The sequence below is a fragment of the Serratia sp. KH_031 genome (genome assembly GCF_057839655.1).
Map to the genome: position 1 here is coordinate 461,371 of NZ_CM174496.1, position 115,343 is coordinate 576,713.

General features: G+C 51.3%; 92 protein-coding genes (2 of these 92 only partly in view). 52 read left to right on the forward strand and 40 right to left on the reverse strand.

What is annotated here, in order from left to right; all coding sequences use genetic code 11:
• Together AC3ISQ_RS02060 and AC3ISQ_RS02065 are read right to left on the reverse strand one after the other, a co-directional pair.
• On the reverse strand, positions 1-58 hold the 5' portion of the coding sequence (locus tag AC3ISQ_RS02060; protein ID WP_489350325.1) for a LuxR C-terminal-related transcriptional regulator. It extends 560 nt beyond the left edge of the window; only the first 58 of its 618 coding nucleotides appear in the window; the start codon lies at positions 56-58; its stop codon lies beyond the left edge, outside the window.
• A 107-nt stretch (positions 59-165) separates the two neighbouring features.
• Positions 166-3,678 (reverse strand): response regulator, encoded by a 3,513-nt coding sequence (locus AC3ISQ_RS02065; protein WP_489350326.1) that lies wholly within the window; start codon positions 3,676-3,678, stop codon positions 166-168.
• Between the two features lie 540 nt (positions 3,679-4,218).
• On the opposite strand from AC3ISQ_RS02065, the gene AC3ISQ_RS02070 reads away from it, so the two are divergent.
• The gene (locus tag AC3ISQ_RS02070; RefSeq protein ID WP_489350327.1) at positions 4,219-4,926 is read left to right on the forward strand and encodes a response regulator; all 708 of its coding nucleotides are present in this window, start codon (positions 4,219-4,221) and stop codon (positions 4,924-4,926) included.
• A gap of 54 nt (positions 4,927-4,980) precedes the next feature.
• Here AC3ISQ_RS02070 and AC3ISQ_RS02075 read toward each other — a convergent pair whose 3' ends face one another.
• Positions 4,981-6,204 carry a hypothetical protein gene (locus AC3ISQ_RS02075; RefSeq protein ID WP_489350328.1) on the reverse strand — a complete coding sequence of 408 codons (1,224 nt, stop codon included), beginning with the start codon at positions 6,202-6,204 and terminating at the stop codon, positions 4,981-4,983.
• A 306-nt stretch (positions 6,205-6,510) separates the two neighbouring features.
• Here AC3ISQ_RS02075 and AC3ISQ_RS02080 point away from each other — a divergent pair, with 306 nt between their 5' ends.
• From AC3ISQ_RS02080 to AC3ISQ_RS02105, 6 genes are all read left to right on the forward strand, one after another.
• Positions 6,511-12,474, forward strand: a complete 5,964-nt coding sequence (locus AC3ISQ_RS02080; protein ID WP_489350329.1) for an Ig-like domain-containing protein — start codon at positions 6,511-6,513, stop codon at positions 12,472-12,474.
• Between the two features lie 54 nt (positions 12,475-12,528).
• Complete coding sequence (locus AC3ISQ_RS02085; protein ID WP_489350330.1) at positions 12,529-13,413, forward strand: OmpA family protein; 885 nt, start codon at positions 12,529-12,531, stop codon at positions 13,411-13,413.
• 225 nt (positions 13,414-13,638) lie between these two features.
• Positions 13,639-15,972 (forward strand): type I secretion system permease/ATPase, encoded by a 2,334-nt coding sequence (locus AC3ISQ_RS02090; protein ID WP_489350331.1) that lies wholly within the window; start codon positions 13,639-13,641, stop codon positions 15,970-15,972.
• Positions 15,972-17,207: an HlyD family type I secretion periplasmic adaptor subunit gene (locus AC3ISQ_RS02095; RefSeq protein WP_489350332.1), complete on the forward strand. Its 1,236-nt coding sequence runs from the start codon at positions 15,972-15,974 to the stop codon at positions 17,205-17,207. Before AC3ISQ_RS02090 ends, AC3ISQ_RS02095 begins: the two co-directional genes overlap by 1 nt.
• Before the next feature lie 13 nt (positions 17,208-17,220).
• Positions 17,221-19,023 (forward strand): TolC family protein, encoded by a 1,803-nt coding sequence (locus AC3ISQ_RS02100; protein ID WP_489350333.1) that lies wholly within the window; start codon positions 17,221-17,223, stop codon positions 19,021-19,023.
• Between the two features lie 53 nt (positions 19,024-19,076).
• Entirely contained in the window at positions 19,077-19,823 is a 747-nt protein-coding gene (locus AC3ISQ_RS02105; RefSeq protein ID WP_489350334.1) for a response regulator, read from the forward strand.
• A 54-nt stretch (positions 19,824-19,877) separates the two neighbouring features.
• On the opposite strand, the gene bhsA is transcribed toward AC3ISQ_RS02105, so the two are convergent.
• On the reverse strand, positions 19,878-20,138 hold the full coding sequence (gene bhsA, locus AC3ISQ_RS02110; RefSeq protein WP_489350335.1) for a multiple stress resistance protein BhsA: 261 nt from the start codon (positions 20,136-20,138) through the stop codon (positions 19,878-19,880).
• A gap of 211 nt (positions 20,139-20,349) precedes the next feature.
• Here bhsA and AC3ISQ_RS02115 point away from each other — a divergent pair, with 211 nt between their 5' ends.
• From AC3ISQ_RS02115 to AC3ISQ_RS02130, 4 genes are all read left to right on the forward strand, one after another.
• On the forward strand, positions 20,350-20,796 hold the full coding sequence (locus tag AC3ISQ_RS02115) for a lipocalin-like domain-containing protein (protein WP_489350336.1): 447 nt from the start codon (positions 20,350-20,352) through the stop codon (positions 20,794-20,796).
• A gap of 34 nt (positions 20,797-20,830) precedes the next feature.
• Positions 20,831-21,247, forward strand: a complete 417-nt coding sequence (locus AC3ISQ_RS02120) for a VOC family protein (protein ID WP_489350337.1) — start codon at positions 20,831-20,833, stop codon at positions 21,245-21,247.
• A gap of 286 nt (positions 21,248-21,533) precedes the next feature.
• Positions 21,534-22,895: an NCS2 family permease gene (locus AC3ISQ_RS02125; RefSeq protein WP_489350338.1), complete on the forward strand. Its 1,362-nt coding sequence runs from the start codon at positions 21,534-21,536 to the stop codon at positions 22,893-22,895.
• 174 nt (positions 22,896-23,069) lie between these two features.
• Positions 23,070-24,719 carry a Na+/H+ antiporter gene (locus tag AC3ISQ_RS02130; RefSeq protein ID WP_489350339.1) on the forward strand — a complete coding sequence of 550 codons (1,650 nt, stop codon included), beginning with the start codon at positions 23,070-23,072 and terminating at the stop codon, positions 24,717-24,719.
• Positions 24,720-24,826: 107 nt separating this feature from the next.
• On the opposite strand, the gene lpxP is transcribed toward AC3ISQ_RS02130, so the two are convergent.
• From lpxP to dusB, 3 genes are all read right to left on the reverse strand, one after another.
• Positions 24,827-25,747, reverse strand: coding sequence for a kdo(2)-lipid IV(A) palmitoleoyltransferase (gene lpxP, locus AC3ISQ_RS02135; RefSeq protein ID WP_489350340.1), 921 nt, complete (start codon positions 25,745-25,747; stop codon positions 24,827-24,829).
• Between the two features lie 346 nt (positions 25,748-26,093).
• The gene (gene fis, locus AC3ISQ_RS02140; protein WP_000462905.1) at positions 26,094-26,390 is read right to left on the reverse strand and encodes a DNA-binding transcriptional regulator Fis; all 297 of its coding nucleotides are present in this window, start codon (positions 26,388-26,390) and stop codon (positions 26,094-26,096) included.
• Between the two features lie 21 nt (positions 26,391-26,411).
• Positions 26,412-27,377, reverse strand: a complete 966-nt coding sequence (gene dusB / locus AC3ISQ_RS02145; RefSeq protein ID WP_489353092.1) for a tRNA dihydrouridine synthase DusB — start codon at positions 27,375-27,377, stop codon at positions 26,412-26,414.
• Positions 27,378-27,847: 470 nt separating this feature from the next.
• Between dusB and AC3ISQ_RS02150 the strand changes: the two genes are divergently transcribed.
• A complete protein-coding gene (locus AC3ISQ_RS02150) occupies positions 27,848-28,405 on the forward strand; it encodes a DUF1440 domain-containing protein (RefSeq protein WP_489353094.1) in 558 nt (185 codons plus the stop codon).
• A gap of 64 nt (positions 28,406-28,469) precedes the next feature.
• Here AC3ISQ_RS02150 and AC3ISQ_RS02155 read toward each other — a convergent pair whose 3' ends face one another.
• The 9 genes from AC3ISQ_RS02155 to msrP all read right to left on the reverse strand — a co-directional run bounded on the left by AC3ISQ_RS02155 (position 28,470) and on the right by msrP (position 36,243).
• Positions 28,470-29,210 (reverse strand): carbonic anhydrase, encoded by a 741-nt coding sequence (locus AC3ISQ_RS02155; RefSeq protein ID WP_489350341.1) that lies wholly within the window; start codon positions 29,208-29,210, stop codon positions 28,470-28,472.
• A gap of 192 nt (positions 29,211-29,402) precedes the next feature.
• Positions 29,403-30,284 carry a 50S ribosomal protein L11 methyltransferase gene (gene prmA, locus AC3ISQ_RS02160; protein ID WP_489350342.1) on the reverse strand — a complete coding sequence of 294 codons (882 nt, stop codon included), beginning with the start codon at positions 30,282-30,284 and terminating at the stop codon, positions 29,403-29,405.
• Between the two features lie 11 nt (positions 30,285-30,295).
• On the reverse strand, positions 30,296-31,741 hold the full coding sequence (gene panF, locus AC3ISQ_RS02165) for a sodium/pantothenate symporter (protein ID WP_489350343.1): 1,446 nt from the start codon (positions 31,739-31,741) through the stop codon (positions 30,296-30,298).
• Positions 31,731-31,973 carry a YhdT family protein gene (locus AC3ISQ_RS02170; RefSeq protein WP_489350344.1) on the reverse strand — a complete coding sequence of 81 codons (243 nt, stop codon included), beginning with the start codon at positions 31,971-31,973 and terminating at the stop codon, positions 31,731-31,733. The genes panF and AC3ISQ_RS02170 overlap by 11 nt, the downstream gene beginning before the upstream one ends.
• A 125-nt stretch (positions 31,974-32,098) precedes the next feature.
• Positions 32,099-33,445 (reverse strand): acetyl-CoA carboxylase biotin carboxylase subunit, encoded by a 1,347-nt coding sequence (gene accC / locus AC3ISQ_RS02175; protein WP_489350345.1) that lies wholly within the window; start codon positions 33,443-33,445, stop codon positions 32,099-32,101.
• Positions 33,446-33,456: 11 nt separating this feature from the next.
• Positions 33,457-33,912 carry an acetyl-CoA carboxylase biotin carboxyl carrier protein gene (gene accB / locus AC3ISQ_RS02180; RefSeq protein WP_489350346.1) on the reverse strand — a complete coding sequence of 152 codons (456 nt, stop codon included), beginning with the start codon at positions 33,910-33,912 and terminating at the stop codon, positions 33,457-33,459.
• A 33-nt stretch (positions 33,913-33,945) separates the two neighbouring features.
• Entirely contained in the window at positions 33,946-34,398 is a 453-nt protein-coding gene (gene aroQ, locus AC3ISQ_RS02185) for a type II 3-dehydroquinate dehydratase (RefSeq protein ID WP_489350347.1), read from the reverse strand.
• A gap of 243 nt (positions 34,399-34,641) precedes the next feature.
• The gene (msrQ, locus tag AC3ISQ_RS02190) at positions 34,642-35,241 is read right to left on the reverse strand and encodes a protein-methionine-sulfoxide reductase heme-binding subunit MsrQ (protein WP_489350348.1); all 600 of its coding nucleotides are present in this window, start codon (positions 35,239-35,241) and stop codon (positions 34,642-34,644) included.
• A complete protein-coding gene (gene msrP, locus AC3ISQ_RS02195) occupies positions 35,242-36,243 on the reverse strand; it encodes a protein-methionine-sulfoxide reductase catalytic subunit MsrP (RefSeq protein ID WP_489350349.1) in 1,002 nt (333 codons plus the stop codon). It abuts the gene before it with no gap.
• A gap of 155 nt (positions 36,244-36,398) precedes the next feature.
• Between msrP and AC3ISQ_RS02200 the strand changes: the two genes are divergently transcribed.
• Together AC3ISQ_RS02200 and AC3ISQ_RS02205 are read left to right on the forward strand one after the other, a co-directional pair.
• Positions 36,399-36,671 carry a type II toxin-antitoxin system Phd/YefM family antitoxin gene (locus AC3ISQ_RS02200; protein WP_489350350.1) on the forward strand — a complete coding sequence of 91 codons (273 nt, stop codon included), beginning with the start codon at positions 36,399-36,401 and terminating at the stop codon, positions 36,669-36,671.
• Positions 36,668-36,961 carry a type II toxin-antitoxin system RelE/ParE family toxin gene (locus AC3ISQ_RS02205; RefSeq protein WP_489350351.1) on the forward strand — a complete coding sequence of 98 codons (294 nt, stop codon included), beginning with the start codon at positions 36,668-36,670 and terminating at the stop codon, positions 36,959-36,961. The genes AC3ISQ_RS02200 and AC3ISQ_RS02205 overlap by 4 nt, the downstream gene beginning before the upstream one ends.
• A 142-nt stretch (positions 36,962-37,103) precedes the next feature.
• Here the strand turns inward: AC3ISQ_RS02205 and acuI are convergent, their stop codons facing one another.
• Positions 37,104-38,081: an acrylyl-CoA reductase (NADPH) gene (gene acuI / locus AC3ISQ_RS02210; protein ID WP_489350352.1), complete on the reverse strand. Its 978-nt coding sequence runs from the start codon at positions 38,079-38,081 to the stop codon at positions 37,104-37,106.
• Between the two features lie 298 nt (positions 38,082-38,379).
• On the opposite strand from acuI, the gene csrD reads away from it, so the two are divergent.
• The 9 genes from csrD (at position 38,380) to tldD (ending at position 51,624) form a co-directional block, all read left to right on the forward strand.
• Positions 38,380-40,311: an RNase E specificity factor CsrD gene (csrD, locus tag AC3ISQ_RS02215; RefSeq protein ID WP_489350353.1), complete on the forward strand. Its 1,932-nt coding sequence runs from the start codon at positions 38,380-38,382 to the stop codon at positions 40,309-40,311.
• Positions 40,312-40,633: 322 nt separating this feature from the next.
• Positions 40,634-41,677: a rod shape-determining protein MreB gene (gene mreB / locus AC3ISQ_RS02220; RefSeq protein ID WP_021180765.1), complete on the forward strand. Its 1,044-nt coding sequence runs from the start codon at positions 40,634-40,636 to the stop codon at positions 41,675-41,677.
• Between the two features lie 103 nt (positions 41,678-41,780).
• A complete protein-coding gene (gene mreC / locus AC3ISQ_RS02225) occupies positions 41,781-42,803 on the forward strand; it encodes a rod shape-determining protein MreC (protein WP_489350354.1) in 1,023 nt (340 codons plus the stop codon).
• Complete coding sequence (mreD, locus tag AC3ISQ_RS02230; RefSeq protein WP_489350355.1) at positions 42,800-43,288, forward strand: rod shape-determining protein MreD; 489 nt, start codon at positions 42,800-42,802, stop codon at positions 43,286-43,288. Before mreC ends, mreD begins: the two co-directional genes overlap by 4 nt.
• 10 nt (positions 43,289-43,298) lie before the next feature.
• The gene (locus tag AC3ISQ_RS02235; RefSeq protein ID WP_489350356.1) at positions 43,299-43,889 is read left to right on the forward strand and encodes a Maf family protein; all 591 of its coding nucleotides are present in this window, start codon (positions 43,299-43,301) and stop codon (positions 43,887-43,889) included.
• Positions 43,890-43,968: 79 nt separating this feature from the next.
• Positions 43,969-45,438, forward strand: coding sequence for a ribonuclease G (gene rng, locus AC3ISQ_RS02240; protein ID WP_489350357.1), 1,470 nt, complete (start codon positions 43,969-43,971; stop codon positions 45,436-45,438).
• Between the two features lie 51 nt (positions 45,439-45,489).
• Complete coding sequence (yhdP, locus tag AC3ISQ_RS02245; protein WP_489350358.1) at positions 45,490-49,314, forward strand: AsmA2 domain-containing protein YhdP; 3,825 nt, start codon at positions 45,490-45,492, stop codon at positions 49,312-49,314.
• Positions 49,311-50,171, forward strand: coding sequence for a deaminated glutathione amidase (gene nit1 / locus AC3ISQ_RS02250; protein WP_489350359.1), 861 nt, complete (start codon positions 49,311-49,313; stop codon positions 50,169-50,171). Before yhdP ends, nit1 begins: the two co-directional genes overlap by 4 nt.
• 7 nt (positions 50,172-50,178) lie before the next feature.
• On the forward strand, positions 50,179-51,624 hold the full coding sequence (gene tldD, locus AC3ISQ_RS02255) for a metalloprotease TldD (protein ID WP_489350360.1): 1,446 nt from the start codon (positions 50,179-50,181) through the stop codon (positions 51,622-51,624).
• 74 nt (positions 51,625-51,698) lie between these two features.
• On the opposite strand, the gene nrdG is transcribed toward tldD, so the two are convergent.
• A complete protein-coding gene (nrdG, locus tag AC3ISQ_RS02260; protein WP_489350361.1) occupies positions 51,699-52,163 on the reverse strand; it encodes an anaerobic ribonucleoside-triphosphate reductase-activating protein in 465 nt (154 codons plus the stop codon).
• Positions 52,164-52,517: 354 nt separating this feature from the next.
• Positions 52,518-54,656, reverse strand: a complete 2,139-nt coding sequence (nrdD, locus tag AC3ISQ_RS02265; RefSeq protein ID WP_489350362.1) for an anaerobic ribonucleoside-triphosphate reductase — start codon at positions 54,654-54,656, stop codon at positions 52,518-52,520.
• A gap of 591 nt (positions 54,657-55,247) precedes the next feature.
• Here nrdD and AC3ISQ_RS02270 point away from each other — a divergent pair.
• A complete protein-coding gene (locus tag AC3ISQ_RS02270; protein WP_489350363.1) occupies positions 55,248-56,039 on the forward strand; it encodes a histidine phosphatase family protein in 792 nt (263 codons plus the stop codon).
• Between the two features lie 41 nt (positions 56,040-56,080).
• Here the strand turns inward: AC3ISQ_RS02270 and AC3ISQ_RS02275 are convergent, their stop codons facing one another.
• On the reverse strand, positions 56,081-58,114 hold the full coding sequence (locus AC3ISQ_RS02275; RefSeq protein WP_489350364.1) for a glycoside hydrolase family 3 protein: 2,034 nt from the start codon (positions 58,112-58,114) through the stop codon (positions 56,081-56,083).
• 590 nt (positions 58,115-58,704) lie between these two features.
• Between AC3ISQ_RS02275 and gspC the strand changes: the two genes are divergently transcribed.
• From gspC to AC3ISQ_RS02345, 14 genes are read left to right on the forward strand one after another with little or no spacing between them, the layout of a single operon-like run.
• Positions 58,705-59,412 carry a type II secretion system protein GspC gene (gspC, locus tag AC3ISQ_RS02280; RefSeq protein ID WP_489350365.1) on the forward strand — a complete coding sequence of 236 codons (708 nt, stop codon included), beginning with the start codon at positions 58,705-58,707 and terminating at the stop codon, positions 59,410-59,412.
• Positions 59,409-61,370, forward strand: coding sequence for a type II secretion system secretin GspD (gspD, locus tag AC3ISQ_RS02285; RefSeq protein ID WP_489350366.1), 1,962 nt, complete (start codon positions 59,409-59,411; stop codon positions 61,368-61,370). Before gspC ends, gspD begins: the two co-directional genes overlap by 4 nt.
• 54 nt (positions 61,371-61,424) lie before the next feature.
• Positions 61,425-62,822: a type II secretion system ATPase GspE gene (gene gspE / locus AC3ISQ_RS02290; protein ID WP_489350367.1), complete on the forward strand. Its 1,398-nt coding sequence runs from the start codon at positions 61,425-61,427 to the stop codon at positions 62,820-62,822.
• Between the two features lies 1 nt (position 62,823).
• Positions 62,824-64,032, forward strand: coding sequence for a type II secretion system inner membrane protein GspF (gspF, locus tag AC3ISQ_RS02295; protein WP_489350368.1), 1,209 nt, complete (start codon positions 62,824-62,826; stop codon positions 64,030-64,032).
• A gap of 38 nt (positions 64,033-64,070) precedes the next feature.
• On the forward strand, positions 64,071-64,490 hold the full coding sequence (gene gspG / locus AC3ISQ_RS02300) for a type II secretion system major pseudopilin GspG (RefSeq protein WP_489353096.1): 420 nt from the start codon (positions 64,071-64,073) through the stop codon (positions 64,488-64,490).
• On the forward strand, positions 64,490-64,987 hold the full coding sequence (gspH, locus tag AC3ISQ_RS02305; protein WP_489350369.1) for a type II secretion system minor pseudopilin GspH: 498 nt from the start codon (positions 64,490-64,492) through the stop codon (positions 64,985-64,987). Before gspG ends, gspH begins: the two co-directional genes overlap by 1 nt.
• The gene (gene gspI / locus AC3ISQ_RS02310) at positions 64,974-65,345 is read left to right on the forward strand and encodes a type II secretion system minor pseudopilin GspI (protein WP_489350370.1); all 372 of its coding nucleotides are present in this window, start codon (positions 64,974-64,976) and stop codon (positions 65,343-65,345) included. Before gspH ends, gspI begins: the two co-directional genes overlap by 14 nt.
• Positions 65,342-65,938 carry a type II secretion system minor pseudopilin GspJ gene (gene gspJ, locus AC3ISQ_RS02315; protein ID WP_489350371.1) on the forward strand — a complete coding sequence of 199 codons (597 nt, stop codon included), beginning with the start codon at positions 65,342-65,344 and terminating at the stop codon, positions 65,936-65,938. Before gspI ends, gspJ begins: the two co-directional genes overlap by 4 nt.
• Positions 65,935-66,885, forward strand: a complete 951-nt coding sequence (gene gspK, locus AC3ISQ_RS02320; protein ID WP_489350372.1) for a type II secretion system minor pseudopilin GspK — start codon at positions 65,935-65,937, stop codon at positions 66,883-66,885. Before gspJ ends, gspK begins: the two co-directional genes overlap by 4 nt.
• Positions 66,886-66,914: 29 nt before the next feature.
• Positions 66,915-68,042, forward strand: coding sequence for a type II secretion system protein GspL (gene gspL / locus AC3ISQ_RS02325; RefSeq protein ID WP_489350373.1), 1,128 nt, complete (start codon positions 66,915-66,917; stop codon positions 68,040-68,042).
• A complete protein-coding gene (locus AC3ISQ_RS02330; protein ID WP_489350374.1) occupies positions 68,039-68,491 on the forward strand; it encodes a type II secretion system protein M in 453 nt (150 codons plus the stop codon). The genes gspL and AC3ISQ_RS02330 overlap by 4 nt, the downstream gene beginning before the upstream one ends.
• Positions 68,492-69,235, forward strand: a complete 744-nt coding sequence (locus tag AC3ISQ_RS02335) for a type II secretion system protein N (protein ID WP_489350375.1) — start codon at positions 68,492-68,494, stop codon at positions 69,233-69,235.
• On the forward strand, positions 69,220-69,705 hold the full coding sequence (gene gspB, locus AC3ISQ_RS02340) for a type II secretion system assembly factor GspB (protein ID WP_489350376.1): 486 nt from the start codon (positions 69,220-69,222) through the stop codon (positions 69,703-69,705). The genes AC3ISQ_RS02335 and gspB overlap by 16 nt, the downstream gene beginning before the upstream one ends.
• Positions 69,702-70,526 carry a prepilin peptidase gene (locus AC3ISQ_RS02345; RefSeq protein WP_489350377.1) on the forward strand — a complete coding sequence of 275 codons (825 nt, stop codon included), beginning with the start codon at positions 69,702-69,704 and terminating at the stop codon, positions 70,524-70,526. The genes gspB and AC3ISQ_RS02345 overlap by 4 nt, the downstream gene beginning before the upstream one ends.
• Here AC3ISQ_RS02345 and gspS read toward each other — a convergent pair.
• The 4 genes from gspS to treR all read right to left on the reverse strand — a co-directional run bounded on the left by gspS (position 70,504) and on the right by treR (position 75,132).
• Positions 70,504-70,872 carry a type II secretion system pilot lipoprotein GspS gene (gene gspS, locus AC3ISQ_RS02350; RefSeq protein WP_489350378.1) on the reverse strand — a complete coding sequence of 123 codons (369 nt, stop codon included), beginning with the start codon at positions 70,870-70,872 and terminating at the stop codon, positions 70,504-70,506. The two genes, AC3ISQ_RS02345 and gspS, sit on opposite strands and share 23 nt — an antisense overlap.
• A 67-nt stretch (positions 70,873-70,939) precedes the next feature.
• Positions 70,940-72,604 (reverse strand): alpha,alpha-phosphotrehalase, encoded by a 1,665-nt coding sequence (treC, locus tag AC3ISQ_RS02355; protein WP_489350379.1) that lies wholly within the window; start codon positions 72,602-72,604, stop codon positions 70,940-70,942.
• A 17-nt stretch (positions 72,605-72,621) separates the two neighbouring features.
• Positions 72,622-74,037, reverse strand: a complete 1,416-nt coding sequence (gene treB, locus AC3ISQ_RS02360; protein WP_489350380.1) for a PTS trehalose transporter subunit IIBC — start codon at positions 74,035-74,037, stop codon at positions 72,622-72,624.
• A gap of 147 nt (positions 74,038-74,184) precedes the next feature.
• A complete protein-coding gene (treR, locus tag AC3ISQ_RS02365; RefSeq protein WP_489350381.1) occupies positions 74,185-75,132 on the reverse strand; it encodes a trehalose operon repressor TreR in 948 nt (315 codons plus the stop codon).
• A 400-nt stretch (positions 75,133-75,532) separates the two neighbouring features.
• Between treR and mgtA the strand changes: the two genes are divergently transcribed.
• The 8 genes from mgtA to AC3ISQ_RS02405 all read left to right on the forward strand — a co-directional run bounded on the left by mgtA (position 75,533) and on the right by AC3ISQ_RS02405 (position 91,493).
• Positions 75,533-78,241, forward strand: coding sequence for a magnesium-translocating P-type ATPase (mgtA, locus tag AC3ISQ_RS02370; protein WP_489350382.1), 2,709 nt, complete (start codon positions 75,533-75,535; stop codon positions 78,239-78,241).
• A gap of 156 nt (positions 78,242-78,397) precedes the next feature.
• Positions 78,398-80,767, forward strand: coding sequence for a beta-N-acetylhexosaminidase (locus tag AC3ISQ_RS02375; RefSeq protein WP_489350383.1), 2,370 nt, complete (start codon positions 78,398-78,400; stop codon positions 80,765-80,767).
• Positions 80,768-80,940: 173 nt separating this feature from the next.
• Entirely contained in the window at positions 80,941-85,563 is a 4,623-nt protein-coding gene (locus AC3ISQ_RS02380; RefSeq protein ID WP_489350384.1) for an Ig-like domain-containing protein, read from the forward strand.
• Positions 85,564-85,909: 346 nt separating this feature from the next.
• Positions 85,910-86,617: a DUF1120 domain-containing protein gene (locus AC3ISQ_RS02385; RefSeq protein WP_489350385.1), complete on the forward strand. Its 708-nt coding sequence runs from the start codon at positions 85,910-85,912 to the stop codon at positions 86,615-86,617.
• Between the two features lie 308 nt (positions 86,618-86,925).
• The gene (locus AC3ISQ_RS02390; protein WP_489350386.1) at positions 86,926-87,636 is read left to right on the forward strand and encodes a DUF1120 domain-containing protein; all 711 of its coding nucleotides are present in this window, start codon (positions 86,926-86,928) and stop codon (positions 87,634-87,636) included.
• 126 nt (positions 87,637-87,762) lie between these two features.
• Complete coding sequence (locus AC3ISQ_RS02395) at positions 87,763-88,437, forward strand: fimbria/pilus chaperone family protein (RefSeq protein ID WP_489353098.1); 675 nt, start codon at positions 87,763-87,765, stop codon at positions 88,435-88,437.
• Between the two features lie 12 nt (positions 88,438-88,449).
• Positions 88,450-90,885, forward strand: a complete 2,436-nt coding sequence (locus AC3ISQ_RS02400) for a fimbria/pilus outer membrane usher protein (protein WP_489350387.1) — start codon at positions 88,450-88,452, stop codon at positions 90,883-90,885.
• Positions 90,886-90,893: 8 nt separating this feature from the next.
• Complete coding sequence (locus AC3ISQ_RS02405; RefSeq protein ID WP_489350388.1) at positions 90,894-91,493, forward strand: DUF1120 domain-containing protein; 600 nt, start codon at positions 90,894-90,896, stop codon at positions 91,491-91,493.
• 71 nt (positions 91,494-91,564) lie between these two features.
• Here AC3ISQ_RS02405 and AC3ISQ_RS02410 read toward each other — a convergent pair whose 3' ends face one another.
• The 8 genes from AC3ISQ_RS02410 to AC3ISQ_RS02445 form a co-directional block, all read right to left on the reverse strand.
• The gene (locus AC3ISQ_RS02410) at positions 91,565-92,293 is read right to left on the reverse strand and encodes a proteasome-type protease (protein WP_489350389.1); all 729 of its coding nucleotides are present in this window, start codon (positions 92,291-92,293) and stop codon (positions 91,565-91,567) included.
• 79 nt (positions 92,294-92,372) lie between these two features.
• Entirely contained in the window at positions 92,373-93,161 is a 789-nt protein-coding gene (locus AC3ISQ_RS02415; protein ID WP_489350390.1) for a transglutaminase family protein, read from the reverse strand.
• Positions 93,158-94,087: an alpha-E domain-containing protein gene (locus tag AC3ISQ_RS02420; protein WP_489350391.1), complete on the reverse strand. Its 930-nt coding sequence runs from the start codon at positions 94,085-94,087 to the stop codon at positions 93,158-93,160. The genes AC3ISQ_RS02415 and AC3ISQ_RS02420 overlap by 4 nt, the downstream gene beginning before the upstream one ends.
• The gene (locus AC3ISQ_RS02425) at positions 94,081-95,517 is read right to left on the reverse strand and encodes a circularly permuted type 2 ATP-grasp protein (protein ID WP_489350392.1); all 1,437 of its coding nucleotides are present in this window, start codon (positions 95,515-95,517) and stop codon (positions 94,081-94,083) included. The genes AC3ISQ_RS02420 and AC3ISQ_RS02425 overlap by 7 nt, the downstream gene beginning before the upstream one ends.
• Before the next feature lie 382 nt (positions 95,518-95,899).
• Complete coding sequence (gene ridA / locus AC3ISQ_RS02430; protein WP_489350393.1) at positions 95,900-96,286, reverse strand: 2-iminobutanoate/2-iminopropanoate deaminase; 387 nt, start codon at positions 96,284-96,286, stop codon at positions 95,900-95,902.
• Between the two features lie 259 nt (positions 96,287-96,545).
• Positions 96,546-97,010, reverse strand: coding sequence for an aspartate carbamoyltransferase regulatory subunit (pyrI, locus tag AC3ISQ_RS02435; protein WP_489350394.1), 465 nt, complete (start codon positions 97,008-97,010; stop codon positions 96,546-96,548).
• A gap of 12 nt (positions 97,011-97,022) precedes the next feature.
• Positions 97,023-97,958 carry an aspartate carbamoyltransferase gene (gene pyrB / locus AC3ISQ_RS02440; RefSeq protein ID WP_489350395.1) on the reverse strand — a complete coding sequence of 312 codons (936 nt, stop codon included), beginning with the start codon at positions 97,956-97,958 and terminating at the stop codon, positions 97,023-97,025.
• Between the two features lie 283 nt (positions 97,959-98,241).
• A complete protein-coding gene (locus AC3ISQ_RS02445; RefSeq protein WP_489350396.1) occupies positions 98,242-99,180 on the reverse strand; it encodes a LysR family transcriptional regulator in 939 nt (312 codons plus the stop codon).
• A gap of 218 nt (positions 99,181-99,398) precedes the next feature.
• Here AC3ISQ_RS02445 and AC3ISQ_RS02450 point away from each other — a divergent pair, with 218 nt between their 5' ends.
• Together AC3ISQ_RS02450 and metC are read left to right on the forward strand one after the other, a co-directional pair.
• On the forward strand, positions 99,399-100,640 hold the full coding sequence (locus tag AC3ISQ_RS02450) for a dicarboxylate/amino acid:cation symporter (RefSeq protein ID WP_489350397.1): 1,242 nt from the start codon (positions 99,399-99,401) through the stop codon (positions 100,638-100,640).
• Between the two features lie 37 nt (positions 100,641-100,677).
• Positions 100,678-101,865 (forward strand): cystathionine beta-lyase, encoded by a 1,188-nt coding sequence (metC, locus tag AC3ISQ_RS02455; RefSeq protein ID WP_489350398.1) that lies wholly within the window; start codon positions 100,678-100,680, stop codon positions 101,863-101,865.
• 72 nt (positions 101,866-101,937) lie between these two features.
• Here metC and argF read toward each other — a convergent pair whose 3' ends face one another.
• Positions 101,938-102,963, reverse strand: coding sequence for an ornithine carbamoyltransferase (argF, locus tag AC3ISQ_RS02460; protein WP_489350399.1), 1,026 nt, complete (start codon positions 102,961-102,963; stop codon positions 101,938-101,940).
• Positions 102,964-103,125: 162 nt separating this feature from the next.
• Between argF and rraB the strand changes: the two genes are divergently transcribed.
• Positions 103,126-103,551 carry a ribonuclease E inhibitor RraB gene (rraB, locus tag AC3ISQ_RS02465; RefSeq protein ID WP_489350400.1) on the forward strand — a complete coding sequence of 142 codons (426 nt, stop codon included), beginning with the start codon at positions 103,126-103,128 and terminating at the stop codon, positions 103,549-103,551.
• Positions 103,552-103,599: 48 nt separating this feature from the next.
• Entirely contained in the window at positions 103,600-104,358 is a 759-nt protein-coding gene (gene miaE, locus AC3ISQ_RS02470; RefSeq protein ID WP_489350401.1) for a tRNA isopentenyl-2-thiomethyl-A-37 hydroxylase MiaE, read from the forward strand.
• Here miaE and AC3ISQ_RS02475 read toward each other — a convergent pair.
• The 5 genes from AC3ISQ_RS02475 to pepA form a co-directional block, all read right to left on the reverse strand.
• Entirely contained in the window at positions 104,355-104,858 is a 504-nt protein-coding gene (locus AC3ISQ_RS02475) for a GNAT family N-acetyltransferase (RefSeq protein ID WP_489350402.1), read from the reverse strand. The genes miaE and AC3ISQ_RS02475 overlap by 4 nt on opposite strands.
• 211 nt (positions 104,859-105,069) lie before the next feature.
• Positions 105,070-105,657 (reverse strand): hypothetical protein, encoded by a 588-nt coding sequence (locus AC3ISQ_RS02480; protein WP_489350403.1) that lies wholly within the window; start codon positions 105,655-105,657, stop codon positions 105,070-105,072.
• A gap of 261 nt (positions 105,658-105,918) precedes the next feature.
• On the reverse strand, positions 105,919-108,810 hold the full coding sequence (locus AC3ISQ_RS02485) for a valine--tRNA ligase (RefSeq protein WP_489350404.1): 2,892 nt from the start codon (positions 108,808-108,810) through the stop codon (positions 105,919-105,921).
• A 13-nt stretch (positions 108,811-108,823) separates the two neighbouring features.
• Positions 108,824-109,273 carry a DNA polymerase III subunit chi gene (locus AC3ISQ_RS02490; protein WP_489350405.1) on the reverse strand — a complete coding sequence of 150 codons (450 nt, stop codon included), beginning with the start codon at positions 109,271-109,273 and terminating at the stop codon, positions 108,824-108,826.
• A gap of 81 nt (positions 109,274-109,354) precedes the next feature.
• Positions 109,355-110,866 carry a leucyl aminopeptidase gene (pepA, locus tag AC3ISQ_RS02495; protein WP_489350406.1) on the reverse strand — a complete coding sequence of 504 codons (1,512 nt, stop codon included), beginning with the start codon at positions 110,864-110,866 and terminating at the stop codon, positions 109,355-109,357.
• Between the two features lie 402 nt (positions 110,867-111,268).
• Here pepA and lptF point away from each other — a divergent pair, with 402 nt between their 5' ends.
• The gene (lptF, locus tag AC3ISQ_RS02500; protein WP_489350407.1) at positions 111,269-112,363 is read left to right on the forward strand and encodes an LPS export ABC transporter permease LptF; all 1,095 of its coding nucleotides are present in this window, start codon (positions 111,269-111,271) and stop codon (positions 112,361-112,363) included.
• The gene (lptG, locus tag AC3ISQ_RS02505; protein ID WP_489350408.1) at positions 112,363-113,433 is read left to right on the forward strand and encodes an LPS export ABC transporter permease LptG; all 1,071 of its coding nucleotides are present in this window, start codon (positions 112,363-112,365) and stop codon (positions 113,431-113,433) included. The genes lptF and lptG overlap by 1 nt, the downstream gene beginning before the upstream one ends.
• A 74-nt stretch (positions 113,434-113,507) precedes the next feature.
• Here lptG and AC3ISQ_RS02510 read toward each other — a convergent pair whose 3' ends face one another.
• Positions 113,508-114,893, reverse strand: a complete 1,386-nt coding sequence (locus tag AC3ISQ_RS02510; RefSeq protein WP_489350409.1) for a GntP family permease — start codon at positions 114,891-114,893, stop codon at positions 113,508-113,510.
• A gap of 2 nt (positions 114,894-114,895) precedes the next feature.
• On the reverse strand, positions 114,896-115,343 hold the 3' portion of the coding sequence (denD, locus tag AC3ISQ_RS02515; RefSeq protein ID WP_489350410.1) for a D-erythronate dehydrogenase. Its footprint extends 518 nt past the window's final position; only the last 448 of its 966 coding nucleotides appear in the window; its start codon lies off the right edge, out of view — the gene reads right to left on this strand; the stop codon is at positions 114,896-114,898.

Sequence of the window (115,343 nt, forward strand, 5' to 3'; positions counted from 1 at the left end):
AGTCCAATCCCGCAATGACTAGCGGGTTGTTATCATAAACAACTACATTCTCCGTCATTTTGTTTGTCCTTTGTGATGTACTGCGCATAATCTCTCACAGCCACACCTGACTTAATACAGGCTGTGTCTGTGATAGTGGAAACAGTGTTACCTACTTAGCCGTTATTAACCTTCATTAGAATTCACAATGTTAAGTTCAGAAATGATTTCTGTATTAATATTATCAACAGTAATTAATAACTTTTGGGATAACGTGTTAATTTCATGCCATGCTTGCTGCTGTTCACAAGCTAGCTCCAGCAGTTCGCAGGCTGCTAATAATGCCGAGTGACGTAATAAACTCGCACAACCACGAATGCGATGAGCGACTTTACCGATGTCCGCTAAACTTTGCGTTGCCAGATAGTGTTTTAACTGGGCAACGTCCTGTCGGTTAATTTCGACCATCTCCGCTTTTAACGCATCATTAAGAGGATTCACGGTAGCTGGTGGTCGCTGTGAAGACTTAATGTCGGGGAAATAACGTTGCAATACCGTCTGTAACGCCTGTGGTGCTAGCGGTTTAATCAAGCATTCGTTCATGCCGGCCTCTAAACAACGCGTTGTGGCTTCAAACCCGGTCATGGCAGTCAGTCCGAATATCGGCATAGCGGGGAGTTCTCGCTCTTGTTCTTCTTCCCTTATCCGCGTCGCCAAGGTGAAGCCGTCCATGACTGGCATCGTGCAATCGGTAATCATCAAATCCAATTCGCCGTTTTGCTGTTGCCAACCAGTCATCGCTTGTTCACCTTCATCGGCAAGCCATACGCGATGCCCCCAGCTTTCCAGCAGTTGTTGCAATGCGCGACGCCCCGGTGGGTAGTCATCAACGATCATAATCATGAGACTGCGTGAGGCCGCCTGAGCGGGAGTCGGCATGGCATCGGATGAGGGCTGCGCGGAAAAGTGGAAACTGATGGTGGTTCCCATGTCTTCTTCGCTTTCTATTGTGACTTCGAACCCGTTACTGCTTGCCATGTGTTGGCAGGCGGCTAGCGTCAAACCCGTTTCGGACCATTTGACTGCCGTATTTTCTGTTGCGTTAGAGCCCGATACTCCTGTTTCCGTTTGAGGCGTTATAACGCCCTCGTTTGCGACCTCAATGACCAATGGAATCGGCATGTTTTCGCCTTCGCGTCGTCCTTGATACAGAGCGACAGTGACCGTATTTCCGGTGCTGTGCTTTATCGCGTTGCGTAACAGACTGGAGAAAATACGAATCACCAGTAATGAATCTGCTTCAAATCGCAGCGTTTTTAGCTCCGTTTCAATCTCGACGTGGATACCTTTTTCTTCGGCCTGCAAGCGAGACAGTGCAACGATACTTTCAATCAGTTGTGGCAGATGAATTTGGCGTAACGTGCCGCGTAACTGTTGATTATCCGCGCGGAAAATATCAAAAACATCACCTATCAGAGAGAGCAGATTGCAGGCGGACTCCCATACCAACGACAAGTTTTCACTAGGTTGCTGAGAGGTTTTCTGGGTTTGTAGCTCTATTTCCAGTAGACCGATAATTGCGTTGAGCGGTGTGCGGATCTCATGCCCCATGTTCTGCATAAATGCCGCTTTGCTGGCATGAACTTGTTCCAGTTCAGTTTTGGCTTGTTTAAGCCGGGTAATTAGCCTCTCTTGATCGCTGGTATCCAGCCAGCCGCCGATCAGCCCATCGATTTCTCCACGGCTATTACGCCATGGCATCGTCCAACCATCGAGATAATGTTGTTCGCCATCAAACCAAAATGGGCCCGACCAGCGTTTAGGTTCGCCATGCTCTAGCGCATGTTGATATTGCAATGCCAATGCCTGTTGTTCTTGCGGCGTGAGGCTGTCGAGCTTGTCAACAGTGGTACCTATCATGCTATCGCCGTCGCGTTTTACCGCTTCACTCCAAGCCTGATTGTATTGCATCAGACGGCCTTGCCGGTCGCGCACATAGAGTGCAACCGGAGCACTGTTAATCAGCGTCTTGGTAAAATTCAATTGGTCAGAAAGAGCTTCACTCGATTGTTGCCCGCGTTTGAGAGCCAGATGTAAACGGCGTATCCATACACCACTGACGGCGATGATCGCCAAGATCGAAAACGTCCAGATCAATGAACTCCAAAGGTTATTGTTTGAGGTACTTAAGTCATTATTCTTTCCATAGAGAACCCAAGGTTTCATCAGCCTGATCATTTCTTCTGGGGGAACGTCGTAAAGCGCCTTTTCGACGATTTCAAGCGGAAGTGATTGGTTATTCGCCGACGTTAATAACAGTTGTGCAGGCGACAGCGGCACGGTGATGCCGAGATGATAACGTGCGCTAGCATCCTGATTAATCAGATAATTAGCAATGATTTGCGGGGCGATAATGCCACGTACCTGGTTGTTTTTTAACTGCTGGAGTGCTTGATAGGGATCTTCAAGAGGCACCAGTTTGATGGCGGGATACCAAGTATTCAGCCAAGGAATCAGCGGGTTGTCCGGTTTGATAGCCAGCCGTTCACCTTTGAGTTGATCAAAATTGTTAGGGCGTTGAACTGACTTATTCATGATAACGACGTTAGGTGAGGTGATTAAAGACGCGCCGGGCACGTCATCCTCTGCTAACGAGTTCGAGTCACGATTACTCAGTGTCCATTGGTTCGCCATCAAGGCATCTGGATACGCGCTCTGTAGTTCCTCTAGTGGCGTAGAAGTACTCACCGTATGCAGGGTAAAGTTCAAACCATAGCGTTGCGTTAACACATTGAGGATGTCAGGTACCAGACCAACGGGTTCGTTATTCTGATTGGTAAAACTGACTGGTGGACGATTGGTGTCCAAAATCACTCTGATTTGCTGATGACTACGCAACCAGGCTTCTTCTTTCAACGTTAAACCCAGCGGGTTTTGGGTTAATACGGCTTTGCGATCTAAGCCCCAGCCGGTAGCAATACGCAAGCGGCTGACTAAGGGGATCTGTTGCAATACCCCATTTAATGCGCTCTGAAGTTCTGGTAATTGTTTATCGACCCCAAAACTTAAATTCAGATTCTGTAATGAGATGCTTGGGCTCCATTTCAGATTATCAATTTGGTAATAACTGGTGAGGTAATCGGCGGTGGCGCGATTCAGCCATAAGGCATTCAGTTGCCCAAGCGAAACGGCGTTAATCGCCATTTCAAATTCAGGGAAATAACGCAGAATACTACCCGGATAATCGCTACGGAGTGGTTTGGGGCTGATGTCATCGGGCACGACGCCGAGAGTCAGGTTTTTCAGCGTGACGGGCGTGTATTCTTCTTCTACTCGGGTGAGTAGGACGGATTGATCCAGTAACCAGGGAATCGTTGCTATGGCGGCCTGACTTGGCCAACGGTCTGGGTTCCACATGGCAATCATTTGAATTTCATGACGACTGAGTGCGCTGAGCGCTTGGCTGCTGTCATTGTAATAGTGCAACTGGAATTTGACCTGCATACTGGTTTCTAGCACGGTCAAGTAATCGGCGGCGATCCCTTGATAATGACCGCCAGACATGCCTTCACCAATTGGTGGATGTGGCGGCCCCCAAACACCCACGCTAATTACAGGATTATTTTTCAACCAGTCATGAACATCGTCACTAAAGGCAACGTAAGGGGCATTCACCTGAATACGGGGCTGTAGTGTCAAATTTGTAGCATGTGAATTACCCATAATAAAAAGGGTGGTAATCAGTACAGCTATGTTGAAAGTCAAAGCACGCATGTGATGCTGTTTTCCTGGTAACGAACCGGAGGTGGAAAAGGCCAATGGGCAAACTTCGACCTATATATCCTAATTATTATCACCCGGGTTGAAAATAAAAACCCCAAGCAACGTCTGGGTTAACGCATCACTTTAAGTTTGTATCAACGGATGATTTTATTCAGAGTTATGCCAGAATAAGCGTATTAGATATCTGTGCATGTTGCTAACCGAACTGGAGTAACCAAGACCCATCCCGTAGGAAAAGTCTCCATAACAAGAGAGACTGATCCTGTTTTTTATTCAGTGAGATAAATCATAGCTGAAGGGTAAGCCCGGCTACACTGAATAAAAAAACAGTATTATCTCATTGCCTGAATTTTTGTTTGTATGGTTTTTGTCACAGGCTGCATGAGAGTTATCTTACCCACGCCAAAATTTTTTGTGAACCTGGCGGGTATGACCAAGTAAGCTCAGAGGCAATCTATGTCAATTGTTAACACTAAAGAAATTCGCATCGCACTGTTGGACGACCATCCTATTATCCGTCACTCGTTGGAGATTGTCGCTGCGGCAGAACCTGATATGAAAATTGTCGGTAGCTTCGGTCATAGCCGAGAGTTACTCGCATTTCTGCAAAAAGAATCGGTGGACGTGCTGATCCTCGATTACATCTTGAACGAGGATGAATTAGATGGTTTGTCGCTGATTAAGCAACTCTTGGCGCGTTATCCAAAATTAAAAATTCTACTCTCATCGTCAATTGAAAGTCTGGCCGTGATTCGGACTGCATTTATGGTGGGGATTAAAGGCTATATCGGTAAACGTACAGAAACACCCGTCTACTTCTCTGCGGTCAGAACGGTGGCGAGTGGTCAGCGGTATATCCCAGAAGATATTTCTACTGGGCTGTCTCAGGTGCCAACTCGTAAGCGCGATCAGGCGCTGATTAATGGCCCTGTTGCCGAAGAGAGTGGGGGTGAGCAGTCAATGATGGAGCTGGGTAATCTACTGACTCCACGCGAAGCTGAAGTGATTCGTTGTTTCCTAGATGGTATGGAAATTGTTGAAATTGCAGCAAAACTAAAGCGCAGTCGCAAAACTATTAGCGGTCACAAACAGACTGGCATGAAGAAATTGGGGCTTAGCTCCGATCTTGAATTATTTAAATACCGGGACGACCTATTCCGTTAATCTTTACCCAAGCCAATGAAAACCGGGTCGATCATAGGATCGACCCGGTTTTTTTTAATGGGTGTAATACTCAGTTTCCAGTGAAGGGTTGAGAGCGAGCTCGCTGATTTCTGGAATAACCGGAGCTACTGCATCGAGTGCGGTTTCAGTCTGGGTGTTCCAGAATTCGGCTTGGGTGTCGCCAAGAAGCGCTTCTAGCCCGATGATTTTCGTTGGCTCGACGTGCGAGTTTTCAACGGTGACAAACAGTTCTGGCTCAACGCTACCGAGCATCAGCGAGAGATCCCAATCTCCCACTAACCCGATTGATGGGCTAGGTGAGGGCGAAGGTTGAAGGACGACATCATCTAACCACAGTGAGCTGTTAACTGGCATTGGGCTGGTTGGTATAATCGCGACATTGACCACTTCTGGCGTAGTTGCCACGAATTCGGCTCGTGCAATGAAACTGTCGCCATCGCGAATCATGTCCATCTGTGTGGCGACATTGTTTACCATCAACACAAAATGGGGTGTTTCATCACCAGCATCAGATTGGACGCGCATTTCAAATGCGTAGGTTTGCCCCTCCTCCATTGCTAGCGAGCGTGACAATAGGGGCTGTTCTGGCTGCAACATGTCGTCGGTAAAATGGAGCTGCCCATTTTCTAACACCTGTTCTGGTGTGAGCGAGCCATCGAGCTGCCAACCACCGAGTGACGAATCATTGAAATTAGCAACTAGCGGGGCTTCCAACGTAGCGATAGCTTCGGTTGGGTTCTGCGTGGGTTGTGTTTCCTCGTCAACTTGTTGAGGGATATCGCGAGCGAACCTTGAGGTATTGGTGGTCTCAGGTAACTCTGGTGTTGCGAGGAGAGGGGCGGCCTGTGTTGATGGTTCAGACTCGATCGTGTTGGCGTTGTCTGTTGTCATCATTACCGGTAATGCGGTTTGCTCGATGTGAGTGGGAGAATATGAGCCCGCCAGCGTTGAAGCTTGCACTGGTGTTAGATTGGCGACGGGTGTGGATATATTCTCAACCCCCTTTAACTCGGCAATATCCGTTATTAGTGATGTGGGAGGGATAAAGTCATTTTCAAAATCGATGGTGTATAAGGTTTGTGCACAACCACTTAAATGGTGGCGGAGGTGGTATTGCTCACCATGGCGCTCCTTAAACTCTGTATCTTCCAAACTTTCTATTTTTGCTGCTGCGCCGGAACCCCCAAACATTGGGTGTCCCGTCAGGAACTCCTTTGTGTCGAGAGTTCCCCGCAGGTTTTCTTGATCCGTTACCATGTTTATGGCCTCTTGTTTAAAACTAAATTAATGAAGAAATATTTCATACAGCGGGGGGATTAACGCAAAAAAATCTGAGCGGTACGCTAGGCGAGGTCTTGGTTTTTGCTGGAATGAACAACCCATGTCCTCCTAAAATCTTCCCTCAATCGTAGCCAAAAACGCATCCAAGACCCCGCCTGTATTTCCCTTTAAGACATGTCTGTAAAACATAACGCTATCTGGGCCGGGATCGCGACAGACCTCCCAGGCATTACTTCTGCATTGCGCAGAAATGGGTATTCAACCAAGTCTTAAAGGGTCTTTATGAGTCTCAATCAAGTTAACGTCGCGGTGGTGGATAACAATACCATCGTTAAAACTGACGTCCTGCGTACCGAAACAACCGGTTCAGCAGTCAAAATCAAAGCCGTCAAAGGCGCAAAATATATTCTCGCTGAAGGTGATAACGGCGTTGCGCCTGAAAACATCACCATCAAACGTGTCGGCAAAAACCTGCATGTGATGTTGGAAGGCAGCGATGACCAGAACCCACAATTGATTATTGAAGATTTCTTCGATAATCCGGGTGAACTGGTCGGTAAAGCCGAAGACGGTCAGTGGCACGAATACATCTCTACCGACGGCGACAGCGATAACGACGCCGCTTTCCTGATGGACGGCGAGTCTTCCGCTTTGGCGCTGGGTGCTGACGCTATCGGTTCTCTGGACGGTTTGGCTGTCGCCGAGGGTGCGATTTCCCCGGCGCTGCTGGCGCTGGGTGCGTTGGCGGGTATCGCGGCGCTAGCGGGTTTAGCGGCGATTATTGCCCATAACCGTGATAAAGGTGACGACAATGGCGGTGATAATGGCGGTGGTGTCATTGACCCGCCGCCAGACGGCGGTGGTGTAGTTCCGACACCGGGAGTTTCCGGGGCCACTGACAACAAAGGTGATATTACCGGGCCTATCGATAATGGCGGCGTGACTGATGACGACACCCCAACGCTGATCGGCGAAGGGACGCCGGGCAACATCATCATCATTCGTGATGAAAACGGCGAAGATCTGGGCTCTACCATCGTTGATGACGAAGGTAACTGGACCTGGACGCCAGAAACCCCATTGCCGGACGGTGAGCACGGCTTTATCCCGGTAGAAAAGGACCCGGAAGGCAACGTAAGTGAGCCGGGCGAAGAGTATGTGATCATCGTTGATACCACACCACCGGATGCGGCAGATCTGCGTGCTGTCATCGATGACGTGGGTATTCACACAGGCGAGCTGAACTCTGGCGACGTTACCGATGATAATCAGCCGACTTTTGAAGGCACCGCCGAAGCGGACGCTATTGTAGAAGTGTGGATGGACGGCGAGAAGCTGGGCACCGCTATTGTGGGTGATGACGGTAACTGGAGCTTCACACCAGAACAACCGATAGCCGACGGCAAACACGACTTCAGCCTGATTGTGGTTGACGATGCGGGTAACCGTTCTGTACCAAGCGATCCGTTTGAGCTGACTATTGATACCGTGGCACCGGACAAACCGGGTGAGGGTGGCAACGGTTTTATCGATGATGTGATTGATGACGTGGGTCTGATAACCGGCCCGGTCGCCGAAGGCGGTGTGACCGATGATAACCAGCCGACGCTGGAAGGCAGTGGCCAGCAACCGGGTGATATCGTCACCATTATCGACAACGGTAATCCGATTGGTAGTGTCATCGTCGATGACAAAGGTGACTGGTCATTTACCCCAGACACCCCGCTGCCGGATGGCGAGCACGATTTCTCGCTGATCATCACCGATCCGGCAGGGAACTCCTCACCGGAATCCGATCCGTTCCCTATCACTATTGATACTCAGGCACCAGACGCGCCGACTATCGTCAGTGTGATTGACGATCAGGGCGCGGTGACCGGTCCTATCAGCAACGGCGCTATCACTGACGATGCACAACCACAGATCAACGGTACTGCGGAAGCCAACAGCACCGTCATCATCTATGACAACGGTGTGAAAATTGGTGAGACGCAGGCAGATGCTAGCGGCAACTGGTCCTTTACCCCGTACCCACCGCTGCTGAATGGCAGCCATGACATCAGTGCCAAGGCGCAGGATGCGGCGGGTAACATCAGCGTTGAATCCAACAAAGTGGACTTCGAGTTGATCGCCGGTGGCAACGCACAATCACCGGCCATCACCGGTGCCTATGACGATGTGGAAGGCCACATTGGTATGCTGGACAGCGGTGACCTGACCAACGATGCCCAGCCAGAATTGCGTGGTACCGCACAACCGGGTGCGACCGTTTCCCTGTATGTTGATGGCCAATTTGCCGCAGATGTGGTGGCGGACGCCAACGGTCAGTGGACCTTTACCCCGACAACTCCGCTGGCTGACGGCGTGCACAATTTCCGTGCCGAAGTGACGGATCCCGCAGGTAACCCGCTGAGCAGCGGTAATTACCAACTGAATATCGATACCACCGCACCAGATGCATCCTCCGACCAAGAGTTGGTCGATAACGTCGGTCCAGTGACCGGTCCGATTAACGACGGCGATACCACCGACGACAGCACCCCGACCTTTGAAGGTACCGGCGAGCCGGGCGACACCGTGATTATTAAAGACGGCGACAAAGAGCTGGGCAGCACCGTGGTGGGTGATGACGGCAAGTGGGAATTCACGCCAGACACGCCACTGGAAGACGGCGATCACAGCTTGATCGTGATTATCGAAGACCCGGCGGGTAACCAGAGCGATCCTTCCGATCCGATTGATTTCGTGGTGGACACCTCGCTGGTGACGGTGAGCATCGATTACGCGATTGATGATGTGGACGCCCACACCGGTAACATGGCGAGCGGCGCGTTAACCAACGACGCTACGCCAACGCTGGTCGGTACCGCGAAGCCTAACAGCCAGGTGGAAATCTTTGACAACGGTGTCTCTGTGGGCAAAGTGCAAGCTAACGCTCGTGGCGAGTGGAGCTTCACGCCATCTACCGATTTGGCAGAAGGTACGCACAAATTTACCGCTGTGGCGACTGATCCAGCAGGTGCTGTCAGTGCACCAACGGCAGAATTTGCGCTGGATATCGATCTGACCGCACCGGGCAAACCGGGTGAGGGTGGTACCGGTGGTGACGGCATTGGTGATATCACCGATGACGTGGGGCCGATTCAGGGTTCTGTGAAACCGGGCGGTAGCACCGACGACACCACGCCAACACTGGAAGGCAACGGCCTGCAACCGGGTGATGTCGTCACCATTATCGACAACGGGAAACCGATTGGCGAGGCGGTGGTAGACAAAGAAGGCAACTGGTCGTTTACGCCGGATACCCCGTTGAACGACGGTCAGCATGATTTCCAAATTATCGTCACTGACCCCGCGGGCAACAGCTCCGAGCCGTCTGATCCGTATCCGATCATTATCGATACGCAGGCACCGGTAACACCAGCCATCGTCAGCGTGACCGACAACGTCGGCAATCTGACCGGGGAAATCAATCCGGGTGATATCACCGATGATGCGACGCCAACCCTGACCGGGACGGCAGAAAAAGACAGCACCGTTATCATCTATGACAACGGTACCGAAATCGGTCGTGTGCAGGCAGACGGTAGCGGTAACTGGACGTTTACCCCTAATACGCCACTGCCAAACGGTGACCACAGCATGACCGTGCGCAGTCAAGATACCGCGGGCAATATCAGCGGTGAGAGCCCGGCGCGCGACTTCACACTGATCACGGGTGGTACACCGGCGGTTCCGGCTATCACCGATGTGGTGGATGACGTGGACGGCGGCATTGTTGGCACCATTCAAAAAGGTGAGTACACCAACGACAACACGCCAACGGTGAAAGGGACGGGTGCAGACGGTACCACCGTTTACATCATGAACGGCACCACCACGTTGGGTAGCGCGACGGTAGTGAATGGTCGCTGGGAATTTACTCCAACGACAGGTCTGGCTGACGGCACCTATGACTTGACCGCGTACGCGAAAGATGCGGCAGGCAATATCAGCCCGGAAACCGGTGAGTGGCCGATTATCATCGACACCACGGCACCGGATGCCATCAGCGATGCGGCGTTGTGGGACGACTACGGCGCAGATACCGGGATTATTGCCAGTGGTGACACTACCGATGACAGCACACCGACCTTTAAAGGGACTGCTGAACCGGGTGCTACGGTAATTATCCGTGATGCGGCTGACCGAGAAGTGGGCCGCGTAGTGGCAGACCCGACGACGGGAGAGTGGGGTTATACACCGTCCACGCCGTTGCCGGATGGTGACTACCAGTGGAACGCGAGTCAGGTGGATAAAGCGGGTAACGAAAGCCCGGCCAGCACGCCGATTGACTTTACGGTCGATACTTCCGGTAACACGGTCAGCATCGATTACGCGGTAGACAACGTAGGCAGCATCACCGATAACCTGACCTCCGGCAGCGTCACCGACGACGCCACCCCGACCCTGCACGGTAGCGCAGTGGCAAATGCCACGGTGTATATCTATCAGGACGGTGTGAAGATTGGTGAAGTGACTGCGGACAGAAACGGCAACTGGAGCTATGAGGTGCCAGCCTTGGCGGAAGGTCAGTACCAATTCCAGGCTTCTGTGCTGGATGCGGGCAATGTAGAAGGGGATAAAACCCAGAACTTCACGCTGGAAATCGACCTGACTGCGCCGAACAAGCCAGCGATTGATGACGTAGCCGATGACGTGGGTGCGCAGCAAGGTACGGTCGCCAACGGTGGCTATACCGATGACAGTACGCCAACGCTGAGCGGTAAAGGGCAGCCGGGTGAGACGGTGACTATCCGTAACGGTGATGACCGACTGGGTCAGGTACAGGTACGCCCGGATGGTACATGGAGCTGGACACCGTCTGCATTGAACGACGGTACCTACAACTTCAACGTGACCTTGACGGATGCGGCAGGTAATGAATCTGTACGTTCGGATGAGTGGGCGGTGACGGTTGATACACAGGCTCCAGACGTTCCTCCAACCATTGAACGTCAGGGCGATCAGATTACTGTGGGGCTTGACAATACCAACGCGGTGGAGGGTGATACTCTTAGAGTAGTTATCGCTGGGCAAGAGGTTGAGTACGAGCTGACCGCTGCTGATATCGCAAATGGTACGGCGACCGTTAATATCCCTGCGGGTATTCCTACCGCTGAGGAATATGGTGCCGGGATTATCGATAAAGCCGGAAACAGTTCGGATTATCTGGTCAGAACTCCGGGTTATACCTCATTAACGGAGAATTTTGAAAGCGTTCCGGCCAGCTATAATGCTGCGGGGAGTTCGCAAGACTTTGGTAGCTTCACTTTTAAATGGGACACATACGGTTACCCTAGCGATAATGTAAGTTGGCCGCGTGGTGTGATTAGAGCTGGTTACCCTACAGGGGAAGGATTGACAACCCCTTCAAAAGGTCTGGGTGTTTGGGGGACGGGGGTGTCTTCTACGAACGCAAGCCTGACGTTGAATGGAGGGGTTAGTGCGACAGGTGCATCATTTAGAGTCGGTGAACTGACCAGTCCTTTAACTATTAGATATTATGATGCGAATGGTGTGCAGATTGCGTCCAGCTACCACGCCCCACAAGGGGGTAATAGCATCTTTACCTCTAGTGCAACCATGCCTGCAGGTAAAGAGTTCGTGCGTATTGAGTTCGATACCCTTGTCGGTCAATGGATCTGGCTTGACGATTTCGTTATTTCGGCTTCGGCTCCGGATCAGTACCGCCAAGAGCCTCCTTCAGCAATGGAGAATGGTTTGAATGATGTGAATGAAGAAACCACATCTATTCTGGGGACGGCTCAGCAAGATATGCCAGTGGGTGATGAGTTGACTCAACTGGATCAGACTGACAGCCAACAACAGGTACTGCAAGTCGAGCACGCCGATCAGCCAATTGACCTGAGCAATCTGGCCGAAGCACAGCAGTCATTCAACACCGTTGATCTCAGCAACGGCGGTAATGATGTGCTGAATGTGACGCTGGGCGATCTGCTGGTTCACGCTGAAAAAGACGCGTTTATTGCCGACGGCAACAAACAGCTGATGATTCAGGGTGACGAAGGCGATGTGGTCAACCTGTCTGACTTGCTGCCAGATGACACCGATCCGGGCAACTGGGCGAAGGCCGAAGGTACCGTCACCGTGTCTGGTGTGCAGTACGAAGTGTTCCAGCATTCAGCGATGGAAACCGAACTGCTGGTTCAGCAGGGCGTGCAGACCAATCTGAACAACCACTAATCCATTTACAACACAATCATACCGGGTGCCTTTCGGGGCACCCGTGGAGGAATCATGAAACAAGTTAATACTTCGCTGATTGCGGCGTTAGTGGTAGGTGGTCTGTTCAGCTTGCCTGCTTTCGCAGCCGTCAAACCAGAAGCCTTCGGTGCTAGCTATCAGCGCGTCGCCGATGTCGCCACTTCGCAATCTCAGGTGGTTTACTACCGTACCGATGCGGCAGCAGGGAAAGATGCAGCTCACGTTTATGTCGATGGCGAATTTCAATCGGCATTGCTGCCGGGCATGTACACCACCTTCTGTGTGGCGCCGGGCAGTCACGCGTTAGGGGCTTATCGCAACGATGCGCCACTGTACAAAGGCAAGGAAGCACAGGAGTTCCGCGATACTTTCGAAGGCGGTAAAACCTACTTTGTGAAGGTCGATGCTCAGGTAAATGGTCGCCCAAGTGCGGTGACTAGCCAGCAGGCAGCGCAAGAACTGAAAGGTCTGCGCGCTCAGGCACTCACTCTGAACCGTGCCTCGACAGTGGAGCAGTGCCGCTACACGACCGCTGCAACCATGGACTACGCGCTTTCCAGCGACGTGCTGTTTAACTTCGGTAAATCAGGCCGTAACGACATCTCAGCGAGTGGTCAACAGGCTATCTCTGAGCTGATCGGTAAATTGAAACAAGACGGCGTACAGGCGAACCGCATTCAGGTTATTGGTCATACCGATCCGTTCGGTCGACCAGCAACTAACCTGCGTCTCGGCCAACAGCGTGCTAACACCGTTCGCAGCCTGTTGATTGAAGGTGGTTTACCCGCGAAAAACCTGAGCGCCAGCAGTGCAGGCAGCACTGAGCCAGTGGTCACGGAATGTTACGGTTCACGTGCGGAGCAGATCGAGTGTAACGCGCCAAACCGCCGTGTTGTGGTACGTGTTCAGACCCAGTAGTTTCAAAATACCCTGTTAAAACCCTCATAAAGCCCATGCCAGTGACTTCGGTCGCTGGCATTTCCCACTCCCGTCAGTTTTATTTATTCCATTGATATTTATCAATTTTATCTATTTTAAATGAAAGCAAGACCCAGCTGGTATCAGGCCATGCAGATAAAAGCGAGAATTTTCCTAATCTCCGGCAGCCGCTGGAATCGAATTAACGATAGAGAGATGTGGTGAATGAACGCAACAGAATCTGATAACCAACAGCAGGAGCTGCAGTCGCAGGCGCGAGTACAAACGCGCATTGATGACTCGTTGCTGCAAAGCGTGAGCTGGCTTTGTCAGCATTACGGCTTAGGGCGCAGTTTTGATGCGCTGACCGCAGGCTTGCCTAAAGATGTCTTTCTTTCCCCTTCGCTGGCGCTGACCTCGCTGGAAAGTGCGGGTATCACCGGTGGTTTGGTTGAGCGCAGCCTGTGGGATATTCCTCAACAAATCCTGCCAGTGATTTTGGTGCGTAAAGGCTCTGGCGGTTGCATTTTGCTGGATCGCGTGCGTAAGAAAAACGCCGAAGACAAGATGACCTATTTCTACCAGATCATCTTGCCTGAAGTCAGCGACAAGCCGGTCGAGATTGAACACGCCGAAATCAGCGAGTGGTACAGCGGTTTTGCCATCATGGCGAAACCCACTGCGAAAGTGGATCGTCGCGTAGAAGAAGGTTTGCCAGAGAAGCAAAAGCACTGGCTGTTCAGCACTCTTTGGCGCTATCGCCGCTATTACCGCAGTGCGGCGGTTGCCTCAGTGCTGATCAACGTGCTGGCGCTGGCGAGCATCTTCTTCACCATGAACGTCTATGACCGCGTGATCCCGAACCAAGCGTTTGTCACGCTGTGGTCTTTGGCGGTGGGCGTTACCGTAGCAATGTTGTTCGAAGCGTTGACGCGTTTTGTCCGTGCGCACTTGCTAGACACCGCCGGTAAAAAAGCGGATCTGATCGTCGGTAGCATTCTGTTCCGCCAAGCGATTGCGGTACGCATGGAACACAAACCGGCGTCTTCTGGCACCTTTGCTAACCAACTGCGTGAATTTGAATCCCTGCGCGATTTCGTGTCATCAGCCACACTGGCTGCGCTGGCCGACTTGCCGTTCGTACTGCTGTTCGTTGGGGTGATCTTTATGATCAGCGGCCCACTCGGCTTCGTGCCGTTATTGATGCTGCCGCTGATCATCATTATCAGCGTCATTATTCAATGGCCGCTGGCGAAGATCATGAAAGAGAACATGCGTGATGCGGCGCTGAAACAGGGCGTGTTGATTGAATCCATCGAAGGCATGGAAACCCTGAAAGCCACCAATGGTCAGGCGCATATGCAACGCCGCTGGCAGAATTTCAGTGCCTTGCAAGCGGATAGCGGCTCGAAATCCAAACGTTATTCAACGTTGGCGACCACGGCCGTGACTTTTCTCCAGCAGTTCCAGACGGTGATGCTGATCCTGATTGGCGTTTACATGATTGACGCGGGCGATCTCACCATGGGTGGATTGATCGGTACCGTGATGTTGGCAGGCCGTGCGACTGGTCCGTTGGGGCAGGTGATTGGTTTGGCAACGCGCTATCAATCTTCGAAAGCGGCACTGGGTTCGTTGAACAAGCTGATGGAAATGCCGACCGATCGCGACAGCGAGCAAGAGTACATCGCTAACCCGACGCTGAAAGGTGATATCTCTCTGAAAGGTGTCGGTTTCTCTTACCCGGCACCTCCGATGCAGCCAAACCCGGAAATCCTCAAAAATATCAATATTGAAGTTAAAGCCGGTGAACGTGTCGCCATCCTCGGCTCAATCGGTAGCGGTAAATCCACGTTGCTGCGCTTGATGGCGCGTTTATATCAGCCGACGGCGGGGCAGTTATTTACCGACGGTCTGGATGTGAACCAAATCGATCCCGCTGACTGGCGGCGTCATATTGGCTTCGTGAGTCAGGAGTCACGGCTGTTCTTCGGCACCTTGCGCGAAAACGTGATGCTCGGTCTGCCGGATGCGGCACCGAATGAGTTTCTGCGCGTATTGCGTCTGACCGGGTTGGATCAGATAGCCGCTCGTCACCCGCTCGGCATCAATCTGCCGGTGGGGGAGAACGGCTGCAGTCTGTCAGGCGGGCAACGTCAATTAGTGTCGTTGGCACGTACCTTGTTGAGCCGCCCGGAAGTGTTGCTGCTCGATGAACCGACCAGCGCCATGGACTCGCAAACAGAACAGCAATTCCTCAAGCATCTGCATATGGCGACAGAAGGGCAGACGTTGGTGGTGGTTACCCATCGCCCGTCGCTGTTGGCGCTGGTGGATCGCATCATCGTGATTGATAGCGGCAAAGTCGCGCTGGATGGTCCGAAAGAAACGGTTCTGGCGCGTTTGAGCGGGCAGCCAGTGCCGCCAGCCAAAACCGGTCAAGTGAGCACCGCAGCACAACAACCCGCCGCGAATACGCCGTCCAAACCTGTGGCCCCGGTGGTCACGCGCAAAGCGCCAGAGCAGGACACGGCTAACGATATTGAGGTCTCTGCATAATGGCTAACTTATTACGTCGTAAACCCAAACTGTCAGCGGCAGATGCTGACTTTATGAATGACATCCAGTCTTCACTGCTCAGCCAGCGTACGCCAGGTTCACGTCTGGTGCTGTGGATCGTGTTGATGGTATTAGGAGCTGGCCTCACTTGGGCTCATTTCGCGCGAGTGGAAGAGATCACCAAAGGTGAAGCGAAGATTATTTCGAAAAGTCGCGAACAGATTATTCAGAGCCTAGAAGGCGGCATCTTGGCGGAGATGAATGTCCGCGAAGGTGATGAGGTTCAACGGGGGCAAATATTGCTGAAAATCGACCCGACGCGTGCGCAAGCCAGCTACCGCGAAGCGTTGAACAAAGTGGTGGGCTTGAAAGCCACTATCGCCCGCTTGCGTGCGGAAGCTTATAACCAGCCGCTGAAGTTTGATGACGAACAAGTCAGTAAGGATAAAACCGTCATCGAACAGGAAACCAAAGCCTATCAGGCACGTAAACGCGCGCTGGATGACTCGGTTAACGCCTTGCATCGCAGCTATGAACTGTCGATGCGTGAGATTCGCTTGGCAGAACCGCTGGCAGCTCGTGGTTTGCTCTCCGAAGTCGAACTGTTGCGTATGCGCCGTCAGGCCAATGAAATTCAATCGCAGATCGTTGAGCGCCGTAACCGTTATCAGGCCGATGCCAACTCCGAGCTGAACAAGCTGGAGCTGGAGCTGGCGCAGACCAGTGAAAACCTGATCGGGCGTGCTGATGTGATGGAGCGAACCACTATTACGGCTCCGGTGAAAGGGACGGTAAAAAATATTCGCTTTAACACCATTGGCGGCGTGATTCAGCCGGGTGAGCACATCCTTGAAATTGTGCCATTGGAAGATCAATTGTTGGTTGAGGCGAAAATCCGTCCGTCAGACGTGGCATTCCTCCACCCCGGATTGCCCGCGACGGTGAAAATCACCGCTTATGACTATGCCATTTACGGCGGCCTGAAAGGGAGCGTGGAATTCATTAGCCCGGACACCTTGAAAGACGATGCCAAAGCGGCGGCGGGACGCCCGGATGACACCTATTACCGCGTGATGGTGCTGACTGAAACCAGTTCACTGGAAGCTGGTGGTAAGTCGTTACCGATTATCCCTGGGATGATCGCCTCGGTAGAGATTCGTACCGGTGAGAAAACCATTCTTGATTACCTGTTGAAGCCGGTAATGAAAGCCCGTGAAGCGTTCCGTGAACGTTAATTGAGATAGTGTGATGAAACAGATTAAAAGTTCACGACGTTTGCTGTCGCTGCTGGTGGGATCGCTGCTGGCATTAGAAAGTGGTGGCCTGCGGGCTGATAGTGATGATGAATTGTTGATGTTTGTCGAGGTGAGTAAAGGCAATAGCATTCCGACTCAACCGAGCGTGGCGCCAGCACCTGCACCTGCACCTGCACCTGTAGCGCCTGCGCCTGTGGTATCAGAACCCGAGCCTGTGGCAGCAACGCGTCTGACTCCGATGCCAACGCCAGTTGTAGTGGCACCACCGACAGCGCCAAGGATTTCTCCTGAACCACTATTGCAGCATCCGGTGACTACGGTGTCGGTTCCTTCCGATCAACGGATGTTGTCTTCGGAAGTGAAAACACCGCCGTCAGCACCGATTCGTCAGGCAGCGGCACCCACGTTAGTGACGCCGCGTAGTACGGTCACGGAAAAAAAAGCGGAGAGCGAAGTCCCGTACTTCAGTGCCGCACCGTCAGCGCAACCCGTCGCTGAACCGGAATTAACGCCAATGCCTAAATATACGGCGGCGCCGCCATCACAAATCATCACTCGTGGTAGCCCGGGTGAGATGGAGCTGCGAAATATTTTCTTCCGCGCGGTGATGACTGCGCTGGAGCGCAGCCCGCTGGTTCGTAGTGCGCAGTTGCAAGTTGATGCCGCCAAAGAGGACGTGAGTAACGCCAAAGGGCAGCGCTGGCCACAGGTGGATGTGACTTCAAGCTCCCGTCGTTATGAGTTTGGTAAAGGCAATCGTACAGCCAGCGACAGCAATATGCCTTCATTTGGTGTCAATATCGCCACTAACTTGATCGATTTTGGTCAAACCAGTAACACTATAAAAAGTAAAGAGTTCTCGGTCAAAGCGGCTGATTATCAAGAAAGCGCACAGGTAGAGGATTTGGCTTGGCAGGTGAGTAGTGAGCTGGTGGAGTTGAGTAAGCAGCGCCTGATCATTGATATGAGTAAGCAGTATGTTGCACGTATGCAGGAACTGGTGACGATGTTGAGTGGCATTGTGGAGGCTGACCCCGGACGTCGTAGCGAATTGACGCAGGCAACGGGGCGTCTTTTGCAGGCTCAATCAGCATTGGATGGTGCGGTTGCGAAGGCGCGAGATACTGAGATCCAACTTTATCGTTTGTTGGGTGAAACTCGGGTGCCGTTGCCACCGGCGATGCAATGGCAACTAAAACCATCGCAACTGGATGCGTTGCTGGCTCAAGTGGATAGGCATCCTACTTTGCAACAAGCACAGGCTCAGGCACAGGCGGCATTTTCCGAAGCGGATGCGCTGAAATCGTCCTCGTTACCGAAGATCAACTGGGTGGTCAGTAAAGACACCGGAAAGGATGATTTCGGCCGTGAGCAGTCGTGGCAAACCGGTATTAATGTCAGTTGGGGTTTGTTCCGCGGAGGTTCGGCTCGTGCCGCCGAGCAAGCGGCTGCGCAGCGAGCGGCCGCGATGCGTGAACAATCTGAAGAACAGCGCGACGATCTGCAACAGCGTGTACGTGCTGCCGATCAGGATGCACGCTCGATGCTGCAACGTGCCGATCTCTACCGTAATTTGACCAAGGAATCCGATCGTATTCGCCTCGACTTCTTTGATCAGTGGTATCACCTCGGTAAGCGTACATTGTTGGACGTGCTGAGTTCCGAGTCGGATTACTACAATAACCGTGTGGCGGAAGTGACTAATCGTTTTGATGGTTATAGCGCTATTTTTCGTGGTTATGCGAGTGCGGGCCAATTGATGGGTTGGCTACAGAATTCACCTTCTAGAAGTTAATAATTTGTATAAACCCTCTGTTTTTACAGAGGGAGTTTTAGGAAATTATCAAGATGTCAACTTACCCAATTAAACTAGCAGTGCTAGATGATCATCCTATTATTCACTATTCTTTTAAAATTATGTTTGAAAGTGAGAAGGATATCGAAGTTATTGGAAGTTTTAATCACAGTAACGAATTATTTGATTGGTTACTCAATAACAAATGCGATGTGCTGGTGCTGGATTATATATTGCCAGATGATAAATTAGATGGGTTGTCATTAGTTAAGATATTATTAACGCAATATCCAGAATTAACGATCTTATTGTCTTCTTCAATGGATAGCATTGCCGTTATCCGTACTGCTTTGATGATGGGTGTTAAGGGGTATATCTCTAAGCGTGATGGCCCAGCGGAGTATGTTGATGCGATTCGCCTGCTTGCACATGGCCAACGTTATATACCGAGACATGTTTCTGCTACGTTGATCAATCCTCCAAAGCGTAAACGCGGTAATATTGTCGTGAGAGATCTTCCCAATTGGCAGGTAACGAAATTACTGACGCCGAGTGAAGTTGAAGTGATTTATTATTTCCTTACCGGTATGAGTATCAATGATATTGCCGAGCGACTCAATCGTAACCGTAAAACAGTGAGCGGGCAAAAGCAAACGGCGAAAAAAAAGCTAGGTGCTAACAGCGACTTTGAATTGATTAAATATAGAGATGTTTTGTTTAACCAATATAATGAAGCTATGGTTAATCAGCAAGATTTCTCTTCGATGTCTATGGATGTAAAAAATAACGACACGTTATAATAACGTGTCGATGTGATAAATATCATAGGAACTCTGATATTGGCATTGTAGGTATTAGTTGAAAATTTCAGCCGTGCCGTACAGTTTGTTTTGGCCACCCGCAGAGATGATGCGGTAAGAGTTCGCACCCGATGCGGCAGCTTTGCTCGCCAGTTCATTTTCCAAAGCACTCAGGTTGGTTGCACCGCTGACAGAAACGACACCAATTTTTTGTGCATCGGCTGCCGGCTGGCTAGTGATTTGGTCAGCGGCAACGCTGGCGAAAGAAGCGGTAGTTAACAGCACGGCGGTAGCAAAAATTTTGATGTTTTTCATGATTCAATCCTCAGGGTATTTATTAGATGGAAGGTTGTTGCCTCCCGATGTGTTGAATAATGCAACAACGAATCGGAAGATAAAATCGGAGAGTTTTGAGTATTTCAATCAAATTATTTGATGGTTAATTCGACGGCAAAATACGACCCGTTGGCGCCCATTCCGATCCGCCGCTACCCTTTAATCTGGGTTTCTAAATGGAGGGCGTGTGATGACAACGAATAAATTTGTCGGTAGCTGGTCGTTGGTTTCTTCTTCATTCAAGCGGGAAGATGGTTCGGTCACTTACCCTTTAGGTGAGAAAGTGCTAGGGCGTATCAACTACGAAGCGAATGGCACTATGGCGGCGCAGCTTTACAGCACCACACGCCCTAAATTTGCCACTGAAGATCCTTCCCAAGGAACCAACGACGATATCCGTTCCGCTTTTATCGGGATGATTTGTTATTTTGGTCAGTACCATATCGATGAAGAGAAACAACGCATAACCCATCAGGTGGAGGGATGTTCATTTCCTAACTGGATTGAAAGCCGACAAGTGCGCTTTTACAGTTTTCTCGATGATAAGCTGATCTTGCGCACCCCGCCGATGCAATTCGGTAATGGAGTGCAAATTGGTGAGTTGGTGTGGCAACGCATTGGTGGTGCCACTTCCTAAACTTAATAGATTGTTTTTTAAGCGGAGATAACTCATGACACAACAAATTTTTGTTAATCTGCCAGTTGCGGATCTTGATAAATCCATTCAGTTTTTTACTGCGCTGGGTTTTACATTTAACAAACAATTTACTGATGAAACCGCGACTTGCATGGTAATCAGTGAAACCATTTATGCGATGTTGCTAACTCATGAAAAGTTTAACTATTTCTCACCAAACAGTGAGATTTGCGACACGACAAAAGCCAATGAAGTGCTGATTTGCCTGTCGCAACCTAATCGGGCTGCGGTGGATGATTTAGTGGCGAAGGCTAAAGCTGCCGGTGGGAGCACTTATAAAGAACCACAGGACTACGGCTTTATGTACGGACATAGTTTTAAGGATTTGGACGGTCACGCTTGGGAGCTGATGTATATGGATATGGAGGCCATATCAAAACAAGGATCTTAACCGCATCAGGAATGATTCTGTCATTTTGGGCGGTTGAACCGCCCAAATGTTTTGCATACTTTGCCGCTATCTTTAGTTGATTAGTGCCTATCTATAACGAGATAATCGTTTGCCTACGATAAACCACCATAAAATCACCCGTACCTCGCGATGAGAGTTAAACGTTTGCCTTTTTCGTAACCCACGATTTGTTGCGAAGCGGAAGGATAGGGAAGCGAACGTGACGGAAACGATTCCGTAATGACCACGCACAGGCGGAAAATTGAAACACAGGGGACAGAGCACTATGTCGAACTCTCAAGCAAACAACGCCGCTAAATCAGCGAGCGGGCTTGATGGCTATTTTAAAATCTCAGCGCGCGGCAGCAGCGTGCGACAAGAAGTGGTGGCGGGTTTAACTACCTTCTTGGCGATGGTCTATTCGGTGATTGTGGTGCCGAGCATGCTGGGCAAAGCCGGTTTCCCTCCGACGGCAGTCTTTGTCGCCACTTGCTTAGTTGCTGGTTTGGGTTCCCTACTGATGGGGCTGTGGGCGAATCTGCCGATGGCGATCGGTTGTGCTATTTCACTGACTGCATTTACCGCATTCAGTTTGGTGCTGGGGCAACATATCAGTATTCCGGTCGCCTTGGGCGCGGTGTTCCTGATGGGTATCCTGTTCACGGTGATCTCGGTAACAGGCATTCGTTCTTGGATTTTGCGTAACCTGCCGATGGGCGTGGCGCACGGCACCGGTATTGGTATCGGTCTGTTCCTGTTGCTGATTGCCGCTAACGGTGTCGGTTTGGTGGTGAAGAATCCATTAGACGGCTTGCCAGTGGCGCTGGGCGCTTTCACCTCATTCCCGGTAGTGATGACGTTGCTGGGGCTGGCGGTGATTTTCGGCTTGGAGAAACTGCGCGTACCGGGCGGCATTCTGCTGGTGATTATTGCTATCTCGGTGATTGGTTTGATCTTCGATCCGGCGGTGAAATACCAAGGGTTGTTCGCGATGCCAAGTTTGGCCGATGCCGATGGTAAATCGCTGATTTTCAGCCTAGATATTATGGGCGCGTTGCAGCCAGTGGTGCTGCCAAGCGTGTTGGCGCTGGTGATGACCGCCGTGTTTGATGCGACGGGGACTATCCGCGCGGTGGCTGGGCAAGCCAACTTGCTGGATAAAGACGGCCAAATCATCAACGGGGGTAAAGCGCTGACGTCTGACTCCCTGAGCAGCGTGTTCTCTGGCTTGGTGGGTGCGGCTCCGGCGGCGGTATACATCGAGTCTGCTGCGGGTACGGCTGCCGGTGGTAAAACCGGTTTGACCGCGACCGTCGTCGGTATTTTGTTCCTGATGATTCTGTTCCTGTCGCCGTTGTCTTATCTGGTTCCGATCTACGCGACGGCGCCGGCGTTGATGTACGTGGGCTTACTGATGCTGAGCAACGTGACCAAACTGGATTTCGACGATTTCGTTGATGCGATGTCTGGCCTGTTATGTGCGGTATTCATCGTGCTGACCTGTAATATCGTCACCGGTATCATGCTGGGCTTTAGCTCATTGGTCGTAGGCCGCATCTTCTCCGGTGAATGGCGTAAGCTGAATATCGGCACCGTATTGATCGCTATCGCGTTAGTGGCGTTTTATGCGGGTGGCTGGGCTATCTAACGACTTGCTCTATAAGGCTCGGTATCGCCGAGCCTTGCTTTTCCTCCCCAGATCCCTCTCGAATTGCTGTGTCGTTTTTTGAAAGGCACAACAAGCTTTAATCGTTGTAAAAAAAATGATCTACTATCGGGCATACTCGGGCGACGAGCTTTAACCCTAGAGTCTAAGGAAAGCATGGAAATCTTTTTTACAATCCTCATTTTAATTTTGGTGGTCTCTTTGTCTGGTGTGGTGACACGTATGTTGCCGTTCCAAGTGCCGCTACCATTAATGCAAATTGCCATCGGAGCTTTGCTGGCTTGGCCGCATTTTGGTCTGCATGTCGATTTCGATCCTGAACTGTTTTTGGTGTTGTTTATCCCGCCGCTGCTGTTTGCTGACGGTTGGAAAACCCCAACGCGTGAGTTTCTTCACCATGGGCGCGAGATCTTGGGATTGGCGCTGATGCTGGTGTTGATCACCGTAGTTGGGGTTGGTTATCTGATCTATGCGATGGTACCGAGCATTCCGCTGGTGGCCGCTTTTGCGTTGGCGGCGGTGTTGTCACCGACCGATGCTGTGGCGTTGGGCGGCATTGTCGGCAAAGGGCGTATTCCCAAGTCGATTATGGGCGTGTTGGAAGGGGAAGCGTTGATGAACGACGCTTCGGGCTTGGTCTCGTTGAAATTCGCCATCGCGGTGGCGATGGGCACCATGATCTTTACCGTCGGCGGTGCGACGCTGGAGTTCCTGAAAGTGGCGATCGGCGGTTTGTTGGCCGGTGTCGCTGTAACTTGGACGTACAGTAAATCGTTGCGCGTGATGAGCCGTTGGAGCGGTGACGATCCGGCGACTCAAATTGTGTTGCTGTTGCTTTTGCCGTTTGCGTCTTACCTGATTGCTGAACACATTGGCGTTTCTGGCATTTTAGCAGCGGTGGCAGCGGGGATGACCATCAGTCAGTCCGGTGTGATCCGCAATGCACCTTTAGCCATGCGCCTGCGAGCTAACAGCGTTTGGGCCATGTTGGAGTTCGTGTTTAACGGCATGGTGTTCATTATGCTGGGCCTACAATTGCCGGGGATTCTAGAAACCTCATTGGTGCAGGCCGAGTTAGATCCCACTACCGAGGTGCGTTATCTGTTTTCTGAGGTGGTCATTATCTACGTTGCCTTGCTGCTCCTGCGTTTTAGCTGGCTATGGGTGATGAAGAAAATGAGCCTGCGCTTTATGACAAAGAACCCGTTGCTGTTCGGCGGCTATACCACGCGTGAACTGTGGGTGGCGTCTTTTGCCGGAGTGCGTGGGGCAATCACCTTAGCCGGTGTGTTGTCGATCCCGTTGTTATTGAGCGATGGAGCGGCATTCCCGGCGCGTTATCAATTGGTGTTTATCGCTGCTGGGGTGATTTTGTTGTCGCTGTTGGTTGGGGTGGTCGCGTTGCCGTTATTGTTGCGCGGCGTGCTGGTCACGGATAAGAGCACCAGTAAAACCGAAGAGCGTATGGCGGTGGCAGCGGCAGCGGAGGTGGCGATCGAAAGTATCAACAAGATGGAAGAGCGCCTGATTGCTGATACGGAAGAAAACATCGATCCGCAAGTGCTGAAAGAGATTAGCTCACGAGTGGTAGGGACGCTACGACGGCGTATCGACAGTAAAGATGATATTGAGAATGCCTTGGAGCTGGAGAATCTGGAACGCCGTTTCCGCCTGACGGCATTACGTGCGGAGCGCGGTGAGCTGTATCACCTGCGCGCCACGCAGAAGATCAGCAACGAGACGCTACAAAAACTGCTGCACGATCTCGATCTGCTAGAAGCGTTGCTGGTGGAGCGAGAGGGGTAACATTACTGTAAGAGGAATGTCATTAATAGAATAATGCTTCCACCAATGATTAAACAAAAAGTCCGGCTCTGGTTAGGCCGGACTTTTTGCATTAAGAATTTTGACTCTTAGTACAGCGATGGCGCCCCGGCTGGACGAGTCTTGAAGCGGCGGTGCAACCACATGTATTGTTCCGGTGCCCGCATAATCTCTTGCTCTACCACTTTGTTCATGTAAGCGGCAGCGGCCAGTTCATCGCTGATAGGATAATCTTCCAGCGCCGGTTGGATCAGCAAATCGTAACCACGGCCATTCTCACGGCGAATCAGTACCACAGGGACTAATGCCGGTTTCGCCATCCGCGCTAACATGAAAGTACCGCTGGTGGTGGCTGCTTGATCGACGGCAAACAACGGAGCGAAGACGCTACCGCGTGGGCCGTAATCTTGATCCGGTGCAAACCAAACAGCTTCGCCGCGTTTCAATGCCTGCACCATTCCGCGCAGATCTTTGCGATCTAACATCGCTTTATTGGAACGCATACGCCCTTTGGTTTGTGCCCATTCCATCGCCTTGTTGTTATGCGGGCGATACATGGCCATCATCGGTTGGCATAACCCCATCGCTCGGCCGCCTAATTCCAGCGACATAAAATGCACGCCGATAACCAACACGCCACGGCCATCTTTTTGCGCGCTTTTCAGGTGATTGATGCCGGAAACGTTAAACCAGCGTTTTACTCGTTTATCTGACCAGAACCACGCCATGCCGGTTTCGAGCAGCCCCATGCCGAGAGATTCGAAGTTGCCAACGACTTGACGTTCACGTTGCTCTGCGTCCATCTCAGGGAAGCACAACTCCAGATTGCGTCGGGTAATGGAAACTCGGCGCTTGAGGAAACGCATTGACGTGCGTCCCATCCATAGGCCGAGCTTATGTAATAGTGGGTAAGGAAGTTGTACTAGTAGGAATAGCACCGCTAGGCCAAACCAAGTTAGCCAGTAGCGAGGACGTAGTAAGCCACGGTGGAACTTTTGCGAACACTTCATATTGACTCTTTGCATTAAGGTGGCTGAAGAATCGGTACGTATCAAAGTCGAACTTTGATCGCAGTACTCAAACTCAGACACCTGTACAGAACTATTGTTTAGCCAAATGCGTGAATTGACCAAAACTTTACATTCGAAAGGCGATTCGCGCTGCTATCAGGCATCGATGGGAGGGCTGTAGGCCAGCGAAGGCGGTCTAAGAGTGAGCAGTCTACCACACAACATCAGAGGGAGGATGCGAATATTCTCATTTACGCACTGAGATGAGCCCTGAATCATCTCAAAGAAAAAGGCGCTTACCGAATGAGGTAAAAGCGCCTTTTATCAATACGTTAACTGATTAGTATCAGTTCATGCCGTATTTTTTCAATTTCTTACGCAGTGTACCGCGGTTGATACCCATCATCAGGGCTGCGCGGGTCTGGTTGCCACGGGTGTATTGCATCACCATGTCCAACAGTGGCTGTTCAACTTCAGCCAGTACCAGCTCATACAGATCATTAACATCTTGACCATTCAGTTGAGCAAAATAGTTCTTCAGTGCTTGTTTAACCGAGTCGCGCAGAGGCTTTTGGGTCACTTGATCCTGTGAGTTTACGGTTGAAACGGTTAGTACGTCAGAATTTACGCGTTGTTCGAACATAGTTCTGTCAGCTCTTTTTTGTTACGCAAGATTTTCGAAATATGCCTCCAACGCCTCCAGCTGTTCGCTGGCATCCTCTATGGCGTTGAATGTGCGCCGAAACTGGTCATTTGGGGCATGCTCTTGGAGATACCAAGATACGTGCTTACGAGCAATCCGGAATCCCTTGCCTTGGCCATAAAAGCCGTGCAATTCCCGAATATGCCCTATCAGCAAGCGCTTCACCTCGCCGAGTGGCAGTGGTGGTAGCAGCTCCCCTGTGTCCAGATAGTGCTGGATTTCCCGGAAGATCCAAGGTCTCCCCTGAGCAGCGCGGCCTATCATTAGGGCATCGGCCCCAGTGTAGTCGAGCACTGCTCTGGCTTTATGCGGGTCAGTAATATCCCCATTCGCGATAATCGGAATGGAAACGTTCTGCTTAACTGCCCGAATGCTGTCGTATTCCGCATCGCCATTAAACAAGCAAGCACGGGTACGGCCATGAATCGTCAGGGCCTGTATACCACAGTCTTCGGCCAATTGGGCAATCTCTACACAGTTACGGTGTTCTGGTGCCCAGCCGGTACGAATTTTCAGTGTTACCGGAACATCCACCGCGTTAACGACCGCGAGGAGGATCTGTTTGACCAGATCCGGGTGCTGCAACAAAGCAGACCCTGCCAACTTCCGATTCACCTTTTTGGCTGGACAACCCATATTGATATCGATGATTTGCGCACCACCCGCCACGTTAATACGTGCGGCGGCGGCCATATCATCAGGATCACATCCGGCAATTTGCACGGAACGAATCCCTGGCTCATCGCTATGGACCATGCGCAGACGTGACTTATCTGTACGCCACACCTCCGGATTGGAGGAAAGCATTTCAGATACAGCCATCCCAGCCCCCATTGCATGACACAAGGTTCTGAATGGGCGATCGGTGATGCCAGCCATCGGGGCGGCAATCAAGCAATTTGTTAACTGGTGGTGTCCAATGCGCATAGACAAAGAGTGACCATACTGTGTCCGCAAGGGCGCGTATATTACGCATTTTTGCGATGAGATGAAAGGCCAAACTTTGACCAATTTCACGTTGACGATCAAGGAAAATACGCTTTGTTGTGTTACATAAAAATATTATGTTTATTTAACAATAACTTGACGTTTTGTGGTTAATTTATATGCAAAAAAATATTCTAAATTGAGCAGCATTTTATCTGCAATTAAGCGCGGTTCAGTTGAGGTTATGTAGGAGTATTACGTATTTGTTAGGGGAATGCGTTGGTGATGGTTAAAAAAACATCTGCTGTCGGGAACGTCATCCAAGTTACATTTTAAAGCAAAACAGTGCTCATTTATCAAAGTTTACATGTGGATCACTCTTCTTAGGGTGACTAGACTGATATTGAGTAGTGCAGGTAATGAATAGAGCACAACGGCTGTGCGGCGGAATTACCGGAGGAGGTATGTTTATGCTAGGAAATAAGGTTAATCGTCAAGTTATTGTATGGACTACCATTATTGGTGGTTTTGTGAGCTCTCTGGTTAAATCAGGTACTGAAGCCAACATGCCTCCTCGGGTGGCGGGAGAAATATCACCTCCAGCGGCGAATATTGACGCATGGCTTGGATGGCTCGGGATCAATTCACATTCGTTGGACTACGTTTATCAAGGCGTTACCATTCCGGGCGCCGTTATGTTGTATCACTGGTTATTCAGTTTTGCATTTGCTTTCTTTTATGTATTCGTATCAGCATGTTACCCAAAAATCAGGTTATGGTACGGCGCGGTTTACGGCTTATTGATTACGATCGCCATGCATGGTTTCTTGATTCCAATGCTGGGGTTCAGATATCCCGCCTATCTAAATGGTGAGCGAGGATGGTTGTGGAACCTCAATGGGTATGAATTGTGGAGTGAAATCCTTGGCCATATTTGCTGGTCAGTTTCGATTGAGATTTGCCTAATCGCTGTGCTTGCCTATTTTTCCAAACCGATAAAAGGTTTGTGGTTTGATAAAAACGTCTGATATTTGTGCGGATATTATTTTTCGGAATGTGCTCGCAGGCCCGTCGGCCTGCAAGTAAAAACGATTAATCGATGATTACGCGGCCATTCAGCGGCTGTATTGGACGATTGTTGCTGTGGTGTACCACAGAGCTGAATTGTTTGATTTGTTCGGCAGAAGCGGTTACAGGCACATCTAGCACCATCCAGCTGACTCCCTCGGAACATGGAGGCGTAGTCAGTGAGCCACTGAAGCGGAAGTAGTTAAATTTCTTCGGCAACAGGGCTTTGATATCTACTGGCGCTAGCAGGTTTGCCGATTGATCAGCAGCGGTAGGCATTTGCGTCCAGGCGTGTTTCAACTGTGGATTAGCCTTACCTTCGTTAAACATCAACGCTATAACTGCCAGTTCGCCGTCTTTGTCTTTATAAACGAAGTGCACTTCCATTGGATAGCGTTTGCCATTGATCTCATTTTCACTCGGTGAGTGGAAATGGAACTGCTGCATGGTGTAGGTATCGCCATCCAGTACCAAAGTATTGCCTTCGCTAACGTTAACCTGGATGGTATGGCCGTTATTAACGATTTGTTGACTGGTGTTCTTGAAATTAAGATCCAGTTTGCCGTGCTGGGTTTTCATCGCACCTTGAATGTTGACCGGTGACTGGTTTTTACCGTTCTGGCACAGTGAAAAATCTTGCGTCAGCTTGCCCCAATGATCTGGGCCTTCATCACCATCGTAGCTCCAATGCGTGTGTTCGACGGCGGCGTTAACCGAAAAGGCACAGGTAGCGACCAGTGCGGCAAGCAATAGTTTTCCTTTCATTCCATTTCCTATAGAGATATCGATACGAGAATTTTTGTTTAGTCAGCAGTAATCAGTAAGTCTGCTAACTATGTTGCGAGCGATAATACACTTAGGTTTTAGAAGGGAAATATCAGATAGGTCTTGGATGAAAGGAAATCCACTGGAATTAATTAATTTTCCAGTGGATTTTTTTACCGGAGGAATTTGTAACTATTTACGTTTTCCAGTAATGCGACACCATTCGTCACGTTCGGCGATGGGATCGAGAACGAATTTGTCCTGATAGGCTTCGGCTACATTGGCAGCTTGAGTCGCCAGCACACCGGAAAGACCGAGACAGCCACCCGCTTTTGGCAAATCGCTAATCAGTGGCGCCAGTTCACGCAGTGGGCCAGCGAGGATATTGGCGACCACCACATCGGCGGACAGATTCGCTGGCTGGTCTTTTGGCAGATATAGATCTAAACGCTCTGAAACGCCGTTACGCTGCGCGTTATCGCGGCTGGCCTGAATGGCTTGCGGATCGATATCGATCCCGATAGCGCGTGCGGCACCGAGTTTAAGCGCAGCAATCGCCAAGATGCCGGAACCGCAGCCAAAATCGATCACGGTTTTACCGTCCAGGTCTAATCCATCTAACCATTGTAGGCACAGTGCGGTAGTGGGGTGGGTGCCGGTACCAAACGCTAAACCCGGATCGAGCATCACGTTTACCGCGTTCGGGTCTGGGACATCACGCCAGCTTGGGCAAATCCACAGACGTTCGCCGAAACGCATTGGGTGGAAGTTATCCATCCACTCGCGTTCCCAGTCTTTGTCTTCCAACTGTTCGATTTTATGACGAAAACCCGCGCCGAGCAGCGGATGATTCTCTAGGATGGCGACGACTTCTGCCATATCGGTTTCAGCATCGTACAGACCAATGACGTCAGTATCACCCCACAGCAAGGTTTCCCCCGGCAGTGGTTCGAATACCGGGTTATCGTGCGTATCTTGGAAAGTGACCGATACTGCGCCGCTTTCTACCAGCGCGTCACTCAGGTCTTCTGCCTGGCTGCCGGTGGTGTTTAGTTTGAGTTGGATCCAAGGCATAACAATTCTCTTCAAGAAGGATGTGATGACGCTATCTGGCGTTTTTCGAAGGCAACGTTACCGAAATAAAACGCCAACAGGCCGAACAGCAGCGAAGGCACGATCGGGTGTAGCCCTGCCAATTTCAGGTCGAAGCTGGCTAATAGCGTATAGCATACCGCACCGACCACCATTGAGCTAAGCGCCCCCTGCGCATTAGCGCGCTGCCAATACAGGCCAAGCACCAATGGCCACAGGAATACCGCTTCTAATCCACCAAAGGCCAGCAGGTTCAGCCAGATGATCATTTCTGGTGGACGCCAAGCCGCCAGCAGTACCAATAAACCGAGGATCAGCGTCGTCAGGCTAGAGAAGCGTTTGATTCTCTTCTCGTTTTGCATTTGCTGTGGCCGCACACCAAGGTACAGATCTTTAACGATGGTGGCAGAGGATTGCAGCAGTTGGGCATTGATGGTCGACATGATTGCTGCCATGGGTGCGGCAAGGAAGATCCCGGCGGCATACGGTGGCAGCACGGTGATCATCAGGGTGGGGATCACTTGATCCGGAATTTTCAGATCTGGCAGTACCGCGCGACCCAGTGCGCCAGCCAGGTGCATACCAAACATCAATATCGCCACCACGATAGTGCCGAGGATGATGCCACGGTGTACCGCTTTACTGTCTTTGTAAGAAATACAGCGCACGGCGGTATGTGGCAGGCCGATGACACCAAAGCACACCAAGATCCAGAACGAAGCCATAAATGGCAGGCTGAGGATCTGATCGCCACCCTGCGGTGAAACCAGCGCGGGATCGATGCGTTGCAGCGTATCCACGGCATTATGCAAACCACCAGCGGCGTGAACCACACCGATCAACAGCAAAACAGTGCCGAGTAACATGACTAACCCTTGCATCGCGTCATTCAGTACGCTGGCACGAAAACCGCCAAAGGCGGTGTATAGGGCGATGCTGATGCCAAAAATCAGCAGACCGGTGTCATAGGGGATGCCGGCGGCAGTTTCCAGTAAGCGTGCTCCGCCAATAAACTGCACCGTCATGGCGCCTAAGAACGCGACTAACAAACTCAAGCTCGCCAGCCAGACCAACAAGCGGCTCTGATAACGGGCAAATAGCATGTCGTTCAGCGTAATGGCGTTATAACGTCGCGCCAGAATCGCGAATTTCTTACCCAAGACACCGAGCGACAGCCAGACCGCTGGCAGTTGGATCATTGCCAACAACACCCAGCCGAGGCCGTATTTATAAGCGGCACCGGGGCCACCGATAAACGAACTGGCACTGATATAGGTCGCAGTGAGGGTCATCGCCAGCACAAAACCGCCCATCGAACGGTTGCCGAGGAAATATTCGCTGAGGAAATTACCGCTTTGGCGGCGAGTATAGGCATACGCCGACAAACCAAATACCAGCAGCAGATAGGCGATCAGCGGCACAATCACTTCAATTTGCATCGCTATCCTCCAGCGGAATATCGCGGAACAGGCCGCGCACCATCAGCCAGCACAGGCCGATAAACAACAATGGCACCAACAAACAGGCCATTTCGAACCAATGCGGCAGGCCGGTGATGCCAATTTCGCTGTCTGGCAGATAAGCGGCCAGCGACCAAGCCACTAGATACAGTAAGGTCAGCCCCAATGCCCAACGTGCTTCACGGTGGGCTTGAACAAAGCGTTTGTCCATCCGTCGCTCCGATTAAGGATTTACCAAGATTTATCAAAGGTAGGGGATTTTACGTTAACTACAGCATTGTGAAAGCAAAAAGGCCGGGGTTAGCCGGCCTTAGGGATGCAATAAAGAAATCAGGCTTAGTGCTGCAGACCGAGTTTCTTCTCCAGATAGTGGATATTCGTTCCACCGTGCTGGAAGTTTTCATCGCTCATGATCTTCTGCTGTAGTTCAATGTTGGTTTTGATGCCATCAATGATCAGTTCAGCCAAAGCATTCTTCATGCGGGCAATCGCGACGTCACGGTTTTCACCGTAACAAATCAGTTTGCCGATCATGGAGTCATAGTACGGCGGTACGGTATAACCGGCGTAGATATGAGATTCCCAACGCACGCCGAAACCACCAGGAGCATGAAAACGGGTGATCTTGCCAGGGCTTGGCAGGAAGGTGTTGGGATCTTCGGCGTTGATACGGCATTCCACCGCATGACCGTGAACCTTCACTTCTTCCTGTTTGATCGACAGTGGCTGACCGGCAGCGATGCGCAGTTGCTCTTTGATCAAATCCACGCCGGTGATCATTTCGGTAACCGGGTGTTCAACCTGAATACGAGTGTTCATTTCGATGAAATAGAACTCGCCGTTTTCGAACAGGAACTCGAAAGTACCCGCTCCACGGTAGCCGATATCCACACAGGCTTTGGAGCAACGCTCGCCGATGTAACGACGCAGTTCCGGCGTAATGCCCGGTGCTGGCGCTTCTTCGACCACTTTCTGGTGACGACGTTGCATCGAGCAATCGCGTTCGGCCAGATAGATAGCGTTGCCTTGACCGTCAGCCAAGACCTGAATTTCGATATGGCGTGGGTTTTCCAGGAATTTCTCCATATAAACCATGTCGTTGTTGAAAGCCGCTTTGGCTTCCGCTTTCGTCATGTTAATGGATTGCTCCAGATCTTTGTCGCTGCGTACTACGCGCATACCACGACCGCCGCCGCCGCCAGACGCTTTGATAATGACCGGATAACCAATGCGCTTGGCAAAGGCACGGTTTTTATCCATGTCGTCAGTCAGTGGGCCGTCGGAACCCGGTACACAAGGTACGCCTGCTTTCTTCATCGCGCTGATAGCGGAAACTTTGTCACCCATCAGGCGAATGGTTTCGGCTCTCGGGCCAATGAAGATGAAGCCAGAACGTTCGATCTGCTCAGCAAAATCGGCGTTCTCAGACAAGAAACCATAACCAGGGTGGATCGCTACTGCACCAGTAATTTCAGCCGCAGAGATGATCGCTGGAATGTTCAAATAACTTTTTACTGACGGCGCCGGGCCAATACACACGGTTTCGTCAGCTAACAGTACGTGTTTTAGATCGCGGTCAGCCGCAGAGTGAACGGCGACGGTCTTGATGCCCAATTCTTTACAGGCACGCAGGATACGAAGCGCGATCTCGCCGCGGTTGGCGATAACAATTTTATCAAGCATGGTGCGCCTCGTTATTCGATGACGACCAATGGCTCGTCATATTCAACCGGTTGGCCGTTCTCTACCAGAATGGCTTTAACTACGCCGGATTTGTCCGCTTCGATCTGGTTCATCATTTTCATGGCTTCAACGATGCACAGGGTATCGCCAGCGTTCACTTTCTGACCCACTTCAACGAAGGCTTTCGCGTCTGGGCTTGGGGTGCGGTAGAAAGTACCGACCATTGGAGAACGAACGATGTGGCCACTCATGGCCGCGGGTGCTGCGGTTTCTGCTGCGACAGGGGCGGCAACGGCAGCCACTGGTGCTGGCTGTGCAGGAGCATAGGCTGGCTGCATCATTGGGTAAGCCTGCACCGGTGCGGCACGGCTGATGCGTACTGACTCTTCGCCTTCAGAGATTTCCAGTTCAGAAATGCCAGACTCTTCAACCAGTTCGATCAGTTTCTTGATTTTACGAATATCCATGAGTGTGATTCCGTACTCTTTTATGTGGAGCTATTAGTTGGATTTAGACAAACGGTTAACCGCTGCCTGTAAAGCAAATGTGTAGCCGTCTGCGCCAAGACCGCAAATCACCCCTACCGCAATGTCGCTGAGGTAAGAGTGGTGGCGGAAAGGCTCGCGGCTATGCACATTGGAGAGATGGATCTCGATAAACGGGATCTGTACCGCCAGCAATGCATCGCGTAATGCCACGCTGGTGTGCGTGAACGCGGCCGGGTTGATCAGAATAAAATCTGTATCGCCGCGTGCCTGATGGATTCGATCGATCAGTGCATGTTCTGCGTTGGATTGCAGGTGGCTCAAGGTAGCGTTCAGCGCGATTGCTTGGTTTTCCAATCCGTTAACAACCTCTGCCAACGTCGTGCTGCCGTACTTCTCCGGCTCGCGCGTCCCCAGCAGATTAAGATTGGGGCCGTTTAAAAGCAAAATGTGAAACTTATCCGCCATTGTGCTGGTATCTCCGGCAATAAAACCATCATCGTAGAAAATAACCTGATGTCACCGATTTGTCACCTGTCGGTAGGCAAATTTACGCGTTCAGCGGGTGCAAGGTCGGGCATTATAACGATATCGTAGCAATTCGCAGCTAAATACTGGTCTTATCAGCGAAGATATTCAACCCCCAATTTGGGGAAGATGACAAAACGTTACTGGGATTTGAGGGGTAGAACACAGAAAAGTTCCGCCCGGCTAACGCCACCAGGCGCGGAATTTCTTATAACGTAGCGCTAACAATACTAGCGCCAGTAAGGCGTAGACAAAAGGTTGTGGTGAGAAAGTTTTCACCGACCACAGATAATGAATCGGTGCGAGGATCGCCACCAGATAGACGAAGTTATGCAACTTCTGCCATTTTGCCCCCAACTTGCGCATAGCCCACTGGGTGGAAGTGACGGCTAAAGCCAACAAAATGAGCCAACTGATGATGCCGAGGGTGAGATAAGGGCGAGTGACTAACTCGCGACCCAGCAGCGAGATATTGTTCAAACCCAGTTCTAACGTCGAATAACTGACCAAATGTAGCGTGACCCAAGCAAAACACCATAAACCTAATAAACGGCGGCAGCGCATCAGCAGCGACTGGCGGGTATAACGCGCTAGCGGCGTGACTAGCAGCGTCGCCAATAACAATTTCAGCGCCATTCTGCCGGTAAAATGCTGGATATCTTTAGCCGGATCAGCACTCAACGCACCGTTATTGACCGCCCAAACTAGCCAGAGGAAAGGTAGAAACGCCGCCAGATAGATGACGACTTTCAGCCAAAGTATGTGTTTTGCGGTCAATCGCACTTAGAAATTCTCCCGTAAATCCATGCCACGATACAACGAGGCAACTTGGTCGGCATAGCCGTTAAACAACAGTGTCGGCTGGCGTTTGACATCCAAAATACCGCCAGAGCCGATAAAACGTTCGCTGGCTTGTGACCAACGCGGATGGTCGACATTAGGATTCACATTAGCGTAAAAACCATATTCGTTCGGTGCCGATTGGTTCCAAGTAGTAGGGGGAATATCGCGGGTGAGGCGGATATGCACGATGGACTTGATGCCTTTGAAACCGTATTTCCACGGCGTAATCAAACGCAATGGCGCACCGTTTTGCGGCGGCAGCGTTTTGCCATAGACACCGACGGTCAGTAATGCCAGCGGATGCATAGCTTCATCAAGTCGTAACCCTTCGACATACGGATACTTCAAGCCCCCGCCGATAAAACGATCTTTCTGCCCCGGCATTTGCTCGGGATCGTACAGCGTTTGAAAAGCGACATAGCGCGCGTTGCTGTTCGGTTCCACTAACTTGAGCAATTTACCCAGCTCGAAACTGATCCACGGTACCACCATCGACCAAGCCTCCACGCAGCGCATACGGTAGATACGTTGTTCCAGCGGGAAGCGTTTCATTAGATCGTCCATATCCAACGTAATCGGCTTGGCGACCTCCCCGTCGATGCGAACCTTCCAACCCTCGGTTTTCAACCCTCCGGCATTGGCGGCAGGATCGGCTTTATCGAGACCAAATTCGTAGAAATTGTTGTAACCGGTGACTTTGTCTTCCGGTGTCAGATCCAACTTGGCCTGCCACATTTCGGGCTGGCTGAATTCCAGCGGTTTACCCGGCGGCGCTTTGGGGCGATCGTTACCTTTAAACCATGACAGCAGATTGGCCTGCGCGTTAATAGGCAACGTCAACGCGGCGGCGGAGATCCCCAACGCCTGCAATACCTTGCGGCGCTGATAAAATACGCTTTCTGGCGTGACATCGGCTTCGGTCAATTTACGGGGTTTGTCCATGTTCGCATCCTCCTCGGGTGAGGATTTAAGCATGGCGTGAAAGCTAAGCAGATGCGAGAGGTAAAAGGAAAATCTGAAATTTCATAGAAGGGGAGTTATCTGGGGCTGTTTTGGCTATAATGTACATTCGAGCCATTTTGGATGATAGGTGATGTATGCAAGTAATTCCCGCTCGGTTAGCCAAGAATCAATTTGGTGATCTACTTATGAAGGTGCAGCGTGAGCCTGTGGAAATCAGCAAACATGGTAAGCGTGTGGCCGTTGTTATTTCACCCGAAGAATATGAGCAGTTTGAGCAACTAAAATTGCAGAATCTCAGGGCCGTACTCGCTGAATCTATTGCACAGGCCGACCGTGGTGAATTGCACAGTATTGATGATGTGTTTGATCCTAAACTTAACGTATCTGAGGACAAGGCTAAGGGATGAGCGTCAGATTTACTACTAAAGCCAAGGAACATATCCGTGCGATAAGAGGCTACTCCATAAGCCGGTGGGGGGGAAACTTCGCCGAAGAGTATGTCACTTCGTTACGTGTGACGATGACGGATATTCTGGATCGACATCCATCTCCTGGTCGCGACCGTAGCGCGGATCTTCATCTTGGTGTAATGAGCTTCCCCGTAGGAAGTCATATTATTTACTACCGGGAAGTTCTGGTTGGTATTGAAGTGTTGGCGATGCTACATCAGACACAAGATCCACATAACTATTTGTAAAAATAACATTTAATGCGCCAAGTTTCGGTTTGGCCGCTACAGCGCGAGTGATAAATGCTTCTTGAGCCTAGCGACCGAAATTTCTCTGGCATTGGCAAATCAATACGTCAACTGCCAAGTAATTGGTTGCCGGGGGACAAACTTAGCGGATTTTCACCAACGTGCGGCCAGTGATTTTGTTATTGAGCAAGTCTGCGGCAACGGCAGGAGCCTGATCCAGCGTGATTTCATGCGTCGCTTGCTGATAGAAACTTTCTGGCAAGATACCCGCCAAACGCTCCCAAGCCGCTTGGCGACGGTGGAGCGGCGCATGAACTGAATCTACCCCTTGCAGACGCACGTTACGCAGAATGAATGGCATCACCGTGGTGGGCAGTTGATAACCGCCAGCTAGACCACAGGCGGCAACGGTACCGTTGTAATTCATTTGTGCCAGTATGCGTGCCAGCAGTTTGTCACCCACTGCGTCTACTGCGCCGGCCCACAATTGTTTCTCCAATGGACGAGGCATTTCTATATAGTCACTGCGTGCTAGGACTTCTTGCGCACCCAGTGATTTCAGGTAATCGGTATTACTGTCGCGACCACTGATGGCCGTCACGTGATAACCCAACGCAGCAAGGATCGCGACCGCGGTGCTGCCCACGCCACCGCTGGCACCGGTCACGACAACATTACCGCTATCCGGGTGAACGCCGCCTTCTTCCAACGCCATCACGCACAGCATGGCAGTTAACCCGGCGGTGCCGAGGATCATGGTTTTACGCTCGCTCAAGCCTTCCGGTAATGGGACCAACCACTCGCTAGACACCCGAGCCTGCTCCGCCAAACCACCCCAGTGGTTCTCACCCACACCCCAACCAGTGAGGATCACGCTTTGCCCTAGCTGGAAGCGAGAGTCTTGGCTGCTGTGCACTGTACCGGCGAAGTCGATACCCGGCACCATTGGGAAGTTGCGGATGATTTTACCTTTGCCTGTAATAGCCAAGGCATCTTTGTAATTCAGGCTGGACCAGTTGACGTCGACCAGCACATTTCCTTCTGGTAACTGTTCGCTTTTTATTTCGGTGACACGAGCCAAGGTTTTATCGCCTTGTTGTTCCAATAACAGTGCACGCATATCACTCTTCCTCTCGTATGCATTCTTGATGTGAATGGTTAAAGCAAATTTATTCGACTATATGCATGATAAGAAATCTAAGTCCTGATAAATGACAAAAAAATGCTTCATAAAGGTTTTCTTCATTGGCTATGCTTGTTAGGTTGGTAAGATTAGTCTGTAGCAGGATGCTATGGCAGATCACTGATAAAAAATAATACATATCATAATATTGCGTAATGTTGGTGTCAGCAGTAACGGGGCCTGATAGATCAGAAAGGTGAATTTTTACTTTAACCATAGCGAACAAGGCTCAGGGATGCGATTTACCACTAAACTTTCAGCGCTAATTACCTTGCTCGTCGCATTAGCGATGTTTTTAATGTTGATGGGATGTTCGTACAGTTTTTTCTACGTCACGCAGGAACGCCAAGAGCGCCGCTTCGAATCTCTCGTTACAACCATTGACCAAGCGTTGTTGCGGGAATCGCCGGAAGAGCAGAAAAAATGGCTGCCGTTAATTATGCGCCCATTAGGGATTGTGGCGATCAATGTAGAGACGACGAACAGCGATATGCTCTCCTACAGTCTGCCGACGGTCAAAGAACCTTGGGATGCATTAAACGGTTACCGACAAGCTTCATTACCCCTGTTACATCACCCCGGCAGTACGCTTAAAATTACCTATCTCGATCCTTTCGCTAATGATGCGCGTTCGTTGCAATCCACTCTGGCGGTGACGATTTCGATCATCATTATGCTCGTGATCCTGCTGATTAGCCTGCGTTGGTTACGTGAACAGGCTGATGGGGAGGATCGTCTGGAGCGACGGGCGCGGCGTATTCTTAATGGTGAAAGAGAAGATGTGCAACATGGAGATGTGCGCGAATGGCCGGCCAGCGTCAGTGGTGCCCTAGATAGGCTATTGGCTGATTTATCCGAAGCACGGGAAGAGCGTAGCCGAGTGGATACCTTAATCCGTGCCTTTGCGGCACAAGATGCTAAAACGGGTTTGAATAACCGTCTGTTTTTCGATAACCAATTAACCACGCAATTAGAAGAGGAAGGTTCGCACGGTATCGTGATGATGGTGCGCCTACCAGACTTCGATACCCTGCGGGAAACCCATGGCAACGTAGCGGTGCAGGAGCTGATGTATTCATTGGTCAATATGCTTTCGACCTTTGTGATGCGTTACCCAGCGGCACTGTTAGCTCGTTATTTCCACAGCGATTTCACCGTATTACTACCACATCGCACGTTAAAAGAAGCGGATGGGATCGCCGCTCAATTGGTTAATGCCATTGACTCGTTACCTTCGACCTCACTGATCGACCCTGAGGCGTTTTTGCACATCGGTATTGTTGCCTATCGCAGCGGACAAACCACCGAGCAGGTGATTGATTACGCAGAGCAAGCTACGCGTCACGCGACCTTACAGGGTGAAAACGGTTGGTACGTTTATGACAGCCAAGTGCCGGAAAAAGGTCGTGGTAGCGTTAAATGGCGTACATTGCTGGAACAGGTATTAGCGCGCGGCGGGCCGCGGCTTTATCAAAAACCAGCGGTAACGGTTGAAGGTGATGTGCATCACCGTGAGATGATGTGCCGCATTTATGATGGCACCCATGAACTGTTACCAGCGGAATATATGCCATTAATACAGCAGCTTGGTTTGGCTGAGAGTTACGATCGTCAACAAATGAGTCGTATTCTTCCGTTATTAGCCCAATGGCCCGAAGAGACGCTCGCGTTTCCGCTGTGCGTCGACTCATTATTGCAGCGCACTTTTCAGCGTTGGCTGCGAGATACCTTGTTGCAGTGCGAAAAAAGTCGTCGCCAACGAATTCTGATTGAACTTGCAGAGGCAGATGTGTGTCAACATATCGACCGTTTACGTCCGGTGTTGCGATTACTCTCAGGATTGGGTTGCCGTTTGGCGGTTAGCCAGGCGGGTTTAACCGTAGTGAGTACTTCCTACATCAAGTCATTACCGGTAGAAATCGTCAAGCTTCATCCGGGTTTGGTGCGGAGTATCGACCGACGGGATGAGAATCAACTGTTCGTTCAGAGCCTGACCGGGGCGTGTGCGGGTACAAGTGCTAAGGTGTTTGCTGCCGGTGTGCGTACACGCAATGAATGGCAGACTTTGAAAGAAGGTGGGATCCTCGGTGGGCAGGGCGACTTTTTCGCGCCACCGGAACCAATAGATGTCAGCCGTAAAAAATATTCGCGTCGTTATCGTGTTTAATCTGAGTGTTTAGCACAAATTGACGTAGAATGTTTCGTCTTTTCCTGTCTCACGTTGGTGGGTGTTTACCACCGATGACAATCAGGGAATATGTTAGATTTTATGAGCTGTGTTGTGCCGTTTAGTGCGTTGACCGGATGGTAAACTGAACTTTTGTTGAGGAAATTCAGGCGTCGTCCTATTTCCCACGCATTCGCGTTGAAACAACATAGACTATTTTCACCGAAGTAGAACGTTTTTGCGCCTTGTCGCTGCTTCGTGTGGTTGGTAAAGTAGGCGGATTTTATTTTCCGCCCCCAGCTTGCAGGATTATCCTTTCGTTATGTTTAAGAAATTTCGTGGCATGTTTTCCAACGACTTGTCCATCGACTTGGGTACCGCCAATACCCTGATCTATGTTAAAGGACAAGGCATCGTACTGAATGAACCTTCCGTGGTTGCCATTCGCCAGGATCGTGCCGGTTCTCCGAAGAGCGTTGCGGCCGTGGGTCATGATGCCAAACAGATGCTGGGGCGTACGCCTGGCAATATCGCTGCCATTCGTCCAATGAAAGACGGTGTTATTGCCGATTTCTTTGTGACTGAGAAAATGTTGCAGCACTTCATCAAACAGGTTCACAGCAACAGCTTTATGCGCCCTAGCCCGCGCGTGCTGGTTTGCGTACCGGTCGGTGCAACTCAGGTAGAACGTCGTGCCATCCGTGAATCCGCCCAAGGTGCTGGCGCTCGTGAAGTGTTCTTGATCGAAGAGCCAATGGCTGCGGCGATCGGCGCAGGCCTGCCCGTTTCTGAAGCGACCGGTTCAATGGTTGTGGATATCGGTGGCGGTACCACGGAAGTGGCGGTGATTTCACTGAACGGTGTGGTTTACTCTTCTTCTGTACGTATCGGTGGTGACCGTTTCGACGAAGCTATCATTAATTACGTGCGCCGTAACTACGGTTCACTGATTGGTGAAGCGACCGCAGAACGTATCAAACATGGTATTGGTTCGGCTTATCCGGACGATGAAGTGCGTGAAATTGAAGTCCGCGGCCGTAACTTGGCCGAAGGGGTTCCACGTGGCTTTACCATGAACTCCAATGAAATCCTCGAAGCGCTGCAAGAACCGTTGACCGGTATTGTCAGTGCAGTAATGGTCGCGCTGGAACAGTGCCCACCAGAACTGGCTTCCGATATTTCTGAACGCGGTATGGTGTTGACCGGTGGTGGCGCATTACTGCGTAACTTGGATCGCCTGCTGATGGAAGAAACCGGTATTCCAGTAGTTGTGGCAGAAGACCCGCTCACCTGCGTGGCTCGCGGTGGTGGTAAGGCGTTGGAAATGATCGACATGCATGGCGGTGATTTGTTCAGCGAAGAATAATCAGCCCCAAGAAGGAGGAATGGTATCGGATGAATGCGTTACGCGTTACGCGGGAGTCAGATACGGTTCCTCTTTTTCTGCTGTCGAGGGATCCTCATAATTTATGAAGCCGATTTTTAGCAGGGGGCCATCCCTGCAACTACGACTTTTTCTGGCAATGATCGTGGCTGTGGCTCTGATTATTGCCGATAGCAGGCTAGGTACGTTTGCCAAAGTGCGCAACTACATGGACACTGCTGTCAGCCCTTTCTATTTTCTGGCCAACGGGCCGCGTAAAGTTCTGGATAGCGTTTCGCAAACGCTGGCAACTCGTCAACAGTTAGAGTTGGAAAACCGTGCTCTGCGGCAAGAACTACTGTTGAAAAACAGCGATCTGCTGCTGCTGGGTCAATTCAAACAGGAAAACGCCCGTTTACGTGAGCTGCTGGGCTCACCACTGCGCCAGGATGAACACAAGATGGTCACGCAAGTGATCTCAACCGGCTCTGATCCTTACAGCGATCAAGTGGTGATCGACAAAGGTTCTGACAGCGGCGTGTATGAAGGTCAGCCGGTTATCAGCGACAAAGGTGTTGTCGGTCAAGTGGTGGCGGTGGCTAAAATGACCAGCCGCGTACTGCTGATCTGCGATGCTTCACACGCGCTGCCCATTCAGGTTCTGCGTAACGATATTCGCGTTATCGCGGCCGGTAGCGGTTGTACTGACGATCTGCAATTGGAACATCTGCCAAACAACACTGACATTCGCGTTGGCGATGTGCTGGTGACGTCTGGTCTGGGTGGGCGCTTCCCTGAAGGTTATCCGGTAGCGGTGGTTTCCTCGGTCAAAGTGGATAACCAGCGTGCATACACCGTGATTCAGGCACGACCGACTGCGGGCCTTCAACGCTTGCGTTATCTGTTGTTGCTGTGGGGCGCGGATCGTAATGGCACCATGCCGTTGCCGCCGGAAGAAGTCCACCGTGTCGCCAATGAACGCTTGATGCAGATGATGCCACAGGTATTGCCACCGGCTGATGCCATGGGGCCTCCGGCACCACTACCAGCACCGGCGACGGGTACCACTCCGGTAACCCCTCAGGCGGGCTCAATACCGACTCCAGCCTCTGTTGGAGCCACACCATGAACCGTTACCGCAGCCACGGACGCTGGGTTATCTGGCTTTCCTTCTTGGTCGCGTTGGTACTGCAAATTATGCCGTGGCCGGATCAAATTTATATGTTCCGGCCTTCTTGGTTACTGTTGATATTAATCTACTGGGTGATGGCGTTACCTCACCGTGTCAACGTGGGTACGGGTTTTGTCCTCGGCTTGATCATGGACTTGATCCTCGGCTCCACACTAGGTGTTCGTGCCTTGGCTCTGGGGCTTATCGCTTATCTGGTGGCCTTCAAATTCCAATTATTTCGCAACATGGCGCTGTGGCAGCAGGCATTTATTGTGGTATTGCTGTCGCTGGCAATGGACGTCGTGGTGTTTTGGGTTGAGTTTTTAGTGATCAACGTCTCTTTCCGCCCAGAGGTGTTCTGGAGTAGTGTGGTCAATGGTGTTCTGTGGCCGTGGTTATTCCTACTGATGCGTAAAATTCGTCGTCAGTTCGCTGTACAATAAAGGATTCTTAATGATTTCGACCCCGCTTTATCTGGCCTCTGGCTCACCGCGGCGACGTGAATTGCTCACATTGCTCGGTGTGTCGTTCGACATTATCCTCACGGATACCGAAGAACAGCGGCAAGAGGGCGAGGGTGCCGACGCTTATGTTCGTCGCTTAGCACAAGACAAAGCCAAGGCGGGCGTGTTATTGGCCGAGCAGGATCGACCGGTATTAGGCGCTGATACTATCGTGGTACTGAATGGAAGGGTGTTGGAAAAACCGCGCGATGAGGGCCACGCAACAGAAATGCTAATGGCTTTGTCGGGTAAACAGCACCAGGTCATGACGGCGGTGGCGATCGCCGATCGACACGATATGTTATGCCAACTGATATTGACGGACGTGACATTCCGCAACCTATCACAACAAGATATCCGCGAGTATATAGCCACTGGTGAGCCGATGGATAAAGCGGGCGCCTACGGGATACAAGGTAAGGGGGGGTGTTTCGTCAGAACGATAACAGGGAGTTATCACGCGGTAATGGGTTTACCGTTGGTCGAGACACATGAACTACTCAGTAATTTTGTCGCATTACGTGAAGTAAGAACCCATTAAAAGATCTACACCCAAAATAATTCGAATTGCATCAAGGCGGCTCGAAGTATGACGGGATAGCCGGTTCTGAGGAGAAGGCATGACCGCTGAGCTACTAGTTAATATCACACCGTCAGAAACGCGGGTTGCCTATATTGATGGCGGCATCCTGCAAGAAATCCATATCGAACGCGAAGCCAAACGTGGCATTGTTGGCAACATCTATAAAGGACGTGTTAGCCGGGTGTTACCTGGCATGCAGGCGGCGTTCGTCGATATCGGGCTGGATAAAGCCGCTTTCCTACACGCCTCCGACATCATGCCGCACACCGAATGTGTCGCGGGTGATGAACAAAAGAATTTCCACGTGCGTGATATCGCTGAATTGGTGCGCCAAGGGCAAGACCTGATGGTTCAGGTGGTCAAAGATCCCCTTGGCACCAAGGGCGCACGCCTGACTACCGATATCACTCTTCCGTCGCGCTATCTGGTGTTTATGCCGGGAGCTGCACATGTAGGTGTTTCACAACGTATTGAAAGTGAAGCCGAACGTGAACGTCTAAAGAAAATCGTTTCTGTCTATTGTGATGAACTGGGCGGCTTTATCATCCGCACTGCTGCTGAAGGTATTGGCGACGAAGAATTGGCACAGGACGCCGCGTTCCTAAAGCGTTTGTGGACCAAAGTGATGGAGCGCAAAAAGCGCAACCAGACTCGCTATAAACTGTATGGCGAACTGGCACTGGCGCAACGTATCTTGCGTGATTTTGCTGGCACGGCGCTGGATCGCATTCGTGTGGACTCCCGCCAGACGCTAGATCTGTTGCTGGAATTCACCAACGAATACATCCCAGACATCACGACGACGCTGGAGTTATACACTGGCAACCAACCGATCTTCGATCTGTACGATGTCGAGAACGAAATCCAGCGGGCGTTGGAACGTAAGGTTGAGTTGAAGTCTGGCGGCTATCTGATCATCGATCAGACCGAAGCGATGACCACCATCGATATCAACACCGGTGCATTCGTCGGCCATCGTAATCTGGACGAAACCATCTTCAACACCAACATTGAAGCCACGCAGGCGATTGCTCGTCAGCTACGTTTACGCAATTTGGGCGGCATTATCATCATTGATTTCATCGACATGAGCAATGAAGATCACCGTCGTCGTGTGCTGCATTCGTTGGAGCTGGCGCTCAGTAAAGACCGGGTCAAAACGACCATCAACGGCTTCTCACAGTTGGGGCTCGTTGAAATGACGCGTAAACGAACGCGTGAAAGCATTGAACATGTACTATGCCATGATTGTCCTACCTGCAATGGCCGTGGCACGGTGAAAACGGTAGAAACCGTGTGCTATGAGATCCTGCGTGAGATTGTACGAGTTCATCATGCTTACGATTCCGATCGCTTCTTGGTGTATGCCTCTGCGGCGGTAGGCGAAGCGCTGAAAAGTGAAGAGTCACATGCACTGGCCGAAGTGGAAATTTTTGTCGGCAAGCAGGTGAAAGTACAAATCGAACCGTTGTACAGCCAAGAACAATTTGACGTTGTTATGATGTAAAAAATTTTAACGTAGAACCCGTTGCCAGGCAGCGGTGGCAAGGAGAGATTTGTGAGGCGACTGCCTGGGATTCTGTTAGCAACAGGTGCCACACTCATCGTAGTGATGGCCTTGCTAGTCAGTGGGTTACGGTTGGTGTTACCCAAGCTGGATAGCTATCGTCCCCAGTTGTTGACGAAAATCACCGAGCTTTCTGGCGTACCGGTTCAGATTGACTACTTACAAGGCCGTTGGGAGAATTTCGGCCCAACGTTGGAGGCGCGTAATATTCGCGCGACCTTGCCACGCAGCAATTTACAGATTGAACGTGTGACGCTGGCGCTGGATGTGTGGCAATCCTTGCTGCACTGGCGCTGGCAGTTCCGCGATCTGACCTTCTATCAATTCCAGCTCGATCTCAACGACACTCTTGGTGGCGATGAGAATCAGGGTAGCACCATCAAACCGGGCAAACTTAGTGATTTAATGCTGCATCAGCTCGATCACTTTGACCTGCGCAATAGCCGCATTTCCTTCCTAACGCCTGAAGGGCAACGCGCCGAATTCGACATTCCGCGCCTCACTTGGTTAAACAGCCGCAATCGTCATCGTGCCGAAGGGCAAGTCAGCCTTTCGACCATCACCGGTCAGCACGGTGTGGTGCAATTGCGTATGGATCTGCGTGATAACCAAGGTTTATTGAATACCGGCATGGTCTATATGCAGGCTGACAATATCGATATGAAGCCATGGATTAGCCGCTGGTTGAAAACCAATACCGGGCTCGAAAGTGCTGATTTCAGTCTGGCGGCTTGGTTGCAGATCCAAAACGGTGAAATCTACGGCGGCAATGCGTTGTTGAAACAAGGTGCTGCTCATTGGCAGGCTGGGAACGAAGCCCATCGTCTGGATGTCGACAATCTCGCGTTGTCATTGAGTCGCCAAGGCAATGGTTGGCAATTGGACGCACCGCAACTGAACTTGAAAACTGATGGGCAGGCTTGGCCTCTAGGGAAAGTTTCTGCCTTGTGGCTACCGGAAAATACCCAATTCATGGGGCCGAATCAGAATGAAGAACTGCGTATCCGTGCGAGTCATATTCAGCTCGAACGGTTGGGTGCGTTGTTGCCGACCTTCTCCTTCCTTAGCCCAGATGTGCTAGAGCGCTGGAAAGATTTGCAACCCAAAGGCCAGTTGGATGTATTGGCGTTGGATATTCCGCTGAAGCAGCCGGAGAAAACCCGTTTTCAAGCCAGTTGGCAAGATGTGAGTTGGCAACCGTGGAAACTGTTACCGGGCATCGATCACTTCTCTGGCAGCGTGAACGGCGGAGTGGAAAATGGCCAGTTAACGCTGGGGCTGAAAGACAGTACCTTACCGTATGGCGATATGTTCCGTGCACCGTTGGAAGTGAGTAAAGCCAGTGGCGCGTTGAATTGGCGTTACGACAACAGCGGTTGGGAGTTGTCGAGTGAAAATCTCAACGTACAGGCCAAATCACTGTGGGTGAATGGTGGTTTCCGCTATCAACAACCGGCTAATGGTGCGCCTTGGTTAAGTATTCTGGCTGGGATCCGTTTGTATGATGCTAGCAACGCTTGGCGTTACTTCCCTGAACCCTTGATGGGCACTCATCTAGTCGATTATTTGAGTGGGGCGATCCAAGGTGGGAAAGTCGATAATGCTACGTTGATCTACGCCGGAAACCCGCATGAGTTCCCGTATCACAACAACGAAGGCCAATTTGAAGTTTATGTGCCGCTGCGTCAGGCCACCTTCCAGTTCCAACCGGGTTGGCCGGCGCTGACCGATTTGGCAATTGACCTCGATTTTGCCAACAACGGCCTGTGGATGAAGGCGCCACAAACCAAACTGGGCAAAGTTGATGGCAAAAACATCAGCGCCAACATTCCTGATTACCTGAAGCAACGATTACTGATCGACGCTGATGTTGCTGGTGCCGGGCAGGACGTACACGACTATTTCAAACAAACCCCGTTGCATGACTCTGTCGGCGCGGCGTTGGACGAGTTGCAAGTGGGTGGAAATGTTGGTGGGCGCTTACATCTCGATATCCCATTGGATGGAGAGCAAGTTACCGCCAAAGGCGAAGTGACGCTGAACAACAATACATTGTTGGTGAAGCCATTAGAAAGCACCTTGGAGAAAGTCACTGGCAAATTCCGTTTCGATAACGGCAACCTGACCAGCGATCCCTTGAGCGCTAATTGGTTCGGACAGCCAGTGGCGGTGAACTTTAATACGCAAGAAGGCGCGAAAGATTATAAGGTTAACATCGGTCTGAAAGGAGATTGGCAACCCGCCAAGTTCCCTGGCGTACCGCAAGAAGTGACGAAATCGCTGGTGGGCAGTGCGCCGTGGAAGAGCCAAGTAGCTATCACGCTGCCACATAAAGGTGCTGCTAGCTACGATATTGGTGTCGATGCTGACCTGAAAAATGTAAGCAGTCACTTACCGCCACCGCTAGATAAATCAGCGGGTGAAGCATTGCCTCTGAGCGTAAAAGTCAAAGGCGGGTTGAATGGATTCATACTAAACGGCAACGCAGGTAAGCAAAACCATTTCAACAGTGAATGGCTATTGGGCAAACAACAGGTTCAACTGTCGCGTGCCACTTGGCAAACCGCGGGTACTGGCACGCCAGCGCTGCCGGACGATAAATCACTGACGTTAAATCTGCCTGCACTGGATGGTGAGAAATGGCTGGCGTTGCTGGCTCCGGCGCTGGAGCAAAGTGGTAACTCCGGCAAAATCGGTAATTTCAGCTTCCCGACTACTGTGGCGCTCAATACTCCACAACTGCTGTTAGGCGGTCAGGCGTGGCATAAACTCACATTGTCGGCGGCTAAGCAAGTCGGCGGTGTGGATATTCGCGCTAAAGCTGATGAAGTTGATGGTTCTTTGCGTATCGCGGATAACGCCCCGTGGCGCGCCGACATCAAGTATCTCTACTACAATCCGCAGTTCAACGACGTTAAGAGTGATAGCAAAAGCCTCCCGCCAACCGTTAACCCTCTGTTGAACGCTGACAGTATTTCCTTCCGTAATTGGCCTTCGGTCAATCTGAGCTGTCAGTCTTGCTGGTTGATGGGGCAGAACCTGGGTATCGTTGAAGCCGATGTGAAAAATCAAGGTGATACGCTAACGTTGGAGCGTGGTCTGATCGATACCGGTAAAGGCAAAGTCACGGCAACCGGTCTGTGGAAGCAGAACAGTCAGGAAGAACGCACTGCGCTGAAAGGTAAGTTGGAAGGTAAAAAAATCAATGAAACTGCCAGTTATCTGGGTATCACCATTCCATTGAAAAATGCGCCTTATGATATCGATTTCGACCTGCACTGGCGTGGGCAACCGTGGAAACCGCAGATGGACACCTTTAATGGCACGTTAAAAGTGGACATGGGTAAAGGAGAGATCGACAGCATGGGTGGTGGTCGCGCTGGGCAACTGCTGCGTTTGGTGAGTTTCGACGCCATATTGCGCAAACTGCAATTTGATTTCAGTGATACCTTCGGTAAGGGTTTCTACTTTGACTCCATCCGCACCACCGCGTGGATGAAAGATGGCATAATGCATACCGACAACTTATTAGTTGATGGATTGGCAGCAGATATCGCTATGGACGGTAAAATCGATCTGGTTCGTCGTCAAATCGACATGGAGGCGGTCGTCGCCCCAGAAATCTCTGCCACCGTCGGCGTGGCCACCGCATTTGTCATCAACCCGATCGTCGGCGCAGCCGTGTTTGCCGCATCGAAAGTGTTAGCCCCGTTATGGAATAAGATTTCGTTGATCCGCTATCACATTAGTGGCAGCTTGGATCAACCGAAAATTAATGAAGTGTTGCGTAAGCCAAAGGAGGATAAGGCGTCATGAGAAATGCCAACGTTGCGTTGTTACAACTGTGCAGTGGCGATCAGGTGCGAGACAACCTAGCGCAAATTGAACAACAGATTAAACAGCTCAAAGGCGGAGTGAAACTGGTTATGACGCCAGAGAACGCTCTGCTGTTTGCCGGCTCTGCAGATTATCGGGCGCAGGCGGAACACGAAGGTGATGGCCCGCTGCAACAGGCGGTACGCGACATGGCTCGTCGGTATGGCGTTTGGTTGCTGATTGGCTCTATGCCGCTTTTCAGCCGTGAAGACTCTACACGCATCACGACCAGTAGCTTGTTGTTTGACGATCAAGGCGAAATCCGTGCTCGTTATGACAAACTGCATATGTTCGACGTCGATATTAACGACAGCCACGGTCATTACCGTGAATCGGATATTTATCAACATGGTCAGCAACTGACGGTCGTCGACACGCCAGTTGGACGCTTGGGCATGACTATCTGTTACGATCTCCGCTTCCCTGGTTTGTTCCAAGCGCTACGCGCGCAGGGCGCAGAACTAATTTCCATTCCGGCGGCCTTTACTCGCGTGACCGGCGAAGCGCACTGGGAAATCCTGCTGCGCGCTCGGGCGATAGAAAACCAATGTGTGATCTTGGCGCCTGCACAGGTTGGCCGTCACGGTCCAACTCGGCGTACTTGGGGACATTCGTTGGCGGTAGATGGTTGGGGTAAAGTGCTGGCAGAAAACCCAGACGCGGTTTCGGCACTGAAAGTGCGCGTAGACGTTGAAGCGTTGAAAATTATCCGCGCCCAAATGCCGGTGTTGCAACACAATAGATTCCCAGCGTCGCTAGTGGCGCCGTTTGAATCTTCATCCTCCATAAAAGAGTGAAAACATTATGAGTCTGACGTTTGTCAGTGAGCAGTTACTCGCTGCGAATAAGCTGAGTCATCAAGACCTGTTCTCGGTACTGGGTCAACTGGCAGAACGCCGCCTCGATTACGCGGATCTCTATTTCCAATCCAGCTACCATGAAGCTTGGGTACTTGAAGACAGCATCATCAAAGATGGTTCTTACAATATCGATCAGGGCGTCGGTGTGCGTGCCGTTAGCGGTGAGAAAACCGGTTTCGCCTATGCCGATCAAATCACGTTGAATGCGCTGCAACAAAGTGCACAGGCGGCGCGTAATATCGTGCGCGAAAGTGGTAATGGCAAAGTGAAAACCTTGGGCGAGATCAGCCATCAAGCGCTGTATCCGTTGCTCGATCCACTACAAAGCCTGTCGCGTGAAGATAAAATCGCTTTGCTGCATCGCGTAGACAAAGTTGCCCGTGCTGCCGATAAACGCGTACAAGAAGTGAGCGCCAGTATCACCGGTGTTTATGAGCAGGTTTTGGTCGCGGCTACCGATGGTACATTGGCGGCTGATGTGCGTCCGTTAGTGCGCCTTTCTGTCAGCGTGTTGGTGGAAGAAGAGGGGAAACGTGAACGCGGCGGCAGCGGTGGTGGCGGTCGTTTTGGCTATGATTACTTCCTAGAAGTGGTCGACGGCGAAGTCCGCGCTGACACGATGGCGAAAGAAGCGGTACGCATGGCATTGGTGAATCTGTCTGCCATTGCCGCGCCAGCAGGCACTATGCCAGTGGTGTTGGGCGCGGGGTGGCCGGGCGTATTGCTGCACGAAGCCGTCGGTCACGGGTTAGAAGGTGACTTCAACCGTCGCGGTACTTCGGTATTCAGCGGTCAGATGGGTGAGCTGGTGACTTCTGAACTTTGCACCATCGTAGACGATGGCACACTGCAAGGTCGCCGTGGCTCACTGGCGATCGATGATGAAGGTGTACCAGGCCAGTACAACGTGCTGATTGAGAACGGTATCCTGAAAGGTTACATGCAGGACAAACTCAACGCGCGCCTAATGGGTGTAGCACCGACCGGCAACGGCCGCCGTGAATCCTATGCGCATCTACCCATGCCGCGTATGACCAACACCTACATGTTGGCCGGCAAATCGACTCCAGAAGAGATTATCGCTAGCGTGGAATACGGTTTGTATGCACCGAACTTCGGCGGTGGGCAGGTTGATATCACCTCTGGCAAGTTTGTTTTCTCTACCTCGGAAGCCTACTTGATCGAAAAAGGTCGCATCACCAAACCGGTAAAAGGCGCAACGCTGATCGGTTCTGGCATTGAAGCGATGAAACAGATCTCGATGGTCGGTAACGATCTGGCGTTAGATAAAGGTGTCGGTGTTTGTGGTAAAGAAGGCCAAAGTGTACCGGTCGGTGTGGGACAACCTACGCTGAAACTGGATACTTTGACTGTTGGTGGTACTGCGTAATTAACCGAACTCAACCAACGTAGCAATATCAATTTGTTGCGTTGGTTTTCCCTTCTATTTCCTACCTAACGCTATCATCGCAACCGATGCACCACCTGATTGCTGCTACCGCGCCAGATCAGCGCCGGGTCTTTTAAATCCTGCACAAATTTACCGTCAATCAATACGTTAATCAGAGAGACTATCTGCATTTGTTCTGTGTCTAACTCTGCCAACTTATAGCCTGTCCAGAGCCAAATATCTTTGCCGTGGCATTCGGTATGAACTCGTTTTACCAGTTGCAGCACCGCTGAGACGTTGGCGGGGTGCAGTGGATCTCCACCGGAGAGCGACAGCCCCTGACGTGGGATGCGGCTGTCATTGAGTTCGGTGATGATTTGATCTTCCATCTGCTGGGTGAACGGCTGGCCAGAGTTTAGTCGCCAAGTGCTTTTGTTGTAGCAACCGGGACATTGATGGACACAGCCGGAGACGAATAATGTGCAGCGTGTACCGGGGCCGTTGACGACATCTAATGGGTAGTATTGGTGGTAATTCATAGTGTTGGGTTCTATTTTTTTATCAGTGTGATGGGGATATATGGATATTCTGCGGATGGTTTCGGTCGCTAAATGTTTGTTGTTCCATATAGCGCGGACTACCGCGACCGAGCAGGGGGCTCAAGAGGCAGCCCCCAGCACCCCGCCCCTTGCCACATCAGGCGGTTGCTGGCGCAACTTCCTTCACTCCGTCCCAGTGCATAACTGCTGGCTACGACAGACGTCCCTGTCTGTCTCGCCTAAACGCGCCGTCCATGGCGCGTTTGCCTATGCACTGTGCCTGCGTTCAGCGCCTTCAATGGCGTTAACTTCCGTGTTCACTTTGGCACTGTTATTGTTTTGGATTTACTAGATTTAACCTAGTTGCCCATTCCCTAAATGCTTAACCCTGCGCTTCACTTCTTCCTGCTTACCAGCATTAAACGGTCGTGCATCTGGGCTTCCCAGATAGCCACATACGCGGCGGGTGACAGAGACTTTCGCCGAGTCGTGATTACCACATTTCGGGCAGGTGAAACCTTTACTGGTGCACTCGAATTCACCGGTAAAGCCACATTCGTAGCATTCATCGATCGGCGTGTTAGTACCGTAATAGGGCACGCGGCTGTAGCTGTAATCCCATACGTCTTCCAACGCTTTCAGGTTGTGTTGCAGATTCGGATATTCGCCGTAACAGATGAAGCCGCCATTGGCTAACGGTGGGTATGGCGCTTCAAAATCCAGTTTGTCATACGGGTTAACCTTCTTCTCAACGTCAAGGTGGAAGCTGTTGGTGTAGTAGCCTTTGTCAGTCACGCCGGGTACGACGCCAAAGTCAGCGGTATCCAAACGACAGAAGCGATCACACAGATTCTCACTTGGGGTGCTATACAGGCTAAAGCCGTAGCCGGTTTCGTCTTTCCAGCTTTCGGTGGCCTCTTTCAAGCGCTGTACGATAGCGATCGCTTTGGCGCGTAGTGTTTCGCTGTCGTAAACGTGAGTTCCAGCGCCAAATAGCGCGTTGATCGCCTCATGCACGCCGATATAGCCCAGCGAGATCGACGCACGACCATGTTTGAAGACTTCAGCAATGTTATCGTCGGCTTGCAAACGCACGCCGCAGGCACCTTCCATATACAGGATCGGCGCAACACGCGCTTTGATGCCTTCCAAACGGGCGATGCGGCTCATCAGCGCTTTTTTCGCCAATAGTAGACGCTCATCCAACAGCTTCCAGAAGCGGTTTTCATCACCCATGGCTTCTAGTGCAATGCGTGGCAGGTTCAGGCTGATCACACCGATATTGTTGCGGCCATCGTGGATTTGCTCACCGTTCTCTTCATAGACACCGAGGAAGCTGCGGCAACCCATTGGCGTTTTGAACGAACCGGTGACTTTCACCACCTGATCGTAATTGAGAATATCGGGATACATACGTTTGCTGGCGCATTCCAATGCCAACTGTTTGATGTCGTAGTTGGCATCGCCGAACTTGTGGTTCAGGCCATCGCGAATAGCGAACACCAGTTTTGGGAACACCGCAGTTTTGCGATTTTTACCCAAGCCCGCGATACGATTTTTCAGGATTGATTGCTGAATCAGACGCGATTCCCAACTCGTACCGAGCCCAAAACCGAAGGTGACAAACGGTGTTTGGCCGTTAGCGGTATGCAGCGTGTTAACTTCATATTCCAGGGACTGGAAAGCGTCATAACACTCTTTCTCTGTGCGCGACATGGCGTAGCCCTGCGCATCCGGGATTGCCCACTGTTCGGCGGTTTCTCGATGTTTACGGAAACTCTCAGTGACGAACGGAGCCAAAATTTCATCGATACGGTTGATGGTGGTGCCGCCATAAATATGGCTGGCAACCTGCGCGATGATCTGTGCGGTCACGGCGGTGGCGGTGGAGATCGATTTTGGCGGTTCAATCTCGGCGTTACCCATTTTAAAACCGTTGGTCAGCATGCCTTTTAGATCGATCAGCATACAGTTGAACATCGGGAAGAATGGCGAATAGTCGAGATCGTGATAGTGGATCTCGCCGCGTTCATGCGCTAGCACCACGTCGCGCGGCAAGATGTGTTGTTTGGCGTAGTGTTTGGCGACGATACCGGCCAGCAGATCGCGCTGCGTCGGGATCACTTTGCTGTCTTTATTGGCGTTTTCGTTTAACAGCGCGACGTTGCTTTGCTCGACCAGACCACGAATTTCCTGATTCAAGCGCCCACGTAGTTCACGTGAAATATCACGATCATGGCGATACTCAATGTAGGTGCGAGCTAGCTGTTTGTAGTTGCCCGCCATCAGCTGGTTTTCTACCGCTTGTTGGATCTCATGAATATCAACGTGCTGTCGTTGTTCCATTTGTTCAGCGACCACGCGGGCGACGGTAGCACAGTAATCAGCATCGATCACACCAGCCGCCAAAGCGGCACGTTCCACCGCTTGCTTGATGCGTACCTCGTCAAAAGGTACCTGACAACCATCCCGTTTAATCACTACTGGTTTCACGTCGTTACTCCTTGCTCGGCTTTTCGAACGTTATCCACAGGGCAATGCCGCAATGGATAAGGGCTGCGACGGCGTGTGGATTGTTTTGTGGATAAATACTATATGTAGTTGTTAGCTTATCTACATGCACTATATATAGATGTCGTGGCGGTTTTTTTGACCTAGGACAAGGAATTCAGGAGACAGTTGGATCGCTGTACAAACGTAAATTTAACGTATGAGTGTAGATATCAATATCTGTAGGCTGAATGAATAGCTTTGTAGATCTTGTTGAACTGAGATTAAGGTTAGAGAATTTTAAGTCATTGTGTGTTTTTTACCCGTTAGAACATTATGATCTTAAAGAAAAATTCGTGATTTTTATTTTTAGATAATTTTAATCTAAATAACCATTGAATTAATTAGTGATGTGTTTACCAATAATTAATTCAAATTATTGTATTTTATCTTTGCACGTTAAATAATGTGAGTTGTAGATACGGTTAACGTACCTATAATTTAAAATATGCAGGACATATCGAAAAAATCACTCCGATAGAATTTCATTTTTCTGACTTATATTTTATGGATAAGTAACAAGGAGAAGTCATTATGCTTAAGTCATTTGTAGGAAAAGTTGCAGTATTATTTTTAATGTTAGGTGTTATCGTCAGTGGTTGTGGTTCGTCAGATAATTCAGAAATCACGCTATACGTGGTTAGGCACGGTAAAACCATGCTCAATACGACAGACCGTGTGCAGGGTTGGGCCGATGCGGTGTTAACTCCAGTTGGTGAAGAAGTGGTGGGTTATACGGCAACTGGACTAAAGGATATTGCTTTTACGGCGGCATACAGTAGTGATAGTGGGCGTGCAATACAAACGGCGAATATCATTATGGCTAAAAACAGAGACTCCAAAGTGGAATTAAAAACTGATTGGCGTCTGCGTGAGTTTAATTTCGGTTCTTATGAGGGCGATCTTAATCATAACATGTGGAGTGATATTGCCGAGAGTAAAGGTAAGACCATGGATGAATGGATGGCGACCGGTTTTTCACCGGAAACATTTGCTAATGCGGTTGCCGAGTTAGATAAAACGCGAGTAAAGCCGGGTGAGAACTGGCCGGCTGAAGATTACATCACTATTTCTAATCGTTTGCGAGAAGGGTTGCAGGATATTATCGACAACGCCAAACGTAGCGGCGGCGGTAATATTTTGGTGGTATCACACGGTTTGAGCATTGGGGCTTTAGTCAGTCTATTGGATCCGGCTGTAGAATTACCGGCAGGAGGGTTGAAAAACGCCAGCGTGACCAAAATAACCTACCGAGACGGCCACTATCAAGTCACTGACATCGGTGATATGAGTTACATGGAAAATGGCAAGGCATCGGGAGGATAAAGGGGGATAGGCAGGCCCGTAGTGGGCCTGCTTTAAGGGAGTTACAGAATACCCGCGCCGATAGGGAACAGCGGATTGACGGAGTCATGTGCTACGTCTTCTTTCTGATCCAGCACCGCTTGCCAGCTTGAAGGTAACTCGAACGGCAATTTACCTTGAGCTTTACTTTTGCCGGTAATGACATCCAGTACCGCTTCATCGGAAGCACCGAAGTTAGCCAGCAAGACATCAGTCTTATCGACGATGTTAGTCAGAATTGCTGGGCGATCGAGGTAAATTGAAATTACCGTCGGGATATTGAGTGCCTTGACTTGCTTGATCAACTGGTAATCTTCACTGCCGGTGTAGGTGCCTGATTTTTGGTCAAGTACCACGGTATCGGCATCATCAAAGCCCAACTGACCGAAGTTGACCAACACACCGAACGGATAGTGAGGATCATTCTGATGAGGGGTATTTACACGCAGAATAGCAATCTCGGCTTGTTCTGGTGTCGCAACCACGGTCAGGCCATAACGTGCGGCTACGGTAGCGTTAACGTTATGCAGGAAGACCTTTTTACCACTCAGTGCCAGCGGTAACAGCGTATTGTTGTTTTGCAACAGCACTTGTGAGCGGCGTTGTGCATCATCACCTTGTTGTTGGAATGCACTATTGCCGACAATTTTCACTGCCTGAGCTTCATCCACAAACGGCTTTTCAAACAGTCCTAGCTCAAATTTCTGCTGTAAAATACGTGTGACAGAAGAATCAATCACCGAGATAGGTAATTGCTGTTGGTTGATTGCGGCGATCAAATCGCTGGATTCAGTGGTACCACCGAACTGATCGATACCGGCTTCCACCGCTTTCACTACGCGCTCTTGACGGGTGATATTTTCTACCCCCCACGACATGCCGATCCCCGCAACCCAAGGGTCGACGCCAGCAGCGATGTCGGCATCACTGATACCTGTGATGCATTTGCCTTCGCAACTTTCTAAAATTCCCCAGTCGCTCAGAATCACGCCAGTAAAGGCGAAGCGACCACGCAGCATGTCGGTCAGTATTTGCTTACTGAAGCCGAAACCAACCTCTTCAATCAGTTGATTTTTGTACCACAGGTTGATCGGCTGGCCGTAGTAAGGCATCACTGAGGCGACTTTGGCGGCAAATGCCCCTTCAAACGGCACCAAGTGATATTCCAAGTTGTCGCCGGGATAGACTTGCTCTTTGCCATAAACGTTGTGGGGATCTAACCCGTTAAGCTGTGGGCCACCACCAGCAAAGTGTTTGACCACAGCGACGACACTGTCTTGGGTCAAACCTTGGTCACCATGTTGGAAACCTTCGATATAGCCTTGCACCATGCGCTTAGCCAGTTGGTTATCCTCACCGAAGGTACCATTGATACGCCCCCAACGTGGTTCAGTGGCCAGATCCGCCTGTGGTGACAGCGCCATTTGGATCCCGACTGCACGGTATTCCTGACGAGCAATATCACCGAAGGTTTTTACCAACGCGGTATCGTCAATAGCCGCAAAACCCAGCGATTCAGGCCATTGTGAGAAACTACCGGCTGCTACGCTGGTGGCATCGGGATCATTGACAAAGTGGTTACGTGGATCGGTACTGATGGTGATCGGGATACCTAGGCGGGTTTTTTCGGCCATTTCCTGCAAGGTATTATTATCAGCGGAAATATACCCCGGATTACCCGCCATACGAGTAATAAAAGTATTGGCGAAACGTTGGTTGATATCGATATCGGTCGCGGTGAAGTCTACCCGCCCGGCAGCATCTAACGTCACGGTGCCGTGCATCATGGCTCCGGCCTTTTCTTCTACAGTCATCCGCGAGGTGAGGTCACGGGCGCGAGTTGCGCTGTCGAGACGCCAATCCTCATAGGGATCAAGTTGACCATTTTTATTCAGATCTTTGAACTTTAGGTTATCGACAGTTAAAGTCGGTATATTACGGCTTTCTAGATCAGCTTGTTGAACAGGAGTATTACGTTCGTCATTATTATCACATCCGGATAAACCGGTAATAATGAGGCTGCTGAGAATTAACGCTGACTTCCTTTTTAATATCATAAGACAACTCCATGTTGACAGAGGTAGATAACACAAAACAGTAAAAGAGGTAGGTAACATACTATTTATTTATATATTAGCTATACCCGTCATACTTGGCACTTTATCGTGGTTGGTTTTATCACCACCTAGTCACTTATTTGAGTAAATTCCTAGGGTCAACATCCCATGATGTGGCTCAAGCTATTTAGGGTGTGGATATTTTTTATTATCAGTGAATTGCGATTTATTGTTACTGTTTTACGATTATGCCATGTTTTTTTTGCAGCGTGAAATAAATGCACTTTTAATTTGGGAGCGTCTTCACACTTTAATATTCTCCGCTATTATTTTACTTTTAAAAAACACGTAATAATGTTTGTAATGAAGTGTTTTTCAATGTGTCTGGAAAAAGGAATTGTAGGGAAAAGGATGAGGGTAATAATTTCACATTGTAATTTATTCACAATGAAAATAATTGGGTGTGCTGATTATTTGTTATTGATATGAATATACAGCAGGGACGGTTACGGTTAATTAACCTTTCAATATTGCCAGTAAAGTGCATAAAGCTGGTTACCGGGGCCTTGTGGTTATGGGCGGCTTGGCTATTGGCTCAGATTAGCTGGCAACTTTTATTACCGCCGCAATCCGCAAAGTTATCGGCTGCGGTTTCTACCCCGGTTCCGCTGGCGCCATGGGAAGGTCGGCATCTCGCCCTGTTTGGTTCTTCCTCGGTGCCACCGACTTCTCTGTCCACTACCTCACTGGCTATCACGGCTTTACCCTTGACGCTCACTGGGTTGTTAGCCAGTAGTGACTCGCGCGCGGCATTGGCTGTCATTTTGTATCAGGGGCGACAGGCAAGCTATGGCGAGGGCGATGTTTTACCGTTGGCGGGGGTTAGTGTGCGGCATATTCGTCCCGACGGTGTGGTGTTGGCAGAACCTAGCGGGCTGCGACTATTGCGCTTTTATGCACCAACACCGGCAGCGCCGATAACGCGTGAAGTCGCACGTAGCGTGGTTCAGCGCCCTCAGCAAATCTTTGATTATCTGAGCGTTGCACCCGTACGTGATAACGAAGGTATGTTGCTTGGCTACCGTATCAACCCAGGTCGTTTACCCGAATTGTTTGGCCAACTTGGGTTTGAAGCCAACGATTTGGCTGTTGCGATCAATGGTGCAGATTTACGTGATAACCAACAGGCTCAACAGATTTTGCTGCAATTACCGCAGCTCACTGCTGCCACGGTCACCGTCGAGCGTGAGGGACAGCGCCACGACATTACAGTTTCACTTGATGAGGGATCGCCATGAGGCAATTTTGCTGCGTGCTGATGTGTGTGCTCTGTCTGGCGCAGCCGGTACAAGGAGCTGAATTTTCAGCCAGTTTCAAAGGTGTTGAAGTACAGGAGTTCATCAATACCGTCAGTAAAAATCTCAATAAAACGGTGATTATTGATCCCAGCGTACGTGGCACTATCACGGTACGCAGCTACGACATGTTAAATGAACAGCAGTATTACCAGTTCTTCCTGAGTGTGCTGGATGTCTACGGATTTGCCGTGGTGCCGATGGATAACGGTGTGCTGAAAATCATCAAGTCCAAAGATGCCAAAAGTGCCTCGGTGCCGGTAGTGGATGACAGCACCACCGCGCGCGGCGATGAAGTAGTGACGCGGGTTGCACCGCTACATAACGTGACTGCACGTGATCTGGCACCGTTGCTGCGTCAACTGAACGACAATGCCGGGGTGGGGAACGTGGTGCACTATGATCCGTCCAACGTGTTGTTGCTGACTGGTCGAGCCGCCGTCATCAACCGTTTGATGCAGATTATCGAACGGGTCGATCGCGCGGGTGATAACACCGTCCAGACATTACCTCTGCAACATGCCTCGGCGGCGGAAGTGGCTCGATTGGTGACGCAGATGGCGCAAGACAACGGTAAAGGCATCGTATCTACCGGCCGTATCGTGGCGGATGAGCGGACTAATGCGGTTTTGATCAGTGGCGATACCCGAACGCGTGAGCGGTTTGCAGCCATGGTACGCCAATTGGATAAGCCCCAGATTAGCCGTGGGAACACGCAGGTGGTTTACCTGAAGTACGCCAATGCTGAAAAGTTGGCCGAGGTGCTTAACGGTATCAGTAGTGATTTGGGAGAAGGGAAAAAAACGCCAGCTCAAAACAGCGGTGCATTGGTGAAAGACACACTGATCAAGGCCGATCCACAAACCAATTCGCTGATTGTCAATGCCGCGCCGGACGTCATGAACGAACTTGAACGGGTGATCGCCCAATTGGACATCCGGCGCCCACAGGTGCTGGTTGAAGCGATCATTGCCGAAGTACAAAACGCCGATGGTCTTAATTTAGGCATCCAGTGGGGGAATAAATACGCTGGCGTGACCCAGTTTACTAACACCGGTTTACCCATCACCGCGGTAGCGGCGGGGGCGGCGCAATATCGGCAGGATGGTACAGTCCCTAACGGTCTAGCCAGTGCATTGGCCTCGTTCAACGGTATTGCTGCCGGATTCTACTCAGGTAACTGGGCGATGCTGCTGACGGCGCTGTCCAGCGACAGCCATAACGATATCTTGGCAACGCCCAGTATTGTCACCCTCGATAACAAAGAAGCTACCTTCAACGTCGGCCAAGAAGTGCCGGTGTTGACCGGCTCGCAAACGACTTCTGGCGATCACGTCTTTAATACCGTGGAACGCAAAACGGTCGGCATCAAGCTGAAGGTCAAACCACAAATCAATGAAGGTGACTCAGTGATGCTGGAGATAGAACAAGAGGTTTCCAGCGTGGCAGACAGTGCCAACAGCGCCAATGCGGATTTGGGCGCCACCTTCAACACTCGAACGGTTAACAATGCAGTACTGGTCGCCAGCGGGGCGACCGTCGTAGTCGGGGGATTATTGGATCACAGTAGCCGGGAGAGTGCCAGTAAAGTGCCGATTCTGGGTGATATTCCGATCTTGGGTAACCTGTTCCGTTCCAAAAGCAAAAGCCGTGAGAAACGTAATCTGATGTTGTTCATCCGCCCCACCATCATCCGCGACCAACAGCATTACGATGGCGCATCTGCGGGGAAATATCAGCAGTTCCAACGTGATAGATCGGAAAAAGTCAGTGAAGCCAGTTTGTGGCGTAGTAAGGGGGGCGAACCTCTATCGTTGCCGGAACTGGAGGTGGCACCAGGATTTAACGAGGTACGTAGTGCTATCGCTCTGTTTTACAGCACTCAAGGCGCAGTGAGGTAAATCATGGAACCCATACTCTCCCCAGCCTTTGCCCGGCGTCATGGGATTTTGCTAATGCGTACTCGCGAGGGTGGCGTGTTGTTGTGGTGCCACACGCAGGCGGTTCCGGCTGCGTTGCAAGAAGCCCGCCGTATTGCCGCGGCTCCATTGAATATGCAAGAAGTACTGGATGATGAGGCGTTTGAGCGGCAGTTGGTGGCGTGCTATCAGCAAGACTCCGCACAAGTACGCCGCATGATGGCGGAGTTGGGTAACGAACTGGATTTTTACACGCTGGCGGAAGAGTTGCCGGAACAGGGCGATCTGCTGGAAAGCGATGACGGTGCTCCGATTATTCGTCTGATTAACGCCATGCTGAGTGAGGCCATCAAAGAAGAAGCTTCCGATGTGCATATTGAAACCTTCGAGCGCTACTTGAGCATCCGTTTTCGTATTGACGGTGTGTTGCGTGAAATATTGCAACCTCAGCGTCGTCTGGCGGCGTTGCTGGTGTCGCGCATCAAAGTGATGGCGCGTTTGGATATTGCCGAAAAGCGCATCCCGCAGGATGGCCGTATCGCGCTACGTATTGGCGGAAGGGCGATTGATGTGCGTGTTTCCACATTACCAGCCAATCACGGTGAACGGGTGGTGTTGCGTTTACTGGATAAGAACAGCGTCCCCTTGGATCTGGCTGCGTTAGGTATGACGCCAGCGCTGTGCCAGCAAATGACCGCACTGCTAGCACAACCGCACGGCATCATTCTGGTCACCGGCCCGACTGGCTCGGGTAAAAGCACCACGTTGTATGCCGGTTTGAGCCAACTCAACAGCAAAGAGCGCAATATTCTGACGGTTGAAGATCCCATCGAATATGACCTGCCCGGCATTGGTCAGACTCAGGTGAACGGCAAAGTCGACATGACATTTGCCCGTGGTCTGCGCGCCATTTTGCGTCAGGACCCGGATGTGGTGATGGTTGGGGAAATCCGTGACAGTGAAACCGCCGCCATTGCGGTGCAAGCCTCACTCACGGGGCATCTGGTGCTATCGACACTTCATACCAACAGTGCGGTAGGGGCGGTCACTCGTCTACAGGATATGGGGGTTGAACCGTTCCTGCTGGCCACTTCTTTACTGGCCGTATTGGCGCAGCGTTTAGTCCGCGTACTGTGCCCGGCTTGTCGCCAGCCTTGGACGGTAACGGAAGGGCAAGCGTTACCCGCTGGCAGCCAAATCTATCGCGCCGTAGGGTGCAGCGCCTGTAATGCCAGTGGTTATCGTGGGCGTACTGCGATCCACGAACTGTTGCGGGTGGATGATGCATTACGTGAGGCGATCCAACGCGGTGAGGGTGAAACGACACTGGAGCACTATTTACGCGAGGCTACGTTGTATCTGAGTGGATTGCGCTTGGTGCAGGCAGGAGTCACCACGCTGGAAGAGGTCACACGTGTGACCCGGAGCGGCTGAGATGGCGCAGTTCGATTATCAGGCTCGGGACGGGCGCGGTAAAACCCGGCGTGGGACGATCGATGCGGAATCAGAGCGTCATGCCAGTCAGCGCTTACGGGAACAGGGGTTGCTGGTCATGGTATTGCAGCCCAAAGCGCCCCGCAAATTACTGCTGCGCTGGCAGCGTATGTCGATTAGCGGCAATGCTCTGGCACTGGTCATGCGCCAATTGGCGACCATGGTAGCGGCCGGATTACCGTTGGAAGAGGCGTTGCATGCCGTGACGCAGCAAAGTGAAGAGCGGCGCGTGGTCGCGGTGTTGCAAGCGGTTCGCTTACGGGTAATTGAAGGTTTTACTCTGGCGGATGCTCTACGTGAACATCCGCATGCTTTCGGTGCACTTTATTGCGCCATGGTAGCGGCAGGAGAGGCTTCTGGTCAGCTTGATGGCGTACTGAACCGATTAGCGGATTATGCCGAGCAACGCCAACAGATGCAGAGCCGTCTGACTCAGGCGTTGGTTTACCCACTGCTGCTGACGTTGGTGGCAATCGGCGTCGTAACTACCTTGCTGAGCGCCGTCGTGCCAAAGGTGGTGGAACAATTTGTCCATATGAAACAGGTGTTGCCACTCAGTACCCGGTTGTTGATGGCGTTGAGCGATGGCGTTCGCCATCTTGGCCCATGGTTACTTCTATTGCTGGCTTGTGGCGGGTTGTTGGCACTGTGGTTGCTGCGCCAGCCCCATTATCGTCTGGCTTGGCACCGTCGTTTGTTGGCGTTACCGATGGGAGGACGTTTGATCCGGGAGTTAAACACCGCTCGCTATGCCAGAACACTGAGCATTTTATACAACAGCGGCGTGCCGTTGTTGCAAGCCATGCAGATTGGCGCGCAGGTACTTAGTAATTTACAGGCTAGTCGTTTATTGCTTGAAGCGGGTGAACGGGTGCGTGAAGGGGGCAGTTTGCAACAAGCGTTAGAACGTACTGGGTTATTCCCACCGATGATGCGCTACATGATCGCCTCCGGTGAACGAAGTGGTGAACTGGGCGATATGTTATTCCGCGCGGCGGATAATCAAGACCGTCAGTTCAATGCCAGAATTACGTTGTTTTTCAGTTTGTTCGAACCGTTATTGGTGGTGGTTATGGCGGCGGTAGTGTTGTTTATCGTTTTGGCAATCCTGCAGCCTATTTTGCAACTTAACAACATGATGACGTTGTAAACACAGAGGTAAAAGTCATGCGACATATTGGGGCGAAAATGCCGCGTCAAACGGGGTTCACCTTACTGGAGATCATGGTGGTGATCGTCATTCTCGGCATTTTGGCGAGCTTGGTGGTGCCGAATTTGATGGGTAATAAAGACAAGGCCGATCGCCAAAAAGCGGTCAGCGATATTGTGGCATTAGAAAGCGCGTTAGATATGTATCGGCTAGATAATGGCCGCTATCCAACCACTGAACAAGGGCTGGAGGCGTTGGTTGCCCGCCCGACACAGCCCCCAGCACCGCGCAATTATCCTGAAGATGGATATGTTCGTCGCCTGCCGAAAGATCCTTGGGGCAATGCTTATCAACTACGCCAACCCGGCGAGCACGGCAAAGTGGATATTTTCTCTATTGGTATGGACGGTGAGCCAGGGACAGAGGATGACATTGGTAACTGGGATCAGAGTCGCTAATGCGTCTTGGCAGTGATCAGCGGGGATTTACCCTGCTGGAAATGATGCTGGTTTTGTTGCTGCTGGGGATGGGGACGTTTTTGGTGGTCAATCAACTGCCAAACCGGAGTTATCGGGCGGAGCAAGAGAGCCAGCGTTTGGCGCAGCGGCTGCAAAAGTTGGTCTATCAAGCGGCGTTGGAAGGGCGCATGTATGGTTTGCACGTGCAGCCCGATCGTTGGCAATTAAAAGTCTGGCGAGCGCGGAAATGGCAAAACATCTCGCTACCGCAAAATGCTGATGCGCAAATTTTGCCTGCTGGCTGGCATTTGCAATTGATCGCACCAACCACGGATAGCGAAATCATCACTGAGGCTCCCCAAGTATTGCTGTGGCCGGGAGGGGAAGTCACTCCATTTCGTCTGCGTTATTTTTGGGGGGATCGTTTGATGGCGGAAGTCATGCTGGATGACGAGGGCGGGATACATACCCGTGATGATATCGATGAAAAACCATAGCGGTATGACGCTGTTAGAGGTGTTGGTGGCGCTGGCGATTTTTTCTCTGGCGGCCTTGGCATTGTTGCAAAGTCTGGGGCATTTAGCGCTGGGCTCGGGTCGCTTGGCGGATAAAACCTATGCTGATTGGGTGGCTGAAAACCAATTAGTGGAACTGCGTTTACAGAAAGTATGGCCGCCACTGAATTGGACGCAAGGAAGCAGCGAACAAGCCGGGCGTGTTTGGTATTGGCGTTGGCGTGGTGTCGAGAGTGAACTGCCGGGATTGCGCATGATGGAGGTTGAAGTCTCGACCAAGCCATGGCAAGACGGCGGCATGTCATTGACCTCTTTACGTACCTATGTTGTGCAGCAATGAAGCAACGTAACGCGGGTTTTACTCTGTTGGAGATGATCCTAGCGCTAGCCGTTTTCGCCCTGCTGAGCCTGATGGCGAACCGCTTGCTGTTACAAGGCGTGAAGCTAGAGGCGTTATCTTCTCGCCATGCTCAGCGGCTGGCGCAGATCCAACATGCCTTCACTTTACTGGAGCGTGATACCTTCGCGATGTTGCCGCGCTCCGTGCGTGGCAGCGGTGCATTTGCTGGCGCACCCTTGTTGGCAACAGAAGGCCGTACCGAGGCTGATAGCCTGGTATTTACTCATGCTGGTTGGCTTAATCCTGACGCTCAACTACCGCGTTCTATTTTGCAACGTGTGGGTTATCGCTTGGAAAAAGGGGAATTGCTGCGGGAGTATCTTGATTACCCAGATATGCCCGCTGGGGCGTTACCTCATCGCCAACTGTTGTTAACTGGGGTTTCTGGGCTACGGGTACGCTATTGGTCTCAAGGGCAGTGGCAACGGCAGTGGTCGGAAAATGATGCCATACCTCAGGCGATAGAAGTGACTCTGACGTTAAGCGATAGCGGAGATATTACCCGTCGCTTTTTGTTATCGGGGGTCAAATGAGGTCTGTTGCTGGCAGAACTATCAAACAACGAGGTATGGCGTTACTGGTGGTGCTGATGTTGTTAGCGACTATGGCGACATTAGCGGTCGTGGTGACCGAACGCTGGTTTTTCAGCTTCCATTATAGCCTGCAATTGCATCAGCGTTTGCAGGGGAAATGGTATGCCGCCGGGGCAGAAATGTTGGCAAGTACCTTGCTGCGCTTGGATGCCAATGACGATGCACGGCATACCCATCTTTCTCAACGTTGGGCGAAAACTAGCCAGCGTTACCCACTGGAGGATGCGGAGCTTCAGGTGCGGATCGAAGACGCTCAAGCCTGTTTCAACCTGAATGCGGTTGCGGGGAACGAAGACACACAACGCATTTTTAGCCGTTTGTTGGTGTTGTTGGGAGAAGAGCCTCAACAAGCGTTACGTATCAGCGCTGCGTTAGCCGATTGGCTGGATGATGGTGGTCAACCCCACGAGAACGGAGCCGGAGATGCCGAGTACGCCACGCTCGAGCCGCCTTATCTGACCGCCGGTCAGCCGATGCAAGATATTAGTGAACTGCGGCAGATTCGCGATATTGATCCTACTCTGTTGCAACGGTTGCGCCCATTGGTGTGCGCGTTGCCAAAAAACACCTTGAACATCAATCTCAATACGCTTTTACCGGATCAGTGGCCGTTGCTGGCGGCGTTGGTCGAAGATGTCGATGAAAGTGCGATTCGTCAAGGATTGTTGCAGCGCCCCCCTACCGGTTGGGAAACGCTAGAGCAACCGCTCGATATGATCAAACCGTTGGCGGCTCGACGGAATTATTTGGCTCTGAACAGTGACTATTTCCACCTGTATATGGTGGTACGCATGGCTGATGCCAATTATCGGCAATACAGCCTATTACAGCGTCGGGGTGGTCAAATAACCGTATTGCGGCGCCATTGGGAGATAGAAGAGGAATGATAAGGGACGCACAGGGAGCGCATTTTCTATTGTTGCATTACGCCCCCGATGACCAAAGCAAAATGGTTTGGCAGCGAATCCAGGCGGATGGGGAGTTGCAGGGAGAAAGTGGCGAAATTGCGGCTTCTGCACTTGGCCGGTTGGCTGAGCGTTACGCGCAGGATCTGTTTTGCTTGATGGTGCCTACCGCTGCGGTGAGTCTGCATTCCGTGCATCTGCCAGGGCGACATGATGCGGCCGGATTACGTGCATTGCCGTGGTTGCTGGAAGACAGCCTCGCCAGTGCCCCGGAAGAGGTCACTATTACACCACTTGGCTCAGTTGGGGAAATGTTGTGGGTGGCGGTGGTAGCAAAAGAACAACTGTCGTGTTGGCTGGCACCGTTTAACGAGGCCGGCATCAACCTACATAAACTGGTGCCAGATGCTCTTTTGTTGCCGTGGGCCGAAGGTGAAATAACGGCATTGCAATGGGGCGAACGTTGGTTAGTGCGCACTGATCGCTGGCAAGGCGCTGAAATGGAGAGCAATTGGTTGCCGTTTTGGCATGATGCTTGGCAGCGTACTCAGCCGCAGCCGGTTAACGTAAATTGCTATGGTACACCACCCGCCGCCGCATTAGAGCAATGGCAAATTTGCCCAACAGTTGAACCACTAGTGCTGCTGGCACGTCATGTGCCACAGGCACCTTCGATACTTTCTCGCCAGAACACCGCTAAAAAAATGGTTTGGCGTGCGCCATTGATCGCCGCCGTGGCCGTGCTGGCCTTGTTGTTCGCTCAACAGGGCGTGGAGTGGTGGGCGATGAAGCGGCAAGGCGATGGCATGCAACAGCAACTCTTACAACAGTTTCACCAACGCTTTCCAGATCAATCAGAGCAACATTGGCAGGCCACGTTACGGCGCATAGTGCAAAAAACGACGCAACAAGACGGTGCGAACGGGTTGATACAATGGTTAGCGCAATGGCCCGCCTTGCCGCCTGGCATCACGCTTCAGCAGCTACATTACCGTTCATCACCGGCTCAATTACAACTGCGTTTGCTGGGGGATGCGGCTCAGGTGCAGCGAGCTCGCCAACTATTGGAAACACGTTTTCGCGTGAGCAGCACGCCAGATGGCAATCTGACGCTTGAACCACTGGAGGCAACACCATGATGAGGTTGAAGCCGTTATGGCGGCATCGCTCCGCACGCGAACAGCGGTTAATACTGATTTTACTTGGGATATTGATGATCGCCGGGCTAGGGCAAGGAATCTGGTTACCGTTGCAGCAAGCGATCGAAAGCCAACAACAGCGGCAACAGCAACTGCGCTTATTGTCGCGGCAACTACAGCAGATGTCAGCGCAACCTACTGGGGCGGGAGGTTTGCGCCCGTTGTTGGAAAAAACGGCAAAAGAACAGGCAATACCGCTCCAGACGATAACGGAACAGCAAGGGAAAATGCAGGTGACGCTGGCTACCGTTAACGCTGACGATCTTTTGCGCTGGATCTGGCAACTAGAAACACAAGGTGGCGTGCGCGTGCTGGAACTAGGCTTGCAGGCTTCGTCCCCACCCGATGGCCGGGTTCAGGTGAAAACTTTGCTGGTGGAGCCGTTGTAAATGCGAATTCGGTGGCGTGGTATCGGCTTGTTTTTGCTGCTGTATGCGGTGTGTATGCTGATCAGCCTACCCGCACAGTTGCTGCTGGGGTTCGCCCCGCCTGCGCTGAACTTCACGCAAGTGAGCGGCACGTTATGGCATGGGGAAGCCAGCCAACTGCAATGGCAGGAGCGGTTGCTGGGGAAAATCAACTGGCAATGGGGATGGCGTAACGGTCTGCCGGTTTGGCAATTTGCACTCTCTGATGGGGATGTCGGTCACGGGGCAGTTACCGTCGGGTGGGCCGGTCATTGGCGACTTTCTGACGGACGTTGGCAATTACCGGTGGATAAGTTGCCAGAACTATTGGGTCAGCGCTCTTTATTGGAGGGCAGTGGTGAATTGACGCTAACGCTGGAGCAGTTGGGTTTCAATCAGCGGGAATGCTTTGATTTGGCCGCGAAGTTGGTGTGGCGCGAAGCGAAACTCAGCGCGTTAGGGCAAACACTGGCATTGGGCAATCCACAACTCCAGTTAGGTTGTGAGCCCCAACGGCTGCTATTGGCATTGCAACCACCGCAACCTCCATTGCAGTTATTTGGCAAAGGGAGCGTGGATATCCGTGGAGCGTATCGCTTTAACGGTGGTATTGGGGACATGGCGACGCTACCCGCTCAGTGGCGGCAGGGAATTGAAGCGGTGACGCGCTCAGGAAGCGAGGGACAACGGATGGTTGAGGTATCGGGAACATGGCCGATCAAATAAACGCAGGTTACCGTTTGCCATATTGGTTGCTGGCGCTGTATGCCGTGCTATTGCTGGCTCTAGGCTGGTTTGGCGCCAAAACCTGGGACGGTGATCCCGATATCACGCCAGCCTGTGCGGCATTGCCCCCGATAGCTACGGTGCCAATGCCAGCCGTATCAACTGTTGTCTCACCCGCTCAAGCCTCATCGCCACCAGTGGTAGCGGCGGCTTGCGTGGATAATCGGTTACCGCCGCTGCGTTACAGCGCCCATGTTTACGCGGAAAATTCGGCGCAGCGCAGCATCACGCTGAATAGTCGGCAGTATCGGGAAGGCGACAGTTTGGACTGCGGGTTCGTTGTGACGCAGATCCAACAGGACGTGACGATCTTGGAAAAGGGAGGGCAAATGTTGGTATTGGACGCATTGGAAGACTGGCCGGGTGGTGCCCCGAATGAGGAAAATGCTGAGGAAGAGGCACAACCATGACAAACGGCGTATGGATAATCATTATGTGTGGGCTGGGGTTGCTGGCGGGGAGTGTACTCAACTGTGTGATTTGGCGTCTACCCATCATGTTGCAACAGAGTGCCCGTCGACAGGCGTGGGCGATAGTAGGCCAGTCCGCGCCCACAGAGGATTGGCCTGCCCGTTTTAATCTATTTGTACCGCGTTCTTGTTGCCCACATTGTCGTTGCACCATTGCTTTTTATCACAACATCCCTGTGGTGAGCTGGCTGTGGTTGCGTGGGCGCTGTCATTCTTGCCAACAGCGAATCGGTTGGCGTTATCCGCTAGTGGAATTGGCGACCGCATTGATCACGGGCATCGTCGCGTGGTATTGGCCACCCAGCATCGTCGCCTTGGAATTGGCAATGTGTTCATGGTTATTGATTGCTTTGTTGACGATCGATATTCAACACATGCTGTTGCCAGATGTTCTTACTTTGCCGCTGCTGTGGCTGGGGTTGTTGACCAATCTGACCGGAGCGTTAATCCCTTTGGAAGACGCGGTGATAGGCGCAGTAGTGGGGTATTTGTCGCTTTGGAGCCTGTATTGGGGGTTCCGGCTACTGACCGGTAAAGAAGGCTTGGGCTATGGCGATTTCAAACTACTGGCCGCGCTAGGGGCATGGTGCGGTTGGCAACAATTACCACGCTTGTTGCTGTGCGCCGCATTGATGGGCGTGATTGCCATTATGTTGCTGCGTTTGATGGGGCGAGCCGAACGTGACGCTCCGTTACCTTTCGGCCCTTGTCTTGCCTTGGCGGGATGGGGAGGATTGGTTATCCCTTGGCCAATGTGGTGATAAAGGGTTGCAGCAATTGCTGAAATTCGGCGCACTGTGTCGCGCGTGGGGTGCCGTCTTTTAACAACCGCTGGTAGAGTTCATTACTGCGTACGGCAAGGCCAGCGGGAGGCTGCCAACCACGTTGTTGAGCAGCCGTGTAGGCGGCTTGTTCGATTTGTCCATCGGTGGGCAGCTCGCTACGACCACACTGGTATTTTAGATATTGAGTGCCTGCTATTAATGCGGCAACTTGTTGTGCTTGCCCATCAAGCGCCATCGGTGTGGTTTCTTGCCGTTGTGTCTGTTGGCAGGCACTTAACAACAGGGGAATGATTACCAACGCCAATTTTATTAGACTATCCATACAAAATCCCTTTGTTATTCGTCCAGTTAGTGCCGATTGTAACAAAAATTGAGCAGTCAAACCAACGTCAGTCTTCCCATAACCACCACATGGCCTCGAACGGACGTAGGGTAGTTGCCTGTGGCTGCGTGGTGCAGTCGTCATAGTTGCTGATTAACAACCGCCATGACTCTGCGCTTTCAACACCTGCCGCATCCCACTCCTGCGCTTGGTGGCTCAAGTTGGCGATCACCAATAAGCGTTGACCGTTCCAACTGCGCTGATAGCACCACAGTGCCGGATGAGCCGCTGCCAGATCCTGATAATCACCGTGAGTCAGTAGTGGATACTGTTTGCGCAGCGTGATCAGGTGTTGGTAAGTGTAAAACACCGAATCACGATCGATTAATGCGCTTTCGGTGTTGATCTGCGGATAATTTTCCGCACAACCGATCCACGGTGTTCCGGTGGTGAAACCCGCATGTGGTGCGGCGTTCCATTGCATCGGTGTGCGCCCGTTATCGCGCGATTTACTGGCGAGGATCGCCAACAGTTCGGCATTGCTTTTCCCTTGCGCGCTCAACTCGGCATACATATTCAGGCTTTCCACATCGCGGTATTGCCCGATATGGTTGAAGCCCGGATTGGTCATGCCGATCTCTTCGCCTTGATAGATATAGGGCGTCCCTTGCATGCCATGTAGTAGCATCGCCAACATTTTCGCAGCGGTAACGCGCAGTTCGCCTTCGTCACCAAAGCGTGAAACGATGCGTGGCTGATCGTGGTTACACCAGAACAGTGCGTTCCAGGCACGATCATGCATTCCTTGCTGCCAGTGGCGGAAAATGTTTTTTAGCTCAACATAATCCGGTGCGGCCAGCGTCCATTTTTCACCGTTGGCATAATCGACTTTTAGATGGTGGAAGTTGAACGTCATCGACAGCTCTTGCCCGCTGTTAGCGGCGTATTGCTGGCAATGTTCGAGAGTGGTGGAGGACATTTCGCCCACGGTCATCAGGCCGCGTGGTTGGAATACCTCGCGGCTCATCTCTTGCAGAAACTCGTGAATCCGTGGGCCATCGGTATAGAAACGGCGGCCATCACCATGGCTATCGCTAGGGAAAACCTGTTGTTTGGAGACCAGATTGATCACGTCTAACCGCAGACCATCGACGCCTTTATCCGCCCAAAACTGACAGACTTTTTTCAATTCTTCGCGTACTGGCGGATGTTCCCAGTTGAGATCCGCCTGTTCGGTAGCAAACAGGTGCAGATAGTATTGTCCGCTTGGTTGGTGCCACTGCCACACTTGCCCACCAAATTTGGAGCGCCAGTTATTTGGTAAGGCATCGCCTTCACCATCACGCCAAACGTAGAACTGGCGGTAAGGGCTGCTGCGATCCTGCGCTGCCTTGAACCACGGATGCTCGGTGGAAGTATGATTGAACACCATATCCATCACGATGCGAATGCCACGTTGGTGGGCGGCAGCCACCAGTTGCTCAAAATCTTGCATCGTGCCGTAGGCCGGATCGATGGCGCAGTAATCTGCCACGTCGTAACCGTTATCGACCTGTGGCGAAACGTATACTGGTGTCAGCCAGATGGCATCGATGCCCAGCTCCTGCAAATAATCCAGCCTCTGGGTGACGCCCGCTAAATCGCCGTAGCCGTTACCGGTGCTGTCCTGAAAACTTTTTGGGTAGATCTGGTAGATGACGCCGTTCTGCCACCAAGGTGTTGGCTTATTCATAATTGCTAACCTTTCTATTAAACCGGTAATTCACCACGACGGGCTTTACGTTTGTAAACCATCATGGTCAACAGCAATGGCACCACGACTGCCACTAGAATCGCGACCGAGTAGATCATCCAGAATTGCGGTTTAATCGACAGGATGCCCGGCAAGCCACCGACGCCGATACCGTTCGCCATCACGCCGTCCAAGCCGCAGATCAGCGCGGCAAAAGCGGAACCGACCATTGCGCATAACATTGGGAAGCGGTATTTCAGGTTGATCCCGTACATCGCCGGTTCGGTGACGCCGAGGTAAGCAGAGATGGCCGCGGGTACTGAGATTTCGCGTTCGTTGGCTTTACGACTGACGATGATGATGCCCAATACGGCAGATGCCTGCGCAATGTTAGACAACGCGATCAACGGCCATACCGGGGTACCGCCCATGCTTTGGATCATCTGCATGTCGATCGCCAAGGTGGTTTGGTGTACGCCGGTAATCACCAGCGGAGCGTACAAGAAACCGAACAACGCCGCGCCTATTGGGGCGAAGCTGCCGGTCATCACTGATTTCACCGCCCAAGCCACGCCGTCACCGATCATACGACCGAATGGCCCGATTAGCGCGTGAGCCAGGAACACCGCCAACAACAGAGAAACGACGGGCACGATCACCAAATACAGATAATCCGGCACGATCTTCTTCAGGTTGGTTTCGATCAGCGCCAGCGTCATCCCGGCCAAGATCGACGGGATCACTTGCGCTTGATAACCCACTTTTTCAATGGTGAACCAGCCGAAATTCCACACTTCTGGCACTTGCTGACCGAGCAGGTAGGAGTTCATCAGCATCGGTGAAACCAACGTCACCCCCAGCACGATACCCAGTACGGGCGTACCGCCCATTTTTTTCACCGTCGACCAGCAAACGGCGACTGGCAGGAACATGAAGATCGCTTCGCCCAGCAGCCATAAGAAGTCGTAAACGGTTTTCCACGCTGGATGCATCTGTGCCAACGTTTGCCCGCCGGACATCGGGATATCGCCGATCACGTTGCGGAAACCGAGGATCAAACCACCGCTGATCAACGCCGGTAACAGTGGGAAGAAGATCTCGGCAAAGTGGGCGATGGTACGTTCCCACCAACTCATATTCTGCCGCGCCGCGACTTTAGCCTGTTCTTTATCGGCTTCATTTAAACCGGTGGTGGCGATCAACGCCTGATAGTAGTCCCCTACATCGGTGCCAATGACCACTTGGAATTGCCCAGCATTGGTAAAGCAGCCTTTGACCATCGGCAAGTTCTCGATGTCTTTCGGGCTGGCTTGGTTGGGATCGTTAAGGACAAAACGTAAACGGGTAATACAATGGCTGACGGTAGCGATATTTTCGCGACCGCCGACCAGCTCGATCAGACGTTCGATATCCTGCTGTTTAACTTTGCTCATTATGAATACCTTTCTTATCTTATTGGTAGGCACAGAGGTTGATGATTAAAGCTTAGTCATTGTAGTTTTTTTATGGAATGGGAACGTTCCCATTATGGGGTGACGATCACATAATGGCTATTTTTTATACCATAAATAATTGGCGTCTTAGGAAAGTTGGCTAGGGACGACTATGGTGCGGATCTCTTGTTCACCATTCAGTTGGGCAAGCAGTTGTTGTGCCGCCTGTAGCCCAGCATTGCCGTAACCGAATTCTACCGACAAGGTTTCGGGGAACAAGAAACTGAGTAGCGGGGTGTTACCAATGGCACACACTTGGATTGAGTTAATCTGTTGTTGTTGCAGATATTTTATCGCACCTAGGGCGATGTTGTCGGTGGCACAAACTAGAGCGCTGGTGTGTGGCGTGATAGCGCTGGCTGCCAGTTGGAAACCGCTTTGATAACTGAGTTCACCCAAAGCGAAGTGAGGCTCGATCTGCAGGCGCTGACAGGCGTTGAGATAGGCTTGATAGCGACGTAAACCGGTGGTCGCATCGTTTTGTTGTACACCCAAGTAGCTGATCTGTCGGTGTTCTTGCTGATATAGATGATTCATCAGCAAATTAACCGCACCGTCATCGTCGTAACATATCGAAGAAAAACCGCTGTACTCCCGTACCATCACCACCATTTTTTCCTGCCACGGATTGAGCATGGCTGCGGTTAACCCGGTGAAACCAAACAGGATCACACCATCAACGTTGCGCTGTTGCAGCACGTGCAAATGCTCTTTCACCAGACGGGTATCGAACTTGCTTTCCATCACGATCGGATCGAAACCCTGCTGATACAGCAATGGTAGCATGGTACGCACCGCCTGATTTTCCGAAGGAGAATCCAAACGCGTGACGATAATGGCGACCACTTTGTCGCTTTGCCCGCGCATCGCTCGCGCCGATTTGGATGGGGTAAAACCTTCGTTACGGATCACCGCTTCCACCCGCTCGCGGGTTTGCGGGCTCACACTACCTTCGTTGTTCAACACGCGTGAAACGGTCGATTTTCCCACTCCGCTGAGGCGGGCGATATCCTTGATGGTCAGCCGGTTTTGCATGGTTTAGTTTTCGTTGAAGTTAAAGGGAGTAAACTCACCGCCGAAGAAAATAGCGCTGATAGCTTAACGCTGTTGTACCTATTTCAGCTAGTCTACGCGCCGCACTGAATGACCGCAGTTGTCGTTCAATCTTTTCATTTACCGGAGGTTAGCACCTTTATGGACCCTGATCCTACACCCCACTCGGTTCACCGGTAAAACCTCTCTGCTTTACGCTGCTGTTTTACCGGTTAATACACGGTAATTGGTAGCGTACGTCTGTTCGTTCGCTTCTGTTGCTATTGAATATTAAAAGAATCTGCTTTAGCGGTGGCTTTTTGAGCGTATTTCAAAAACCTTTGCTAAGGTTGTTTCAGTGTTCACCCACTGCCGTGAGGTATTGGGCGACGAGGTATGAACGATGAAACTGAAAACACTTCCACGTCAGCTATTAGGGCTGCTCAGCCGTAGCCTACCGCACCGTTTGGTACACCGTGATCGCTTGTTGGACAGCGTCGGCGGTACCGCGCAGGGAATGCCAGCCAGCTTGGCGCAACAACGGTTGGAATGTGCCACTGCCAGCGCCACCCAACTCTATGAACGTTTTCACAGTCACCCAGAAGGCATCACCGCTCACGAAGCGCAGCAGGCACGCGAACGCTGTGGCGAAAACGTGGTGGATGATCAGCAAAAAGAAACTGGGTGGCAGCATTTGTGGCACTGCTACCGCAACCCATTCAATCTGCTGTTGACCGCTTTGGGCATGATTTCTTATGCCACCGAAGACTTGACCGGCGCGTTGGTGATCGCCCTGATGGTGGTGATTTCTACCTTACTGAATTTCATACAAGAAGCTCGTTCCAATAAAGCCGCCGATGCCTTGAAAGCGATGGTCAGCAACACCGCAACGGTGATCCGCAGCGATGCGCAGACCGGCAGAAGTGAACATCAGGAATTGGCGATTTCACAGTTGGTACCGGGTGACATCATCAAGTTGGCAGCGGGGGACATGATCCCGGCGGATCTGCGTTTGCTATCGGCTAAGGATCTGTTTATTAGCCAAGCGGCGCTGACTGGTGAATCGCTACCGGTAGAGAAAGTCGCCGATCCGCGTCAGCAGGCCGACGATCCGCTAGAGTGCCAAAACTTGTGCTTTATGGGTACCAACGTGGTGAGCGGTAGTGCGTTGGCGATGGTGATTGGCACCGGAACGGAGACCTATTTTGGCCAATTGGCACAGCGTGTGGTCAGCCAAGAAGACGAGCCGAATGCATTCCAACGTGGCATCAGCAAAGTCAGTTGGCTGCTGATCCGTTTTATGCTGGTGATGACGCCAATCGTACTGTTGATCAACGGCTATACCAAAGGTGATTGGTGGGAAGCGGCGCTGTTTGCGCTGTCGGTGGCGGTGGGTTTAACGCCAGAAATGCTGCCGATGATTGTGACTTCTACCTTGGCGAAAGGGGCGGTGAAACTGTCGCGCCAGAAAGTGATCGTCAAACGTTTGGATGCGATCCAGAACTTCGGCGCGATGGATATTCTGTGCACCGATAAAACCGGTACGCTGACCCAAGACAAGATTGTATTGGAGCGCCACACCGACGTGTTTGGCGCCAACAGTGATCGGGTGCTGCATTACGCCTGGTTGAACAGTTTTTATCAAACCGGGTTGAAAAATCTGCTGGACGTGGCGGTTCTGAGCTGTGCCGATGAAAATATTCCGCCAGATGCGCTACAACATTACCGCAAAGTCGACGAGATCCCGTTCGATTTTGAGCGCCGCCGTATGTCGGTGGTGGTGGCAAAAGACGCTGAATACCACGAGCTGATCTGCAAAGGTGCGCTGGAAGAAATGCTGTCCATTTGTAGCCATGTACGTCAAGACGGTGAAGTGATCCCGCTCAGCGAGACGTTGTTGGCACGTATTCGCCGCATTACTGACGATCTCAACCAGCAAGGTTTGCGCGTAGTGGCGGTGGCGAACAAGATCCTACCTGCGGGAACGCATGAATATGCGGTGGCGGATGAGTCAGATCTGATCCTCGAAGGTTATATCGCGTTCCTCGACCCGCCAAAAGAGAGTACGGCTCCAGCGCTGGCGGCGCTGAAACAAAACGGCATCACCGTGAAGATCCTCACGGGTGACAACGAATTAGTCGCGGCCAAAGTCTGTAAAGACGTCGGATTAGCCGCGGACAATATCTTGCGTGGCAGCGAGATCGAACAAATGAGCGATGCGGAATTAGCGCAGGCTGCGGCGCAAACCACGGTATTCGCCAAGTTGACACCATTGCATAAAGAGCGTTTGGTACAACTGCTGCGTAAACAAGGGCATGTGGTGGGCTTTATGGGCGACGGTATCAACGATGCTCCGGCCTTACGTGCGGCAGATATTGGTATTTCGGTCGATTCGGCGGTAGATATTGCCAAAGAAGCTGCCGACATCATCTTGCTGGAAAAGAGCCTGATGGTGTTAGAGCAAGGGGTGATAGAAGGGCGTCGCACCTTTGCCAACATGCTGAAATACATCAAAATGACCGCCAGCTCCAACTTCGGTAACGTGTTCAGCGTGTTGATTGCCAGCGCCTTCTTACCATTCTTACCGATGTTGCCGCTGCATCTGCTGATCCAAAACCTGATGTACGATATTTCACAGGTGGCGATCCCATTCGATAACGTTGATGACGATCAGATCAAACAGCCGCAGCGTTGGAACTCCGGCGAACTAGGGCGCTTTATGGTGTTCTTTGGGCCGATCAGCTCGATCTTTGACGTCCTGACTTTCGGCCTGATGTGGTGGGTGTTCAAAGCCAATACACCAGAAATGCAGACGTTGTTCCAATCTGGCTGGTTCGTCGAAGGTTTGCTGTCGCAGACGCTGATTGTGCACATGATTCGTACCCGCAAGATCCCGTTTATCCAGAGCCGCCCGTCACTGCCGCTGTTGCTGACTACGCTGGCAGTGATCGCTATCGGTATCGGTTTAACCTTCTCACCGTTGGCTGGTTTCTTACAACTGCAAGCGCTGCCGCTCGGTTACTTCCCTTGGCTGGTGCTGATTCTGGTGGGTTATATGGTTCTGACCCAGTGCGTGAAAGGTTGGTTTGTCCGTCGCTACGGCTGGCAGTAAGTTTTTCCGGGCCTGCAAGTCAGGCTCGTTGACGATATTTCACTCTGTGATCCAACCCGACTTTTTATCCTCCGGGTTGGACTTCCTCTCTATGCTCGGTCTTTATCTACAGCATTGCTGTTTTTGTTAGATTTTCTTTCCTCTGAGGAATTTCCGATGCATAAATTTACGTTATTAACTTCATCGTTATTACTTTCTTTCGGCGCATGGGCGCAACCAGCGGGTGATTTGCCATTGATGCCTTGGCCACAACAGGTGGAGCAAACCGAAGGCCGTTTGGTGCTGGATCAGAATCTGACGCTGCAAGTGCAAGGGGATGACTTGGGCGAGATGCCGGCACAATGGCGGCAACGGTTGGAGATGCAAACCGGTTGGGTGTTGGTATCACAAAGCGATAAGGCCACCATTAAAATCGCGATTAAAAATAAAGTGCCCGCACAACCGATGCCAGACAGTGACGAAAGTTACCAACTCAGTGTGACGCCGCAAGGCGTGACGCTGAATGCCAATACCCGTTTTGGTGCGCTGCGTGGGATGGAAACTTTGCTGCAATTGGTGCAAACCGATGGACAGAATACCTTCCTGCCGTTGGTTAATATCAGTGACGTTCCTCGCTTCCCTTGGCGTGGTGTGTTACTGGATTCCGCTCGCCACTTCTTACCCATACCGGATATTTTGCGCCAACTTGACGGTATGGCCGCCGCCAAACTGAACGTATTCCATTGGCATTTGACCGATGATCAAGGCTGGCGTTTTGCCTCTGAACACTATCCAAAGTTGCAGCAGCAGGCCAGTGATGGTCTGTTCTATACGCCTGAACAGATGAAGCAGGTGGTGGCCTACGCTACGGCGCGGGGTATTCGTGTGGTGCCGGAAATCGATCTACCCGGCCATGCTTCCAGCATAGCGGTGGCTTACCCGGAACTGATCAGTGCGCCGGGGCCGTATCAGATGGAACGCGCATGGGGCGTGCATAAGCCGACGCTGGACCCAACACGTGAAGAGGTTTATCAGTTCGTTGATACGATAATCGGCGAACTGGCGGCGATCTTCCCTGATCCTTATCTGCACATTGGCGGCGATGAAGTGGATGCCAGCCAGTGGCAAGCCTCGCCAACCATTCAAACCTTTATGCAGCAAAACAAGCTGGCGGATACCCACGCGTTGCAGGCCTATTTCAATCAAAAGTTGGAAAAAATCCTGGAAAAACACCATCGGCAGATGGTCGGCTGGGACGAAATCTATCATCCGTCGTTACCGCGCAGCATTGTGATTCAGTCCTGGCAAGGGCAGGATTCGCTGGGTGCTAGCGCGCAGGATGGCTATCAGGGCATTCTTTCCACCGGTTTCTACCTTGATCAACCGCAGGCGGCGGCTTATCACTATCGCAACGAAGTCTTGCCACAGCCGCTGGGAGTCGAAATTGCGGCGCAACCGGGGGAAAAGGCACAGAGCTGGCAGTTCACCATGCCGCGCCTGAAAGGTAGCGCGGTAGAGGGCAGTTTCACCTTGATTGAAGGCCAAGACGGTTGGCGTGGTTTCATTGATTTTAAAGGTAAATCACGTCGGGCAGTGCATGATATCGTTTGGCGTTCGCCGCAGCAGGTGACGTTCCGCATGGACAGTTGGATGGGGGAAACGCGCCCGGTATTCACCTTGCAGCAGGACACACTGAGCGGTTATACGCTGATCGGTAACGTGCGTTATCCGACCACGGGCAGCAAGCTCGCGGCGATCCCGGAAGGGAAAATGTCAGTCGTGCCGGATGAAAAGCAGCAGGGCAATATTTTGGGCGGTGAAGCGGCACTGTGGGCGGAGAACATTCGTGCACCGCTGATTGATCTCAAACTGTGGCCGCGGGCTTTTGCGGTAGCGGAGCGTTTGTGGTCGGCGAAAGATGTCACCGATGAAACCAATATGTACCAACGGTTGGATAAGGTGGATGCTTGGTCGGTGGTGTCGGTCGGGCTACAGCAACATGCCCAAACCGCCCGCGAGTTTACCCGTTTAGCCAACAGCGTCGAGATTACGCCGTTGCAAATCCTCGCCGAAGCGGTAGAGCCTGCGCAGTATTACACCCGTCATCATCTGAAATTCAAAGCCAGTCACTATAACCTGTTTGAACCGCTCAATCGTTTTGCTGATGCGCTGCCAGCGGAAAGCCGCGCGGTGTACGAACTGAACCAGCAAGTAACGGCGTTACTGAAAGATAAAAGCAATCAGGCTGCTGCGCAGGCGATCCGCACCCGTTTGCAACGTTGGCAGCAGAATACTGCACCAGTACAAACGGTGATCGCCAGTAATGTGGTGATGAAAGATCTGCTGCCAGTAGCGCAAGACGTCAATACGCTGGCGAGCTTGGGATTAATGCTGTTGGAACGCTTCCAACAAGATAAGCCGCTTAGCCAAACTGAAGCCGAGCAGGTGCAGCAGCAACTGGCTGCTGCCGCACAGATCCGCGATGAAGTGGTGATCGCGGCGGTGTATCCGCTGGAGGCGTTGCTGCGCGGGGTGACAGCACACTAGCGTTGGTTCTTTCTCAATGGTGGATACTTTAAATAGTCCGCCATTGGGCTATGTAGCTTGGTTCGAATCTTATGTTAACCAAGACCTAGATTAGATTTTTGAGGCTCATATCCTCAGATAATGCCTGTTATCTGGCACCAGTGCCTTCCACATTTATTCGGATAACTTGCATTATGAACTCAACGCTTGCTCTGGCTGTCGCTGACGGCAAAACATTATCTCAATCCCATCTGTTACCGTCGGGTAAAGAAGTTACTTATTTCAATGCGCAACCGGGTCAGCGTTTTATTCTGACGGACAGTGAAAAACCGCTTGGCCCACAGCGTTTGCGCGTTAAGCGTGTTGGCAACAATTTGGAAGTTGGCCTACCTGATGAAGACGAGGCTCGCCTCGTTATTTTGGATTTCTACAGTCATAACGCCGCCTTGCAAGGTTTGGATGAGCAGGGTAACGCTCATGATTACGTGAATGCTGAAGACAATAGCGAACAGCTCTCTGAATTTGATGATGGTGAAGGGGCTTTCATCATGATGCAAAGTGAGAGTGATAGCAGCGGACCTTTGCTGTTGCCCACAAATGACTCTGGTATGTGGATGGCTATTGGTGCTTTCGCTGGCTTGCTTGGTCTCGGCGGTATAATCCGTTCGATGCAAAATCAGCATGGTAACGATGGGGGCTTGCCACCACCACTGGCACCATCGATTGATATTGCCAGCGATGATACCGGTATTTATACCGGCACTCTGAAAGAAGGTGGACTGACTGATGATGCACGACCGCTGCTCTCCGGTCACGCCGCCACACCAGGGGATATCATCACCGTTTATGTTGATGGTAATCCTCTGGGCAGCGCTACCGTTGGTGCCGATGGCAGTTGGTCCTTTACTCCTCCTGTTGCTCTAGCGCATGGTCAGCATACCTTTACCGCTACTGTGACGGCTATTGATGGGCAGGTGAGTGAACTCTCTGCCGAGTTTACCCTCAATATTGACCTTGTCGCTCCTGCACGCCCATTGATTACTCTTGTCGATGACGTTACCGGTATGCATACGGGCTCGCTCACCAGTGGTGACGTCACCGATGATGCTCGCCCGATGATCAAAGGGAGTGCCGAACCGGGTGCTACCGTCGCTATTCTTATTGATGGTGTCAAAGTCGCTGAAGTGATCGCCGCCGCTGATGGTGGTTGGTCTTGGCAGCCGACGACTCCGCTGACTGATGGTGAGTACCGCTTGACCATTCAAGCGACAGATTTGGCGGGTAACATCGGTTTACCTTCTCTGCCGTTTTATTTCACGGTGGATACGGTACCCCCAGTACAACCTGCTATCGACAAGGTAACGGACAGTGTTGCAGGTGGCGTCGAGGGCGGCGCAAACATCGGTAACGATGGCTTGACCAACGACAATCGCCCAGTACTCAGCGGCGGTGCTGAATCTGGTAGTTTGATACAAATCTATGATGCAAATGGCAATTTGCTCGCGAGTGTTACTGCCACCGATGAAGGTTGGTCATGGCGGCCTCCAGCAGCGCTGAGTGATGGCGAGCACGGTTTCACCATTACGGCGACCGATGTGGCGGGTAACGTCAGTGCGCCTTCGTCTCCTTATGTGTTTACGGTTGATACCGTTGCCCCGGTACAACTGACCATAGATGCCGTGACCGATAGCGTTATCGGTGGCATTGATGGCGGTGCAGACATTGGTAATGGTGGGCTGACCAATGACAATCGCCCGGTACTCAGCGGCAGTGCTGAGATAGGCAGCTTGGTACAGATTTACGATGAGAAGGGTACACGTGTCGGCAGCATAGTCGCGACGGATGGTACTTGGTCATGGCAGCCTCCAGCAGCGTTGAACGACGGGGAACGCAGTTTCACCATTACGGCGACCGATGTGGCGGGTAACGTCAGTGTGCCTTCGTCTCCTTATGTGTTTACGGTTGATACCGTTGCCCCGGTGCAACTGACCATAGATGCCGTGACCGATAGCGTTATCGGTGGTATTGAGGGTGGTGCGGACATCGGTAATGGTGGGCTGACCAATGACAATCGACCGGTACTCAGCGGCAGTACTGAAATGGGCAGCTTGGTACAGATATACGATGAGAACGGTACGCGTGTTGGCAGTGTTATTGCAACAGATGGCACTTGGTCATGGCAGCCGCCGGCTGCGTTGAATGACGGGGAACGCAGTTTCACCATTACGGCGACCGATGTGGCGGGTAACGTCAGTGCGCCTTCGTCTCCTTATGTGTTTACGGTTGATACCGTTGCCCCGGTGCAACTGACCATAGATGCCGTGACCGATAGCGTTATCGGTGGCATTGATGGCGGTGCAGACATTGGTAATGGTGGGCTGACCAATGACAATCGCCCGGTACTCAGCGGCAGTGCTGAAGTGGGCAGCTTGGTACAGATTTACGATGAAAATGGTACGCGTGTTGGCAGTGTTATTGCAACAGATGGCACTTGGTCATGGCAGCCGCCGGCTGCGTTGAATGACGGGGAGCGCAGTTTCACCATCACCGCGACCGATGCAGCAGGTAACGCCAGTGCACCTTCATCTCCTTATGTGTTTACGGTTGATACCGCTGCCCCGGTGCAACTGGCCATAGATGCCGTGACCGATAGCGTTATCGGTGGTATTGAGGGTGGTGCGGACATCGGTAATGGTGGGCTGACCAATGACAATCGCCCGGTACTCAGCGGCAGTGCTGAAGTGGGCAGCTTGGTACATATATACGATGAGAGCGGTGTACGAGTGGGGAGCATCACGGCGGTTAACGGCACGTGGTCATGGCAGTCAGCAGCAACACTGATTGACGGCCAGCACAGCTTTACCATCACAGCAACCGACGTGGCGGGTAATGTCAGCACGGCATCGGCAGATTATCAATTTATGGTCGATACCCGGCCTCCGATTACTCAAGGTCAAGTGGCCGACAGTATAGACCCGACAAAGGAGTGGGTAGATAACATCACGAATGACACTCTTCCTCGCCTAAGTGGCGTGGGGGAGCCAAACTCTACGGTGACTTTGTATCAAAATGGGGTTTCTGTTGCCACATTTGCTGTCAATAGTGATGGAAGCTGGAGTTGGCAACCCCCGGCTAACCTGTCGGATGGTGAATATCGCTTTACTAGCACCTTGACCGATTTAGCCGGGAATACTAGTGACATGAGCGATGCTACGGTCGTTGTTGTTGATACTACACCGCCGGCGGCACAAGCGATCGTCGAGAGCATGTCAAAAGACAGCGCGACCTTTGGGGCTGATAATAATTTCACCACCCGTGACGGAAGTGCAGGGCGGTTGATACAAGGTACTCTCAGTGCTGCTCTTGGCGCTGGAGATAAAGTACAGGTTTCTGTCGATAATGGTGTTAGCTGGCAGGATGCGACTGTCTTGCCGGATGGGCGTTGGTTTATTGTCGATTCGACGAGCCACAGCAGCGACTGGGTGATTCAGACGCGAGTTATCGATCGCTTACAAAATGCAACCTATGTGGAACAGAAGGTTTCGTTAGATGTAATCTCACCTGATGCACCTCAACTAAGCTGGGATGGCAAGGTAATTACAGTAGTACATCCCGCAGAGTTGCAGGTTGGTGATGTGATCATTCTGCATTTGGACGGCAGAAAAATGACGATTGAGGTAACTCAGGCGGACATTGACAATGGGCAAACGAAAATTGATTGGGATGCCGAAGTCGAAGGGAATACAAAAGAGATTAGTGCAGCTTATATTGATAACAACGGTAATGCCTCTGATTGGAATAGCCTGACACAAAAAGCCGCGCAGATTATTGATGAGAATTTTTCTGGGCAAGCGGCTAAAAATATCGTCACCGGAGATGTTTTTGAGTTCGCACAGTTTACTCTGATTGCTGATATCATTCGCAATGAAGGGAATTATATTTCTCGCTTTGGTAGTACTAACCAAGGGGGCATTGGGCAACCACCACAAAGCATGGCGTTGGAGATATCCGGTCAATCATCTTTCACCATGAGTATAAAGGACGATCAACAGTATAACTTTATCTCCTTTACGGTCGGCGATCTGAACGACGCTGAAACGATGACCGCTACGTTTTATGATGCTGATAATAATGAGGTTTATAGCGCATATCGCACTGGTGCGAGCGGTCGTATTACTACCATCGAGGTTGAGCTCCCCTATGGACAGGTATTCTCCTCCGTGCGATTAAGTGTTGGGTCGGGAACCTATATCTGGATTGATGATATTCACTTTAGTCATCTTGAATATGCTACGTCCCCAGATCCGACACCTTCTCCTTCGTTTCAGGATCTGGCAGAAGCAGGAGCATGGTTTGGTGACGTCACCGACGATATGTTTACTGTTCATGATGTTGCATTGCTTAATGATACTGCATTCAGCCTTAACGGTGCGGATGGTGTTGATACTCTGCAAATCAGCGGGGGTAATCAAACGCTGGATCTAACGGTGTTGAGCAACAAAATTCAGTCGGTTGAGATTATCGACATTACGGGGAGTGGTAATAATACGCTCAACCTTTCCCTTGGCGATGTTTTGGCGCAAGGGGGAACCAATCTCTTTATTGCTGATGGCAATGTACAAATGATGGTGAAAGGTAATACAGGTGATGTCGTCAACCTGTCGGACTTATTACCGGGTGATGCCGATGCTGGTAACTGGAATCAGAGTAGCAGCGCCACCGTTAACGGGGTTAGCTATGATGTTTGGCAACATAGCGGGCTGGAGGCGGAGTTACTGGTGCAAAACGGTGTTCAGGTCAACCTAGAAAACCACTGAGTTTAATTGAGTGGCATATTAGATTATCGCAAAATAATGTGCCAATTATCTTGAATTGCTTCCAGCCATATATTTAATAAGCCGGGTATTGACTGCCCGGTTTATTATTTTCCCTCCGCATATAAGCCTCTATTCAGTTAACCAAGACCCAGCCTGCATTAACAGTCAGCCATTTCCTTGAGAATAGTCTCTGTTTTCGGAGCGTGATGTCAGCCTTTTCCTGTTTGTTGGACTCAGATTGCTCTTCGTTTTACCGATGACAACTCCACGCCATTGCACGGAGCCTAAAGGCATCCCTAGTTTTGTGCTGGCGCTCAATTGATTAATGAAACGAGAAGATAACATTATGATGAAGCAAATCCAGAAATCGGCCTGTGCGCTGGCTGTGTTGGCTGCGACCGCAATGCCAGCCATGGCTGACTCCGTTGAGGTGAAGGTGATTGGCACAGTTACCCCAGCGGCTTGTACCCCAACACTTACCGGCGGTGGTGTGATTGATTATGGCTATATCCGTGCGCAAAGTTTGAGTGCAACAGACTATACCGTGCTGGATGAAAAACAGTTGGACTTCACCATCACCTGCGATGCGTTAGCAAAAATAGCGATTAAGGCGATTAATGGTCGTCCAGGTACGGTAGCTGGGGCAACAGAGGGGGCTGGTGGTGCAGCCATTGCGCCGGCAGGTGTCAATTTATTTGGTGCAGCAGGGCAAGCGGTTGTTGGTTTAGGTGACGTAGGAACAGCCAATGTTGGTGGGTATGGCATTCGTATCGCCAATGGAACTGCGCAGGCTGATAGCATCACTGTAGACAGTATCCAAACCATTAACCCTACCCTACAGTCATGGGGAGCGGTGACCACAGGTAACTTGTACGGTGATTCTGCAATTATGTACAACACTTGGGGCGCAACAGGCACTCTGGTGCCGATCGCATTCACCACCCTAACCGGTAAATTGAGTATTCAGGCTTATTTGAATAAAGTCTCCGAATTGGATCTGACCAGTGCCTTTACTTTAGACGGTTTGACTACCATCGAGCTGATCTACCTGTAATTTTTTTGAATACAGTGTGTCTTTTTGGCCGCATGAGTGCGGCCTATTTTCAGTGAATGTAATTTGTTGGGGCGATTTTATTTATATCGATCGCCTCTCCGATTAAACCAAGACCCAGCCTGCATCCAATGCAAGAAATTTCCTAGAAAATAGTCTCTGTTTTCGGAGGGTAGCGTTAGCCTTTCGCTGTTTGTTGGATTCAGATTGCTTTCCGTTTTAACCGATTACAACCCCGTCATTGCATGCTGTTTTAGATATCGCTGCTTGCACTGGTGCTCAATTGATTAATGAAACGACAAGACAACATTATGATGAAGCAAATCAAAAAAACCGTCGGCGCACTCGTAATACTGGCGGCGACATCTCTGCCAGCATTAGCGGCGAGCAGTGTCGATGTGCGTATTATCGGTACTATTACTCCGACTGCATGTACGCCAACTTTATCCGGTAATGGCACTATTGATTATGGTGTCATCAGACCTAATACCCTTAGCCCAACCGCATTTACGACGTTGGAAGCAAAGCAGATAGACTTCGCTATTAACTGTGATGCGCCAGCTGCGCTTGCTATTCGGGCTTACAACCAGCGACCTGCCTCTGCAGCAGGTGTTGTTGAAGGCGCGGGTGGGTTTGCGAGAAAACCCACTGGGGTCACTTTACCTTTTGCTGAAACCGTCGCTGGTTTAGGCCTGAGTGGCGGCCAGAGAATCGGTGGTTATGGTATTCGCATGGTGCCTGGAACATTTACTGCCGATGGTGTGAATGTTGATGTGCTTCGCAGTGTTGACAGTCGTGCTTGGGTGAGAGACGTCAACGGCGATTTAGGTTCAGTGAATTCTTTTGGCGACAATATGAACCGTATTTCATGGGGGACTACGGGGAGCACAACCCCAGTACCCTTTAGCACTTTGAGCGGTAAATTGGAGGCCACGGCCTATATCAACAATACCACCAACCTCAATATTACCAGCCCAGTGGCATTAGACGGTTTAACGACGATTGAATTGATCTATCTGTAATTCCTTTTCCAATCGAAGGTTCCTCAGTGACAGCCCCATATTTGGGTGGGGCTTATATCAGAGTTATATCTTTTAATTTAATGTGTTAATGGTGAAAATTTTATGAAAATCCTCTCTTTTATTAAGATGGGAGCGGCAGCCCTGTGTCTGGCGTCTGGCTTTTCTTATGCGACTGGCATGGTGCCAGAGACCTCAGTTGTTATCGTAGAACAGAGTGATGGTGAAGGTGTTATCAACCTGAAAAATACCGACTCATTTCCGGTGTTATTACTGACGACCTTGGAAAACATTGTTGATGATAATGAAACGCTCTTAACCGTAACACCACCCGCTGCACGGGTTGAGCCTGGTAAAAATCAGAGCGTGCGTTTCATTATGACCAGTAAACAGCCACTGAAAACTGAGCGCCTAAAACGCGTGATTTTTGAAGGGGTGCCACCACAGCAAAAAGGCAAAAATGAAGTCCGCATGACCGTGCGCCAAAACTTGCCAGTGATTATCCGTCCGGCTGGGTTAGAAAAAGACCTAGCTCCGTGGAAACACCTGACTTGGAAAATGAATGGCGACAGCATTACGGTCAATAACCCGTCACCTTACGTGGTGCGTCTGGGCCAAGGAATTCAAACTCTGCCGGACAATAGCAATTGGATGTTGCCCACCACCTATGTGTTACCGGGGCAAACGCTGACCGTTACGCGAAATGGCAGCAAAAAACCGGGGCAAGCCAAACAGGTTCGTATTTCTCCAGCGACGACTTGGGGTTACTCCGTCAGTAGTTATGACGCGACGCTGAGTTACTAACGGGAGGCGTCGGTGCAATACGAAACTCAATCCACTACCAGAATAAGCCCTGCACGCTCTGCGTTATCGCTAGCGTTGTTGGCTGTTTTGATGCCCTTGCCGTTTTCGATTAACGCCGGGGTAGATAATCCTGACGATATTGAATTCGATATGGAGTCTTTAAAGGCTCGAGGTGTTGATCCAAAGCTGGCTGATTTGTTTCGTCAAGCTCCGCGCTTTATGCCCGGCGAATCTACCGTGGCCCTAACGGTTAATGGCAGTGCTCGCGGTAAAATCAAAGCTCGCTTTGATAACAATGGCAACCTGTGTGCCGATAAAGATTTTCAAAAGCTGGCTGGATTAATCTCTCCGCCGGGTTTTAAGGACGATACCGCCTGCTTCGATTTAAAAAGTGCTTGGTCTCAGACCGAACTCAATCTTGACCCAGGCGAAGCTCGGGTAGATGTGGTGGTACCGCCGCAGACTGTCGCACGCCCAGGGACAGAAAGCGGCAATTGGAGTCACGGTGGCATTGCTGCCATGCTCAATTACGACGCTCAGTATATGGATTCTGCGGGTGACTCGGTGGGTCTTGAGTTCATGCAGTTGGGTACGGAGGCGGGTTTTAACGTCAGTGATTGGATAGTTCGTAGTCGCCAAACTTTCTCGCGTTTTAATGGCGAAGACACCATGCAACACCAGGCTGCCTATGCGCAGCGCAGTTTCGCCGAGATTAAGAAAGTATTGCAAGCCGGGCAAGTTAGCTTGTCTAACTCGATGTTTGGTACTGGGCAGGTTCTGGGCTTTCAGATGTTCCCAGAGGCCGCTTTGCAAGGGAGTCTCGGTGGTGTCGGGTTAGTTGAAGGTATAGCGGATAGTCAGTCGGTAGTTGAAGTGCGTCAATCGGGAGCGCTGGTGTATAGCACCACGGTTCCCGCTGGGCCTTTTCGCTTGCAGGGTTTTTCACTGCTTAATACCCGTTCAGATCTGAGCGTCACGGTGACGGGGAGTAATGGCGAAAAACGTCAGTTCACCGTGCCTGCTTCCGCTTTATTACTCAGTGGTAATGCCGTTGCTCCCGGTCTTTCTTTCGGTGCCGGTAAATTGGATCAGCAGGGGAGCAGCGAAGCTCCGTTATTGGGCACTATCGCTACCGGTTGGGTTTTGAACCCACTGACCACGCTCAATGCGGGTTTGTTAGGTTCTGAGCCGTATCGCGCCGCGGCACTGGGGCTAGATTCCCAACTTTTTGATGCAACACTGTTATCGTTACAAACTACGGTGGCGCAGGATGAAAAGCACAGTAACCAAGGGCTGTCACTCACTGCTTCATTGAGTCATAACCTGACTGAGCGCATTGGGTTAAATGTTAATGCTAGCCAGCAAACCTCAGGCTATCGAGAACTGAGTGACGCTCTGCAAGATGACAACACGGACAATAGCGGGCGTATTCGTAATCAATACGGTGCTGGTGTGAGTTGGTCTGGGAAAACGGTAGGCTCCCTGTCATTTTCTGCGGCACAAAGCACCTCCTTCGATAATGACCGTACCCACTACCTACGTGGTGCTTGGAGCCAGCAATTTGGCCAAACTTACGTCGGCGTTAGCCTAGAACATGATACTGGAACCTCGACTACTGACTCTGAAAATCGTTTTTATCTGACGGTGAATATTCCGTTCGGGAGCGGTCGAAGCGTCAGTAGTTATATCAATAACGCCAGTAGCGGTAGTCGTGCTGGTGTGCGTTACAGCGATCGTAGTAGTCAGGATCGTGGATGGAGCCTGTCGAGCGATCGAGACTTCCTCAATAACCGTACCACTACTGGCGGCACGATGGATATGGTCACACCGGTTAGCCAACTGAGTGCGAGCTTGAGCCATGACTCGGACAACTACACTACCTGGTCTGCTCGAGCTACTGGTGGCATCGTGGGGCACAGTGGCGGTGTGACGCTTTCCCCGTACAGCGTCAAAGACACCTTTGGTATTGCTAAAGTGGGTGAGGAAGCCGGTGTTCGTCTGGATACCCCGGCGGGGCCAACTTGGACCGATGGTAATGGTTATGCGGTATTACCTTCATTGAGTGGTTATAAACGTTCAACGATTCAGGTTGATACCCGTAGCTTGGCGAAAAACGTCGATATTGAGAATGCTTGGAAGGAAACCGAGTCTGCACGTGGTTCGGTGAATCACATCAATTTTGGTGTAGTGCGTACTCGTCGGGTGTTGGTGGATGTGAAGGATAATCAAAATAAACCCTTGCCACATGGTGCCAGCGTATTTGATAGCGCTGGAAACTTTGTCACCGTTGTGGGGAATAACGGCAACGTGTTTATCCCGGATGCCAGTGAGCTTGGCAAATTGGAGGTACAGACCTCTGGTGCCACGGTGTGTTCTTTCTCACTTTCCTTGCCGGAAAAGGCCGTGGTGAGTGAACTGTATGAAACAGCCAGTGCGGTTTGCCGCTAACAGGAAATATGATGAAAAATTTTATTATTGTGGTCGTGATGGGATTGATCTTGAGCCAAACGGCAGAGGCGGTCTCTACTCCACACGGGATCACTATGGATAACCCTTCTATTTTGCCGGTAGATAATCGCTGTAGTCTTTCTGCTGGTGCGCCAGTGATTAATTACGGGACGCAATCACGCTGGCAGTTGCAAGACGCCGGGGGAAGTCAAAAGTTGACGCCGGGGAAACGCACCCTGATGGTGAATGTTGTCTGTCCTTACACGCAAGTGATGCGCCTGGCGTTGCGTGGTGATAAGGCTGGTAATGGTGATCTGCGTTATGGTGATAAGGGCAGTGTTTCATTGCGTCTGCTGGATGCACAGTTGGATGGGCAAGATGTGCAACTGGTGACGACAACGCCTGATGGGGTAGTGAATGGCTCAGCAGTGTCTAGTTTGTCACTGCAACCCAGCAGTAGCATCGCGGCTATCCGTAATGGTCAGTTGGCCAAAGGAAAAAGTTTTACTGCTCGTATAGAGGTGGAACCCGTGATGACAGACAGTGCTGCGCGAGTTTCAGCTCGCGAAACCAGTGAATCCAACCTGACGTTAGAGCTGATGGACTGAGTGATACAGCCGGAAATGTTTGGTCCCCGGCTGTACAATTTATCGTTATCTCCTGGCAATTCGCCCTTGAATCACAACGCCAGCGGCGGTAGCTGGTTAAAGGTATTCACCAACCCATCCCCCCAGCCTTCACGGATAGCAAGATAATAGGGGTGATTCTCACAGACCCGATATTGCTGCGCGCTGCTGAAACTGTCGGCGGGGTAACTCATTACGTCCAGCGGTAGGCCGACTGACAAATTACTGCGCAAGGTAGAATCCATCGAAATCAGCGCACATTGCATCGCCTGATCCAGTGAAGTGTGATAATCCAGAACCCGATCGACAATGGGTTTGCCGTATTTGCTCTCACCAATCTGGAAGTAGGGCGTATCTTCGGTGGCTTCGATAAAGTTACCCTGCGGATAGATATGGAACAGGCGTGTCTCTTCACCGTTGATTTGACCGCCGAGCAGCAGACTACAACTGAAATCCGTGGTACTGCCGCTTTGCTGCGAGGAACTATCGCGATGGATCACTTCCCGTGTAGTTTCCCCTACCAGCGTGGCCGCATCGTACAGGTTGTGGACATTCAGCAGGTTGACTCGATCGGGGTCCTGACAGCGGCGCGTCAGTTGGCTGAGGATGCTTTGTGTGGTGGCCAAATTGCCTGCACATTGCAAAACCAGCATACGTTCACCGGGTTGTTCGAAGATGTGCAGTTTGCGAAAGGTGGAAATATGGTCGACGCCTGCGTTGGTTCGCGAGTCGGAAGCAAAGACCAGTCCAGAGGATAAACGCATGGCGATACAGTAAGTCATTCTTTCATTCCTTAAAGGCAATAAAACACATACGCCGTAGTGCAACGTATGTGTTGTTCAGTGTTCTCTACAAATGTGGTTATTGCCCGGCGATCTGTACCGCTGCCGCCGTTTGCATATCTTCACTACCACCACCGACGCGAACACCGCGTACCGGGCAGGCATCCAGATAATCAATCCCCACCGCCAGTTTCAGATGCTGATTAGGCAGGCGAGTATTATTGGTGACGTCAAAACTGTGCCAACGATCGTCGACCCAAGCCTCGGCCCAAGCGTGAGTAGAGACGTGTGTTGAATCTTCGCTGTACAGATAACCGCTGACATAACGCGCCGGAATATTCAGGCTGCGGCAACAGGCGAGGAACACATGAGTATGATCTTGACAGACGCCTTTACCGGCGGCAAAGGCGTCGACAGCGCTGTCGGTTACGCTGGTCGCTCCGGGGCTGTATGGCATTCTTAGCAGCAACTCCCCCATCAGGGTTTCCAAGCTACTGAGTACCGCATTAGGTTGGAAATAGTGCTGAGCGAAATCTCGGATTGCCTTGTCCGGCTGCGTCAGTGGGCTATGACGCAAAAATACCAGTGGTGACAGGTGTTCGGCTGAATGGTCTTCCACGTCGTTAGTAATCTCCACTACACCTTGCGCCTGAATGGTGATCGCTTGGTGTGGTTCATCCAATGTCAGTACGTGCAGCACGTTACCAAAGGCATCGGTCGTGCAGACCGCTTCTTCCGGCAGCATCAGTTGCCAAGAAATAATGCGTTGATGCTGCGAATCCTGCGGCGTCAGGCGCAGATATTGCGTGCTGCGCTGTACCTGCTGGGCGTAGCTGTAATGGGTGTTGTGCTCAATGTTTAGTCTCATTGCGCCTCCAGATAGGTATGATGAACACTTTCGGCAATGGCATTGATTTGCCCCAGAAATGCGGATAGCCAGTTATGCAAACCTGCGTCGTACACCTCTTGCATACTGCTGAAACGCAATTCAGCGTGCAGCGTATGCGCCAGACGACGCGGAGTATTGGCTCCTCTTCCGCCAATCAGTTCTAGCTGTTGCACCATTTCACCGACGCAAACCAACAAAGAGCGTGGCACTTCACTGCGCAAAATCATCAGTTCAACGATGGCTTCGCGGCTAATTTGCTGCTTATAAATGCTGTGGAAAGCTTCTCTGGCGCTTACCGCGCGTAGCAGAGTGTCCATGCGGTAATATTCACGTACCGGATCTCGGTCGCTATCCAACAAGGTGTTTTTGACATCTAGCAGGCGAGCGGTGCTGTCGGCGCGTTCAAGCAGCGTGCCAAGGCGGATAAAGCATAGAGCATCGCTGCGCAACAGGGTGCTGAACATCGCGCCACGGAACAGATGCGAACGCTCTTTTACCCAATCGAAAAAACTGTCTTCACCCATGGCGTCAATGCCTTGGCGCCGCATCAACTTCATCTCGATCCAACTGGCGTTGATACATTCCCATACGTCCGACGATAAGCGACCACGTACCGCATGAGCGTTGTTCCAGCTCATTTGCAGACAGTTGTAAATACTGCTGGGGTTGTTGCTGTCGAAGGCGAAAAAATTCACCAAATTCGCCATGGTTAGCGTTGGATAGGTTGCGGCGTACAGATCGCCCGTGCCGGTCAGATCGAGCGGCACTTGCAACTCGTAATTGCCGTTGGCACGGTTAGGCATCATCGACAGTTTGTTGGTCACGTCCAGTACGCGAGCGATGCTTTCTGTCCGCTCAAGATAACGGGCCATCCAATATAATCCACTGGCTGTGCGGCTTAACATGCGTCGTCCTCCAATACCCAGGTATCCTTGGTTCCCCCGCCTTGCGACGAGTTGACCACCAGTGAGCCTTCCGCTAGCGCCACGCGAGTGAGTCCGCCGGGCACCAGCCGGATCTCTTCTCCTGTCAGGGCAAAGGGTCGTAAATCGATATGGCGCGGTGCCAAACCGTCGTTAACGAAGGTCGGGCAAGTCGACAAGGCGAGGGTGTTCTGCGCGATATAGTTGTGCGGTTTGGCTTGCAACAAGGTGCGGAAGTGGGCGATTTCAGCTTTCGATGCTGCCGGGCCGATCAACATGCCGTAACCGCCTGCACCGTGAACCTCTTTCACCACCATCTTTTCCAGATTCGCCAATACGTAAGACAGATCTTTCGGCAGGCGGCATTGCCAAGTCGGGACGTTGTTGAGGATCGGTTCTTCTGTCAGATAGAAACGGATCATGTCCGGGACATACGGATAGATCGATTTGTCATCGGCGACGCCAGTGCCGATAGCGTTCGCCAACACCACGTTGCCGCTGCGATAAACCGACAATAGCCCCGGAACACCCAGCATGGAGTCTGGGCGGAACGCCAGTGGATCGAGGAAGGCATCATCCACGCGGCGGTAGATCACGTCGATCTTCTGTGGGCCTGCAGTGGTACGCATAAAGACAGCGCCATCTTTGACGAACAGATCGGCGCTTTCCACCAGTTCGACACCCATTTGCTGCGCCAAGAAACTATGCTCGAAATAGGCGCTGTTGAAACGACCGGGTGTTAGTACCACCACGGTGGGATCGTTGACCGGCGTACTCTCGCGCAGAGTTTGCAGTAAGTGAGAAGGGTAGCGTTCTACCGGGCGCACTCGCTGCTGGGCGAACAGCTCGGGGTACAAACGCATCATCATTTTGCGGTTTTCCAGCATGTAAGACACGCCAGAAGGTGTACGCAGGTTGTCTTCCAGCACGTAATACTGGCCATCGCTATCGCGCACCATATCTACGCCGATGATATGGGCGTAAGTGTTGTGGTGTAGATCAATATCCTGCATACAGGGCTGATATTGATCATTCGCCAGCACCTGTTCCGCCGGGATAATGCCAGCTTTCAGGATATGTTGCTGGTGGTAGATATCGTGCAAAAAGGCATTAAGCGCCTGTACGCGCTGACGGATGCCTTGATCGAGCATCGTCCATTCACTGGCGGGAATAATGCGTGGCACGCTGTCGAATGGGATCAGCCGCTCTGCGCCGTCATCTTCGCCGTACACGTTGAATGTAATCCCAACGCGGTGAAACAATAGTGCAGCCTCTTCTCTTTTACGTCGAATGGCCTTTTTATCGGCTTGTTTTAGCCAATGCCAGTAGGCTTCGTAGTGGCTACGGTGTTGTCCTTCCGCTACCAACATTTCATCAAAAAACGGTGAAGCAGAAAGGTTTATATTGTGCATCCATCACCTCATTCACATTCCAAACTGTAAATGGGATCCAGCATAAATCGTGCCAGCGAGAGGTGTTTTGTTAACGTGTTGTTAAGATTGAAAATGGTGTTTGGGGAGGATTATTATGGTGCACCGTGGTGGAGCTATGCACCGTAATGGGGCTTTGGAATTGTGCAAAATGCTAGGAATATTCGTTAGTTAGGTGTCATATGCTCTTAATGGGTCAATGGCTTGAAGCGGGTGAGTCATCTTGGTGCAAATAGCGCTGCAATTCTTCATTACCCTATTTTGACCGGGCTATCTTACGTTCCAGTCGTCTGATTGGTCGGTATTTTGACGAGGAACAAAAACGGCCAGCCTGAGCTGACCGTTTGCGCACATCCTTCGTTAATTAACGACGAACGGCGATGGCTTCGATTTCGATCTTCACATCTTTAGGCAGACGTGCAACTTCAACACAAGAACGCGCTGGGAATGGCGCGTTGTGTTCGGTGAAGAACGCTTCATAAGCCGCATTTACGGTCGCGAAATCGTTCAGATCTTTAACGAACACGGTAGTTTTCACAATGTCAGCCACTTTCAGGCCGGCAGCTTCAACGATAGCTTGCACGTTGGCCAGAGATTGGCGCGCCTGAGCGGTAACGTCGTCGGCTACGGTGCCGGTTTTTGGATCGACTGGGATTTGACCTGAAGTGATGATCATGCTGCCAAGGTCAACGCCTTGTACATATGGGCCGATAGCTGCTGGTGCGTTTTCAGTGCTGATAATACGAGACATTTTTTTCTCCTGAAATCCCCTCCATACTTGAAGTTGCCTCTGTGTTGGCTGCATTCGCTCACCCGAATCACTTACTGGCGTAAGCTCATCGGGATTATGCAAAGCACCCTACGGGCCAGCGCAAGCGCTGTTCAAATCGGTCTGACGACCAATTTGTCACTCACTTGCCGCCTTGATGCAACTCCAATTATTTGGGGTATAAGTGTGTAGAGTGATATCCGTGTAGAGCATTATAGAGAGCCGCAACAGAGGTGGCTCATCAATCCGCTTGCAATACTACCTGATGTTCGAACTCTTTTTCACAATAACGACATTTCAGGTGCACATCACCTTCGCGAGATTTAACGCTAAAGCTGGAAGCCACCGGCTCATTGCGGCTGATGCAGTTGCTATTCGGGCAGGTGAGTACGCCATCGATACTCTCCGGCAGGCTGAGGGTCAGCTTGCGCACCACTTCATAGTTGTCGATGCGGTTAACCGTCGCTTTCGGTGCATACATAGCCAGTTGGTTGGCTTGCTGTTCGGTTAGGAAGGTGTTCTCTATCTTGATCAAATCCTTGTGCCCTAACTCTTTGGAAGGCAGGTTCAGGCCAATGGTGATGCGCTGGTCGGTGGCGGTTAATTTGAACAGCGTCAGCAGCTTAAAACCGATTTGTGCTGGGATATGGTCAATCACGGTGCCGCATTTGATCGCTTCAACTTGGAGTTTATTATCGTGAGTCATCTTGGTTCCCCCTTAAAAATCCAGTTCTTGATTTAATACCAACGCCAGCAGAGCCTGACGCGCAAAAATGCCGTTACCTGCCTGTTGGAAGTAGTAGGCATATGGCGTTTTATCCACATCAATACTGATTTCATCAATACGTGGTAGTGGGTGCAACACCTTCAGGTTTTCCCGTGCACCTTCAAGATCTGCCGCGCGCAACACGAATTGTGCTTTCACATTGGCATACTCGGAAGGGTCCAGTCGCTCTTTCTGTACCCGCGTCATATACAGAATGTCCAACTCCGGCACGATTTCTTCAATGCTGTTATGGCGGCTGTATTGGATGCCTTTTTCTTCCAACATCTTCAGGATATAACCCGGCATGGCCAACGGTTCAGGGGCAATAAAGTGGAAATGGTTACCGGAAAACTTGGCCAGCGCTTGCGTGAGTGAGTGAACAGTACGGCCATATTTAAGGTCACCCACCATGGCGATATTGAGGTTATTCAGTCGCCCTTGCGTTTCCTGAATGGTAAACAGATCCAACAAGGTTTGGGTTGGGTGCTGGTTGGAACCATCACCAGCATTCAGCACCGGGATGCCGCCGGAGAACTCAGAAGCCAGGCGTGATGCCCCTTCTTGAGGATGACGCATCACAATCGCATCGACATAAGTGCTGACGACGGAAATGGTATCCGCCAGCGTTTCGCCTTTCTTACCCAATGAGGTGTTGCTGCTGTCGGAGAAACCGACCACCGAAGCGCCCAAGCGCTGGATGGCAGTTTCAAATGACAGACGGGTGCGGGTTGAGGCTTCAAAAAAACAACTGGCGATCACCTTGTGTTTCAGCAGCTCCGGCTGAGGGTGAGTTTTCAGACTGGCGGCGGTGCGCAGCACCAATTCCAGATCTTCGCGGCTGAGATCGTTAATAGAGATGATGTGTTTGTTATACAGCGGGTTGGCCATTTTCACTCTCCTCGACTCGTGCCCGTGGCGCGGGGCTTGGTATGGATAGGTCATTTCGTCAGGCAAAAAAAAGCCCCTCAACGAGGGGCTTAGAAAAAAAGTTTAGCAACAGGAGAAATAACGGCTGTAGGCTGCCTTTAGGCAGTCGGTTTTGGTTAACAAAACACAGGTCGTTTTTCATGCTTTCTCCTGGCAAATTGCCGGGCATTATACTCGTGCTTTTCATCTCTGCAAGCAATAAAACGACGTTTTTTGCAGTTTAGCAATCGATTGGCTTCGTGCTTCATTTCTCTGCAAATTCGCTGATCCAGCGATCCCAAACGGGGATCGGCTGTAACTCTTCTAATAGATAATCAATAAACGAGCGAACCTTTGGATTGCTATAGCGACTGGGGAAATAGAGGGCATAAAGTGCATGTGTGGCATGCGTCAGTTCTCCATCCAATGTTAGCGGAATCAACGATCCTTGCTTGATGGCGTCACCCAATAAGTAAGTGGGAAGGTAGGCAATACCTTGATCTTCAAGGGCGGATTTGAGCAACACCAAACTACTATTCGCTTGAATGGGGGAGCGAATTTTAAGTTGATGCGCGACGCCTTGTTTATCGATGTTTCGCCAGACCGGAGTTAAACCGGGGTAAATTAAACATTGGTGTAGAGATAATTCTTGCACAGAATTTGGCATGCCATATTCACTGAGATATTTTGGACTGGCGCAATAGGCCCAATTAATGGTCGCCAATTTACGCATCGCGTAATTGGTGGGGGGTGATGAAGAAACACGCAATGCAATATCAATATTGGTTTCATTGAGATTAACAAAACTGTCATTGAGATCGATATGCAAATCAACATCGGGGCAATTTTTGCGATAATGATTAACTAATGTGACTAAATGGGAATAACCAAAAGCCATAGAGCAAGTTATTCTCAACTCGCCGTGAGGATGGTTATAGTAACCTGCCGTAGTGTTGATGGATTCATCGAAATCCATCAACAATTGTGTGGCTCGATTGTAAAGGTATTGCCCCGGTTCAGTGAGGGTAAAACTGCGTGTTGTTCGTTTTAGTAAAGTGGTTCCTAACTGGCTTTCTAGCTGAGACAGGCTCTTGCTCACGGCTGAAGGGGAGACGTTCAACTGTGCTGCCGCTTCTGATAGCCCGCCAAACTCGACGATCTTAACCAGAATCTCCAGTTGCTTTAACGAGGCTGGATTGCTCATTTTTTCCTTTAATTCACGAGTGATTTCATTAAATGGTACGAATGACGCGTTACATTTGTTGAAATAAAATGCAATTATTAATTGCAGGAACATTATCGGGTTTGAAATTGAAATACAGCCTGAAGAGGTGACATAAATCACAAAATAATTAATTAAAAATGATAGCAAATAAAAAGTGACTCAAGTCACATGAATAAAACGATAAAAAGGAATCCACTATGTGGGCACGTTTAGAACCGTACAAATCCTCTCTCATTTTATTACTGGCACTAACCTTAGGGGGATTGTTAGGCATTTATGCACCAGATATTGCATTGAAATTACAGGCTATTGGTAAGATTTTTCTTAACCTGCTGTTTATGATTATTGTGCCGTTAGTCAGCGTGAGCGTTATGTCATCCATTGCTGGTATGACCGACCTGAAAAAGCTCGGGCGTATCATGGGGGTGATCTTCGCGGTTTCTATCATCATGGCGCTGATTCCTGCCGCTGGGATTGTCGGTTTGGCCACTTTGTTCGATCCGGCGCAGGGCGTGGTTATCGAATTGACGGAGAAGTTTAAAGCTGGCAGCGGTGATATGGACTTCGTCAGCATGGTAACGACTAATGATTTCATTGGCTTACTGTCAAAGTCTAATATTCTTGCGCTGATTATTATGTCGGTGATCGCCGGTATTGCCATTGGGCAATCGGGTGAGCAGGGTAAGCGTATTTCTAGTTCGCTGAACGATTTGAATACCGTGATCATGAAGATTGTCTCGATCATCATGAAGGCAGCGCCAGTTGGTTTGGGCTGTTATTTTGCTTCGACCATGGCGAGCCAAGATTCACAACTGTTAGTCACCTTTGCCCGTGCCATTGGCTTGTTCTTCGTGGCAACCCTGCTGTACTACGTTTTCGGCTCTATCTTCTATTCCTGGATCGGCGGGGGGATTCCTGCAATACGTGCGTTCTGGAAAAATGCGGTTGAACCTTCAGCCACGGCACTAGGCACCTGTTCTTCTCTCGGCACCTTACCTGTTAGCATCCGTGCCGGTAAAGCGATGGGGATCAATCCTGAAATTGTCGATATTGCCTTACCGCTGTTGGTGAACCTGAATAAAGGCGGCGTAGCGATGATTGCCGCTCTGAAAATTGTGTTTATCTTCGCGGTGTTGGGTTTAGATTTCACCATGGAAACCTTTTTCCTGACCATGCTGATTTCGGTGCTCTCGGCCATTATTGTCGGCGGTGTTCCCGGTGGCGCATTCCTGGGCGAGATTTTCATTGTCACCACCTTGGGCTTACCGTTGGAAACTATCCCAATGCTGGTGGTGCTTGGCACCATTACTGATGCGCCAGCGACATTGATCAACGTTATTCATGACCTGAACGCGGCGCAAATTGTTGAGCGTTTTGCGGGCAAGAAAAACACCTCTACCGCCTCTCAGTCCAATACTCCGGTAATGGATGTGGAATAAACTCTGTTAACTCATTGAATATAAAAGCAGGCAGATTATGACATCTAAAAAAATAGAAACCGCTTTAGTCACCGCTGGCCGTAAAGCGAAATTTACCCAAGGTTCGGTAAACTCGGTCATCCAACGCGCGTCTTCATTAATCTTTGAGTCCGTAAAGGCGAAAAAACATGCGACCGCCAATCGCGCCAAAGGAGAGTTGTTTTACGGACGCCGTGGCACCTTGACCCATTTCTCTTTCCAAGACGCGATGACGGAATTGGAAGGGGGCGTTGGCTGCTCTCTTTACCCTTGCGGTGCGGCAGCGGTGACTAATGCCATCTTGGCTTTTGTTGCCAAAGGCGATCATATCTTGATGACCGGTGCGGCCTATGAACCGACACAGGATTTCTGCAACAAGGTGCTGGCGCGCTTGGGCGTGGCAACGACCTATTACGATCCGATGATTGGCGCGGGCATTGCCGAGTTGGTCCAACCGAATACCAAAGTGGTGTTCCTCGAATCGCCAAGCTCGATCACCATGGAAGTGCAGGATGTTCCCGGCATGGTCAAAGCGATTCGAGCGGTGAATCCTGAGATTGTTGTCATGATTGATAACACTTGGGCGGCCGGTATTTTGTTTAAGGCGCTGGATTACGGTGTGGATATCTCGATTCAGGCTGGCACCAAATACATTATTGGTCACTCCGATGCGATGCTGGGCACCGCCGTATCTAATGCTCGTTGTTGGGATCAACTGCGTGAAAATTCCTATCTGATGGGGCAAATGGCGGATGCAGATACGGCGTATGTGGGCAGCCGGGGGTTAAGAACCTTGGGCGTACGCTTAAAACAGCACGAAGTTAGCAGTGTCGCGGTGGCTAAATGGTTGGCTGCACGGCCAGAGGTGGCGCGCGTAAATCATCCGGCGTTGCCTTCCTGTAAAGGGCACGAGTTTTATCAGCGAGATTTTAGCGGTAGCTGTGGGTTGTTCTCTTTTGTACTGAAAGAAAGGCTGACGGATGAGCAAGTTGCCCATTACCTGGATAACTTTGAGCACTTTAGCATGGCGTATTCATGGGGCGGTTTTGAATCACTGATCCTAGCGAATCAACCCGAGGAGTTGAACGAGATCCGCCCGGCAGGCAAAGTTGATTTCACTGGAACCTTGGTGCGAGTGCATATTGGTTTTGAAAATATTGACGACTTGATTGCCGATCTGGAAGCCGGTTTTGCACGGTTGAAATAATGAAGTTGGGACACGGATTAACCCTCCGTGTCCCATTGCCAATGCGTGACGCGCCCCGGCAATATGTTTTAACTATAGCGTCAATGACGGATTCAGCGTTGCTACCATCACCGCTTTGATAGTGTGCAGGCGGTTTTCGGCCTGATCGAACACCACACTGTGCGTTGACTCGAACACTTCATCGGTCACTTCCATCCCACCATGCAGATCGTATTGCTCTGCCATTTGCTTACCGAGCGTGGTTTGGGAGTCGTGGAATGCGGGTAAGCAGTGCAGGAATTTGACGTCTGGATTGCCAGTGAGTTGCACTAGCGCCATATTGACCTGATACGGTCTCAATAAAGCGATACGTTCCTGCCACACTTCTTTGGGCTCCCCCATCGACACCCAAACGTCGGTATAAAGGAAATCTGCGTCTTTCACCCCTTCGGCAATATCTTCGGTCAGGGTAATTTTCCCGCCGGTCTGTTGTGCCAATGTTTGGCACTCTTTCACCAATTTCTCTTCCGGCCAGCAGGCTTTCGGCGCGACTAACCGCAAGTCCATGCCGACCAACGCGGCCGCTTCCAATAGCGTGTTACCCATGTTGTTGCGGGTATCGCCCAAGTAGGCGAATTTCACTTCATGCAATGCCTTACTCGGTAAATGTTCTTGCACGGTGAGCAGATCGGCCAACAGTTGAGTGGGGTGGAACTCATTGGTCAGGCCATTCCAAACCGGCACTCCGGCATAGTTCGCCAAGGTTTCCACCAGATTCTGACCGTAACCGCGATATTGAATGCCGTCGTACATTCTTCCCAACACACGGGCGGTGTCTTTCATCGATTCTTTATGGCCGATCTGGCTGCCACTTGGGCCGAGGTAAGTAACCTGCGCACCTTGGTCAAATGCGGCAACTTCGAAAGAGCATCGAGTGCGGGTTGAGTCTTTTTCGAAGATGAGCGCAATGTTCTTGCCTTGCAGGTAGCGAGTTTCGTTGCCCTGCTTTTTAGCTTGTTTCAGTTTGGCGGAAAGCTGCAACAGAGCCTGAATCTCTGCCGGTGTAAAATCCATTAACCTCAAAAAATGACGGCTGTAGAACGGGTTGGTCGTACTCATATCCGTGTATCCTGATTATTTGAATGAATTAAAATTCACTTTATATGTATGAATATTCAATTTCAACCCCATAAAAGAAATCTTTCATGTTTCTCATAGCAGCGGCGGCGGCGCTGTGGGAAAATAACCGAAATGTAGGCCATTTGACTTGAGGGTATCAGCATGGCAAACCGTGAATTACTGAAAGAACAAAGCGAAGAAACTCGCCTGATCATCGAAGAACTGTTAGAAGACGGTAGCGATCCCGACGCGCTTTACACCATCGAACACCATTTCTCTTGCGAGAAGTTTGAAACGTTGGAACAAGCTGCGGTAGAAGCCTTCAAACTGGGTTACGAAGTGACAGACGCCGAAGAGCTGGAAGTGGAAGATGGTCAACTAGTAATGTGCTGCGATGTGATCAGCGAAGTTAGCCTGAATGCCGAAATTATCGACACACAGGTTGAGCAACTGGTGGCGTTGGCGGAAAAATGCGGCGTCAACTACGACGGTTGGGGCACTTACTTTGAAGATCCGAACGGTGAAGACGGTGAGGATGACGAAGACGGTGACTTTATCGACGAAGACGACGACGGCAAGCGCCATTAATTATTTCTCTCAGTGGGCTGCTTTTGCGGCCCCTGCATAAAAACTCAAATGAAATACCAATCACTCCTTTCTCCGATTTTAAATTTCCTGCATTGCGAAACGCCTGACGCATGGATCGACGCCGCCCGCCGACCAGAAAATCTACCTCTGTTGTTGACTGACCATATGGTTTGCGAGCTGAAAGCGGCTCAGACCGGTATGTGGTTGATCCGCCGTTACGTGGCAGATAAAGAGAGCGGCGATGCTCTGCTGGCGTTGCTGAGGCCTTACGAAGCCTTTGTGCATGAAGCGCAAGCGGTGCCAGAAGCGTTGTTCCAGCAAAGCCAATTCACCAAAAAGATCTTGCCGAAAAACGGCTCGGTTTATGGTCAAGATCTGGTAGATAAAATGGTGCTGCTAATCAAAGAAGAACTGCATCATTTCTCGCAAGTGTTGGAGATTATGCAGGCGCGGGAGATCCCGTATAAGAAGATCACCGCCAGTCGCTATGCGAAAGGGATGATCCGTGAGGTCCGTACTCACGATCCGGTCACCTTGATCGATAAATTGATCTGTGGCGCTTACATCGAAGCGCGATCCTGTGAACGATTCGCCAAACTGGCGCCATATCTGGATGACGAGTTGAACCGCTTCTATGTTTCGTTATTGCGTTCCGAAGCGCGTCACTATCAGGATTATTTGACGTTGGCGGAGCAAGTGGCGGGTGGTGACATCAGCGAACGCGTGGCGCATTTTGGCCGGATTGAAGCGGAGCTGATCCTATCGCCAGACAACGAGTTCCGCTTCCACAGTGGTGTGCCTGCTTAAAGCGTTTTCAGCATTCTGACTTCACAGTCAACATGCCCAGTGCTGCCCATCGCATGGTCGATATGTTCAAACCCCAAATGTTCATAGAGACCAATGGCTTGGGTCAGACTGGCGGTGGTTTCCAGATAGCAGCGGCCAAAACCCTGCTGACGACCAAAATTCAGCGCTTCGAGCGCCAAACGTTTCGCTAATCCTTTACCACGTAATAGCGGCAGGAAATACATTTTCTGCAATTCGCAAACGTCAGCGGCGCCACCTTGCAGCGGTGCAACGCCACCGCCACCCGCAATTTTCCCATCAATCTCAATCACCCAATAGGCACTGCGCGGCTGGCTATAGAGTTGATAAAGCGTATCCAGATTGGGATCGGACACGGTATAGCCTTTGTCGGCAGTTAACCCATGTTCGGCAGAAACTTCGCGAATGACGTCGGCGATAGCGACATTATCTTCAGCCGTGATTGGGCGCACCAGAAGATGCACTGGGGTTGCAGTTGTCATGTGTTTTCACTCACCAAAGGTCATTAAAAGAACCAGCGTGGTTCGGTATAACGTTATTCTTGATTGATATGTTGTAATAACACTGATTCCTTGAATCTTACAAGTCGTATCCGTTTCTTAAAAATGACAAATAACATGAGAAAATAAAAGGGCTACTAAAAAGTAGCCCTGACAGGTGTTTGCTGTCGAACGTGGCATCAGCCCGTAAAACTTATTTTGCCGCTTGAGTGGTGATCTCAAGAGTATCTGTGTAGCTCACCAGTACGGTTTGATCGACTTTCAGGTTCTTCATCCGAGCTTGGAGATCAGGATTTTCAACCGAAATCACCTTGCTTTGACCATTGGGTTCTTTGAAGGTGACTTGATGTTTTTTCAGGTCGATATGAGTCACTTTTAACTGCACATTCAGTTGGCGGAATGCATTACCGTTCGGTGTTGGGTTGTCTTTCGTCGCTCGGTTGACTTCTTCTGCGCTAGTCACGGTAGGAGCGGTTTTACTCACATCGGTATCTAGCGTCACGACAACAGAATGCGTCACCACGGCTTTCACTAGATCGCCCGCTTTCAAGTTAGCAAGATCTTTGGCCTGATCCGTGAGTTGAACCGAAACTTCCTTGCCGCCTTCTCCTGCCAGTACAACAATGCGTTTTTCCTGATCGACAGAAATAACTTTAGAAACTACTTTTTCTGCTTGTATGGTTCCTGCTACTGGGATCTCTGCAGCATAAGCCGGCAGGCTACCAGCAACCAAGAAAGACAAAGCGATTGCAGTGCTAATCAAAGTACGAATTGGCTTCATTAGACAACTCTCCGTGTTATTACAATTAACGTAATAGTGACGATCGTTTAACTCTCCCATGTAGCGGAGAATCTTCTGCCAGATTATAGAGAGTTAACATTGAAAACAATCAGCTAACTGCATTTTAGCGGCTGTTGTTCGTTTATCGGAATTTACGATGATTAAAAAAAATCCCATGTCAAAAAACATGGGATTTTCAAGTGGCGGGTCATTCATTCCCGCCATGCTGACAGCGATTACTTCTGCTTGAGGAAGGTCGCGTTACAACGCAGCGATAGTCGCTTGCTGCTCTTGCAACTTCACTTTACCTTCCTGGCAAGCTGTTAGACGCTCGCGCTCTTTGGCGACAACCGCTTCCGGCGCACGTGCGACGAAACCTTCGTTACCCAGTTTGCCTTCGATCGAAGCGATTTCTGTATCCAGCTTCGCCATCTCTTTTGCCAGACGCGCGATTTCTGCATCTTTATCGATAAAGCCCGCCATTGGGATCAGCAGCTCAGCGCCGTCGATCAGTTTGGTCACGGAGACTGGGCCTTTTTCGCCCGCTGGCAGCAAGGTGATGGAAGACAGACGCGCCAACTTCTCGATGAAGCTCTGGTTTTCCTGCACGCGGCGAGTTGCTTCGCCATTGGCATTACGCAACAACACGTCTAACTGCTTGCTGGGTGCGATATTCATTTCGGCACGGATGTTACGTACCGCGACGATCGCCTGCTTGATCCACTCCAGATCGTTCAGTGCTTGCTGGTCTTCCAGCGCGCTATCGAACTCTGGGAACGGCTGCAGCATAATGCTTTCGTTTTGATGAATAGGGGCGGTGATGCCTTTGATCTGCTTAACACGTTGCCAGATGGTTTCGGTGATGAACGGAATGATTGGGTGCGCCAAACGCAACAGCGCTTCCAACACGGTGATCAGCGTATGACGTGTACCGCGCTGTTCCGCTTCGCTGCCGTTGCTCACCACTGGCTTCGTCAGCTCCAGATACCAGTCACAGAACTGGTTCCAAGTGAACTCGTACAGAATACCGGCAGCAATATCAAAGCGATAAGTGTCTAGCGCTTCGCGGTAGGCTTTTACCGTACGGTTGAACTCGGCCAAGATCCAGCGATCGGCCAACGACAATTGCATGTCGCCGCCGTTGAAGCCGCAATCTTGCCCTTCGGCGTTCATCAATACAAAGCGGCTGGCGTTCCACAGCTTGTTACAGAAGTTGCGATAACCTTCTAGGCGCTTCATGTCCCAGTTGATGTCACGACCAGTTGAAGCCAATGCCGCCAGCGTGAAACGCAGCGCATCGGTGCCATGCGGTTCGATACCGTTCGGGAATTGCTTCTCGGTGCGCTTGCGGATCTTTTCCGCCAGCTGCGGCTGCATCATGTTGCCGGTACGTTTTTCCAGCAGATCTTCCAGCGAGATACCGTCGACCATATCCAGTGGATCGATGACGTTACCCTTGGACTTGGACATCTTCTGTCCTTCGTCGTCGCGGATCAAACCGGTCATGTAGACGGTTTTGAACGGAACTTGTGGTTTGCCGTTTTCATCTTTGATGAAGTGCATGGTCAGCATGATCATGCGTGCAATCCAGAAGAAGATGATGTCGAAACCGCTAACCATCACGCTGGTTGGGTGGAAGGTACGCAGCGCTTCGGTATTTTCAGGCCAACCCAGCGTCGAGAAGGTCCACAGGCCGGAAGAGAACCAAGTGTCCAGTACGTCTTCGTCTTGATTCAGCACCACGTCAGCGCCTAGGTTGTTTTCGCGGCGAACTTCTTCTTCGTTACGACCCACGTAGACTTTGCCGTTCACGTCGTACCAAGCCGGGATGCGGTGACCCCACCACAGTTGACGCGAGATACACCAGTCTTGAATGTCGCGCATCCAGCTGAAGTACATGTTTTCGTATTGCTTAGGCACGAACTGGATTTCGCCTTGTTCAACCGCTTCAACCGCGACTTTCGCCAGCGGAGCCGTGCGAACATACCATTGGTCGGTCAGCATGGGCTCGATAACGACGCCGCCACGGTCACCGTAAGGTACGGTCAGATCGTGAGGTTTGATATCAAACAGCAGGCCCAGTTCTTCGAAGGCAGCCACTACCGCTTTACGGGCAGCAAAACGCTCTAAGCCACGGAACTGTACAGGGATCTCACCGTTGCACGCGTTGCTGATTTCGCCCAGTGTGTTGAACACTTCGCCTTCCTGACGGATGTCGCCATCGAAGGTCAGAATGTTGATCATCGGCAGGCCGTGACGTTTACCGACTTCGTAGTCGTTAAAGTCGTGCGCTGGGGTAATCTTCACGCAGCCAGTGCCTTTTTCCATATCCGCATGTTCGTCACCGACGATGCGAATACGGCGACCCACCAGCGGCAGGATCAATTCTTTACCGATCAGATCTTTATAACGGGGATCTTCCGGGTTCACCGCTACACCGGTATCACCCAGCATGGTTTCTGGACGGGTGGTCGCGACGACTAAATAATCTTTGCCTTCGGCGGTTTTCGCGCCGTCCGCCAGCGGATAACGCAGGTGCCACATGGAACCTTTGGATTCGCGGTTTTCGACTTCCAGATCAGAAATCGCAGTACGCAGTTTCGGATCCCAGTTCACCAGACGTTTGCCGCGGTAGATCAGATCTTCTTTATGCAGACGGACAAACACCTCGCGCACCGCATTGGATAGACCTTCGTCCATGGTGAAACGCTCGCGCTCCCAATCGACGGAGTTACCAAGACGACGCATCTGACGGGTGATGGTGCCGCCAGATTCGGCTTTCCACTGCCAAATTTTTTCGATGAACGCATCGCGGCCATAGTCATGGCGAGTTTTGTTTTCTTCTGCGGCGATCTTGCGCTCAACCACCATTTGGGTGGCGATACCGGCGTGGTCAGTACCCGCTTGCCACAGGGTGTTTTTACCCTGCATACGCTGATAGCGGATCATGGTGTCCATGATGGTCTGCTGGAAAGCATGACCCATGTGCAGGCTACCGGTGACGTTCGGTGGCGGGATCATGATGCAGAAGCTTTCTTGGCTGGTGTCGCCATTTGGCTTGAAGTAACCCTGATTTTCCCAATGATCGTACAGCTTCTGTTCGATCTGTGTTGGGTCATAGGCGGTATCGAGTTGACTGTTTGTCTTATCCATTTTCTTTCGTTATTCAGTGAGTTGGCGGCGTAGCCGTGGTCAAATGGAAGCCGACGCTGCGATAGGCTTTATAGCGGTCGCGCGCCAACTGTTTCAGGGTGTCTTCATAAGGGACAAAGTCTACCACTTCATGGAAAGCAGTAGCAAAATCTGCAAACTGTGGCAGCAGGGCGATCAGCAGGTCACGCGGTGAATTGCCCCGTTTGCCCGGCCAGCATAGTTCGACGGGGGCGCCATAATGTGGCCCTTCGCCGGCTAAATTGTGTGGTACAAACTGATGAGGATCGCGTTGCCACAGGGCCTCATCCAGTCTGATCGCTTGCTCTTGGCTTTCACAGGCGATCAACACCCGTTTGCCAGAACGCCAGCGTTCGGCGGCAACGGCGCAGGCGACGGCCTCATGGGCGCTTAATGCGCCAGTGGGCTGATCGTGTTCGAGCATATAGAACGTTGCCTGTTTCATTATCTGATTCACCGTTGCCAAAAAATGTAAGGGCACAGCAAGCTGTGCCCTTGGTGATTATACCTGAATTACTGCTCAGATTTAATCGTCGCCGTTCAGCCCCGCCCGGTTGAGCAAGAACTGAGACAGCAAGGCCACCGGACGACCGGTTGCACCTTTGGCTTTACCGGAGCGCCATGCGGTGCCTGCAATATCCAGATGCGCCCAGCTGTACTTGCGGGTAAAGCGCGACAGGAAGCAGGCGGCGGTGATAGCACCACCCGGACGACCACCGATATTCGCCATATCGGCGAAGTTGGAGTCCAACTGCTCGTAGTATTCATCCGCCATCGGCAGACGCCACGCGCGGTCACCCGCTTGCTCGGAAGCGCCAATCAGCTCATGCGCCAGCGGATTGTGGTTCGACATCAAACCGGTGATGTGATGACCCAAGGCAATCACGCAAGCGCCAGTCAGAGTGGCGATGTCGATCACCAACTCAGGATCGAAACGCTCAACGTAGGTCAGGGTATCGCACAGCACCAAACGGCCTTCGGCGTCGGTGTTCAACACCTCAACCGTTTGACCGGACATAGTGGTCAGCACGTCACCGGGACGATAAGCACGCCCACCCGGCATGTTTTCACAGCCTGCCAGCACGCCGATCACGTTCAGCGGCAGGTTCAATTCCGCCACTACGCGCATCACGCCGTAAACCGTCGCCGCACCACACATGTCGTACTTCATCTCGTCCATGCCATCGGCAGGCTTGATGGAGATACCGCCGGAATCGAAGGTCAGCCCTTTCCCCACTAGCACGATCGGCTTAGCGCCTGGGTTCGGGTTGCCTTTATATTCCATTACCGACATCAATGATTCGTTCTGCGAACCGGCACCGACCGCCAGGTAAGCGTTCATGCCTAGCTCTTTCATCTGCTGTTCGCCGATGACACGAGTCGTGATGTTAGTGCTGAAAGCATCCGCCAGTTGGCGCGCCTGTGAAGCCAGATAACCGGCGTTACAGATGTTCGGCGGCATATTGCCGAGATCTTTCGCTGCTTTGATACCGGCAGACACCGCTAGGCCGTGCTGAATGGCGCGTTCACCGCTCGTCAATTCGCGACGAGTGGGGACGTTGAACACCATTTTGCGCAGTGGGCGGCGCGGTTCGACTTTATTGCTTTTCAGCTGATCGAAGGTGTACAGCGTCTCTTTGGCCGTTTCTACTGCTTGGCGTACTTTCCAGTAGGTGTTACGCCCTTTGACGTGCAGTTCGGTCAAGAAGCAGACCGCTTCCATCGAACCGGTATCATTGAGTGTATTGATGGTTTTCTGGATCACCTGTTTGTATTGGCGTTCATCGAGCTCGCGCTCTTTGCCACAACCAATCAACAAGATGCGTTCAGAGAGAATGTTAGGCACATGGTGCAGCAATAATGTCTGCCCGACTTTGCCTTCCAGTTCACCACGGCGTAGCAATGCGCTGATGTAGCCATCACTGATTTTGTCGAGTTGTTCTGCGATAGGTGACAGGCGGCGCGGTTCGAAAACACCGACTACAATACAGGCGCTGCGCTGTTTTTCCGGGCTACCGCTTTTTACACTGAACTCCATGCACTCTCCTGAATTAAAAGACAAAGGCGGGAGCTACGGCTATACTCTTCATCCTTCAAGCTGCCTCTGTGTTGGCTTTCCTCGCTTACCCTAGTCACTTACTGGCGTAAGCTTCTAGGGGTTCGCTGCGTTGCCGCCTTGATGCAACTCGAATGATTTTGAGTATAGAATGATCCACTCCGTAACGTTCTCCCGCCATTGGGTTAACTAACTATGTTAACCTGACCGGCGTAATTGTTCTGTTTTGGCGACTATAGGTTTGTTCCTATAGGGCACCTAAACGCTAGATGCTGTAATGCTATTTTAGCTGCGAGGTTGCCATATGATGAGAAAAAATGGCGGATTAGCGAAGAAACTATCGATTTTCCTGCAAAAAGACAAGTTTTCACAGGCGTAATAAGCGTGATCATCATTAGATATCTGGTACGGGAAACACTTAAAAGCCAAATCGCGATCCTATTCATCTTGCTGCTGATCTTTTTTTGTCAGAATTTAGTCAGGGTGTTAGGTGATGCGGTCGATGGCAATATCCCGACAAACTTAGTTTTATCCTTACTTGCATTAGGTGTGCCGAAGATGGCGCAGCTAATACTGCCTTTGAGCCTGTTTCTTGGCTTGTTGATGACGCTTGGACGGTTGTATACCGAAAGTGAAATCACCGTCATGCATGCCTGCGGTTTGGGCAAACGCACCTTGATTATTGCTGCGATGGTGTTGGCTTTCTTCACCTCTCTCGTGGCAGCGGCCAACGTGTTTTGGATTGGCCCCTGGGCTTCTAGCCATCAGGATGAGGTGATCGCCGAAGCTAAAGCTAACCCGAGTATTGCCGGGCTGGCGGAGGGGCAATTCCAAAGCTCGCAAGATGGCAACGCGGTGTTGTTTGTCGGCGGAATAAAAGGCAATACCTTCAATGATGTGTTCTTGGCGCAATTACGGCCAAGTGGCAATCAACGTCCGTCGGTGGTAGTGGCGGAACACGGTAAGATTAATCAATCGGCAGATGGCTCGCAGGTTGTGACTTTGGATAAAGGCACTCGCTTTGAAGGTACGGCGTTGCTGCGTGATTTCCGCGTGACAGATTTTAACGACTATCAAGCGATCGTCGGGTACCGTGCGGCAGCTCTCAGTGATACCGAGTCTGAGCAGATGTCGATGAAGGCACTGTGGCAGTCTGACGAAGCTGACGCTCGCGCCGAACTCCACTGGAGACTAACGCTGGTGGTCTCGGTAGTCATTATGGCATTGCTGGTGGTGCCGCTTAGCGTGGTGAACCCACGGCAAGGGCGAGTACTCAGCATGTTGCCTGCGGTGCTGCTCTACCTGATTTTCTTCCTGTTGCAGACTTCGCTGCGTTCCAACGCAGGTAAAGGCAAGCTGGATCCGATGCTGTGGTTATGGCTGGTCAACGGGGTGTATTTCGCCATCGCGCTAGCGCTCAATATGTGGGATACCGTGCCGATGCGTAAGCTACGTGCGCGCCTGAGAGGAGCTGCCTGATGTTTGGTGTATTAGACCGTTATATCGGTAAAACCATTTTCAACACCATCATGATGACCTTGTTCATGCTGGTGTCGCTTTCCGGCATCATCAAGTTTGTCGATCAGTTGCGTAAAGTTGGGCAGGGCGATTACTCGGCGCTAGGTGCGGGGATGTATACACTGCTCAGCGTGCCGAAAGATATCGAGATTTTCTTCCCGATGGCGGCACTGCTTGGGGCATTGCTGGGGCTGGGGCAACTGGCTACTCGCAGTGAATTAGTGGTGATGCAGGCTTCTGGTTTTACTCGTTTGCAGATCGCTGGTGCGGTGATGAAAACCGCGATCCCACTGGTGCTGTTGACCATGGCGATTGGCGAATGGGTCGCCCCACAGGGTGAGCAAATGGCACGTAATTACCGGGCACAGCAGATGTACGGCGGCTCATTATTGTCTACCAAAGGCGGTTTGTGGGCAAAAGACGGCACTGATTTCATCTACATTGAACGAGTGGCGGGTGAAAAAGAGCTGGCTGGCGTTAACATCTACCACTTCAACGATCAACGTCGTTTGGAAAGCGTGCGTTATGCCGCATCGGCTAATTTTGACAACGGTGCATGGCAGCTTTCGCAGGTGGATACCTCCGACCTGACCAATCCGAAACAGGTCACCGGCACTCAAACGTTGACCGGCGTGTGGAAAACCAACCTGACGCCAGACAAGCTGGGTGTGGTGGTATTGGACCCGGACTCGCTCTCCATCAGTGGGTTACATAACTATGTGAAATACCTGAAACAGAGCGGTCAAGAGGCCAGCCGTTACCAACTGAACATGTGGAGTAAAATCTTCTCGCCACTTTCAGTAGCGGTAATGATGTTGATGGCGTTGTCGTTCATCTTCGGTCCGTTGCGTAGCGTACCCATGGGGGTTCGAGTGGTGACGGGGATTAGCTTCGGCTTCCTGTTCTACGTGATGGATCAGATCTTCGGCCCGTTGAGTCTGGTTTACAGTATGCCGCCAATCATCGGTGCGCTGCTGCCAAGTATGCTGTTCCTGCTGATTAGCTTGTATTTGCTGCTGAAGCGGAAATAACGCAGAAGAAAATAAACAGAAGAATAGAAAAAGGCGCTGCCGGTTATCTCGGTCAGCGCCTTTTTATGCGTGGATTACAGCATCCAATCCAGAATCAAAATACCCACCAGACTGATAGCCCAAGCGATGGTGGTCGGCACCGACCACACCAGCATCTGTTGACGTACATCTTTAATGCCCATCATGCGGTTAACCACCCAGAACATGCTGTCGTTGAAGTAGCTAAAGAACAGCGCGCCCATGGTGGCTGCCTGTGCCGCCGCTAACATATTGATACCCGGCAGTTGGCTGATAATCGGCGCGGAAATCGACGCCGCAGTGATCATTGCCACTGTTCCTGAACCCTGTACCAGACGTACCAACGTCGAGATAATGAACGGGATCAGCACGGGAGCCAAAGGCAGCCCTGCGACCTGTTGCGCCAGCAGTGTACCGGTACCGCTTTCACGCAGTACCGCGCCCAATGCACCCCCGGCACCGGTGACCAACAAGATGATACCCGCGCTTTGCAGACCCTCCTCCATTCGTTCCAGCGTGGTGTGTTTATCCACTTTCGGCATTAGCGTGTATACCGCCAGCAACACGCTGATGGCTAAAGCAATAATCGGTGAACCGAGGAAGGCGAACGCTTGTCCCCACAGGCTAGTGGGCAGGTTTTCCATCCCTTCCAGCTTGGTGAGCATACCGTTAACCGCGTTGATAAAAATCAGCACGATGGGCGTGACGATCGGCAGTAGTGAAAGTCCTAAACTTGGCAACGATTTACCGGCTTTCTCCTCCATATAACGCTGGTGTGCGGCTTGCAGATCTTCTGGCTCGTCATCAAATCCTTCTGGTTGGAAATCCGGGTACTTCTTGCCTAACCAACGGGCATAGAAAACGATGCCAATCACGCAAGGGATTGCTAATACTAGACCTGCCATCATCATGGCACCGATATCGACGCCAAAGATCCCGGCAACACCCAGTGGTCCCGGTGTTGGTGGCACCGCGTGGTGAGTGAGGATCAATCCGCCAGCCAGCGAGACGCCGAGCGTCAACACGTTGCGTTTACCTTTCTTCGCCAGCGCTTTCACCAACGGATAAAGGATCACAAAGGCGGAATCGACGAAGATCGGAATGCTGACGATATAGCCGGTGATCGCCAGCGCCCATTCTTCGCGCTTTTTTCCTAACCATTTGATAAAGCTGTAGGCAATCTGTTCCGCTGCACCGGAGACTTCCAGCACCCGCCCCATCATTACGCCTAAGCCAATCACGATACCGATGCTGCCCAGCGTAGAGCCAAAGCCTTTACTGATGGCAGAGACGGTATCGACGGCGGTTAATCCTCCGGTGATCCCGGCGATCGATGCAGCAATCAGCATGGCGATCAACGCATGAACGCGGGTACGCATCACGAGGAAAATCAAAGTGAATACGGCGACTACCAACCCGATAATCGGAATATACAGCGACATAATCAGCTCCCACTCTGCGGCATATCGTCACGGATAAAGGCGCGGATCACCTGCTGGAAATTGCTGTCGGCGGTGAAGCCCATTTCTAATGCGCGACGCACGTCGAAGTTACCCGGCCAACTGGCGACGATGCGGCTGATCGCTTCGTCATGCTCAAAACTGACGCATTGATAGGCTTGTTCACCCGCAACTTCGCGCAGAGCATCCAGCATTTGCGCTACGGTGACGCTAATACCCGGTAAATTTAGCGTGCGCAGTGGGCCAAAGGCATCGCTGGGCAGGGTTGCGGCATGGATAAAGTTACGGATTACTGTGGCAGGGCTGGATAGCCACAACGCCAACGAAGGAGATACCGGGCAGACGGAGGTTTCGCCGTGTAGCGGCTCGCGGATAATGCCGCTGGCAAACGACGAAGCGGCCTTGTTTGGCTTACCGGGACGCACGCTGATA

Coding starts and splice junctions, on each gene's coding strand:
- AC3ISQ_RS02070 (WP_489350327.1), top strand. CDS start 4,219: ATGTCAATTGTTAACACTAAAGAAATTCGCATCGCACTGTTGGACGAC.
- AC3ISQ_RS02075 (WP_489350328.1), bottom strand. CDS start 6,204: ATGGTAACGGATCAAGAAAACCTGCGGGGAACTCTCGACACAAAGGAG.
- AC3ISQ_RS02080 (WP_489350329.1), top strand. CDS start 6,511: ATGAGTCTCAATCAAGTTAACGTCGCGGTGGTGGATAACAATACCATC.
- AC3ISQ_RS02085 (WP_489350330.1), top strand. CDS start 12,529: ATGAAACAAGTTAATACTTCGCTGATTGCGGCGTTAGTGGTAGGTGGT.
- AC3ISQ_RS02090 (WP_489350331.1), top strand. CDS start 13,639: ATGAACGCAACAGAATCTGATAACCAACAGCAGGAGCTGCAGTCGCAG.
- AC3ISQ_RS02095 (WP_489350332.1), top strand. CDS start 15,972: ATGGCTAACTTATTACGTCGTAAACCCAAACTGTCAGCGGCAGATGCT.
- AC3ISQ_RS02100 (WP_489350333.1), top strand. CDS start 17,221: ATGAAACAGATTAAAAGTTCACGACGTTTGCTGTCGCTGCTGGTGGGA.
- AC3ISQ_RS02105 (WP_489350334.1), top strand. CDS start 19,077: ATGTCAACTTACCCAATTAAACTAGCAGTGCTAGATGATCATCCTATT.
- bhsA (WP_489350335.1), bottom strand. CDS start 20,138: ATGAAAAACATCAAAATTTTTGCTACCGCCGTGCTGTTAACTACCGCT.
- AC3ISQ_RS02115 (WP_489350336.1), top strand. CDS start 20,350: ATGACAACGAATAAATTTGTCGGTAGCTGGTCGTTGGTTTCTTCTTCA.
- AC3ISQ_RS02120 (WP_489350337.1), top strand. CDS start 20,831: ATGACACAACAAATTTTTGTTAATCTGCCAGTTGCGGATCTTGATAAA.
- AC3ISQ_RS02125 (WP_489350338.1), top strand. CDS start 21,534: ATGTCGAACTCTCAAGCAAACAACGCCGCTAAATCAGCGAGCGGGCTT.
- AC3ISQ_RS02130 (WP_489350339.1), top strand. CDS start 23,070: ATGGAAATCTTTTTTACAATCCTCATTTTAATTTTGGTGGTCTCTTTG.
- lpxP (WP_489350340.1), bottom strand. CDS start 25,747: ATGAAGTGTTCGCAAAAGTTCCACCGTGGCTTACTACGTCCTCGCTAC.
- fis (WP_000462905.1), bottom strand. CDS start 26,390: ATGTTCGAACAACGCGTAAATTCTGACGTACTAACCGTTTCAACCGTA.
- dusB (WP_489353092.1), bottom strand. CDS start 27,377: ATGCGCATTGGACACCACCAGTTAACAAATTGCTTGATTGCCGCCCCG.
- AC3ISQ_RS02150 (WP_489353094.1), top strand. CDS start 27,848: ATGCTAGGAAATAAGGTTAATCGTCAAGTTATTGTATGGACTACCATT.
- AC3ISQ_RS02155 (WP_489350341.1), bottom strand. CDS start 29,210: ATGAAAGGAAAACTATTGCTTGCCGCACTGGTCGCTACCTGTGCCTTT.
- prmA (WP_489350342.1), bottom strand. CDS start 30,284: ATGCCTTGGATCCAACTCAAACTAAACACCACCGGCAGCCAGGCAGAA.
- panF (WP_489350343.1), bottom strand. CDS start 31,741: ATGCAAATTGAAGTGATTGTGCCGCTGATCGCCTATCTGCTGCTGGTA.
- AC3ISQ_RS02170 (WP_489350344.1), bottom strand. CDS start 31,973: ATGGACAAACGCTTTGTTCAAGCCCACCGTGAAGCACGTTGGGCATTG.
- accC (WP_489350345.1), bottom strand. CDS start 33,445: ATGCTTGATAAAATTGTTATCGCCAACCGCGGCGAGATCGCGCTTCGT.
- accB (WP_489350346.1), bottom strand. CDS start 33,912: ATGGATATTCGTAAAATCAAGAAACTGATCGAACTGGTTGAAGAGTCT.
- aroQ (WP_489350347.1), bottom strand. CDS start 34,398: ATGGCGGATAAGTTTCACATTTTGCTTTTAAACGGCCCCAATCTTAAT.
- msrP (WP_489350349.1), bottom strand. CDS start 36,243: ATGGACAAACCCCGTAAATTGACCGAAGCCGATGTCACGCCAGAAAGC.
- AC3ISQ_RS02200 (WP_489350350.1), top strand. CDS start 36,399: ATGCAAGTAATTCCCGCTCGGTTAGCCAAGAATCAATTTGGTGATCTA.
- AC3ISQ_RS02205 (WP_489350351.1), top strand. CDS start 36,668: ATGAGCGTCAGATTTACTACTAAAGCCAAGGAACATATCCGTGCGATA.
- acuI (WP_489350352.1), bottom strand. CDS start 38,081: ATGCGTGCACTGTTATTGGAACAACAAGGCGATAAAACCTTGGCTCGT.
- csrD (WP_489350353.1), top strand. CDS start 38,380: ATGCGATTTACCACTAAACTTTCAGCGCTAATTACCTTGCTCGTCGCA.
- mreB (WP_021180765.1), top strand. CDS start 40,634: ATGTTTAAGAAATTTCGTGGCATGTTTTCCAACGACTTGTCCATCGAC.
- mreC (WP_489350354.1), top strand. CDS start 41,781: ATGAAGCCGATTTTTAGCAGGGGGCCATCCCTGCAACTACGACTTTTT.
- mreD (WP_489350355.1), top strand. CDS start 42,800: ATGAACCGTTACCGCAGCCACGGACGCTGGGTTATCTGGCTTTCCTTC.
- AC3ISQ_RS02235 (WP_489350356.1), top strand. CDS start 43,299: ATGATTTCGACCCCGCTTTATCTGGCCTCTGGCTCACCGCGGCGACGT.
- rng (WP_489350357.1), top strand. CDS start 43,969: ATGACCGCTGAGCTACTAGTTAATATCACACCGTCAGAAACGCGGGTT.
- nit1 (WP_489350359.1), top strand. CDS start 49,311: ATGAGAAATGCCAACGTTGCGTTGTTACAACTGTGCAGTGGCGATCAG.
- tldD (WP_489350360.1), top strand. CDS start 50,179: ATGAGTCTGACGTTTGTCAGTGAGCAGTTACTCGCTGCGAATAAGCTG.
- nrdG (WP_489350361.1), bottom strand. CDS start 52,163: ATGAATTACCACCAATACTACCCATTAGATGTCGTCAACGGCCCCGGT.
- AC3ISQ_RS02270 (WP_489350363.1), top strand. CDS start 55,248: ATGCTTAAGTCATTTGTAGGAAAAGTTGCAGTATTATTTTTAATGTTA.
- AC3ISQ_RS02275 (WP_489350364.1), bottom strand. CDS start 58,114: ATGATATTAAAAAGGAAGTCAGCGTTAATTCTCAGCAGCCTCATTATT.
- gspD (WP_489350366.1), top strand. CDS start 59,409: ATGAGGCAATTTTGCTGCGTGCTGATGTGTGTGCTCTGTCTGGCGCAG.
- gspE (WP_489350367.1), top strand. CDS start 61,425: ATGCGTACTCGCGAGGGTGGCGTGTTGTTGTGGTGCCACACGCAGGCG.
- gspF (WP_489350368.1), top strand. CDS start 62,824: ATGGCGCAGTTCGATTATCAGGCTCGGGACGGGCGCGGTAAAACCCGG.
- gspG (WP_489353096.1), top strand. CDS start 64,071: ATGCCGCGTCAAACGGGGTTCACCTTACTGGAGATCATGGTGGTGATC.
- gspH (WP_489350369.1), top strand. CDS start 64,490: ATGCGTCTTGGCAGTGATCAGCGGGGATTTACCCTGCTGGAAATGATG.
- gspI (WP_489350370.1), top strand. CDS start 64,974: ATGAAAAACCATAGCGGTATGACGCTGTTAGAGGTGTTGGTGGCGCTG.
- gspJ (WP_489350371.1), top strand. CDS start 65,342: ATGAAGCAACGTAACGCGGGTTTTACTCTGTTGGAGATGATCCTAGCG.
- gspK (WP_489350372.1), top strand. CDS start 65,935: ATGAGGTCTGTTGCTGGCAGAACTATCAAACAACGAGGTATGGCGTTA.
- AC3ISQ_RS02330 (WP_489350374.1), top strand. CDS start 68,039: ATGATGAGGTTGAAGCCGTTATGGCGGCATCGCTCCGCACGCGAACAG.
- AC3ISQ_RS02335 (WP_489350375.1), top strand. CDS start 68,492: ATGCGAATTCGGTGGCGTGGTATCGGCTTGTTTTTGCTGCTGTATGCG.
- gspB (WP_489350376.1), top strand. CDS start 69,220: ATGGCCGATCAAATAAACGCAGGTTACCGTTTGCCATATTGGTTGCTG.
- AC3ISQ_RS02345 (WP_489350377.1), top strand. CDS start 69,702: ATGACAAACGGCGTATGGATAATCATTATGTGTGGGCTGGGGTTGCTG.
- gspS (WP_489350378.1), bottom strand. CDS start 70,872: ATGGATAGTCTAATAAAATTGGCGTTGGTAATCATTCCCCTGTTGTTA.
- treC (WP_489350379.1), bottom strand. CDS start 72,604: ATGAATAAGCCAACACCTTGGTGGCAGAACGGCGTCATCTACCAGATC.
- treB (WP_489350380.1), bottom strand. CDS start 74,037: ATGAGCAAAGTTAAACAGCAGGATATCGAACGTCTGATCGAGCTGGTC.
- treR (WP_489350381.1), bottom strand. CDS start 75,132: ATGCAAAACCGGCTGACCATCAAGGATATCGCCCGCCTCAGCGGAGTG.
- mgtA (WP_489350382.1), top strand. CDS start 75,533: ATGAAACTGAAAACACTTCCACGTCAGCTATTAGGGCTGCTCAGCCGT.
- AC3ISQ_RS02375 (WP_489350383.1), top strand. CDS start 78,398: ATGCATAAATTTACGTTATTAACTTCATCGTTATTACTTTCTTTCGGC.
- AC3ISQ_RS02380 (WP_489350384.1), top strand. CDS start 80,941: ATGAACTCAACGCTTGCTCTGGCTGTCGCTGACGGCAAAACATTATCT.
- AC3ISQ_RS02385 (WP_489350385.1), top strand. CDS start 85,910: ATGATGAAGCAAATCCAGAAATCGGCCTGTGCGCTGGCTGTGTTGGCT.
- AC3ISQ_RS02390 (WP_489350386.1), top strand. CDS start 86,926: ATGATGAAGCAAATCAAAAAAACCGTCGGCGCACTCGTAATACTGGCG.
- AC3ISQ_RS02395 (WP_489353098.1), top strand. CDS start 87,763: ATGGGAGCGGCAGCCCTGTGTCTGGCGTCTGGCTTTTCTTATGCGACT.
- AC3ISQ_RS02405 (WP_489350388.1), top strand. CDS start 90,894: ATGATGAAAAATTTTATTATTGTGGTCGTGATGGGATTGATCTTGAGC.
- AC3ISQ_RS02410 (WP_489350389.1), bottom strand. CDS start 92,293: ATGACTTACTGTATCGCCATGCGTTTATCCTCTGGACTGGTCTTTGCT.
- AC3ISQ_RS02415 (WP_489350390.1), bottom strand. CDS start 93,161: ATGAGACTAAACATTGAGCACAACACCCATTACAGCTACGCCCAGCAG.
- AC3ISQ_RS02420 (WP_489350391.1), bottom strand. CDS start 94,087: ATGTTAAGCCGCACAGCCAGTGGATTATATTGGATGGCCCGTTATCTT.
- AC3ISQ_RS02425 (WP_489350392.1), bottom strand. CDS start 95,517: ATGCACAATATAAACCTTTCTGCTTCACCGTTTTTTGATGAAATGTTG.
- ridA (WP_489350393.1), bottom strand. CDS start 96,286: ATGTCTCGTATTATCAGCACTGAAAACGCACCAGCAGCTATCGGCCCA.
- pyrI (WP_489350394.1), bottom strand. CDS start 97,010: ATGACTCACGATAATAAACTCCAAGTTGAAGCGATCAAATGCGGCACC.
- pyrB (WP_489350395.1), bottom strand. CDS start 97,958: ATGGCCAACCCGCTGTATAACAAACACATCATCTCTATTAACGATCTC.
- AC3ISQ_RS02445 (WP_489350396.1), bottom strand. CDS start 99,180: ATGAGCAATCCAGCCTCGTTAAAGCAACTGGAGATTCTGGTTAAGATC.
- AC3ISQ_RS02450 (WP_489350397.1), top strand. CDS start 99,399: ATGTGGGCACGTTTAGAACCGTACAAATCCTCTCTCATTTTATTACTG.
- metC (WP_489350398.1), top strand. CDS start 100,678: ATGACATCTAAAAAAATAGAAACCGCTTTAGTCACCGCTGGCCGTAAA.
- argF (WP_489350399.1), bottom strand. CDS start 102,963: ATGAGTACGACCAACCCGTTCTACAGCCGTCATTTTTTGAGGTTAATG.
- rraB (WP_489350400.1), top strand. CDS start 103,126: ATGGCAAACCGTGAATTACTGAAAGAACAAAGCGAAGAAACTCGCCTG.
- miaE (WP_489350401.1), top strand. CDS start 103,600: ATGAAATACCAATCACTCCTTTCTCCGATTTTAAATTTCCTGCATTGC.
- AC3ISQ_RS02475 (WP_489350402.1), bottom strand. CDS start 104,858: ATGACAACTGCAACCCCAGTGCATCTTCTGGTGCGCCCAATCACGGCT.
- AC3ISQ_RS02480 (WP_489350403.1), bottom strand. CDS start 105,657: ATGAAGCCAATTCGTACTTTGATTAGCACTGCAATCGCTTTGTCTTTC.
- AC3ISQ_RS02485 (WP_489350404.1), bottom strand. CDS start 108,810: ATGGATAAGACAAACAGTCAACTCGATACCGCCTATGACCCAACACAG.
- AC3ISQ_RS02490 (WP_489350405.1), bottom strand. CDS start 109,273: ATGAAACAGGCAACGTTCTATATGCTCGAACACGATCAGCCCACTGGC.
- pepA (WP_489350406.1), bottom strand. CDS start 110,866: ATGGAGTTCAGTGTAAAAAGCGGTAGCCCGGAAAAACAGCGCAGCGCC.
- lptG (WP_489350408.1), top strand. CDS start 112,363: ATGTTTGGTGTATTAGACCGTTATATCGGTAAAACCATTTTCAACACC.
- AC3ISQ_RS02510 (WP_489350409.1), bottom strand. CDS start 114,893: ATGTCGCTGTATATTCCGATTATCGGGTTGGTAGTCGCCGTATTCACT.